The 115,343-nt window shown below is 38.5% G+C and carries 80 protein-coding genes and 3 tRNA genes (1 of these 83 running past the window's edge); 33 read left to right on the plus strand and 50 right to left on the minus strand.

What is annotated here, in order from left to right; genetic code table 11:
• Positions 1-47: 47 nt before the first annotated feature.
• The 4 genes from OQX63_RS10700 to OQX63_RS10715 form a co-directional block, all read right to left on the minus strand.
• Positions 48-455 (minus strand): RidA family protein, encoded by a 408-nt coding sequence (locus OQX63_RS10700; RefSeq protein ID WP_265850864.1) that lies wholly within the window; start codon positions 453-455, stop codon positions 48-50.
• A gap of 269 nt (positions 456-724) precedes the next feature.
• Complete coding sequence (locus tag OQX63_RS10705; RefSeq protein ID WP_265850865.1) at positions 725-2,680, minus strand: M1 family metallopeptidase; 1,956 nt, start codon at positions 2,678-2,680, stop codon at positions 725-727.
• A gap of 146 nt (positions 2,681-2,826) precedes the next feature.
• Complete coding sequence (locus OQX63_RS10710; RefSeq protein ID WP_265850866.1) at positions 2,827-3,567, minus strand: carboxypeptidase-like regulatory domain-containing protein; 741 nt, start codon at positions 3,565-3,567, stop codon at positions 2,827-2,829.
• Between the two features lie 68 nt (positions 3,568-3,635).
• On the minus strand, positions 3,636-3,983 hold the full coding sequence (locus OQX63_RS10715; protein WP_265850867.1) for a Spx/MgsR family RNA polymerase-binding regulatory protein: 348 nt from the start codon (positions 3,981-3,983) through the stop codon (positions 3,636-3,638).
• Between the two features lie 310 nt (positions 3,984-4,293).
• Between OQX63_RS10715 and OQX63_RS10720 the strand changes: the two genes are divergently transcribed.
• The 3 genes from OQX63_RS10720 (at position 4,294) to OQX63_RS10730 (ending at position 7,226) form a co-directional block, all read left to right on the plus strand.
• Positions 4,294-5,832: a sensor histidine kinase gene (locus OQX63_RS10720; RefSeq protein WP_265850868.1), complete on the plus strand. Its 1,539-nt coding sequence runs from the start codon at positions 4,294-4,296 to the stop codon at positions 5,830-5,832.
• A 357-nt stretch (positions 5,833-6,189) separates the two neighbouring features.
• A complete protein-coding gene (locus OQX63_RS10725; protein WP_265850869.1) occupies positions 6,190-6,504 on the plus strand; it encodes a GIY-YIG nuclease family protein in 315 nt (104 codons plus the stop codon).
• Between the two features lie 47 nt (positions 6,505-6,551).
• On the plus strand, positions 6,552-7,226 hold the full coding sequence (locus OQX63_RS10730) for a LytR/AlgR family response regulator transcription factor (RefSeq protein WP_265850870.1): 675 nt from the start codon (positions 6,552-6,554) through the stop codon (positions 7,224-7,226).
• A 591-nt stretch (positions 7,227-7,817) separates the two neighbouring features.
• Here OQX63_RS10730 and OQX63_RS10735 read toward each other — a convergent pair.
• Positions 7,818-14,165, minus strand: coding sequence for an alpha-2-macroglobulin family protein (locus OQX63_RS10735; RefSeq protein ID WP_265850871.1), 6,348 nt, complete (start codon positions 14,163-14,165; stop codon positions 7,818-7,820).
• A gap of 163 nt (positions 14,166-14,328) precedes the next feature.
• Between OQX63_RS10735 and ribH the strand changes: the two genes are divergently transcribed.
• On the plus strand, positions 14,329-14,820 hold the full coding sequence (gene ribH / locus OQX63_RS10740) for a 6,7-dimethyl-8-ribityllumazine synthase (RefSeq protein ID WP_265850872.1): 492 nt from the start codon (positions 14,329-14,331) through the stop codon (positions 14,818-14,820).
• Between the two features lie 317 nt (positions 14,821-15,137).
• On the plus strand, positions 15,138-15,470 hold the full coding sequence (ytxJ, locus tag OQX63_RS10745) for a bacillithiol system redox-active protein YtxJ (RefSeq protein ID WP_265850873.1): 333 nt from the start codon (positions 15,138-15,140) through the stop codon (positions 15,468-15,470).
• 466 nt (positions 15,471-15,936) lie between these two features.
• Here ytxJ and OQX63_RS10750 read toward each other — a convergent pair whose 3' ends face one another.
• Positions 15,937-17,454, minus strand: a complete 1,518-nt coding sequence (locus OQX63_RS10750) for a malate:quinone oxidoreductase (protein WP_265850874.1) — start codon at positions 17,452-17,454, stop codon at positions 15,937-15,939.
• Between the two features lie 384 nt (positions 17,455-17,838).
• Here OQX63_RS10750 and OQX63_RS10755 point away from each other — a divergent pair, with 384 nt between their 5' ends.
• A complete protein-coding gene (locus OQX63_RS10755) occupies positions 17,839-19,140 on the plus strand; it encodes a hypothetical protein (RefSeq protein ID WP_265850875.1) in 1,302 nt (433 codons plus the stop codon).
• A 126-nt stretch (positions 19,141-19,266) separates the two neighbouring features.
• Here OQX63_RS10755 and msrA read toward each other — a convergent pair whose 3' ends face one another.
• Positions 19,267-19,866, minus strand: a complete 600-nt coding sequence (gene msrA, locus OQX63_RS10760) for a peptide-methionine (S)-S-oxide reductase MsrA (RefSeq protein ID WP_265850876.1) — start codon at positions 19,864-19,866, stop codon at positions 19,267-19,269.
• A gap of 267 nt (positions 19,867-20,133) precedes the next feature.
• Between msrA and OQX63_RS10765 the strand changes: the two genes are divergently transcribed.
• Both OQX63_RS10765 and OQX63_RS10770 read left to right on the plus strand, forming a co-directional pair.
• Entirely contained in the window at positions 20,134-21,096 is a 963-nt protein-coding gene (locus tag OQX63_RS10765) for an isopenicillin N synthase family dioxygenase (protein WP_265850877.1), read from the plus strand.
• A gap of 96 nt (positions 21,097-21,192) precedes the next feature.
• Positions 21,193-22,035, plus strand: coding sequence for a DUF6929 family protein (locus tag OQX63_RS10770; RefSeq protein WP_265850878.1), 843 nt, complete (start codon positions 21,193-21,195; stop codon positions 22,033-22,035).
• A 57-nt stretch (positions 22,036-22,092) separates the two neighbouring features.
• Here the strand turns inward: OQX63_RS10770 and OQX63_RS10775 are convergent, their stop codons facing one another.
• The 3 genes from OQX63_RS10775 to OQX63_RS10785 all read right to left on the minus strand — a co-directional run bounded on the left by OQX63_RS10775 (position 22,093) and on the right by OQX63_RS10785 (position 26,126).
• The gene (locus OQX63_RS10775; protein WP_265850879.1) at positions 22,093-22,614 is read right to left on the minus strand and encodes a hypothetical protein; all 522 of its coding nucleotides are present in this window, start codon (positions 22,612-22,614) and stop codon (positions 22,093-22,095) included.
• Between the two features lie 73 nt (positions 22,615-22,687).
• Positions 22,688-24,505 carry a serine hydrolase domain-containing protein gene (locus OQX63_RS10780; RefSeq protein WP_265850881.1) on the minus strand — a complete coding sequence of 606 codons (1,818 nt, stop codon included), beginning with the start codon at positions 24,503-24,505 and terminating at the stop codon, positions 22,688-22,690.
• A complete protein-coding gene (locus OQX63_RS10785) occupies positions 24,492-26,126 on the minus strand; it encodes an amidohydrolase (RefSeq protein WP_265850882.1) in 1,635 nt (544 codons plus the stop codon). The genes OQX63_RS10780 and OQX63_RS10785 overlap by 14 nt, the downstream gene beginning before the upstream one ends.
• 1,038 nt (positions 26,127-27,164) lie before the next feature.
• Between OQX63_RS10785 and mutL the strand changes: the two genes are divergently transcribed.
• The 6 genes from mutL (at position 27,165) to OQX63_RS10815 (ending at position 36,500) form a co-directional block, all read left to right on the plus strand.
• Positions 27,165-29,000 (plus strand): DNA mismatch repair endonuclease MutL, encoded by a 1,836-nt coding sequence (gene mutL / locus OQX63_RS10790; protein ID WP_265850883.1) that lies wholly within the window; start codon positions 27,165-27,167, stop codon positions 28,998-29,000.
• 107 nt (positions 29,001-29,107) lie between these two features.
• Positions 29,108-29,839 (plus strand): rhomboid family intramembrane serine protease, encoded by a 732-nt coding sequence (locus tag OQX63_RS10795; protein ID WP_090501023.1) that lies wholly within the window; start codon positions 29,108-29,110, stop codon positions 29,837-29,839.
• A complete protein-coding gene (locus tag OQX63_RS10800; protein ID WP_265850884.1) occupies positions 29,832-30,686 on the plus strand; it encodes a rhomboid family intramembrane serine protease in 855 nt (284 codons plus the stop codon). Before OQX63_RS10795 ends, OQX63_RS10800 begins: the two co-directional genes overlap by 8 nt.
• A 29-nt stretch (positions 30,687-30,715) precedes the next feature.
• Positions 30,716-31,798 (plus strand): endonuclease/exonuclease/phosphatase family protein, encoded by a 1,083-nt coding sequence (locus OQX63_RS10805; RefSeq protein WP_265850885.1) that lies wholly within the window; start codon positions 30,716-30,718, stop codon positions 31,796-31,798.
• Positions 31,799-32,686: 888 nt separating this feature from the next.
• Complete coding sequence (locus tag OQX63_RS10810) at positions 32,687-33,319, plus strand: NAD(P)H-dependent oxidoreductase (protein WP_265850886.1); 633 nt, start codon at positions 32,687-32,689, stop codon at positions 33,317-33,319.
• A gap of 454 nt (positions 33,320-33,773) precedes the next feature.
• The gene (locus OQX63_RS10815) at positions 33,774-36,500 is read left to right on the plus strand and encodes a carboxypeptidase regulatory-like domain-containing protein (RefSeq protein WP_265850887.1); all 2,727 of its coding nucleotides are present in this window, start codon (positions 33,774-33,776) and stop codon (positions 36,498-36,500) included.
• Between the two features lie 86 nt (positions 36,501-36,586).
• Here the strand turns inward: OQX63_RS10815 and OQX63_RS10820 are convergent, their stop codons facing one another.
• The 11 genes from OQX63_RS10820 to OQX63_RS10870 form a co-directional block, all read right to left on the minus strand.
• A complete protein-coding gene (locus OQX63_RS10820) occupies positions 36,587-37,546 on the minus strand; it encodes a 2-hydroxyacid dehydrogenase (protein WP_265850888.1) in 960 nt (319 codons plus the stop codon).
• Positions 37,547-37,588: 42 nt separating this feature from the next.
• Positions 37,589-38,395: a DUF4249 domain-containing protein gene (locus OQX63_RS10825; protein ID WP_265850889.1), complete on the minus strand. Its 807-nt coding sequence runs from the start codon at positions 38,393-38,395 to the stop codon at positions 37,589-37,591.
• 4 nt (positions 38,396-38,399) lie between these two features.
• Positions 38,400-40,724 carry a TonB-dependent receptor gene (locus OQX63_RS10830; RefSeq protein ID WP_265850890.1) on the minus strand — a complete coding sequence of 775 codons (2,325 nt, stop codon included), beginning with the start codon at positions 40,722-40,724 and terminating at the stop codon, positions 38,400-38,402.
• Positions 40,725-40,820: 96 nt separating this feature from the next.
• Positions 40,821-42,020, minus strand: coding sequence for a multiheme c-type cytochrome (locus OQX63_RS10835; protein WP_265850891.1), 1,200 nt, complete (start codon positions 42,018-42,020; stop codon positions 40,821-40,823).
• Positions 42,021-42,036: 16 nt separating this feature from the next.
• Positions 42,037-43,788: a cellulase family glycosylhydrolase gene (locus tag OQX63_RS10840; RefSeq protein ID WP_265850892.1), complete on the minus strand. Its 1,752-nt coding sequence runs from the start codon at positions 43,786-43,788 to the stop codon at positions 42,037-42,039.
• 18 nt (positions 43,789-43,806) lie between these two features.
• On the minus strand, positions 43,807-45,204 hold the full coding sequence (locus tag OQX63_RS10845; protein WP_265850893.1) for a glycoside hydrolase family 30 protein: 1,398 nt from the start codon (positions 45,202-45,204) through the stop codon (positions 43,807-43,809).
• An 88-nt stretch (positions 45,205-45,292) separates the two neighbouring features.
• Complete coding sequence (locus OQX63_RS10850; RefSeq protein ID WP_265850894.1) at positions 45,293-46,819, minus strand: RagB/SusD family nutrient uptake outer membrane protein; 1,527 nt, start codon at positions 46,817-46,819, stop codon at positions 45,293-45,295.
• Positions 46,820-46,832: 13 nt separating this feature from the next.
• Complete coding sequence (locus OQX63_RS10855; protein ID WP_265850895.1) at positions 46,833-49,976, minus strand: SusC/RagA family TonB-linked outer membrane protein; 3,144 nt, start codon at positions 49,974-49,976, stop codon at positions 46,833-46,835.
• Positions 49,977-50,234: 258 nt separating this feature from the next.
• On the minus strand, positions 50,235-53,153 hold the full coding sequence (locus OQX63_RS10860; protein ID WP_265850896.1) for a ligand-binding sensor domain-containing protein: 2,919 nt from the start codon (positions 53,151-53,153) through the stop codon (positions 50,235-50,237).
• A 509-nt stretch (positions 53,154-53,662) separates the two neighbouring features.
• Positions 53,663-54,322, minus strand: coding sequence for a GDSL-type esterase/lipase family protein (locus OQX63_RS10865; protein WP_265850897.1), 660 nt, complete (start codon positions 54,320-54,322; stop codon positions 53,663-53,665).
• A 1,250-nt stretch (positions 54,323-55,572) separates the two neighbouring features.
• Positions 55,573-57,657: an FUSC family protein gene (locus OQX63_RS10870; protein WP_265850898.1), complete on the minus strand. Its 2,085-nt coding sequence runs from the start codon at positions 57,655-57,657 to the stop codon at positions 55,573-55,575.
• A gap of 336 nt (positions 57,658-57,993) precedes the next feature.
• On the opposite strand from OQX63_RS10870, the gene OQX63_RS10875 reads away from it, so the two are divergent.
• The 3 genes from OQX63_RS10875 to OQX63_RS10885 are packed head-to-tail and all read left to right on the plus strand — an operon-like array spanning position 57,994 to position 60,417.
• Entirely contained in the window at positions 57,994-58,539 is a 546-nt protein-coding gene (locus OQX63_RS10875; RefSeq protein WP_265850899.1) for an ATP-binding protein, read from the plus strand.
• Entirely contained in the window at positions 58,536-60,065 is a 1,530-nt protein-coding gene (locus tag OQX63_RS10880; protein WP_265850900.1) for a PIN domain-containing protein, read from the plus strand. Before OQX63_RS10875 ends, OQX63_RS10880 begins: the two co-directional genes overlap by 4 nt.
• The gene (locus tag OQX63_RS10885; protein ID WP_265850901.1) at positions 60,043-60,417 is read left to right on the plus strand and encodes an ASCH domain-containing protein; all 375 of its coding nucleotides are present in this window, start codon (positions 60,043-60,045) and stop codon (positions 60,415-60,417) included. The genes OQX63_RS10880 and OQX63_RS10885 overlap by 23 nt, the downstream gene beginning before the upstream one ends.
• A gap of 222 nt (positions 60,418-60,639) precedes the next feature.
• On the opposite strand, the gene OQX63_RS10890 is transcribed toward OQX63_RS10885, so the two are convergent.
• Positions 60,640-61,086, minus strand: a complete 447-nt coding sequence (locus OQX63_RS10890) for a hypothetical protein (protein ID WP_265850902.1) — start codon at positions 61,084-61,086, stop codon at positions 60,640-60,642.
• Between the two features lie 514 nt (positions 61,087-61,600).
• On the opposite strand from OQX63_RS10890, the gene OQX63_RS10895 reads away from it, so the two are divergent.
• The gene (locus OQX63_RS10895; protein WP_265850903.1) at positions 61,601-61,792 is read left to right on the plus strand and encodes a hypothetical protein; all 192 of its coding nucleotides are present in this window, start codon (positions 61,601-61,603) and stop codon (positions 61,790-61,792) included.
• Between the two features lie 65 nt (positions 61,793-61,857).
• Here OQX63_RS10895 and OQX63_RS10900 read toward each other — a convergent pair.
• Positions 61,858-61,930 (minus strand) — tRNA-Lys (locus OQX63_RS10900).
• Between the two features lie 239 nt (positions 61,931-62,169).
• Between OQX63_RS10900 and OQX63_RS10905 the strand changes: the two genes are divergently transcribed.
• A complete protein-coding gene (locus OQX63_RS10905; RefSeq protein ID WP_265850904.1) occupies positions 62,170-63,396 on the plus strand; it encodes a hypothetical protein in 1,227 nt (408 codons plus the stop codon).
• A gap of 473 nt (positions 63,397-63,869) precedes the next feature.
• On the opposite strand, the gene OQX63_RS10910 is transcribed toward OQX63_RS10905, so the two are convergent.
• The 5 genes from OQX63_RS10910 to OQX63_RS10930 all read right to left on the minus strand — a co-directional run bounded on the left by OQX63_RS10910 (position 63,870) and on the right by OQX63_RS10930 (position 70,233).
• Positions 63,870-64,445 (minus strand): dihydrofolate reductase family protein, encoded by a 576-nt coding sequence (locus OQX63_RS10910; protein ID WP_265850905.1) that lies wholly within the window; start codon positions 64,443-64,445, stop codon positions 63,870-63,872.
• Between the two features lie 361 nt (positions 64,446-64,806).
• Positions 64,807-65,169, minus strand: a complete 363-nt coding sequence (locus OQX63_RS10915) for a hypothetical protein (protein WP_265850907.1) — start codon at positions 65,167-65,169, stop codon at positions 64,807-64,809.
• Between the two features lie 145 nt (positions 65,170-65,314).
• Positions 65,315-67,768 (minus strand): outer membrane beta-barrel family protein, encoded by a 2,454-nt coding sequence (locus OQX63_RS10920; protein ID WP_265850908.1) that lies wholly within the window; start codon positions 67,766-67,768, stop codon positions 65,315-65,317.
• Positions 67,769-68,139: 371 nt separating this feature from the next.
• Complete coding sequence (locus OQX63_RS10925) at positions 68,140-69,882, minus strand: PspC domain-containing protein (protein WP_265850909.1); 1,743 nt, start codon at positions 69,880-69,882, stop codon at positions 68,140-68,142.
• A 15-nt stretch (positions 69,883-69,897) separates the two neighbouring features.
• Positions 69,898-70,233, minus strand: coding sequence for a PadR family transcriptional regulator (locus OQX63_RS10930; RefSeq protein WP_025145298.1), 336 nt, complete (start codon positions 70,231-70,233; stop codon positions 69,898-69,900).
• 1,036 nt (positions 70,234-71,269) lie between these two features.
• On the opposite strand from OQX63_RS10930, the gene OQX63_RS10935 reads away from it, so the two are divergent.
• Both OQX63_RS10935 and OQX63_RS10940 read left to right on the plus strand, forming a co-directional pair.
• Positions 71,270-72,724 (plus strand): amino acid permease, encoded by a 1,455-nt coding sequence (locus tag OQX63_RS10935; RefSeq protein WP_265850910.1) that lies wholly within the window; start codon positions 71,270-71,272, stop codon positions 72,722-72,724.
• Between the two features lie 206 nt (positions 72,725-72,930).
• Complete coding sequence (locus tag OQX63_RS10940; RefSeq protein WP_265850911.1) at positions 72,931-73,095, plus strand: hypothetical protein; 165 nt, start codon at positions 72,931-72,933, stop codon at positions 73,093-73,095.
• Between the two features lie 14 nt (positions 73,096-73,109).
• On the opposite strand, the gene OQX63_RS10945 is transcribed toward OQX63_RS10940, so the two are convergent.
• The 3 genes from OQX63_RS10945 to OQX63_RS10955 all read right to left on the minus strand — a co-directional run bounded on the left by OQX63_RS10945 (position 73,110) and on the right by OQX63_RS10955 (position 75,709).
• On the minus strand, positions 73,110-74,006 hold the full coding sequence (locus OQX63_RS10945) for an NAD(P)/FAD-dependent oxidoreductase (RefSeq protein WP_265850912.1): 897 nt from the start codon (positions 74,004-74,006) through the stop codon (positions 73,110-73,112).
• A gap of 73 nt (positions 74,007-74,079) precedes the next feature.
• A complete protein-coding gene (locus tag OQX63_RS10950) occupies positions 74,080-74,706 on the minus strand; it encodes a class I SAM-dependent methyltransferase (protein ID WP_265850913.1) in 627 nt (208 codons plus the stop codon).
• Positions 74,707-74,797: 91 nt separating this feature from the next.
• Entirely contained in the window at positions 74,798-75,709 is a 912-nt protein-coding gene (locus OQX63_RS10955) for a hypothetical protein (RefSeq protein WP_265850914.1), read from the minus strand.
• 124 nt (positions 75,710-75,833) lie between these two features.
• Here OQX63_RS10955 and OQX63_RS10960 point away from each other — a divergent pair, with 124 nt between their 5' ends.
• A complete protein-coding gene (locus OQX63_RS10960) occupies positions 75,834-76,250 on the plus strand; it encodes a VOC family protein (protein ID WP_265850915.1) in 417 nt (138 codons plus the stop codon).
• Positions 76,251-76,642: 392 nt separating this feature from the next.
• Here OQX63_RS10960 and OQX63_RS23375 read toward each other — a convergent pair whose 3' ends face one another.
• The 4 genes from OQX63_RS23375 to recO all read right to left on the minus strand — a co-directional run bounded on the left by OQX63_RS23375 (position 76,643) and on the right by recO (position 78,196).
• Positions 76,643-76,894: a GIY-YIG nuclease family protein gene (locus OQX63_RS23375; protein WP_265850916.1), complete on the minus strand. Its 252-nt coding sequence runs from the start codon at positions 76,892-76,894 to the stop codon at positions 76,643-76,645.
• A gap of 181 nt (positions 76,895-77,075) precedes the next feature.
• Positions 77,076-77,150: transfer RNA gene (locus OQX63_RS10970), tRNA-Val, on the minus strand.
• A 151-nt stretch (positions 77,151-77,301) separates the two neighbouring features.
• Positions 77,302-77,376 (minus strand) — tRNA-Val (locus tag OQX63_RS10975).
• A 94-nt stretch (positions 77,377-77,470) separates the two neighbouring features.
• Positions 77,471-78,196, minus strand: a complete 726-nt coding sequence (gene recO, locus OQX63_RS10980; RefSeq protein ID WP_265850917.1) for a DNA repair protein RecO — start codon at positions 78,194-78,196, stop codon at positions 77,471-77,473.
• 119 nt (positions 78,197-78,315) lie between these two features.
• Here recO and OQX63_RS10985 point away from each other — a divergent pair, with 119 nt between their 5' ends.
• Positions 78,316-80,667, plus strand: a complete 2,352-nt coding sequence (locus OQX63_RS10985; RefSeq protein ID WP_265850918.1) for an efflux RND transporter permease subunit — start codon at positions 78,316-78,318, stop codon at positions 80,665-80,667.
• Positions 80,668-81,099: 432 nt separating this feature from the next.
• Here the strand turns inward: OQX63_RS10985 and OQX63_RS10990 are convergent, their stop codons facing one another.
• The gene (locus OQX63_RS10990; RefSeq protein ID WP_265850919.1) at positions 81,100-81,372 is read right to left on the minus strand and encodes an isoleucyl-tRNA synthetase; all 273 of its coding nucleotides are present in this window, start codon (positions 81,370-81,372) and stop codon (positions 81,100-81,102) included.
• A 268-nt stretch (positions 81,373-81,640) separates the two neighbouring features.
• Between OQX63_RS10990 and ileS the strand changes: the two genes are divergently transcribed.
• The 5 genes from ileS to OQX63_RS11015 all read left to right on the plus strand — a co-directional run bounded on the left by ileS (position 81,641) and on the right by OQX63_RS11015 (position 88,075).
• Entirely contained in the window at positions 81,641-85,042 is a 3,402-nt protein-coding gene (gene ileS, locus OQX63_RS10995; RefSeq protein WP_265850920.1) for an isoleucine--tRNA ligase, read from the plus strand.
• A gap of 30 nt (positions 85,043-85,072) precedes the next feature.
• On the plus strand, positions 85,073-85,456 hold the full coding sequence (locus OQX63_RS11000) for a TraR/DksA family transcriptional regulator (RefSeq protein WP_010600357.1): 384 nt from the start codon (positions 85,073-85,075) through the stop codon (positions 85,454-85,456).
• Positions 85,456-86,058: a lipoprotein signal peptidase gene (locus OQX63_RS11005; protein ID WP_265850921.1), complete on the plus strand. Its 603-nt coding sequence runs from the start codon at positions 85,456-85,458 to the stop codon at positions 86,056-86,058. Before OQX63_RS11000 ends, OQX63_RS11005 begins: the two co-directional genes overlap by 1 nt.
• Before the next feature lie 520 nt (positions 86,059-86,578).
• On the plus strand, positions 86,579-87,097 hold the full coding sequence (locus OQX63_RS11010) for a DUF4269 domain-containing protein (protein ID WP_265850922.1): 519 nt from the start codon (positions 86,579-86,581) through the stop codon (positions 87,095-87,097).
• 294 nt (positions 87,098-87,391) lie between these two features.
• Entirely contained in the window at positions 87,392-88,075 is a 684-nt protein-coding gene (locus OQX63_RS11015) for a 3-keto-disaccharide hydrolase (protein ID WP_265850923.1), read from the plus strand.
• 274 nt (positions 88,076-88,349) lie between these two features.
• Here OQX63_RS11015 and odhB read toward each other — a convergent pair whose 3' ends face one another.
• From odhB to OQX63_RS11030, 3 genes are all read right to left on the minus strand, one after another.
• Positions 88,350-89,576: a 2-oxoglutarate dehydrogenase complex dihydrolipoyllysine-residue succinyltransferase gene (gene odhB / locus OQX63_RS11020; protein WP_265850924.1), complete on the minus strand. Its 1,227-nt coding sequence runs from the start codon at positions 89,574-89,576 to the stop codon at positions 88,350-88,352.
• Positions 89,577-89,680: 104 nt separating this feature from the next.
• Complete coding sequence (locus OQX63_RS11025) at positions 89,681-92,479, minus strand: 2-oxoglutarate dehydrogenase E1 component (RefSeq protein ID WP_265850925.1); 2,799 nt, start codon at positions 92,477-92,479, stop codon at positions 89,681-89,683.
• A 210-nt stretch (positions 92,480-92,689) separates the two neighbouring features.
• A complete protein-coding gene (locus OQX63_RS11030) occupies positions 92,690-93,964 on the minus strand; it encodes a DASH family cryptochrome (RefSeq protein ID WP_265850926.1) in 1,275 nt (424 codons plus the stop codon).
• Positions 93,965-94,132: 168 nt separating this feature from the next.
• On the opposite strand from OQX63_RS11030, the gene OQX63_RS11035 reads away from it, so the two are divergent.
• Entirely contained in the window at positions 94,133-95,035 is a 903-nt protein-coding gene (locus OQX63_RS11035; RefSeq protein ID WP_265850927.1) for a TIGR01777 family oxidoreductase, read from the plus strand.
• A gap of 152 nt (positions 95,036-95,187) precedes the next feature.
• Complete coding sequence (locus OQX63_RS11040; protein ID WP_265850928.1) at positions 95,188-96,489, plus strand: cryptochrome/photolyase family protein; 1,302 nt, start codon at positions 95,188-95,190, stop codon at positions 96,487-96,489.
• Here the strand turns inward: OQX63_RS11040 and OQX63_RS11045 are convergent.
• The 7 genes from OQX63_RS11045 to OQX63_RS11075 form a co-directional block, all read right to left on the minus strand.
• Entirely contained in the window at positions 96,479-97,399 is a 921-nt protein-coding gene (locus OQX63_RS11045; RefSeq protein WP_265850929.1) for an FKBP-type peptidyl-prolyl cis-trans isomerase, read from the minus strand. The genes OQX63_RS11040 and OQX63_RS11045 overlap by 11 nt on opposite strands.
• A gap of 3 nt (positions 97,400-97,402) precedes the next feature.
• The gene (locus OQX63_RS11050) at positions 97,403-97,891 is read right to left on the minus strand and encodes an FKBP-type peptidyl-prolyl cis-trans isomerase (protein ID WP_265850930.1); all 489 of its coding nucleotides are present in this window, start codon (positions 97,889-97,891) and stop codon (positions 97,403-97,405) included.
• Between the two features lie 158 nt (positions 97,892-98,049).
• On the minus strand, positions 98,050-98,496 hold the full coding sequence (locus OQX63_RS11055) for an FKBP-type peptidyl-prolyl cis-trans isomerase (RefSeq protein WP_265850931.1): 447 nt from the start codon (positions 98,494-98,496) through the stop codon (positions 98,050-98,052).
• A gap of 399 nt (positions 98,497-98,895) precedes the next feature.
• Positions 98,896-100,689: an acyl-CoA dehydrogenase family protein gene (locus OQX63_RS11060; protein WP_265850932.1), complete on the minus strand. Its 1,794-nt coding sequence runs from the start codon at positions 100,687-100,689 to the stop codon at positions 98,896-98,898.
• 206 nt (positions 100,690-100,895) lie between these two features.
• A complete protein-coding gene (locus tag OQX63_RS11065; RefSeq protein ID WP_265850933.1) occupies positions 100,896-102,071 on the minus strand; it encodes an acetyl-CoA C-acyltransferase in 1,176 nt (391 codons plus the stop codon).
• 135 nt (positions 102,072-102,206) lie between these two features.
• Complete coding sequence (locus OQX63_RS11070; protein ID WP_265850934.1) at positions 102,207-104,612, minus strand: 3-hydroxyacyl-CoA dehydrogenase/enoyl-CoA hydratase family protein; 2,406 nt, start codon at positions 104,610-104,612, stop codon at positions 102,207-102,209.
• Positions 104,613-104,688: 76 nt separating this feature from the next.
• Entirely contained in the window at positions 104,689-105,123 is a 435-nt protein-coding gene (locus OQX63_RS11075; protein ID WP_090498498.1) for a MarR family winged helix-turn-helix transcriptional regulator, read from the minus strand.
• Positions 105,124-105,233: 110 nt separating this feature from the next.
• On the opposite strand from OQX63_RS11075, the gene OQX63_RS11080 reads away from it, so the two are divergent.
• Positions 105,234-106,211: a hypothetical protein gene (locus OQX63_RS11080; protein ID WP_265850935.1), complete on the plus strand. Its 978-nt coding sequence runs from the start codon at positions 105,234-105,236 to the stop codon at positions 106,209-106,211.
• A gap of 449 nt (positions 106,212-106,660) precedes the next feature.
• Here OQX63_RS11080 and OQX63_RS11085 read toward each other — a convergent pair whose 3' ends face one another.
• The 3 genes from OQX63_RS11085 to OQX63_RS11095 all read right to left on the minus strand — a co-directional run bounded on the left by OQX63_RS11085 (position 106,661) and on the right by OQX63_RS11095 (position 111,807).
• The gene (locus OQX63_RS11085) at positions 106,661-107,983 is read right to left on the minus strand and encodes an OmpA family protein (RefSeq protein WP_265850936.1); all 1,323 of its coding nucleotides are present in this window, start codon (positions 107,981-107,983) and stop codon (positions 106,661-106,663) included.
• Positions 107,984-108,338: 355 nt separating this feature from the next.
• Entirely contained in the window at positions 108,339-110,060 is a 1,722-nt protein-coding gene (gene ggt / locus OQX63_RS11090; RefSeq protein WP_265850937.1) for a gamma-glutamyltransferase, read from the minus strand.
• Positions 110,032-111,807, minus strand: a complete 1,776-nt coding sequence (locus OQX63_RS11095) for an AMP-dependent synthetase/ligase (protein ID WP_265850938.1) — start codon at positions 111,805-111,807, stop codon at positions 110,032-110,034. The genes ggt and OQX63_RS11095 overlap by 29 nt, the downstream gene beginning before the upstream one ends.
• A 264-nt stretch (positions 111,808-112,071) precedes the next feature.
• On the opposite strand from OQX63_RS11095, the gene OQX63_RS11100 reads away from it, so the two are divergent.
• Positions 112,072-112,545 carry a hypothetical protein gene (locus OQX63_RS11100; RefSeq protein WP_265850939.1) on the plus strand — a complete coding sequence of 158 codons (474 nt, stop codon included), beginning with the start codon at positions 112,072-112,074 and terminating at the stop codon, positions 112,543-112,545.
• A gap of 140 nt (positions 112,546-112,685) precedes the next feature.
• On the opposite strand, the gene OQX63_RS11105 is transcribed toward OQX63_RS11100, so the two are convergent.
• Positions 112,686-114,515: a M61 family metallopeptidase gene (locus OQX63_RS11105; protein WP_265850940.1), complete on the minus strand. Its 1,830-nt coding sequence runs from the start codon at positions 114,513-114,515 to the stop codon at positions 112,686-112,688.
• A 392-nt stretch (positions 114,516-114,907) separates the two neighbouring features.
• On the opposite strand from OQX63_RS11105, the gene OQX63_RS11110 reads away from it, so the two are divergent.
• Positions 114,908-115,343, plus strand: the 5' end (the start) of a protein-coding gene (locus OQX63_RS11110) for an efflux RND transporter periplasmic adaptor subunit (RefSeq protein ID WP_265850941.1). It continues 662 nt past the right edge of the window; 436 of the gene's 1,098 nt are visible here — the first part of the coding sequence; the start codon lies at positions 114,908-114,910; its stop codon lies beyond the right edge, outside the window.

Raw genomic sequence — 115,343 nt, forward strand, 5'->3', positions numbered from 1 at the left:
ATTTTTTTATTTGAAAACGAATGTTCTGTGGTAACCGGGTTTATAAATTAACCCACAGCCGTAGCATCAATTTCGATCAACATCCCATTTAAGGCCAGTCTTTGTACCGGAATAAGTGTATTAACGGGAAATTTTTGATCAGGCCAAATTTTGTTAGATTCTTCGATCAGGATCTCGTGTTTCGCCTCATCATAATCGACCACAAGAGTGGTTAACTTGGCAATATTTTCCATTTTTAAACCTTTGCTTGCCAAAGCAATGGCAATATTTTCAAATACAATAGCTACTTGCGTCCTGAAATTGGGGCTTAAAACACCATCCGTTTTACTCCCTCCCTGGCCTGCAACAAATACCAGCTGGCTCCAGGCCGGAACTGATGCAACATGTGAATAGCCATGCGGACGGGGATCGTAAATTCCTTCAGGATTGCTTATTTCTATTAGTGAAGTGCTCATGTTATATCATTTTATTGCTAAACTAATTGATATTTCAAATTAATCCGTCGGTACTTTGCAATAAAAAACCTCCTGATCTTTTAAAATCAGAAGGTCTGGAATTATTTAATGTTAGATTATTTACTTAATGCCATTAATTAAAAGATAAATCGCAAAAAAATGTCACCCTGAGCGTAGTCGAAGGGCATTTATTTCCGATTTATCAATCTTAAGAAGTCTTCGGCTACACTCAGACTGATAACCGCAATGCTTAACTTAATGATATTAGCTTAGTTTCCTGAAGCGGTCCATGTATCGTTATCAGGATTCGAATCTGGCAATACTTTATCCGGATCCAAAGTAACCGATTCAATTTCTTCAGTAATTGGTAAACGAACCAACCAGCTCGTATTTTTCATCCAAACATCAACCGGAACTTTTACAGTTTCGGTTTTTCCACTTTTGGTTTTGATCTGAAGAATGATCGGCATAGGCATTTTCTCCAGGTTTACAACTCTGATGTTATATCCTACCAGTTTATCATCATTTTTAACAGCTTCAACGCCAGCAATGCCCTGATCCATTTTCCAGCTATTTAACCACCAGCTTCTCCAGAACCAGGCCAAATCTTCTCCTGCCCCATTTTCCATGGAACGGAAGAAATCAAACGGCGTTGGGTGTTTAAATGCCCAGTTTTTAATGTACTGACGGAAAGCATAATCAAAACGGTCTTCGCCTAAAATCTGGTTTCTCAGGATATCCAGTCCCCATCCTGGTTTACTGTACAGGTTAACTCCAATGTTTCTTTCGGCCATACCATCAGGCATCTGCATAATATTTTCATAAATCGGGTTACCGATTACACTTTTACCAATTCTATGTAAATCAGCCGGAGGACCAGCGTACTCACCTTTATTAAAGTTTTTCTTCGAAATGCCATTGATGAAAGTATTGAAACCTTCGTCCATCCAACCATATTTGCGTTCGTTAGAACCCACAATCATTGGGAACCACGTATGGCCAAATTCATGATCGATTACGCCCCACGCACTGGCTCTTTTAGCCGTCCAACCACAGAAAACAATACCCGGATATTCCATACCGCCAATATTTGTTGCTACGTTAACAGCCATTGGATATGGATACTCGAACCATTTTGATGAATAATGCTCGATGGTAGATTTTACATACTCTACACCACGGCCATAAGAATCAATACCATTGCTTTCTACCGGTTGTGCAGAAACCGCTAAACCTGTTTTACCACTTGGCAATTTATACCTTGCAGCATCCAACACAAATGCTTTTGATGAAGCCCAGGCTGCATCGCGTGCATTGATAATTTTAAACTTCCAGGTTAATTTATCTTTCGCCGGACGTGATTTTGGATCGGTTACTTCTGCTTCGCTACGGATATGCACCGTTGCATCGCTCAGCTTAGCTGCATTCCATCTTTTTAATTGCTCTGGGGTAAAAACTTCAGCAGGATTTAACAACTCACCAGAACCCATTACGATATGGCTGGCCGGCGCAGTAATGGCAAAGTTGATATCGCCATATTCGCAATAAAACTCGCCGCCACCCCAATAAGGCAAAGTATTCCAGCCAATTACATCATCATACACACACATGCGTGGAAACCATTGCGCAATGGCAAAAATTTCGCCGTTTTTGGTGGTTAAATGCCCGGTTCTATCTGATCCTTCTTTAGGTACAATGTAAGAATAATCCATTTTAATGGTAACCAGATCGCCATTAGGGGCCAAAGGCTGATCTAAACGGATCTGCATACGGGTATCTTCAACGATAGAAGTAAACTTTACTGCACCAGCTTTTTGAGCTACGCTAATATTCTGGATTTTGTATCCACCATCAAATTTTTCGCCCTGTGCACCGTAACGGCTTCGCGAAGGGGTAATGGCATAACCACGTGAAGTTTCTTTAAAAGTATTTTGATCTAGTTGCAACCACAAATAGGGTAATTTATCGGGACTGTTGTTTTTATAAGTAATGGTAACTGTTCCGCTAACCATATTTTTGGTTTCATCGAGGTTGGCAGTTATGTTATAATCCACATGGTTTTGCCAATACTTAGGACCTGGTGCACCGTTGGCAGAACGGAACTCATTCCCATTTTGCGTATAAAATAGTGGTCCAAACGCTTCAGCAGGATTATAGTTGGATGCTGGCGTAGATGTTGTAGCTTGCTGGGCTGATGCAGAAAAGACAAAAATGCAATAAGCCAAACAAAATGTTATTAATTTATAAGATTTCATGATAATAATAAGGTGTAATACTGCCGTAAATATAAAAAATAACCACATATAGATCTATATGTGGTTATAATATTACCAATTATGGTTATAATATGAATTAATTCCGCTAAGTAGACTTAATTAGCCTTTAATTTTGGCAAATCCTGCAATTTTCTTTCTTGAGGCGTTAATTTGTTCCATGCCGCAAAGGCACGTGAGATGTAAAAAGCATAGCGGAATGGTCTTTCGCCCTTTACAGCTTCGATTGAAGGCCTGTAAATGATCATAAAGTTTTTAAGTTCATCTCCTTCCAGTTTAGTGAGATCGGTAATGGCCTTTGGTGTGAAATTTTCATCTATCTCATCCTGATACATTTCTTTTTCTTCTAAATCAGCTTCCTTACGCTGTTGTCTTTTATATTTTCCATAACCAAGATTTAGGCTTAAGCCCCCAACTTTATCGGTCATGCGCTTACGTTTTAGGTTTCCACCGGTACTCAATAGCGTATATTTCTCAGCCAATGGATCTTTAGCATCTGTTATCTGACTATTCATCCTTACTGCAGTAATATCTACATCTTTTAAGCTATTTGTTTTAGCCGGTAGATAGATCGTTCTGTTCAAAAGGTTAATCAGGTACAGCGTATCGGTATGGTAGCCTACAGCAGAGAACTCTAAAAGATCACCAACATTAGCGCTTATGGTATACTTTCCGTCTTTATTTGTACTGGTTGATTTTTTACTGTTCAGGTTTCTGATACTCACACCAGGAAGAGAAAGCGTTTTTTTCGAAAAATCGAAAACGGTACCAGTGGTTACTGTTTGTGCAAAAACACCTATTGGCGAGGCAAGTAATAGAAAAATGATCAGTTTGTACATACTCAAAAGTAACTTAGTTCAACAATTAAAAGCTGCATTTAACAATCTTTAACATTAGAACAAATGAATCAGGCTAGTGTTTTTAAATAATTTTCATCGTCAAATCCAATTAATATGGCTTTGTTGTTTTGCTCGATAATCGGACGTTTTATAGCACTGGTATTTTCTTTTAAATAAGCGATTGCCGAATCCTGGTTATCAATTTTGGCTTGTTCTTCTTTAGTTAATTTTTTCCAGGTTAAGCCTTTACGGTTTAAAACAGTTTCCCAACCGAAAGTATTACACCATTCGTTTAATTTTTCGGCCGTAATGCCTTTTTTCTTGAAATCGTGAAATTCGAAATCAACCTGATGGGCTTTTAACCAATCGAGCGCCTTTTTAACCGTATTGCAATTTGGAATTCCGTAAACAATCATATTAAGTTATAATAATGTAAGATGGGAAATGTATAATTGACAAACCAATCCAACCATCCGTTTCAAAGATAGTAAAATTGTTTATTCATGGTGTTTGGATATCACTATCCAACACTAAATTGAAAGATTAATTCTTATTGATTTTGCGAACAGTCGGATGGTAAAATCTGACCGCACAATTATCGGATTGCCTAACTGATATTAAAATACGGCAAATCTATTCATTCATCACATTTTTAGCCCCGTCCATCACATTTTAAATATTGTTGCTAATTCTCTTTGTAAAATTGTGCCATTAATTTAGAACAAAATGGAAATCCTTTCAGGTCATTCAACTGCTATCAAATCTAAAAACATTAACCAACTTGAGTTTTGGATTTCTACAACACTATTCATCCTTGCTTTAATCAGCATTTGCACACAAACTACTTATGGCTCTGGCGGGTCTTACCGTTTTTCTGAAAGTTCGATAGAATATAGCATTATGGCGAACTTCTTTCTTCCTGAAATATTTAAGATCAGTATCATCTATTTCAGTTTTTTGCTTTTCAACTTTGTTTCAATGCCTCAACTGGCAAAGGGCCGTAACGTTACGATGAATCTGATCATGACCATTGCTGTTACTGCGTTTTCTATTATTACCTGGATGGTTGCCAATACCTATACGCAAGCGTACAGGATAGTAGAATTTGACGATATAGATAAAGCTTACGATATGTTTTTTGGTGAAGCCTTTACTTATATCTTTTTTCTTTACTTGCTTTTTAACGCTTACGCCTATTTTAATGAGCGTGGCATGGTGCTTTTTAACAGAATCAATTTTTTAAAGCGCTATAACAAGAATATTATTTCAGAAATATTTGTGAGCACTAAAATCTGGCTTATTTCGCTCTTGGTATTTGCTGCCGTAATCTCCTTAAAAATAGATTATGAATTATTGATTGTCTGGTTACTTGTACCACCTGTAAATATTTTCTTCGCCTTCTGCGCCATTTATTATATCATTCCAAATCTTCGTAAAAACTTTAAGGGTTTTGGCCGTTATTTTTGGGGAAATGTAGGTTTAACCGTAATTATTTCCATTCTATTGCTGATTATCCTGATCCCTTTTATGCGCAATGGCGAAGTTATACCAATTACCTTGGTCTTAAATATCATTTGTTTAATCTGTATCACCACACCGTCTGCCTGGTATATTTATAAGCATAAATTTGAAAAACTCAGCGAAATCCAGATGCTGAAAACGGAGTTAGGCAAATCAGATGCGAACCTTAATTTCTTAAAATCGCAGATCAACCCGCACTTCTTATTCAATGCTTTAAATACACTGTTTGGAACAGCTTTGCAGGAAAATGCAGAAAGAACTGGTGAGGGGATTCAAAAACTGGGTGACATGATGCGTTTTATGCTCCACGAAAACACACAGGATAAAATTTCGCTGACCCGGGAGGTAGAATACCTGAACAATTATATCGATTTACAAAAACTCCGCACTTCACGTTCTGCTGACATTAGAATTGATACGCATATTGAAGAACAGTTGAACAACCTACAGATCACGCCGATGTTATTGATCCCCTTTATCGAAAATGCATTTAAACATGGGATCAGTTTACAACAACCATCGTACATTAAAATTACGCTACAAACCAAAGAAAGTACCTTATATTTTGATGTAAGCAACAGCATTTATATCAAGGCAGATCACGATCCCGAGAAATTGAAAAGTGGTATCGGGCTCGAAAATGTTAAACAACGTTTATCATTACTCTATTATGGAAAACACGAATTAATTATCCGCGAAAGTGCCAATGAGTTTTTTGTTCATTTGACTTTGCAGTTAGATTAGTCCTTCGACTATGCTCAGAATGACATTATTCAATGAAGCATAAAACCGTTTATCACGCTGAGCGGAGTCGAAGCGCAATAATCAGATAATTACTATTCATGCAAATATCCTTCGACTCCGCTCAGGATGACATTACTAAACTGAATGAGAGGAATTGAAATGATACTACTTAAAATCGATTATTAAAAAAGTATAATACAATCGTTTTGTCACGCTGAGCGGAGTCGAAGCGCAATTAACAAAACTTATTAACATTTGACATTTTTAATGATTTCGCTATATTTATTAGGGTTAAATATCATTCGACTCCGCTCAGGATGACATTACTTTTTATTGGAATCGAAGTGCAAAAATTAAATGGAAACGTATACTGTCTATATTTTAAAATGCGCAGATAACTCCTACTACACGGGAGTTACAAACGATATAGACAGAAGACTTTATGAACATGAAAATGCTACAAACCTAACTTGTTATACTGCTAGAAAAAGACCTATAATCTTAGTATTTTGCGAGCACTTTGAAGACATTAATGAAGCCATTAATTTTGAAAAACAAATTAAAGGTTGGTCTAGAAAAAAGAAAGAGGCTATTATAAACGATAACTGGGATAAACTTAAAGAACTATCTATTTGTAAAAACACTACTAGCCATAAGAATTTTACCAAATAATGGGCTTAGACTACGCTTAAACTGACATCCACAAAGACCAACCAAAAATGATTGCCATTGCTATAGATGATGAACCGATTGCATTAGAGATTATAAAATCGCATGCCTCAAAAGTTCCGTTTATTACTTTGCAGGAAACCTTTACAGATGCTTTTGCGGCCATCACCTATCTTCAACACAACAAAGTTGACCTGATTTTTCTCGACATTAAAATGCCTGATATCAGCGGAATCGATTTTTTAAAGAGCTTGAGCAAGCCACCAATGGTTATTTTTACTACGGCCTATACCGAACATGCGGTACAAAGTTTTGAACTTGATGCAATTGATTACCTCCTAAAACCCTTTTCGCTTTCCCGTTTTTTAAAGGCCTGCAATAAAGCACACGAACTGTTTAACCTCCGAAGCGGAAAACAAGACATAAAAGTGGGCCACATTTTTATAAAAGATGGCTACGAACAGGTAAAAGTAGCACTTGATGAGATTCTATATATCGAAGCTTCAGGCAATTATACCCAAATCCAGCTTCAGAGCAAATTGCTAAGCTCCCGTATCACCATAAACGACCTGGCTGATTTGTTACCAAAAACAGACTTTATCCGTTGCCACCGGGCATTCATTATAGCAAAAAATAAAGTGTCCAAATTTGACCGCAGCCAAATTTGGATTGGAGAAAAAATTATCCCGATCGGTGCCACTTATGGTGGAATACAACTTATTTAATGCAATTTAAACCTCCGCAGGTTTTCGAAACTGTTAGGTCTGGAACAGCGATATGAAATGCAGAACCATGGTTAAATAAACCTGATAGTAGCGTAAAACCTGAAGATAAGGCACGAGCCAAGGCTTTGAAGCGGAGCAGGAAGCAGATAGCATGATGTGTAGGGATAATTTTTAACACGGTCGTCATTCTCGCGCATGCGGGAATCTTAATGCACTCGTTATTTTCTTGCCCTTCGCGCAGTCTTGCCTCGGCTCACCGCCGCCGAGGGGCTCTTTCTTTTGGCTTGGCCCAAAAGAAACAAAAACCCAAGGCTTGCATCCTTTCTTGTAAAAACCTACGGAAATCTTAATTGCGGCAGCATCGAGGCTCTTACCCTTGCTTATCCCAACGCTCCCGCTTTAATCCTGCCTTAGGTTGTGGGGTTATGATGGGGAGGTGCAAAGATTTCTGTGCTTTTTCCGGCGAAAATCTGCCAGGCCGGATGAGCAGGACTTTAATAACCCAAGTACGCCAGAACCCTGATTTTCCAAAAAAACTGACCACCTATGTCACTTGAGTGCATCTAAGTAATATTTTAGGTTATAACCCATTTATTTTACATTTACCCTTATCCCTGCAGAATGTGTGGTAAATTCTGGCGCATACATGCTTTGTAAACTGGTAATGCCATTCGAAAAATTGCCCGCATGCGTAACCCTTAACGGATATTCGAACACGTAAGTTCCTTTTGGCATGTAACTGATAAAGAAATTGGTTGATGCATCTTTTGTACTTTCATAATAACCTAAACCATCCTGATATTTATAGCTGGAGATTACATTTACAGGTTCAAAACCCGATGAACGCATATCTTTCAAATGAATATATTCCATATCACGATCACAATAAATTTCTATACGCACCTTTAATAAATCGCCTGGTGCCAAGACATTGCTGGTGGTAAGCGGCGTTAACACATCACCTTTATCGCTGGCCTTCTGAATGAATAATTGCTTTTTGATTTTGACTCCGGTATTGGCCGATGTAATTTTATCCAATTGCTCAAAATATTGCCAGTATAGTGCACCCCAGGCTATGGTTTGATTATTGTTTTTAACCACTACCCTGCCCATTTCAGGTTTAACATTAGCACCTGCAATGCTTAATTTCTGATAACCGGTTCCAGCCTCTTTTGTAGCATTGGGTTGCTGCAGCTCCGCTAATTTCTGACCACCAATGGTGATTTCTGGTTCTTTACTTTCGCTTAATAAATCGGTACCTTTCATTAATAATGCATAACAAGCAGCTGTAGTAGCTTTTGTGGTTTGCCAATCGTTGGTTTGTTTATTTTTGAGCAACCAGATTTTCATTTCCTCTACCGCTTTGGTATCGTTGGCCACTTCATCAAAAGCCTCAATCAATAAAGCTTGTGTTTCAATCGGGCTTTGGTACCACCACCAACCCGCTTTATTGGTAGCCCAGTACATGCCCATTTCATCATTTTGTTGTGCGGTTTGACTTAACAGGGTGATGATCTTTCTTGCTTCCGCATGATTGCCGTTTCTATTTAAAACCAAAGCTGCCTGCGCCAGTTGGTAAGTATCAAATGTTTTCCATTCGGAAACTAATTTTTTAAGGTAAAAATCTTTAGCTTTTTCAAAATCAGCGCTTGTATTTTTATGATTGGTATAACTTCTGGCAAACAGATAGTGTAGTGGCAAGTAAGCAAAGCGTTTTTCTGTCAGTTCTTTTTTATAATCCTTAACAAATTTTGCATCTAAATAAATAATGGCCTTATTAAGCATGGCATTAAAATTTGGATAAGCTTTTTCGTCGATCAGTTTTAGCTTTTTTAACTGGCCCATGCCTAAAACGATGTGTTGGGTAATGTAACGATCTTCTTGCATCCCATTAAACCATGGAAAAGCCCCATTATTAAACTGCATTTTTTCCAGCTTCTCAAAATTGGTTTTTAACTCGTGAGTCATTCTGTTTAAATCGAAAAGTACAGCCAAACGTTTTTTACGCTCGGTTTCATTATTAGCAGAGCGTACCCAGGGCGTTTCTTCTAATAAAATTGATTTCAGTTCCTGGTTTTTCTCCAGGTTGGATAATAATGCTTCGCCATTATTGGTGTTTTTCCATTGCTCAAAAACCGTTTTAATTTTTGGCGATGAATTGATGATTCCCGTTGCAAAACTATTGGCATAAAAGCGGCTAAAAGTTTGCTCTGCACATTCGTAAGGATATTCCATTAAATAAGGCAAAGCCTGCACTGCATACCAAACCGGATTGGAAGTAAACTCGAAAGTTAAACTTTGGTTGCGTAAGGTTTTAGAGGCTCCTGATTTCTCCAGTTTCTCAAAATCGAAAGTTTTGCTGGTGTTACCACGCACATTTATTGGCATACTTTCGGTAACCAACATGGCATTTGCCAGAACCGGAATGGTATTTTCTTCGCCATCGCTAAATCGACCGCTTTGGGCTAAAACTTTATAGGTAATGGCATTAACGCCCGAAGGGATAATTAATGTCCATTTTAAAACCGAGTTTCCCTCATTGTCCACTTCGAAAGTTTTTTCAGATTTTTCATTTGCCTCAAAAATCTGGATGGCTTTTCCTGTCAAGGCATCGGTAAGTGCCAAACTAGCGTTGCCTGTAAGTTTTTTACCTGAAAGGTTATTGAGTTTGGCGCTTAATAAAATGGTATCGCCCGCTCTAAAAAACCGTGGTGCATTAATGCCAATAGCTAATTGTTTTTGCGTAATCAGCTCATTGGTAATCGTTGCCGTTTTTAAATCTTTGGTGTGTGCAAAACCCATCATTTTATAGCGGGTTAAACTTTGTGGTATAGTAAATTCGATCTTGATTTCGCCTTTGGCATCAGTTAACAATTGCGTGTAGAAAAATGCAAGCTCGTTGAAATTAGTACGGGCTGTAATATTTGGTTTTTGATATTTGAGCGCCTCTACTTCTTGACGCGATGTTGGTAATGCGTCTACTGAAGCCGCACTCTTTAATATTTCAACGGTAGGTGGCGCAGCACTTAACCCCGCAACCCTCCCCTGCAAGGTAGCCGAACCTCTAATCTGTATCGCTGCACTTGTCATCTCCTTTTTCTGCGCCCCATAGCCTACAACCATTACTTCATTTAAAGCATTCCCATCCTCTTTCAGCGTTATATCAATTCGTTTTTTACTACCTATTTTCCTAGAAAAGCGTTTATAGCCTATATAAGAAAAATGAAGTGTTTCCCCAGCTTTGCCATCGATGGTATAAATACCAAAAACATTGGTGGTGGTTACCTTTTTACCTATACTAACCTGTACGCCTGGCAGTATTTCGCCCTGATTATCGAACACCACCCCATAAATTAATTTACCGTTTTCTAACTCCACGAGTTTTTTTAAAGCTTCCTTAGATAGGCTTTTTCGTTTAGCATTTTGTAAATTGCTGATATAGTTCCGGTAGCCAGAATTGTAACCGCCATAGTAGTTATAACCAAACAGGTTAAGATTTTCATAAACCCGTGAAATCACGCTATAATCTCTATCACGTCTTAAAAACCATAGGTAACCTGGGTTAGCAACATTATTTATATTAAAATTCCAGTTATAAAAACCATAATTAAAACTGTTCTGCAGATTCGTGTTCCAGTCCATTTGCTTAAGATCGTCCAAACTTGCATCGTAAAGTGTGGCCACCATTTCGGCCATTTGTTTTTCTCCCTTGTTATTACTGATCTGCAATTTCCAGCTTTCCTTTTCACCTGGCTGTAATTTATCTCGAAAAGTTAAAAAACGGATATTCAGTTCTTTCTGCGGATCTACAATTTTAACCTGCTGCATGGAGTTGTAAACAATACCCTGATGCACCATGGTAAACTGTACGGCAAAACCATCTTCAACATTAATTTTTGGTTGTATTTTAACAATGGTCTGTTTCGGCGATAAATTGATCCACACTTTTTCGGCTATGCTATCTCGATAATAAACTTCGTAATAAGCCTTGCTGTTCTCTGCCAAACCTGCCAAACGGAATATGGCACTTTCTTTTGGTTTGATCACCGTAACTTCTGGTGTAATCCATTCGCAGTTTGATTGTATGACTGCTGGCGCTTCATGATAAATTACCAGGTATTTATCTAATTTAACCGTATCATTTTGTCCATTCACAGCCGTTAAGCTGATTTTATAATAACTTGGCTTCAGGTCTTTCTTGCTGAAAGTTAAATTTCCAAGGCCATTTTTAGCAATCAGGTTCTGTTTAAATTCAACAGATTTTACCGGCCATTTGGCTACTTCAAGTTCATTATTATAATCGTCATCAGGAAAGTTTTTGATAAAATCTTCCTTGCTCATGGTATAGTTTTCGGCATAAAACGGGCTTTTGTTCATCAACCTGGATGGCGCCTGCAACAAGCTCCATTCTGCTTTAACATCAGCTTGAATGGCTTCATGATTTAAATTGGTAACCGAAAATGAGATGCTATCTGCTTTATTGCTCAAATACACCACTTGTTCTGTGCTGATGTTAAGCATAATGTCTTTCTTTCCTACCGTTAGGTTGATCGTCTTTGAACGGGTTTCTCCATTCAAATCTGTGACATCAGCCACAATTTCATAGCTATAATTTGCATTGATATCGGTAGCGCTTGCAAAAAAGGTAATCTCGAATTTACCACCTGCTTTAGTATTTGTTTTACCAATAGCTACCTGTTTTCTTTCCGCATTTATCCTTGAGCCATAAATTGCACTTTGTTGCCCGTAGCTGAGCCTGTAATCATACATCAGGTTCCTGAAAACTTTATAATTTACCTTGGCGTTGCTTACTGAATAGCCCGAAAAAGAACTGGCCTTACCAGCTACTTTAATGCTATCGTTTAATTTATAGTGTTTATTGGGTTTATCAAAAACCACTTCGAAAGTAGGCCGCTTATATTCTTCAACCTGTACAGCAATACTGCCATAATCGGTTTCAATTTCCATCTGACCGTTTAATATGCCCATTGGGATGGTAAAAGAGCCTTGGAATGTGCCATAATCATTGCTTATCAACTTCGTTTTGGTAATTTCTTTTCTATTGGCATCATTAAAAGAAACATCAACGGCCTTATTTGCTGCGATTTTATTTTTTCCGTTCAGGACATTCAGACACAATCCCTTATAATAAATGGTCTGCCCCGGACGGTAGATGGGTCTATCGGTAAAAAGAATTACCCGTTCCTCTTCTTCATCTTCGTCATCCCGGTAGCCATTATAATTGTTGATGTTTAATTTCAATTCATCTTTTCCGAACATCACTACTGCCTGCGACGTATTTCCGTCCGTTTCGTATGTACTGGCATAGCCTTTATCATTGGTTGTAATTAAAGCACCATTAATAAGCTTTCTGGTACTGTAATCATATCTCCGTTGCTGAATTTTAACATTTTTTAAAGGAGCACCATTATTCAACTGGCTCACAAAATATTCATGTTTATCAATATTACGCCTGTTAATAACCGCCATTGCCGTAACCTTAAAATTAATGTTGCTATAAACGGTATCGTTCTGTTTGCGGTTAATAGTCTGTGCAATCAAAGTATAACCACCAAAAGGCAATGGTTCAATTTTATCAACCAAACTGTGGGTTTGATAATCGTCGGTTTTGGGAACAGCAATGGTCCACTGTTTAATTGTTTTATTCTTTCTTAAAAAAGCTAAAAAATCGGCCCTGTTATTAAATTGTTCATATTCATTTTTAAAGTCGGGCGAATGGTACAACCTCAACTGTACGGTATCAGTATTTTGGTAAGATAGATATAATTGGCTAGGTTGACCAGGCAGTACAAATTCTTTTACTTTAACCAATAAACTACTACTTTTTATCTCTTCAATTAAATGCCTGGCATTCTCTGCCCCAATGCTTTTCGGAAAAGTTTTTATTGCGCTGTCGGCCAAAGTAACTGCCTCGATCATGTTTTGTTTACTGGTATCAACAGGCAATTGTGCATTTTTATGGATAACGGCCTGTTCGTACAAAATATCAGCAAAAACTTCGCTTTTTGTACTTTCGTCAGCCAACCGGCTTAAAGCGTTATAATATAATTCCTGACTGTCTCCGGTAAAATGCCCTTGTATAAACTTTAACCGTTTTAAATCCACATCTGCCAGTGTCGAAGAATTTCGGCTGTTCTCATGGAATCTGATCAGGTTTTTAAACAGCTGTAAAGCCTGCGTTTTAAACGAAGTACTGTCGATAGGTATTGGAATGTTTAAAAATGTCTTTCTGTCTCCAAACCAATCAACATTGCCCATATCAATTAATTCATCATCATATTGGGTGAGGCCTAGCTGTGTATTACTTAAAACATCGAGGGCACGGTGGGCCATTAGATCGTATAATGTAGGCCTAAAACTTCTGTATGTTTTATCTCCAGCCAAAACCGCATCTAATGTGTCTATTTTTATCTGTTGTAAAATCTGATGCTCTTTTAACGATAACAGGTAATATTTTAATGTTTCATCATTTAGTTTTTTAATGCTCCAGGTCTTAATATCATCTCCAATATCGCCCTGTACCTGTGTACGTTGGTTAATCTGCCATTGGTTCTGTTGCAGATAATTCCAGTAAGTTTCGGCTAAAAGCGACTGTAAAATGCTTTTCTCAGGTTGTTTGGCGGTATTAATATCTTTGCGTAAATCGACCAAAATCTGATCAAAGGCATTTTCTTCCAGGTAACTTTGAAACATCATGCGGTAAATAACCGATTTAACGAGCAAAGGTAGATTATGGGTTTGACGGGCCTGCTCATTTATTTTTTTAATCAAAGTAAGCGCGTCTTTTGGTTTGGCCTGGTTGGCAATTGAATCCACCTTATAAAAATCCGCCAGCGTATATTTATGCTGCGCAGCAACATCGAAGGAAAACAAAAAGGTAAAAAGAAGTAAAGCGGAGATACGTAATGATATGTTCATAAGATGAATTGCGTTTTAATATAGATGGACAAAACTCAAAAATTCCATAATCTGTTAAAATTTTATCTGATTATGATGCTAATGTAACGATAACCAGATTAAATGTTGCAAGCCGCAAACATTAACGTTTTTAACATTCAAAGCATAACATTATCTTTGCTCCATGTCAACACAATTAAAAAATCTATCTGATTTCTCTCACACTACAGTTCCTAGCGGTGCAAACTATAAATTCGGGATTATTGTAGCCGAGTGGAATGCCGAAATTACCGGTTCATTATACAATGGTGCATTAAAAACCCTGCTAGCCAATGGCGTAGACGAAGAAAATATAATTTCTTTATCCGTGCCGGGAAGTTTCGAATTAACAGGTGGTGCAGAAATTTTATTGAGCAAAAGAAGTGATATAGATGCCGTAATCTGCTTAGGTTGTGTAATCCAGGGCGACACGAAACATTTCGATTTTATTTGTGATGCTGTAGCGCAAGGGATAACCAATGTTGGCATCAAATACAGCAAACCGGTTATCTTCGGGGTTTTAACTACCAATAACCTTGAGCAAGCCCAAGACCGTGCCGGTGGTAAACATGGCAATAAAGGTGATGAAGCGGCAATTACGGCAATTAAAATGGCCGATTTTTCTGCTCAAATTTAAACTTGCAGTTTAATAATTATTTGTAACTTAGCGGTTTAAAATTATCAGACCAAATGAAATATTATGACTAGTTCATCATAGCTTCATTACCATTGAAACAAACTTAAACAGATGAAAAAAGTAGCCATTTTATTATTGGCGGTGTTTTGCACCATTACCATTTTAGAATCTTGTTCTTCTAAGCTTTGCCCAGCTTACGGATCTTATCCTGAAGGAAGACGCAGAAGAAACTAATCTATCTCATTTTTCATTTTCAGGTCATTTGCAGAACTTTATTTAACTGCAATTGTTATTCTGTAAATAATATCATAAATATCATGACTTGGGTTAACTTAACTTCAACAGAACAGCTTGACGAGATCAAGAATGCAAGCGGTTTTAGTCTAATTTTTAAACATAGCACGCGTTGTTCAATTAGTTTAATGGCTAAAAGGAACTTCGAATTCGATTGGGATGTTATTCCGTCAGAAACAAAACTGTACTTTTTAGATTTAATTAGCTATCGTGATATTTCTAATCGGATTGCAGAAGTATTTCAGGTAGCACACCAATCACCTCAGATTTTGTTGATTAAAAATGGAGATTGTGTACTAGAAGCATCGCATAGTGATATTTCGGCGGATGAAGTTGCAGAAGTGATCGCGGCATAACCATAAAAAATTCACTAAAAGGGTATTCAAGTTATTGGATACCCTTTTTTTAGTATAATTCGTTTTTTAAGAAAAGCTGCAACTCTGTATCTGTCAGTAGTGTTCCGAAGGGCACTACGGATTGCAGCATAGAAAAGAGTCTCCGACTCGCGCTTTAACATTGAGTTAAAAACTCAATATCATTCACCAATTCGTAGAGACGCTACGCTTAACTCTACGAACAGACATGTTTTTTAAGAAAAGCTGCACTTCTGTATCTGTCGTATCTGTCCGTAGTGTTCCGAAGGGCACTACGGATTGCAACATAGAAAAGAGTCTCCGACTCGCGCTTTAACATTGAGTTAAAAACTCAATATCATTCACCAATTCGTAGAGACGCTACGCTTAACTCTACGAACAGACATGGCTAGCAACAAAAAAGGTCTCGGTTTATACCAAGACCTTATAAAATCCATATTTGCTATAGCTAAGCTACTACCGTATTTTCTATTTTCAATACTTTCGATGTTCTTGTTCTGGTTTCTTTGCACAGTTCAGGATCCTGCGCAAGCGATTTTCCATAAGTAGGAATCATTGCCTTAATTTTTGCCTGCCATTCATCAGTCGCTAAATCATCAGCAAAACAACGGTTTAACAAGTCAAGCATGATAGAAACTGCTGTTGAAGCACCAGGTGATGCACCCAACAAGGCTGCAATAGAACCATCAGCGGCACTTACCACTTCTGTACCAAATTCTAAAATACCACCTTGTTTCTCATCCTTTTTAATCACTTGAACGCGTTGACCAGCATATTCCAGTTCCCAATCTTTTAATTCGGCTGTTGGCAAATATTCTTTCAACGCCTCCAACCTATCTTCCGGCGATTGCCTAACCTGCTCAATTAAATATTTTGTTAAATCGAGGTTATGTAAGCCTGCCGAAATCATTGGACGGATATTGTTAAATTTTATCGATTTTGGCAAATCCAGGAATGATCCATTTTTAAGAAATTTAGTAGAAAAACCTGCATAAGGTCCAAACAATAATGCCTGCTTACCATTAATCATACGGGTATCCAGGTGTGGTACCGACATGGGTGGCGCACCAACAGCGGCTTTACCGTAAACTTTAGCATGGTGTTTTCTGATAATTTCTTCGTTGGTACATTTTAACCATTGTCCACTAACCGGGAAACCGCCAAAACCTTTTCCTTCAGGAATATCAGATTTTTCTAACAATGGTAATGACCCACCACCAGCACCAATAAATACAAATTTGGCTACACGTTTGCGCTTGTCTCCGCTTTCCAGATCTTTAACCTTTACAATCCAATTGCCATCTTTATTCTTTTTAAGATCTCGGATTTCGTGGTTGAAATACAGGTTAACATTGCTTTCTTCCTTTAAATGGTTAAACATATCACGGGTTAAACTACCAAAGTTAACATCGGTACCCAAATCCATTTTTGTAGCCGCAATTTTTTCACCTTTTTTACGGCCGTCCATAATTAAGGGTGCCCAGCTTTTTACAAGTTCAGCATCCTCTGTATATTGCATGTCGCTAAACAGATCGCATTGCGTTAATGCATCGTAACGTTTTTTAAGGTATTCTACATTCTTTTTACCCCAAACAAAACTCATGTGAGGAATGTTGCGGATAAAATTACCAGGATCAGAAACCAGTCCCTTGTTCACCAGGTATGACCAAAATTGTTTAGAAACTTCAAAATGTTCTGCAATTTGAACAGCCTTTTTTATCTCGATAGTGCCATCTTTATTTTCGGGCGTGTAGTTTAACTCGCAAAAAGCAGAATGTCCCGTTCCAGCATTATTCCATGCATCAGAACTTTCTGCTGCCGCAATATCTAAACGTTCGTAAATTTCTATGCTTAAATTAGGCTCTAATTGTTTTAATAAAACACCAAGGGTCGCACTCATGATGCCAGCCCCTATTAAAATTACATCAACGTCAGTTTTGCCAACTGTCTTTTTCTTTTTTGTCATCTTAGTTTAAAGGAGTTACAAATTTAGAATGATTTTAAACATAGCACGAATTTTAAGTCATTAAATCTTAAAAAATTGCCTAAAAATTAGAAATATTTTCTTTTTTCAAATAACTTATAATCAAATTTTAATCCAAAAAACAGTTTGAATACGAACAAGCAAAAAAAGACATTAGCCGCTTATTAAAAGCCAATTATTAACTTGCTAATCGCACCACCCATTCCTTTAAAATATTTGCCATTTTATTCATAAATGACTAAAAAAAATTAAATTTCGACAACAAATCCAGTCGTTTTACAGACGAAATGATGAAGAATCTATAATTCTGATTTTTTTCCAATCCTAAAATGTTAGTTTTATAAATCTATTTGCTTAAAACATAACATGAAGAATTTAGTTTTATTTTGCACCATACTATTTTTAGCTGCCTGTTCTGGCGAAAAAACCGATCAGCTTTTGCTCGAACTCGACAAAAAGAAACTGGCCGAAAATATTAACTACGATAAGATCACTTTTTATAAGTTTGCTAAAATAGCTGTCCGCTCAACTGCTGTTCAGGACACTACCCAGCCCGAGTATCAAAAATTCAGCAAACAGGCGCAAAGTGTTGTTCGAACCTTAAATAAAGTGAACGGGCATGGAAATGAAAACATTTCTGTAATAGATGCCCTAAGAATGTATAAAGAATATCGATCGGTTAAACAGTTTGTGAAAGAAACCGACGAAGATGTTTTCCCTCTCTTAACTGCTGGACTTATTGCCATGAATAACCGAGCAAGAACCCCTGCTCCCTTTTTTAAAGATTTTAACAAAGCCTACTATCAAAACATAGAACATGCCATTTTAAGCATGGCTGTGTTAACTACAAGAGATTTAGGGCAGCCTTTTGCATTATACGAATGTTCTAAAACCCAGCCCGAGCTACTTGATGACTGCGAAATTAAGACCTTGCTCGAATTTGTCCGCGGCTTTTTATTTTTTGGCAATAACCTATTTTATCTTTCAGAAGATGGCCTTTCCAGAAACATTAAATGGCTGGATAAAAATGAGAAGATTCCGCTACCTTATACAAAGTCATTCTTTGGCTGGAGCCATTTAAATGATGCGCAAACCCACGTTGCTTTTCATAGTATGAATTACCTTTTCAGAGGCTTTGACCGCATGAGGATGGAGCGAAAAATTGACGAAGAAAGATCGCTCGAAGATTTTGAAGCTTTTTTAAACGATATGAATAAACTAGGCGTCCAAAACGAACTGGTTTGGGGAATAACAGCTTATTTGAATTTAAAGAGAGAGAGGCCCGAGAAATCACTTCCGGCATTGGAAAAATTGAGCAAAAGCCCTTTATTTTCTAACAGCGAGCGCGAAGCCATACAACAAACGATAGTTTACGTAAAAGACCGCAAGTCAGACAAGGCTTTAACCAATGTGTATGATAAAGCATTTATCGGCAAAATTGCGACTAAATACATGATCGAGGTACTTTCGAAAATAGATTGGGAAAAACTGATGAAACAGCAGGGTGTTCCTTATACCGAAGAGGTATTTGCCGGCATAGATAAGTTTAAAACACTTTCCAATGCTGTAAGTCAATATACTCAGCCTTCAACGTTAGAAAATAGCAAGAAAGAAATTGGCAAAAAAGGCAGCGAACTCCTTGAAAAAGCTAAAGGATTGTGGAATTAATTGCAATCGCCATGATAAGTTATGAGATTCGTCATTCCCAACTTGATTGGGAATCTTACTACATTATACATGCTTATAAGATTCCCGCATATGCGAGAATGACGAATACACTGGAAACCTCCCCTATCAGTTTTTAAGCTTCGCTTTAAATATTTTTTCCAGTTTCTCTATTTTTGGCTGGATGACTAACCTGCAATACGGCTCACTCCCATTTTTATTGAAATAATTCTGGTGATAATTTTCGGCTACATAAAAAGGTTTAGCAGCCTCAATAGCGGTTACCACTTTTTTACCATAGGCATTAGTTTTATTCAATTCTGCCTTGTACTTTTCTGCCAATGCTTTTTGCTCTGGTGTATGGTAAAAAATTACAGAGCGATATTGTGTACCACTATCAGCCCCCTGGCGGTTTAATGTTGTTGGATCATGGCTTTTCCAAAAAACCTCTAATAAGTCATCGTACGAAATAACCATTGGGTTATAAGTAATTTCCAAAACCTCGGCATGACCGGTAGCCCCCGTACATACCTCTTCATAAGTTGGATTGCTTAATGTGCCGCCTTCGTAACCCGATTTAACTGAAATTACACCTTTTAATCTTTGAAATATGGCTTCTGTACACCAGAAACAGCCCATACCGAAAGTGGCCTTTTCTGTCTTTTTTCCTTGTGCATTGGCTTGGTTTAATGCCAATACGGCAAGTAGGATCAAAATTATTCTTTTCATGTGTGTGTTTAATTATTAGTTGTAAATAATGGCTAACCTTGTGGCTGCATAGAATTATTTATGTTTAATTATACGGAAAATAAAAGGCTGTAGTTTGCATTCTAACAATAATGGATTTTGTATGACAATCGCAACAATTTGTTAGTTTTACTGTTAATGTTAATAACTTAAATTACTGATCAACAAATTTTTAAATAGACAATCCATCAGCAAAACGCACTTATTAACAATTCTTTCTAAATTCGTATAACATTAAAATTTAAAATTATGTCAACACCGTATATTCCTTGTTTAGATTTAGGTTCCTATATCAATGGTTCTGAAGAAGAACGTAAAAAATTTTCTGATGAACTGGGCAGGGCTTTTAACGATTCGGGTTTTGTTACCATTACCAACCATGGTTTAAGCCAGGAATTAATTGATAAACTTTACGAAAACATAAAAGCTGCCTTTTCGTTACCTATTGAAATCAAAAGGAAATACGAAAAACCAGAATTAGCAGGTCAGCGTGGTTATACTAGTGCAGGTAAAGAAACGGCTAAAGGTGCTAAAACACCCGATTTAAAAGAATTTTGGCAAATTGGGCAGGAAGTTACTGATGGTGATCCTGTTAAAAATGAATATCCTGACAACGAAATTTTAGAGGAGTTACCTGAATTTAATAAAGTAACGGGAGATATCTATAAAAAATTGGAAGAAAACGGAACGCATTTATTACGTGCCATAGCTACCTATTTAGCATTGCCGATCAATTATTTCGATAAGCATGTCCATAATGGAAATTCGATTTTGAGAGGTATCCACTACTTCCCGATCGAAAATCCGGAAACCATTCCTGATGACGCGGTACGTGCTGGTGCACATGAGGATATTAACCTGATCACCTTACTCATTGGCGCCAGTGCCGATGGTCTTGAAGTATTAACACGAAGCAATGAGTGGTTGCCAATTAAAGCACATCATACAGATATTGTGGTAAATGTTGGCGATATGTTACAGCGTTTAACGAATAACAAATTAAAATCGACCACGCACAGAGTGGTAAACCCTCCACGTGAGCTGATGAAAACTTCACGATTCTCTGTACCATTCTTTCTACACCCACGCAGCGATATGGATTTAACCAGTTTACCATCAACCATTGATGCGGAACATCCTAAAGCTTATAGCGATATGACAGCTGGAGAGTATTTAGATGAACGATTAAGAGAAATTGGATTGAAGAAGTAGTTCGGAGTCGTGAGTCCTCAGTCATGAGTCCCTCGCGAATCGTAAACAAAAATAAAAGCATCGGCTAAAACCGGTGCTTTTTTGTTATTTTGAAATATGCATTCTACAAAATTAGAAGTTTTCGCCGAGATTGACGGGATTGGTTCTGCCTCAGGCTTGTTCCTTCAGGAAGATTTGCTGTATATCATTGGCGATAATAGTGGCTATTTGAACGAATATAACATCAAAACCAGGAAGCTACGTAAAATTCAGATCTTATTTGATAAAACACTCGGTCAGTTAGAAAATATCCCTAAACCCTTAAAACCTGATTTCGAAATCCTTTGTCAACATGGAGATAAACTCTATATTTTAGGTTCGGGTTCTACACCTAAAAGAAACCTGATGATCGAATTCGATATAAAAACACAAATAATTGTTCAAAAAGAACTGACCGATACCTACAATAAGCTTAAAACTATTGCCGGAATAGATGATGAGAATTTTAACCTCGAAGGTGCAATTTTTACGGGAACCGAATGGATGCTTTTTAACCGTGGCAACGGGATCGATGCGAAGAATGGTATATTTAAAATTGAAGGGACCGATCTGACCAAAGCCGAATGGATTAAATTTAACAGCTTTAAACTCGCAAATATTGATCACGTAGAATCATCTTTTACTGATGCTACCCTGGTTAAAAATGAAATATTTTTCATTGCCACAGCAGAGGATACCAAATCTACTTATGCTGATGGAGAAATTTTAGGCAGTTTTATTGGCAGCATTAACCTACAAAACCTAAAACTAACTTTTAGCAATAAAATCTCAGGCAGGCATAAGTTCGAAGGCCTTACACTGCTTCATCAAAATGAGCGGACGACCACATTTCTTTTATGTGAAGACCGCGATACGGAAGAACTTAAAACGGTAATTTATAAGTTGGTAATTAATTTTTAGATAGAAGAGCTGTCAACTTTAATAGCCTGTTTTCCAAAAAGTTGACAACTATAAATTTTAATTTTTCAACAAACTCCTTACACTAACCTTTGGCGTTTCTCCAGCCGGCACAATAAAAATCGCATCGTTTTCGATTACCTGCCCTTCATCAAAATAGTATCCGGCAGTAACCGGAATAATGGCTGTGATTGATTTTCCGTCTTTATCTTTTGTAGGATAGGTGACATTAATTAAATGGCTTTTCATGCTCACCTGAACCTTTTTTGAGGTTAACCTCGCACCTGTGGCATTCACACAATCCAATTCTATTATTTTAGAACTATTTATACCCGACAGATCCAATGAATTTGCCAAACGGATGTTAAAAGATTTGCCCGTATTGTTTTTTATAGAAGCTAAAACTTTGTAGCGGTCGAAGTCCTGGTCTTTTATGGTCAACTTTTCTTTATTAGTAACAGAATAGGTTACAGCAATTCCGTTTACATTTACGGTTTCTCCATCTTTAATCTGCTGTGCATTTGCGATTGAAATCACTGCCAAAAAAGGCAATAAAAAAGTTAATGTTTTAATTAATTTCATAGTATTAAGCTGTTTCTAGGTTTGTGTTCTGAAATTAAGAATAAAAATAAACTTGATCAATGATTAGCTGATTCTATTTCTTCGATTCGTCAATTGCTTTGTTTACCACATCTTGTATCCTACCCCTGATTTTCAGGTTAGAAAGTTTATCGGTAACGGTAGGGTTAACACGATTTGACAGAAACACATAAACCAAACCACGTGATGGATCTACCCAAACGCAGGTTCCGGTATAACCCGTATGTCCATAAGTTTGTGGTGAAGCCAAGTTAGAAGGGTAATGCTTGGTACTATCCGGATCCCAGCGATCGAAACCCAAACCCCTGCGACTCACATTTGATTGTTTCGACGTAAACATATCTACTGTTGAGTTTTTGAAATACTCCACCCCACCATAAGTACCATGGTTCAACAGCATCTGGTAAATAATGGCCAGATCGTTGGCGCTGGCAAATAAACCCGCATGGCCAGATACACCACCAGCCAAAGCTGCGCCCTGATCGTGAACGTAGCCAACTAAAAGCGTTTTTCTGAAATAAGTATCCATTTCTGTTGGAATAATCTGCTCCGGTTTAAAACGGTTCCGTGGCAAGAAACCTGCGGTTTGCATGCCCAATGGTTTATAAAAGTTTTCGTAAGTATATTGATTTAGCGGTTCTTCGCTGATGTGCTCTACAATATCTTTCATTACATACATACTGATATCGCTGTACACATATTTACCACGGGTTTTTATTGGCGAATTGAGCATTTTTGGCCACATAAAATCTTTAAAAAAGCCTTTTTTGATATAATAGTTATCGGCTACTTTTGTTGGATATGCTGCAGATGAATCTCTGCTGTAATCGCCGGTTTTCACATAATCATGAAAAGGAATGTAAGGGATAAAACCAGCCTGGTGTAACATTACCTCGCGCACCTGGATATTGTTCATTGGGGTGGTACGCGCTTTAGGGATATAAGCGCCAATATTAGTGTCTAGCTTTAGTTTTCCTTCTTCGAACAAACGCATTACCGCAGGTGTTGTCGCTGTTATTTTGGTTACGGAAGCAAGATCAAAAATATCAGTTACCTTATCTGGCACATTGGTATCATAGGTGTGAGTGCCATAAGCCTTATTAAAAATCACCTTCCCATCCTTAGCGACCAAAACCACCAGTCCTGGAGTAGCTTTCTGTGCTATTGCTTCAGCAGCAATCGCATCGATTTCTTTTAAATTGTTCGAATTTAAACCTGCATCTTCGGGCACAGTGTATTTTAAGCGCGTGGCTGTTGTAGTAAAACCAGAGCCCGTAGTATAACGAGAAGAATAAGCAGTAGTTAACTTATTTGAAGCAGCAATGCCTCCAAAAATATATTGCGGTACAATGGCTGCCGCATCTGCATTGTTCTGACCGGCCCATACAATTGGCGATTTTAACAGATCAAATGATTTTAAGCCAGGTCCGTTACCAAAAAAAGAGATAATTACCTGTTTATTTTTACTGATATTATTAATGAAGTTAATGTATCTGTCTTTATTTACATTTTGATCATCAATAGCAATTAAAATGGTATTGAAATATTTAAGGTCATCTTCTAAATCGTTCAAATTCAGGCTATCTTTATAAGAATCGGCAGAAAATGATGTAATTTTATCGTATTTATTGGCCAAACTATCGAAAACGATGCTATAGGCAAAACCCAGGCTAACCGAAGCAATATTCTTCTTCTCTAATGATTTCAAAGGAATAATTCCATCCTGGTTGTTTAACAATACTGTTGTGTTAGCAATCGCATTGGCAACAGCCAGTTTTTTCTCATTCGCTGTATGATCCTGTGCGCAAGCTATTAAACATAAAACATTGCAGCAAAATGCTACAGCCAGGATACACAATCTATTTCGCTTCATATACTTTTTCTCCGTTCAAATAGGTTTTTAAGACTTTGGTTTTTAATATGTTCTGTGGTGTTGATTTTAAAATATCGTGATCGAGCATAACAAAATCAGCTAATTTCCCTTTCTCCAAACTTCCTTTTTCTTCTTCCTCAAAATTGGCTTTGGCGGCCCAAATGGTCATTCCGCGTAAGGCTTCTTTTGGCGTTAAAGCATTTTCAATCTGAAAGCCGCCTTTCGGAAAGCCTTTTACATCTGCTCTTACTGTTGCTGCATAAAACGTTAATAATGGATTAATGTTTTCTACCGGGAAATCGGTCCCCAGGGGAATCCAACCATTTTGTTTTAACAATTGTTTGTAGGCATAAGCACTTTTTAACCTTTCGGCACCTAAACGCTGTTTAGCCCAGTACATATCGGAAGTAGCATGCGTAGGTTGAACCGAAGGAATAATACTGGCTTTGCCGAACAGGTCAAAATCTTTAGTGTTAACTACCTGTGCATGTTCGATACGCCAGCGCTGATCGTTTTTACCCTTTAATATTTTATTGTAGATATTCAGGATTACCCGATTCGCAGAATCGCCAATAGCATGGGTACACATCTGGAAATGATTGGCCGCAATTTTTGTAGCTACTTCTTCAAAATGTTTCTGATTGCTCAACAGAAAACCTGTTTTATTCTGCATGTCGCTGTAAGGATGAAGCAAGCAGGCACCACGTGAACCTAAAGCACCGTCGGCATATACCTTAAAAGCCCGAACATTTAACCGATCGGTTTTAATTGGGCCACGGTTAAAAAGATATTTATAATTATCAGGCTCATCTGAAAGCATTACATAAAGCCTCATTTTCAATTTATTAGATTGCTGCAGTTTTTCAATGAATTCTACCGCCAGGTAACTCAAGCCGCAATCATCAATAGTGGTTAAGCCAGCAGCAAAACAGTTTTTTTGTGCATCTAAAAATATTTTTTCGGCCAACTTAGCATCTGGTGATGGGATTTTACGTTCTACTAAAGTTACAGCATTATCAATTAACACACCGGTGAGTTTTCCATTTTGGGTAAGCATATCGCCGCCTACCAATTTTTGCTCACTCTTAATACCAGCATCATCCAATGCTTTTTGGTTAGCAATAGCTGCGTGCCCATCAATACGGTTTAAAAACACCGGTCGACCGGGAAAAAGTGCTGTCAACTTTTCATTGGTTGGGAAAGCTTTATCCTGCCAATCGTTTTGGTCCCATCCATTACCAATTAACCAGCCATCAGGATGCGTTTTGGCAAATTCTGTTAAACGTGCAAGTACTTCATTCCACGACTTTGTTTCCCGCAGATCGGCTGACTGCAAACTTTGCCCATAACCATAAAAATGTGCATGTGCATCTATAAAACCTGGATATATAGCTTTTCCATTGGCATTAACTTCTTCTTTGGCACTATATTTACCTTTTATCTCATCACTTTTACCCAGCGCGAGGATTTTTCCACCTTTTACTGCGAAAGCTTCAACCGTATCAAACTTACTGTTAACGGTATAAACTTTGGCGTTGTAAACAATTAAATCAACTGTTTCTTTTTTAGAGCAGGAAGTAAAAAGTAAAGTAAGCAAAAGGCTGTATAGGATGGGTTTCATATCGATAAAGATAGAAAATTGAAAGCATTTGGATTTGTAAATTCGGTTTTACAGAAATGTCTATTGTCATGCTGAGGCACGAAGCATCTGTAACCGATCAGCACATCTGTTTAATTCTTCTGGCTAATTCAGTGACTATATTTATTCGGTAAAAGATTCTTCACTGCGTTCAGAATGACAGCCAAATCCGTGGCCTGTCTCCACAGACCACTTTCCTTTCTCTTAGCATTTCGTTAAGACTGCTGTATTATTGATAATATTTTTTTGCCACGGAGGCACAGAAAGCACGGAGAATATATCTTGAGTGAATTAAATACCAGTAAGCCTGGGAAAAACTTTCAGTAGTTCAGAATGCCAGGCCTACGTAAAATAAACCTGATGGGAACGGCACCTTTTTGGCTGTCACCCTGAGCGGAGTCGAAGGGGAGCCAAAAGTATAGTGTACAGCAGGACTACCGGAACCAATTGATACAGGAACCTGCTTTTCAAAAAAAACCTCGGCAGGAATAACAAATTGTTCCTGACAAAGATTCTTCACTACGTTCAGAAGGACAGCCAAATCCGTGGCCTGTCTCCACAGACCACTTTCCTTTCTCCTAGCATTTCGTTAAGACTGCTGTATTATTGATAATATTTTTTTGCCACGGAGGCACGGAAAGCACGGAGAATATATCTTGAGTGAATTAAATACCAGTAAACGTGGGGAAAAATTTTCAGTAGTTCAGAACGCCAGGCCTATAAAATAAACCTGATGGGAACGGCATCTTTTTGGCTGTCACCCTGAGCGGAGTCGAAGGGGAGCCAAAAGTATAGTGTACAGCAGGACTACCGGAACCAATTGATACAGGAACCTGCTTTTCAAAAAAAACCTCGGCATGAATAACAAATTGTTCCCGACAAAGATTCTTCACTACGTTCAGAAGGACAGGTAGCAATTCAATCCTATTTACCAACAGTCATTTACATGTTGAGTTTTAAACAAATCAGGTTCCTTAAGCTTATTTTGCATAATTTAGCGAATTCACTTTGCCTTACTACATGACTGATATTATTCACTTATTGCCTGATGCTGTTGCCAATCAAATTGCTGCCGGAGAAGTTGTTCAACGACCTGCTTCTGCAGTAAAAGAATTGCTCGAAAACTCGATAGATGCCGGCGCAGATAAAATTCAACTGGTAGTAAAAGATGCTGGCAAGGCATTGATTCAGATTATTGATAATGGCTGTGGAATGAGCGTTACCGATGCAAGGATGTGTTTCGAACGCCATGCTACATCTAAAGTAAAAAAAGCTGAAGATTTATTCGCTATCCGCACCATGGGTTTCCGTGGTGAAGCCATGGCTTCTATTGCGGCCATTGCACAGGTAGAAATGAAAACCCGCAGGCATGAAGATGAAATAGGTACGTGCATCTCTATTGAAGGCGCACAGGTAACCAATCAGGAACCCGTAGCTACCGCTCCCGGAACGCAGATTTCGATTAAAAACCTGTTTTTTAACACGCCCGCCAGAAGAAACTTCCTTAAAAGTAATCCGGTAGAAATGCGCCATATCCTGGATGAATTTCAGCGCGTAGCATTGGCACATCCGGGTGTTTTTTTTAGCCTCCACCACGATGGGGTTGAAATTTTCAACCTGCCAAAAGGCAATTTAAAACAGCGTATCGTTCATCTTTTCGGGAACAACTATAACGAACGTCTGGTTCCCGTTGAAGAAGAAACCACGATCATCAACCTGAAAGGATATATCGGAAAACCTGCTTTTGCAAAAAAAACCAGGGGCGAACAGTTCTTTTTTGTGAATAACCGTTTTATTAAAGACCCTTACTTAAACCACGCGGTAAGCTCTGCTTTTGAAGAGTTATTGCCTGATGATAGTTACCCGCTATATGTATTGTTTATTGAGATCGATCCATCTAAAATCGATGTAAACGTACATCCTACTAAAACAGAGATTAAATACCTTGATGAAAAGTCGATTTATGCAATCATGAGATCGGCAGTAAAACGGTCTATCGGACGATACAATATCTCCCCAACTTTAGATTTTGATCAGGAAACGGGTTTTAGTAATATGATTACGCATAAAGCGGTTGAAGATATTGTGCCACCGAGCATTAATTTCAATCCTGATTTTAATCCATTTGCCAGCGATAGCAGCTCTACCTCTGGTTACGCTACGTCGCCAAGAAATTACGATGCAAAACCGAGTGCCAAAAATTGGGGTTCTCTTTACGATATAACCGAACAACCTGTTGTAGCGCAAACTTCTATTTATGCTGATGAGACTGTTATAGAAACCAAACAGAAACAATATATGCAATTGCATAACCGTTACATTGTTTCGCAGATCAAGTCGGGTTTGATGGTTATTGATCAGCAAATGGCACATGAGCGAATCCTTTATGAACGTTTTCTCGTACATCTTGACGACCGCAAAGGCGCATCGCAGCAGAGTTTATTTCCGCAAACCATTACACTTAATGCCAATGATTTTGAATTGGCTAAAAGTTTATTGGAGGATATAAAAAGTTTGGGCTTCGATGTACGGGAATTTGGGAAAAATACGTTGGTAGTAGAAGGCGTACCGGTTGATCTGGGCAGCAGCAATATTAATGAAACGCAATTATTTGAACAGTTGATTGAGGGCTTTAAAAACTCACAACAAGAATTAAAACTGAGTAAACGCGATAGCCTCGCTAGAAGCCTGGCTAAAAACAGTGCGATAAAAGCAGGGACAAGCCTTGGCCAAGAGGAAATGAACACCTTGATTGATGAGCTTTTTGCCTGTAAAACGCCTAACTTTAGCGTGAGTGGCAAGCCGATTATCCAAACCATTACTTTGGCCGAGCTGGATAAGAAGTTTGAGAAATAGGTTTAGGGTTTAGGGTTTAGGGTTTAGGGTTTAGGGTTTAGGGTTTAGGGTTTAGGGAAAACAATTGAAGATTAAACTTTGCCGCTTAAAAACAAGAAAAAAATTAAATGAATAACATATATATTCCACCGGTAGTAAAAAACCTACTGATTATTAACGTTTTATTTTTCGTAGCCAGTTACCTGCTCACCACGCTCCACCTGGATGATCGGTTAGCGGTATATTATTTTGATTCTCCGAAGTTTCAGATATGGCAGCCCATTAGCTATATGTTTATGCATGGTGGCATAGCACACATCTTTTTTAACATGTTTGCTTTGTATTCTTTTGGAAGCATTCTCGAATCGAGATGGGGTGGCAAAAAGTTTATTATTTTTTATTTCATTACCGGATTGGGCGCATTGGCATTGCAGTGGGCCGTGCAGGCTTACGAGGTACACCAGATTATAGGCAGCGCCACCAATAATGGAAAAATAAACCTTAACGCATTATTTCAAGGCGAGTTTAATACTTCACAACTCTCTATGGCGCAGGCAGTTACCCTCAGGAGTATTTATTTTGGCGGCATGGTTGGCGCTTCTGGTGCTATTTTTGGTTTACTGGTTGCCTTTGGTATGCTTTATCCAAATGCCGAATTATTAATCATGTTTATTCCGGTTCCGGTAAAAGCTAAATATATTATACCCATTTATATTTTAGTAGAGTTATCTTTGGGTGTTGCCCAGTTTGAAGGCGATTCTATTGCCCATTATGCGCACCTGGGTGGGGCCTTAATCGGCTTTATACTGGTTAAAATATGGAAAGATAAAAACGATACATTTTATACCCTCTATGAATAATACTTTCAAAGATTTAAAATACAAGGTTTTTCAATCGGGCAACCCATTATTCTTTTACATTGGGATTAATGTAATCCTGTTTTTAGTTACCGCTATTATTGGCCTGATTGTATTTTTTGGCCGCATTCCCATCGATGCTAATTTATGGATCAGAGAATATGTAGGCCTACCTGCCAGTATTTCAAAACTACCCGAACGTTTTTATACCCTATTCACGTATATGTTTTTTCATGACGGGATTCTCCACGTTTTGTTTAACATGCTCGGCTTATTTTGGTTCGGCAACATATTTATGAATTTCTTAAAAAGCAGGCAATTTCATTTTGTGTACCTCGCAGGTGGCTTGTTTGGTGGTTTATTTGCCCTTGCTGCATTAAATATATTCCCTGTTTATGCTGATGGATTAACTGGCGTAACCATTATTGGTGCATCAGCCGCCGTAATGGCCATTATTTTTGCTACGGCAACACTGGTACCAAATTACAGCATCATGCTGCTTTTCTTCGGTGAGGTTAAAATTAAGTGGATTGCCATTGTCTATTTTATTCTTGATTTTATTGCTATCGGCTCCATAAATGCTGGTGGAAGTTTAGCGCATATTGGCGGTGCACTTTTAGGCTTCACTTTCATTAAAAGTTTGCAAAACGGAAGAGACTGGAGCAAAGTGTTTGAGCGCAAGCCGAAACTAAAGGTAGTTCGGAATGAAAAACCTGTTAAAAAACCTGAATTCAAAGGTGGTGTATCACAACAGGAAATAGATACCATTTTAGATAAAATATCTACTTCAGGATACGATAAATTAACAGCCGTAGAAAAAGAAAAACTATTTAAGGCAAGTAAAGATTAATGGCCACGAAAAAGAAGAAATACAATTTCATGGATAAACTCCTCTTGCCTATTGCCGTTCTTTTGGCAATAGCTTTGCTTTTAGGAGTGCTGGCCGGAAATATGGATCCAAGAAAACACGCCATTATTGCTTTTTTCGGACTTGCCTATCCCTTTGTCCTATTCGCTAATATTATCTTCCTGGTTTGGTGGTTTTTAAGCAAAAAATGGGTTTTTGCAATCGCTACCATTTTGGTTATCGCATTTGGTGCCAAAACTTTAAAAGCCACCTTTGCCATTGGCGGCGATGAAGGTGGTGCCGAAAAGGCTGATCATAGCATCAGAATGATGACCTATAATGTACATAGTTTTAAACTATATGGCGAAGACAATACCGAATCGGTAAAAGAAAAAATGCTCCAGGTAGTGAAAGACCAAAATCCTGATATTATCTGCTTTCAGGAGTTTTTTACCCGCTACAAAGGTGCATTTGATACGGTTGATAGCTTAAAGGTACTGCTAAACACCAAATATTATTACTTTGTACCCACCAATAAAAACGATTACGAAGCCACAGGTTTAGCTATATTTTCTAAATTCCCCATCAAAAATTCTGGCAAAATCCCTTTTGTTGAGGGCTATCCCGGCAACATGAGTATTTATGCTGATTTAAATATTAAAGGCAAAACCTTAAGGGTTTACAATGTACATTTTCAATCTATTTCTTTCGAAAAACAGGATTATGAATACCTAGATAAGGTTAAGGAAATGAATACCGAACTACAGCCATCTAAACGAATTTTAAGAATGCTGAAAAGTGCTTTTTTTAAACGTAGCGGTCAGGTAGATATTATGAAAAAGGAAATGGCCACCTGCAAAACACCCTACCTTATTGCAGGCGATTTTAATGATACGCCAGCATCTTACGTAGTTACGCAGATTACAGCCGGCTTAAACAATAGTTTTATTAAAAAAGGCAATGGTTTTGGCAAAACCTATAATGGTAAATTCCCTAATTTTCAGATCGATTATATTGCCACTTCCAAAGAACTTGAGGTATTAAATTACAAAATTACCCAGGCTAAATTATCTGATCATTTTCCGGTAAGGAGTGATTTGAGGTTTATCCCCTAAGGCCGATCTTATGGTGCGTGAAGACACGAACCATGGCGATGGAAAAAGCTACACTTTCGATTGTGGTTTAAGGATCTTTCATATGGAGCGCATTGCCTCTACAAGACACCAAGTTTCTTCCCGTTTTCCGCTTTTACGCTTCGCTTCCTCGTGCCTCGTTGCTGCAGGGTAACACTGCAACCGGGGCTAGGTGGCCGCAGTTGCATTTCATTTTTGGGGTTGCAGGGTGCAGAACCCTTGTTCATAAACCCGATTGCCATGTAAAGCCCACAGCGCAGCGAGGACTTGAAATAAAAGCGGGACTGAAAACCGCCAGAAACCACAATCCATTCATTTCCTAATTCTAAAAATTACATTTCATATTTGGAGCGCATTGCCTCTACAAGACACCAAGTTTCTTCCCGTTTTCCGCTTTTACGCTTCGCTTCCTCGTACCTCGTTGCTGCAGGGTAACACTGCAACCGGGGCTAGGTGGCCGCAGTTGCATTTCATATTTGGGGCTGCAGGGTGCAGAACCCTTGTTCCTAAACCTGATTGGAGCGAACACGAAGTGCAACGGAGTAAAGCGTAAAGCAGGGCTGAAAACCTCCAAGAACCACAATCCATTCATTTCCTAATTTTAATAAAACTCTTTCATAATTCGTCATCTGAATTTATTCCATTTCGGTCGGTCAGACACCAACCGATAATAAATTACCCGACCGAAAGATCCTGAAACAAGTTCAGGATGAGGGTGTAAAGAGAAATATATCATCAATTACAATGATGAATTCCTATATAAATAGCGACTGAATAACGCTTTGTTATATTTTCTTACCATACATCAACAATAGGTTTATTCGTTATTTCCATATTTGCCTTATAAATTTTAAAAAAAATCTTCAAAATATGAGCTTAATAGATGCCCTAAACTGGCGTTATGCCGTTAAGAAAATGAATGGTCAACCTGTTGATCAAGAAAAAGTTGATAAAATTATTGCTGCAGCACATCTGGCCCCAACATCATCTGGTTTGCAGCCTTTTAAAGTGATTGTGGTAACCAACCAGGAATTAAAGGAAAAAATTGCACCGATTGCTTTTAACCAATCGCAAGTGATCGATTCTTCTCACCTCCTGATTTTCGCAGCAAACGAAAATTACACAGAAGAAGGTATAGATGAAGTTTTTGACAGAATGAATGCAGAGCGTGGTTTACCTTTAGACACGACAGATGCTTATAAGGCACAACTTAAAGGCATGCTTTTATCCAGAACTGCAGAAGAAAACTTCAACCATGCAGCCCGTCAGGCGTATATTGCTTTCGGTATCGCCATTGCAGAAGCTGCAGTATTAAAAGTAGATGCTACACCAATGGAAGGTTTTAACGGACCTGCCTTAGATGAACTTTTAGGTTTAGATAAAAAAGGGTTGAAAAGTGTTACCTTATTGCCTTTAGGCCACAGGGACGAAGCTGGCGATTGGTTAGTGAACCTTAAAAAAGTACGTACACCAAAAGATGAATTCTTAATTGAATTTAAATAACAGGCAAACAACATTATATTTAAAACAGGCCGCTTTTAGCGGCCTGTTTTGTTTATAGTTTTTTATATTGGGTATCTCAAAACAAAATCCGTCATTGCGAACCGAAGCGCCGCCAGTGGATCGGCGTGAAGCAATCTTTACCTAATAAATTTAACTCCATTGAAAAGATTGCTTCGTCGGCTGAAAAGCCTTCTAGCAATGACGCAGGCGGTTAGTCTGAAGCCTGCTGTCGATTAACCGATTTAAACAGTTCTTAGTTTTCAATTTTTCAGCTTACAATTAACCGGTTTAAACAATTAACCAGTTAACTTAAAAAGCACTTCATTCTTAGATCATGAAACAAGTTCAGGATGACGATAAACGTGGGATTTTGTGTAAAAAAATGTTAAACCTCCCTACAATTTAGGCGCTCTCTTTATAATTGGATATATTTACGGGCTTTAATATCCAATCCATGAAGATTTTTAGATTATCGTTTATCATACTGTTACTCTTATCAGCACTAAGTTTTTCTTCTTCGGCCCAAACCGATACTGTAAGTATAAATACCATCATTACCAAAACCAATAAGGTATTGAGCGATTACCCTGCTGAAAAGATTTACCTTCATTTTGACAAACCTTATTATGCAGTAGCCGACACGGTTTGGTTTAAAGCTTATGTTACCGAAAACCAGAATTTTTTATCTGGCATCAGTAAAATCATTTATGTAGATGTGATCAACCAGAAAGATTCGCTGATCCAAACCTTAAAATTACCCATTACCGGTGGTTTTGCTTATGGCAGCTTTCCTTTAGATCAGATTAACTATAAACAGGGTAACTATCACATCAGGGCTTACACTTTATGGATGCTTAACAGTGATGATCCTGCTTATTTTAACAAAACTTTTTACGTAGGCGAAGCCATTGATAAAGAGGTAAAAACCCACATTACTTATAAAAATACCTCTACAGATAAATTAGAAAAAATTGATGCGCGTGTACAATTTAAAGATGCCAACAATAAACCCTTTGCCAATAAAAATGTGAGCTGGCAGGTAGTGACCAGTTATACTGTAATTGCCAAAGGCAGAGGCACAACAGATGCCAATGGTTATTTAACCATCGCCATGAGCAATGCACAGAAGGCAGAGTATCAATTACAAAAAGGTGAATTGATTACCAGCATTAATACCACGGATAAAGATGTGGCAAGCAGCAGCTTCCAGCTTAAAAATGCAATCGTAAGCAAAGATTTTCAATTTTTTCCTGAAGGTGGGAGTTTAATTGCTGGCTTAAACAATAAAGTCGCTTTTAAGGCCATTAAAAGTGATGGTTTGGGTATTAACTCAAAAGGTACAATAACCGATAACGATGGCAAAACTGTTGCTGCCTTTACCGCTCAGCATCTAGGAATGGGCAGTTTTAACTTGTTGGCAGAAGCTGGAAAAACCTACAAAGCGACAGTTACTTATGCTGATGGTACTACTCAAAACTATAATTTGCCTGCAGTTGCAGCAAATGGGATTGCAATCAATATCGATAACAGCAATGCAGATAATGTGGCCATAAAAATTGCAGCCAATGATGCTTTCTTTGAGCAAAACCAAGGCAAAAAGTTTTATTTAATTGCGCAGAGCAAAGGCGTGATCTGCTATGGTGCACAAACGGCATTATCAAACAAAGAATACAATACAACCGTACTTAAATCTAAATTCCCGAATGGAATTGCGCAATTTACCTTATTTAATGAATTTGGTAAACCATTGAGCGAACGCTTGGTTTTTGTTCAGCATAAAAATACCATGGCGGTAACGCTAACCAGTGCTGCAACTACTTATGGAATCAAGAAAAAGGTTAAGATAAATGTGGCTGCCAAAAAAGATGGCGCCCCTGTAGAAGGTAGCTTCTCGGTAGCTGTTGTAGATGAAACCAAAGTTCCATCCAGCGAAGATGCAACCAGTACAATATTAACAGGCCTGTTATTAAGCAGCGATGTTAAAGGTTACATTGAAAAAGCAAATTATTACTTTAATGCGCCTGATGCCAAGAAAAATGCAGATTTAGATGTACTGCTCCTCACCCAGGGTTACCGCAGTTTTAAATATACCGACATCATTGCCAATAAATTGCCAAAAATTGATTTCTTACCAGAACAGGGCATAGAAATTTCTGGTATTTTACGTCAAAACAACGGCATTCCGGTGAGGAAGGGCGCGTTGCTTTTGAGCATTCCAGATAAACGCTTTAACCAGGAAGGTACAACAGATCCGGTAGGAAACTTTAAATTCTCAAACCTGGTATTTAACGATTCATCGAAAGTAACCATTACTGCTAAGTACAATGTAAACTATAAAAACATGACTTTAAGCTTAAATGGTGCACCGATACCAACACTAACCAGAAATTTTAGTGCAGCCGAAGAGGTTTTAAATATCGATAGTGCTTTAACCAGTTATTTAGATAACAGTAAAAGACAATATGCCTACCTACATACATTAAAAGATGTAACCATTAAAGCCGCAGTGGTTCCGAAAGTAAGTCATAAGGATTACCCTGCATTGAGCGGACTAAGCCAAATGGCCGACCATGAAGTGAGCGGCGATCGGTTTAAGGGTTGTGGTTTATTGATTAACTGCTTACAAGGCATGCTGGCAGGCGTTACCTTTGCCGATAATAACTTTTATGTAACCCGCGATTACAACCAGGGCAAAAAAATCCCGATGGGTATTTTCATTAACGGTATGAATGTGGATGTAAACCAGATTAATACTATAGATGTTAACCAACTCGAATCGGTTGAGGTATTTTTAAGAGATGATTTAGGTTTGGTAAACCGTGCCAACAATGTAAATGGTGTAATTGTATTTAACCAGAAAAAAGCACCTAAAGGTACCAGGATTACAAAAGCTCAGTTAATGGATATGCTTCCTAAATACTATGAGCTTACCTTCTCGCCACAAGGTTATAACAAAGAAAAACAGTTCTATTCACCTAAATATGACGTACCTGCCAGCATGAACCGGAACGATTTAAGAACCACCATTTACTGGAACCCTAAAGTAGTTACGGATGCAACGGGTAATGCTTCTTTTGAATATTACAACGCTGATGGTAAAGGACAGTACAAAGTAATTATTGAAGGTATAGATGCCAATGGAAATTTAGGAAGATCGGTTTTTAAGTACACCGTAAAATAGATAGTTGATGGAAAATGTAAGATGGATGATGGTACTGGATTCCTTTCCCTCATCCATCTTACATCTTACATCTCACATCTTACATGTTACTTCACCTCAAACGGCAACTTTTCTCCTTTTAAACCAGCCAAAACATTTTTAACAATAATCTGCGCCATGGCTGCCCTGGTTTCTTCGGTAGCCGAGCCAATATGTGGTAAAATGGCAACGTTTTCCATAGCCAACAAAGGATTATTTTTATCCATCGGTTCCGGGTTGGTTACATCCAAACCTGCTCCCCATATTATTTTCTCTTCTAAAGCTTTTATTAAATCCTTTTCGTTATGAATACCACCCCTGGCCGTATTAATAAAAATGGAATTGGATTTCATTTGCTTAAAAACATCTAGTGTAAATTTATCTTTCGTTTCTGACGTTAGTGCTGTATGGACAGAGATTACATCGCTTTGTGCCAAAAGTTCTTCAAAGGAAACATATTTTGCACCGATTTCTTTTTCGGCTTCTTCATTCCGCGAGCGGTTGTGGTATATTACGTCCATTTGGTAGGCCGCAGCACATTTTTTGGCCATTTCCAAACCAATTTTGCCCAAGCCAAAGATGCCGAGGGTTTTGCCATTTACTTCAATTCCGAGTTCTGGCGAGGGCTCGTAGTTTTTCCACTCTCCCTGAATGATTTTTTTATGTGAGAAAAAAGCCTTTCGCGATACAGCCAACATCAATAAAAAAGCGGTATCAGCAGTTGCTGCGCTCAAAACGCCTGGTGTATTGCCAATTGGGATATTTAATTTTTTAGCGGTGTCTAAATCAACCTGGTCGAAACCTACTGAATGTAGCGCAATAACCTTTAAGTGGCTACAGGCATTTAAAAATGCGGCATTCAACTTATTGGGGCCAACGCTAACCAAAGCATCCTGATCTTTACAGGCCTCAATCAGCTCTTCTGCCGTAATCTGCCTGTTTTCTTCCCATTGGGTAATGGTAATATTATTTTCTTCCAGTTGCTTTAAACCAACCGGAGCAATGGTTCCGCTGATAAATACTTTCATATTCATTTAACAGTTAAATCTGATCAGGAGTTTTGATTAAGCTTATTTTACCGTAGTTGTAAGTACCTGATAAGTGTTTGCACTGAAATAGCCCAAGGCATTATTGGTAATGTTTGATGTAGGATTGGCCGGTGTGGTACCCTGGTTAGGCCCGCGGTCTGACTGCTGACTTAATGCATACCAATAATTAAAAATGTTGCTATCAACACATTCCATTTCAATCCTAACTTTATCGTTTGTATTCAGCTCATCACTATCATGATCGTTATTGGGTTTGAAGAAGAGCTGAACCCTTAAATCGTTTCCATTGGTTAACCTGTCGTTGTTAGCATAATAGCGTCGCGACAGCACATCATTTACATACAAGTTAAAATGGTAGAAATTAACTTCATTAACCGGGTCTTTTAAAAAAGCTGCTGCTGTTTTGCGCTCGCGGCCAAAAAAATTATTTTTAATGATCCCGATAGAATCCATTTTAACCACATTGGGCATTTTAGAACTCGCGGTATAGTTTTGTCCTTCAACAGTAGCATTTAAGTTATAGGTAACCCCTGGCTCTCCTTTCATGCGGTTAATATAAGTCCCAGGCTTAGTTCCCTCTTTAAATACAAACGTATTGCCTTTGCTATCGGTTACGGTAACCGTAGCACCTGATACTTTCGGGAAAACATTTTCCTCGGTATAACCTATCGTTTTGCTGATTTTAATTTCCTGATCTATCAACTGGTTATTAATAATCCCTTCAATAACTACCTGTGGATCGGCATTTTCCGTATCGATGGAAATAATTTTCTTGCATGAAGAAAAGCACAGTGTAAATAAGGCAAAATATATCGTTAGTTTTTTCATGGTATTAAAATTTAAAATCCCAGGTAACAGACGGAATAAGTCCAAAAAGCGAGGTTTGCTGTGCGGCAGTTTTATTCGGGTTTTGTGGATCGGTAATAAACTCTATAGAGTAAGGATTTTTTCTGGCCAGCACATTATAAATACCAAAATTCCAGCTCGATTGGTATTTGCCTTTTTTCTTACCTGCTAACGTTGCACTTACATCTAAACGCATGTTGTAAGGCATACGGCCTGCATTACGCTCGGTATAATAATAGGCCGGCTGCCCGCCAACCGTATATTTTCCTGCCGGATAGGTAACTGCATTACCCGTGCTGTAAATAAAGCTTGATGAAAATGTCCATCTTGAGGTCATGTTATAAATACCAACTAATGAAATGTCGTGTGTACGGTCTTGCCTGGCCGGAAAATATTTACCATTGTTCAACTCTGTAAATTTACGTTCGGTACGCGATAAGGTATATCCTATCCAGCCGTTCAGTTTGCCAAATTTCTTTTTAAAAAACAGTTCCATCCCATAAGCGCGGCCTATGCCGTAAATCAGTTCAGATTCTACATTCGAATTGGCCAGCAATTGGGCAGCATTCTTATAATCGATCTGGTTTTGCAGCCACTTATAATAAATTTCAGCAGAGAGCTCGTAAGTATTCTCTTTCATGTTTTTAAAATAACCCAGTGCCACCTGATCGGCAATTTCTGGTTTGATGTTATTGCTGCTCAACACATACTGATCGGTTGGCGAGCTAGATGTGGCATTGGTTAAAATATGAACATTCTGCGTATTGCGGTTGTACGATGCTTTAATTGAGTTTTGTTCATTAAGTAGGTAACTCACTGAAAAGCGGGGTTCCAGGTTCAAATAGTTTTTATAAAATTTGCCTTTGGCCACATTTTCTGTTGAGGTAATTTCGCCTGCGGCATTGTAGGTATTAAAATTACCAGGCCCCATTAAAGAAAAAGCAGCCAGCCTCATGCCATATAAAAAGTTGAGGTGCTCATTTACATTCCATTCGTCAGAAATATAAGCAGCAGATTCTATTCCATACCTACGCTCTTGCGAAAGCGAATTCACCTGCGAAGAAGCATCGCTATCAATATCAATCGGCGAAATGCGGTGCTGGGTAGCATTTAGCCCAAATCTCAGAATATGTTTGTTACTGAAATACTGAAAATCTTCTTTAAAATTAAAATCGCGAACCAGCGAGGTGGCCTTAAAATTAGTCGCATCGTTGAGCAAACGAACCGTATAATTGTAGTTATTGTAAATTAACGAAGTATTGGAAAATAAGCGGTCGTTAAAAATATGATTTAAACGGATAGTCGTGGTTACGTTGCCCCAGTTGTTTTCAAACAAATCTTTCACTCCAATATTATCCTTTCCAAAATAGCCTGAAATATAGATGGTATTTTTATCGTTAATTTTATAATTCGCCTTTGCGTTGATATCATAAAAATTCAGTGTGCTTCCATTCACCGACGAATCTGGCGAAGCCCTTAAGAACAGATCAATATAGGTTCTGCGGAAACTTACCATAAAGGAGCCTCTATCTTTTACAATAGGACCTTCTGCTTTTAAACGCGAGGCAATTAAACCAATGCCACCCTGAAATTTAAATTCTTTATTGTTTCCATCATCCATTTTAACATCTAAAACAGATGATAAGCGACCGCCATATTGCGATGGCATGCCCCCTTTATACAAACTTACATCCTTAATTGCATCGGCATTAAATGTGGAGAAAAAGCCCAGGAGATGCGAAGAGTTATAAACCACAGCCTCATCTAAAATGATTAAATTCTGATCGGCAGCACCACCGCGTACATAGAAACCCGTATTTCCCTCGCCACCCGATTTTACGCCTGGCAACAATTGGATTGTTTTTAAAATATCCCTTTCGCCAAGCAATACGGGAATAGAATTGAGCGTTTTCATATCAATCCTTTCCAAACCCATTTGCGCGCTTTTAACATTGTCATTTTTACGGTTATTGGCGCTCACCTTTACTTCGTCCAAATCGTTTGCACTTCTTAATTCTTCATTTAACTTGGTATCTTTTGTTAAATTGATGGTTTTAACAATGGGTGTATAACCAGTATAACTTACCGCCACGGTATAAGTACCTTCAGCCTGTGTTAAAGCAAAGTATCCATAATTATTGGTTAAGGTTGCTGCAGTAGATGCTCCGGTAATCCTTACCGTGGCGCCAATCAAGGTTTCGCCGGTACCTGCATCGCGGATAGTGCCACTCAGGGTAAATTTCTTTTGAGCAAAAATAGAGTTGGAGAGAAAAAGGAGGGAAAATAAAGCTAAGTAGTGTTTTATGAGCATATCGGCTACTATCTAATTTTTACGGTAGAAACCAAATGTACGAAATCCAACTTCTATTATTGGATAATGGAGGATTTCTTAACGCAATTTTGGCTTTTACTTATTAATAACGGGATAAATTGCAATATGGTGTGAACGTAAAAGGTACGGGCTCAAATGATCTTTACCTGCCTGCTGAAAAGTAATCAATTTTGAAGGCTCTTTAGGCATATGACAATCGATACAGTTTGTGCTGAGCGATCCCTTTGCTAAAGTAATTTCACTGTGCTTTGTACTTTGGTGACAGCTGATACAGCGTTGTGAGTAAATTTTTAAATTACCTTTAATATTTTCGTGTGTATTGTGGCACGATTGGCAAGTCATATTTTGGCTTTTCCGATAACAATTGCTTCCCATTAACATGTTGGTTTGGTTACCATGTACATCTGGGTTACCACCACCAAAACCCACAAAATCCTGTGCGTAATAATCATCTAAATTATCGCCGGGTGTGAAACCAAAAACCGACTTCTGGGCAACCAAGGTATTTCCGGAGTGGCATACTCCGCAGGCATCCATCTTTTGTTTACGGCTTAATGTTTTATAAATGGTGATGAACCTGGCAGTTTTCTCTGCTGGATTTTCGAGGTGAAAAACCGCATGTTGACGGCCTGGCCCATGGCAGCGCTCACAATCAATGCCATAAAGCAAGGCACCACGCTCCATTTCCTCATCAGTGGTAATGCCCGAAGTTTGAGTTACTTTTATATCTACGTATGAAGCATGGCATTCTAAACAACGGCTTCCAATGGGCCGGTCGTAATAAAAGGTTTGTTTGGTAAAACCCGGACTAATGGCCCAATTACGGATCTCGGAGAAATAGGAAAGTGGCAACTCGTACAGCTTTTTTCCTTTCCAATAGGCATAGGTGTAAGCCTTTTCTCCAGAACCAAATACCATATCAAACTTTTCGGCGCGTACCTCTTTCCCATCTACGTAAGCGACCTGAAAAACACCGCCACTCCTTTTCTCAATAACCACTTTTTGGTGGATGTCGAAGTTAAAGGCATTGGAATCGGAAGCAAAAACCTTTAACAGTTCCTGGTCGTATACAGGTTTAGAGGTTAAACCATGCGCGTTATGTGCAAAAGATTGCTTAATCTCCTGATGGCACTTTATGCAGGTGGCAGGTCCGGTATAAGATTCGCCCCTAATGTCTTTTGGTAACGCATCGGCCGCATTCATGCATCTGGAGAGGATAATGATAACGATTGTTATCGCTCCTAAAATAACCAGAATCCGCTTTATACCTTTCAAAATAATTTTTTACCTTTTATTTTACAAACTGAATATAACTAAAATTATAACCACCATTAGCGGCCAGTACCCTGATTTTTTGCCACCCAACCTTTAACGGTACATTTTTGATTTCGAAAGTGGTAAACTTTTTCATGTTACCGGAATTTGGAACCACTACTTCGCTGGCAATGGTTTTACCGTCAATTAAAATAGTAATCCGCCCGCTAGCCTGATCAGCTGCCGAATTAATTTTTAAAGTATAGTTGCCTTTTTGTGCCACCTTAACGGTGTATTGCAACCACTCTCCTTTTTCGATATGGTTTACATAATATTTTTCGTACTGAAGCGAATCTTTGGCAATATCTACACCATCATTGCGGTAAATCATGCCGCGGTTTCCGGCCGTCCGCTTATTGGTTACGGTATGGTAATCGGCAGTATCATTATCGAAATAGGCAAATCCGTTTCTCCCCAAATCATAATCAACTGCGTAAATAATGCTTTTATTCTGAATTAGATTAGCTTTAAAAGGTTTGGTTTCATTGCTAAAAGGCTGACGGATCATCGCATCAATTACATCGCGGTGAATGATGATATTTTCTAACCTCGAATAAATGGCCAGCTCCATCAGGCCGCTATATACATTGCTATCTTTAGGTTTATTGCCGCCATGGTTCAGGTATTTAACCAGTTCATCGTAATTGGGGTTCGATTTAATTTCCATAGGGTTATTGACACCCATTTTCTTTAAAGGCCACCATGACCAGCCAATATTATTCTTTTCTAAAAGCTGGATAGCATCGGTAAACCAAACATTGGAGTTTTCGCCAGTTTCGCCCAGCCAAACCGGTACATTTTGTTCATTACGGGCTTTGATGATATGCTCTATCGAAGCCTGATCATTATAATTCCAGTATTTATGAAAACTTAAGGCCATGTTTTTATCCCACAGCGGGAAAATACCATTGTAGTTATTACCCCAGCCGTTACCTTCAATAATGATGAGGTGGTGCTGATCTACCTCACGGATGGCTTTAGTAATGTCAACCATCAGTTTTCTTAAGGGAGCGTTTACCTTTTCTTTGGTGCCGTTTTTATCATCTTCGGGATTACTGAAACCATAATTAGGTTCATTTATAATATCATAAGCGCAAATATAGGGCTCATTTTTATAACGTTCGGCCAGTTTTCGCCATAGGGCGATGGTTTTCTCCTGATTGGCTTCGCTATCCCATAGGTAAGGTTTCGATGGATCGCGATCGGCAATGTTTAAATCGTTACCCTGGCCTCCGGGTGCGGCATGTAAATCTAAAATGAGATACATTTTATTGGCCTTACACCAGTTGAGCAGACTATCAGTTAAGGCAAAGCCTTTTTCGAGCCAGGTATTTTTACCCGCTACAGGTTCCTGATCAACCGGCAGCGTATACAAGTTATAATGCATGGGTAGGCGGATGGAGTTAAAACCCCAGCGTTTCATGGAGTCAACATCAATTTTACGCATATGGTTGGCCAGCCATGCATCGTAAAATTCCTGTGTTTGCTTCGGCCCCATCAGGTCTGCAATCCTTTCGCGGATGCGGTATTGCTGTGCCTCTTTATTAATTTTAAGCATATAGCCTTCCTGTAACATCCAGCCACCTAAACCAATGCCGCGCAACAATACGTTCTGGCCTTGCCCATCAACAATTTTTGTGCCCGATGCTTTTAAAAAACCCTGACCAAAACCGGCAAACGAAATGCTACTGAACAGAAAAACAGATAAGAGTGATTTTTTTAAAAACATAGTTAAAATGATTGAAAATTACCAGATATAAGTAGCTACTGCACCCTTATCGAGTACAGCAGCAAAGGTTTTGCCCTTTAGGCTAATGTTAAACGCAGCAGCTGTTTTGCACGTATTGGCCACAATAAGTACATACTTTCCATCGGGGGTTTTAAACGCAACATTGGCCAAACCAGCTGGCTCATTAGAAGCAACGCGTACCGAGCCCGGCCTTACAAATTTCGAAGCATGGGCTATAGAGAAATAGGCCAGGTTACGGCTGTAATGATCGCCATCAATTGTAACTGCCCCCTGGCACATGGAGCAACCTCCCCTATCGGTATAAGGTTTATTTTCCGGATCTGCAGCAAGGTTCCACTCCAATACATTTTTGGCCCAGTTACGTGTGGCGCCGATAATTAAACGTGTTACGGGATTTATAATATCAATGGTTGTGGCATCAGGCTGTTCTACCACCATTTGCTCGGAGAAATAAATATTTTTATCAGGATGGGCATTGTGTACATCAGTTAAAGCTTCAATCTTACCGCCATAGAGATGAAAGGCAGATCCATCAATATATTTTTTGGCTTCCGGATCATCTAAAATACTGATCGGATAATCGGGCCGATCGGCATTATGGTCGTAAATAATAATTTTGGTTTTAATATTGGCTTTTGCAAAAGCAGGGCCTAAAAACCGCTTTACAAAAAGTGCCTGATCTGGTGCCACCATTAATAAACTGGGATTATTGCCCGGATGTAAAGGTTCGTTTTGCACCGTGATGGCATCAACAGAGATCCCCTCCTTTTTCATTTCCTGTACATAACGCACAAAATATTTGGCATAAGCTGCATAGTATGCTGGTTTAAGCATCCCTCCCCGGGCATCATATGTTGTTTTCATCCATAAGGGAGGAGACCATGGAGAACCCATTATTTTAATTTTGGGATTAATGGCCAGGATCTCCTTCATTACCGGAATAACATCTGCCTTATCCGGGCCTAAATCAAATTTAGCTTGTTCCAAATCGGTTTGTCCTTCGGGAAGGTCGTTATAAGAAAATACTTTTTCATTTAAATCAGAAGCGCCAATGCTTAGTCTGATGTAACTTACTCCAATGTTATTACCATTGGTTGCAAAAAGTTCGTTAAGCAATGCTGCCCTTGCCTGCGCCGACATTTTAATAATATGCTGCGCACTACCACCCGTTAAGGCATAGCCAAAACCATCTATACTTTGAAACGTTTTTTTATCGTTTATGATGATTACAGGGTGTTTGGTTTTTGGTGCAGACTCCTTTAAACCTGTTGCCTGTCGGGTAAATAAGGCTGTACGATCGGCTTTGGTTAACCACACCTGTGGTTGGCTTTGCGCCATAGCCGAGAAAGTAAAAGCACAACCCATTAAGAGTCCAATGGACTTGTTAACTAGCATATAAGGGAAATAATCAGATAAAAAACAGGAAGAAAGACTTAGCTCTCTCCCTGTAACAATTAAACTTTAAGGATATATATACTCGACTTTATTTAGTGCCACCCCATTCTTTACTTTGTACAATTTTGGTGTTGTTTAACTCCGCTTGGGGGATAGGCAAAGTTTCATTTTTATTTGCCTGAAAACCTTTAAAGGCCAGTTTAGTAGGCGCTAGTCCCCATCTCACCAAATCAAACCATCTTTGGCCTTCAGCTACCAGCTCCAGACGTCTTTCTTTCATGATATTATCCATCGTTACCTCCACAGGATTTAAGCCCACCCGGGCTCTTACAGCATTAAAGAAAATATATGCTCTGGAACCTGCACCAACAGCTGCACCGCTTCTCAACAAGGCTTCGGCTTCCATTAAGTAGGTATCAGCTAAACGGATTTCATACATATTCTGACCAAAGTTTAATTCCAACTGGCCAACAGCAGCTTTGGTAGAAACCCTGCCAGCATATTTTTCAACAAAATATCCGGTATTATCATTAGCATGTTTATAGGTTACAATACCTGCTTTTTCCAAACTATCTAAATTGGCAACCGTAGGTTTGTTACGCGGATCGTAATGGATTAAATCAAATAATTCTTTGGTTATTGGCATCACACTCCAACCCGACACATAATCTGGTGCTTGCGCGGCAATTACAGGCACATAGTTACGTGGCCCTACCAAAATGCCCATCACATTACCTTCACGGCTGCCAACGTTACTCCAGCCCATGTTAGAGGTAGTATTGTAACTAAGTTCTAAAATAGACTCTGAATTGAATTTATTTTTCCAGTTCCATAAATCGGCAAATTTTGGCAATAATTTATAGCCATAGGTACTTGCACCAGGAGCTGTACCATTAACCTCGGCAAACTCTGCTGCTGCCAGGGCCCATTTTTCCTGCCATAAATAAACCTTACCTAAAACTGCATGTGCTGCACCTTGATTTAAGCGCCCTGCATCTGCAGTAGGGATTGTTACCGGAAGAGCCGATAACGACTCCTTTAAATCTTGTTCTATCTGTTTGTATACATCAGCCGGAGCAACCTGCGTAACATCGAACATACCAGAAGGCTCTATGGGTGCTAAGATTAGGGGTATATTTTTGAAAATACGTACCAAGTCAAAATAAAATATAGCCCTCAATGCTTTAGCTTCGGCAATATACCTTGCCTTGGTTGAAGCATCCATGCTAATGCCATCTATTTTTTTCAGTAGCACATTTGCGCGGTAAACACCGGTAAAGCCTTTACTCCACAAATAACTTGGGGCACCCGATAAAGAGTTCACTGTATAATTATTCATTGCTTGCATATCTCCCAAATCTGATGGAGAATCGGCACCAGCGTAATGATCATCTGATGCGGAGCAGAATAAATTAAGTTTTGTAAGGTAACCGCTAGATTGGTTACCCAATTGATCATAAACCGCTACCAAACCCGTAAATGCCTGTTGCTGATTTTGGTAATAATTTGTCTCCAATATGCGTTCGCGCGGATTTACCTCCAGCTGTTTTTGACAAGAAACGATAAGCTGTGAAGCGGTTAAAAGGGCTGCAATAGCTAAAATATTCTTTTTCATTTTTAATTTTTTTTTAGAATCCAACATTTAAACCTACCATAAACGAACGTGCCTGCGGATAAACTCCCCGGTCTACACCCAATACAGTTCCACCGATTTCAGGATCGTAACCTGTATATTTTGTAATGGTCCACAGGTTTTCGCTCATTAGATAAACCCTAACTTTTTGTGCGCCGATTTTTTTGATCACATCATTTGGAAGATTATAACCTACCTGAAGGGTTTTTAAACGGAAGTAATCACCTTTTTCTAGATAATTTTTAGAGAATTTGGTATAGTTTCCATTAAGATCCTTATCTGCAACACGAGGAATATCGGTTGAGGTGTTGGTTGGTGTCCACCTGTCAAGAATTGATTGTTGCCAGTTTCCGTAAGTTACATCTAAACGTCTCAATCCCTGGAAAATCATATTTCCGCCTACACCATTTCCAAACGCAACAAAATCAAAGTTTTTATAAGCCAGGTTAATGGTAATACCATAGGTATATTTTGGAAGCGGACTGCCTAAATAGGTACGGTCGCTACCATTTATTGTTTCATTTCCGTCTAAGTTGGCAAATTTAACATCTCCAGGTTTTGCAGAAGGTTGCAATATAGTGCCTCCCGGACCTCTGTAAGCATTAATTTCTGCTTGCGACTGGAAAATGCCCAGCGCTTCATAACCATAAAATTCATTAAATGCACGTCCAAGTCCGGTACGGGTAAAGTTGCCCATTCCCTGAAAGCTTTGTGCGTTATCTTCAATAAATTCTCTTCCTGGCAATAGTTTGGTTACTTTATTTTTCAAGGTCGAGATATTGGCATTAATACCTAAATTAAGTTCTCCAATTTTTTTTCTGTAACCCAATTCGAATTCTATACCGGTATTCTGCATATCGCCAACATTTTCTGCGGCACCACCTGCTGCACCTAAATAAAGTGGAATAGATGGGGTTTGCAATACGCCAATGGTTTTCTTTTTGAAGTAAGAAGCACTCAGGCTAAAATCATTAAATAAGGTTGCATCTAAACCGATATCTGTTTGGTGGGTTTCTTCCCATTTCAAATCAGGATTTGATAAGGCAGCCGGACTCCATCCAATGGTACTTACATCGGTAGTACCAAAAGTATAGTTACGTCCGCTATTAACTAATGATATGTAACTGAAATCGCCAATGGCGTCATTTCCTGTAATACCATAACTACCACGTAATTTTAAGAAGTTAACAACCTTGTTTTCTTTCCAGAAAGCTTCTTTTGTAGGTACCCAGCCAATTGATGCTGAAGGGAAATAACCAAAGCGGTTGTTGGTACCAAAGCGTGAAGAACCATCACGACGGATAATACCCGTAAATAGATATTTTTCATCGTAATCATAAGTTACACGTGTAAATAAAGAGTTAACAACGTGCAAGGTAGCATCACTACCATCACCCTGGATATCGGCAGTTGCCGGCTTATAGTTTAAATTGGCCTGATAAAAATCCTGGGCAATAATATTGTTAAACCTTACATTTAAACCGCGGTTATTGTTGTCCATATAATATCCCTGACCCAAAATAGCATAGGCATGGTGCTTACCAAAACTTTTAGAATAGCTGATGGTATTCTCCCAGTTGTAATTTAGGGTCATGTTCATCTCGCGATAGAAGTTAGTCTTCGAATTCGTATTTGCGGGACTTAACCAGTATAACGGGGTATAAGATTCAGAACCATAAAAGGCAAGTTTAGTCCCTAATGACGACCTGAATTTTAAATTTTCAATAGGCTCAATTTCTAAGAAAGCATTACCAACAATGTTATGATCCCAACCATAGTTACCTAATCTGGTTTGATTATACGCTAAAGGATTACTCATTTCCTGACCAACAGGGCCAGATATACCGTAAGGAAATCCTGTTGCAGGATCTCTTATGATATTGGCTATGGTATAAGGAGATTTGTTAATAAGGTTTGGATCTGTTTGAATAACCGGGGTTATCGGATCTAAATGAATAGCCGAACTTAAAGGGCCACCAAACTCGCTATTGGTATTACCTAAAGACTTGTTAACCGAATGGCTGTAACCTAAATTCTCGCCAAAGCTTATCCACTTAGCCGGCTTAAATGTAGAATTAAGACGGATGTTTGCGCGGTTAAAACTGGAAATAGGTGTTGATACAATACCATCCTGATCGATATAACCAAAGGAAGTATAAAAGGTAGATTTGTTGGTTCCGCCTGAAACGCTGAACTCATGGGTCTGTCTGCGGGCGTCGTTATTAAAAACAACGGATTGCCAATCAGTACCTTCTCCATAAGCAGATGGATTTGCATAAGGCAATGTAAAAGTGCCGTCGGTTGCTGCATTATAACTGTTAGCATACGCTTCATTCCTGATCGTAGCATATTGAGTGGCATTTAACAGTTTTAACTTTTTAGCAGGTGCCTGTGTACCATAAAATCCATTGTAATTAATAGATAATCTTCCTTCTCTACCTTTCTTGGTAGACACAATAATTACACCGTTTGCCGCTCTGGCACCATAAATGGCCTGCGAAGCTGCATCTTTTAAAACCTCAATAGATTCAATATCTGATTGGTTTAAATAACCAATACCACCATTATCTACAATTACACCGTCAACAACCCAAAGCGGATCGTTATTGCCTGAAGATGCAAAAGAGGTAAAACCCCTTACCCGAACTGTCGAAGCAGATCCAGGTTGTCCATTACCACTGGCAATTGTTAAACCAGATGTTCTTCCCTGTAAGGCTTGCTCTACCCTGTTAATTGGCATCGATTCCAGATCTTTCGCTTTTACGCTGGAAATAGATCCCGTTACGAGCGCTTTTTTCTGCGTACCGTAACCCACCACAACCACCTCGGATAAATCTTTTGAGTTGGCAGACAGCGATACATTAATACGGCCATCAGCCGGAACAGTTATCGTTTGTGTGGTCATACCGATTAAGCTGATGTTTAATTTTCCGCCTACCGGTGCCTGAATGCTGAAAACACCATTGGCATCAGTAGATGCAGCTTTAGTTGTACCCTCCAGCCGAACGGTTACACCTGGCAACGGACTACCATTTTGTTCTGTTACTTTTCCTGTAACAGAAATGTCTTGTGCCAATAACACCAATGGGAATGCCAGGATACTGTAAATGAAGAATACGAATGTAAATCTTCTTCTCATAGAAATTACTTTTAAGTTAATGAATTTGGTTAGTTCATGACAGTCTTACTGGTTGCTGTTCATGAATCAAATCTAGGTACGTGCATCACAATAGCAGAATTTAACCCTACTACACGAACCATACAACAGCCTCTGAAATGAATAAATAACAGAAATTTTAGGCCTACATAAGCCCTACACGTTTATAACAAACAACTGTATTACAGGTATTTATACATTTTAATCAAAAATAACCGCTTTTGTAACAAAAAAATGGTTTTACAGCATTTTCTGCCGTGCTATTTCAATCAGAAACTCGTACAGATTGGTCTCGGGTTTCAGTTGAAGTTTTTTTCTAAGACGATAACGCCCTACCTCAATCGCTTTAATTGTCACGTTCATCAGCTGGGCCATTTCTTTTGAAGAAAGGTTCATAGATAGATAGGCGCAAAATTTCAGATCATTCTGGCTTAGGTCTGGATAAAGATCCTTTAGCCGGGTAAAGAATTCGGTGTTTACATGATTAAAGTGCACGCTCATGTGGTCTAGCTCCTGGTCTTTCTTTTCTACATCCTTAATCAGTCTGATCAGGTGCCTGAAACTTGGCGAACTCTCGTTAAGGTCGTGGTTTTTAATTACTGCCGATATCACTTCCTTAATTTTGGCCAAAACCTTACCCCGCTGCACCAGGTGCATGGTCATGGTAGAAAGTTCTTTATTCTTATAATTCACATCGGCTTCAAGCTTTTCATTCTGCAGCCGCACAATTTCTTTTTCATTTCGATCGAGCTCCAGCTGGTGCAGGTAACTCATGCGCTCTTGCTCTTTAATGTGTTTATTTTTTTGCCACCTGATAATTAACCTAAGGGCCATTACAATTAAAATGAGGTAAAAAATTCGCATCCAAATGGTATTGTACCAGGCTGGCAGCACCACAAAAGTATAACTTACCACTTCTGATTCGTTACTGATACCGATACTTGCCTTCACATTAAACGTATATTTTCCGGCGGGTAAATTGGTATAATCTTTTTCGCTTTTTGTGCCCCATGCAGACCATTCGCTATCAAAGCCAGCAAGCTGATAACTGAATTTGATGTTTTTATCATGCTCAAAAAGTGTAGAGGCGTATTCGAAATGGATCGAATTTAGGCTATTTACATATTCAGGTATTTCACTCAAATCCTGTTTAGGCACAATTTTCCCCTTATTCACAAAATAGCCCCCAAACACTAGGCTATCTTTATTGCCCATTAATTTAACGGTACCCAATACCACATTTGGCCGGGTTATATTCTGAATGTATTTTTTGTAATTGATATGGTAAGCTCCTTTATTGGCCCCAATAAATATATTTTGGCTATCAGGCGTATATATCGATTCGAAACCACCAACCACTTTTCCATTCAGCTCGGGCAGGTATAAAATACTGAACGGATTTTTTCCGCTGGGCCTATGGAAATCGATAACGCCCACCTTTTTATTGGTTATAAACCAGATATTACCATCATTATCTTCTTTGAGGTATTGAATGGGAATACCAGTAAGGGCTGAACCAAATAACTTAAAACGGGTAAACTTTTTGCTCGCGGCATTATATTCAAAAACCCCGCTTGTAGTGGCAATGACTACCCTGTTTTTAATATGAAACACATAGTTATAAAGCTTGGTTGGTAAACCATCCCGATCAGAGAATAAAGTAGTACGCAGAATACTTTTATGATCGGGGTTGAGTTCTATTTTATATACGCCGTGGTAAGGATGTGAAGCCCAGATTAGATCAGGGTTATTGTTATCCACGACAATAAAGCGCAGGGTTTCGTTAATGCCGGCAATTTTACCACCATTTATAAAGCGGCTTCCATCGTAAGTGAGTTCCTGCAGTCCGGCATAAGTACCGGCTATTACCTCTTTGCTCGGATAAACATTATCTATGGGTTGGTACATCCAGGTACCAATTGAGCTATACAGTGGGGTAGCAACATTTTCTTTCACCAGCAGGGTTCCATCTTCATGTGCCATCAGTAGCTGACCGTTAATTTCATCCAGTCCCCATACCTGCCCTTTACTATTTTTCACCTCCTCGAAATTGGCGGGAGAATAGCTTAAATCGGGCATTGAAGTATTAATTTTGGCATGGTACAAACCATTAGAGGTACCAATATAAATCGATTTGCCGTATTTGCGGAAAGCGTAACTGGTAATCTGCTTATTGCGATCGGGGGAAATACTTTTAACTGCACTGTTAATGGCCACGTAAGCAATTCCATCATCAAGGGCCAGCCACATATTCTTATCCTTATCCAGTAATATGCCCCTAACGTTATTGTTCTGTAACCCCTCTTTATAGTTGTATTTCTGCACCAAATCGCCCTTTTTATTCATGATATACACCCCACCTGAAGTGGTGGCCACACCGTATAAATCCGGACTGATCTGGGTTGCAAAATAAATCCGCTCATTTAAAAAAACCTGATTTAAACTGCTAATTAAAGGTTTTAGTTGATGGTTAATAATTAAAAACAATCCTTTTTTTAACATCGAAACCAATAACGTATCGCCACTGTAGGGCAGCACAGCGGTAATGCCTGAGCGGTTTAAAATACTATCCTTGCAAAATGGTTTCCACATGCCATGATCGTAAATCATGAGTCCCGAATCAGACGACTGCGAAAAAATCTTATCCTTTACAGCCCCCATAAATAGCCAGCTCGTACTCGTTTTATAACTTTTAATTACCCCGTCTTTATAATGCAGAATAGCATGTATCGACCTAAAAAATACCTCATCCCGAACAACTGAAACACCCCAGATATCTGCGAGTTTCCGCATATTTTCGGGCAATAGATTTAGCAGCGAGGTATATTTTAAAACACCCTGTGCATTTGGATAGAAATAGCCAAACTCATCTTGCCCACCTACATAAATACGGTTTTTAGAATCGATCCCCACCGAACGCACGGAGGTAAAGTTGGGTAACTTGAACAGGTTCCAGTAGCGGCCGTTAAAAGTAAGCAGCCCCTCATTATTACCAAAATATAGGATGCCATTTTTATCCTGCTCCACATCCCAATTCTGGATACCGCCATTATATTGTTCGTTATTGTAGTTTACCACCTGTGGGATTCCCAAAAGCACCTGGGCCTGGGCACAATAAGCAGTCAAAAAGAATAATATAGCGGGTAGAAGTCTCTTCATTTGGTTAGGAAAGGGTTAAAACGCAATAATAAATATATAATTTTAATTCCGGTTAGCCGCGCTTACAATTTCGATAGCCTGCGCGCGTTTCTAACGCGTGCATAAATAGCTTAACGATTGTATCGTTTAATGCGCACCATTTATAAAGACATTTTTGAACATCTAACTTTTTGCTTTGGCCTTTCCTATTTAGTTTTCCTATTATTTTGAAGCGCACTACCTGTGGTTAGTAGGTTGGGTTCGGTCCCGCTTTCACTACAAGTCCTCGCTGCGCTGTGGGCTTTCCGTTTAATCGGGGCTAGTTTATTGGAGACTGTGCAAGAAAAGATACGATCAGGTGTCTCAAGTGATTAAGGTGGTAAGAAAATGGACCGGAGTTTATTTATACCGAACAACATCTCAAAACATTTAATCGTATAAGAAATTTAATGGCATATCAGCTTATATGTTCTTATATATCTTACATGGTAAAATTAATCTATGGGTAAACTAAGGCGGTGAACAAAGAACTATTTCAATAAATGTGGCTCTACTGCTTTTCGCCAGATGGCGTAGCCCTTAGCATTCATGTGCAGCATATCTTCCACAAAAAGTTCCGGTCTTAGTTTTCCATCTTTGGTTAACATTAAAGGATAAACATTAACGAAGGTGGTATTGGTCTCCCCGGCAAGGAACTTTTTAATGAGTGCGTTAGATGCTACTGCTTTCTCCTTAAATTTATCCCTGCTTGGGCTAGGTTTAATAGAGATGTACACAATAGGCACCGTTGGCAGTTTTGCCCTGATGGCCTGGTATAACTTGATGGTGCGGTTTAAAACTGTATCGGGTGTTACCGTTTCATTTGGCAGATCATTTTCGCCAACGTACAATACAATCTGTTTTGGATGATATGGAAAAACCACATCATTTAAATAATAGGTAATATCGTTAATAACTGCACCGCCTATACCACGGTTCAAGGCATTGTATTTGGCGAAAATCTGCATACAATCATCCCATTTGCGGATGGATGAACTACCTACAAACAGCACCGGATGAACAGGTGGTTTGTACATTTGATCGTATTTTTTAATCGTCTGCACGTCATCCCAAAAGTTGGGTTTCTTTTGTGCAAAAGTGGTTATGGTTAAAAACGAAATCAAAAGGAAGCTTAAAAATGATCTTTTCATGCGAATGAGGATTTAAGGCTCACAATATACCAATATCCTGTTTTTTACAATCAATTCAATCAAATTTATTACGCGGTTATTCAAAACCTAACAGATTCCAAAGAAAAAATCGTCATTGCGAGGAGGAACGACGAAGCAATCTTTCATGCTGGTGTGGAATTGCAATAGTGACCATTACCATAAAGATTGCTTCCCCGAAAATCGGGACAGGCTGTCGGCTGAAAAAGCTTTCTCGCAATGACGATGATAAGAAGAGACTTCATTTCTGGCTTCCCTCCCGCTGTCATCCTTGAGGAATAATTTATGGTATAAAAATCAATAGGAGTGACGTTTTTTCCTTCGCACAAGTCTTGCCTCGGCTCACCGCCGCCGAAGGGCTCTTACTTTTTGGCATCAAAAAGTAACAAAAAATGCCGGCTGAAAATTTTTCTTTCAAAGCCAGTAGTAGGGCTTGGTCAGTGAAGCCCGAAAAATTTATTAGGCCGGATTTAAATAGAACGGTGATACAGTGCTAAGGCCTTGCTAGATGGAAATACATGTTGCCACAGTACATTCATTAATAAGTAATTATGAATTAACGTCTATGGTAGCATAGTCGAAGGATCTTTTACGATAGGTTACAATCAAAAATTGACGATTGCCAGGGTCGTCGACTCCGCTCAGACAGACAAATCAGGTTGCTTCCACCCGCGCTGTCATCCTGAGCGTAGTCGAAGGATCTTTTTATGATAGGTTACAATCCAAAATTGACGATTGGCAGGGTCTTCGACTCCGCTCAGACTGACACATCAGGTTGTTTCCACTCCCGCTGTCATCCTGAGCGTAGTCGAAGGATCTTTTTATGATAGGTTACAATCCAAAATTGACGATTGCCAGAGTCTTCGACTTCACTCAGACTGACAACAAATTAAATTTATCGTCGAAAACCAGCTCTGAACGTTGTGAATAAACCTGATTGGAATGGAAAGCCCGCAGCGCAGCGAGGACTTGTAATGGAAAGCAGGACTACAATCCGCCAAGAATTGCTGCCCTTTCATTTCCAAAAAAAATTAGCATTATCGGATGACGACCGTGCTAATGGATTCTGTCTATGGTATTGACAGGGTCTTCGACTCCGCTCAGACTGACACATCAGGTTGTTTCGCCCCCGCTGTCATCCTGAGCGTAGTCGAAGGATCTTTTTATGATAGATACACTCTAAAAAGTTAACAACCGATAGGGCCTCCGCTCAGGTGGACAAACAAATAAATTTACCCCTTAAAACTAGCACTAAACCTGCTAAAACCGAACGATAAAGCTGCAATATGTGTTAGTTTCTGGTTAATGGAATGGTCACCATCATCAACCAGATAAACCTCATCAGCATGCCATTCGGTATTGCTTTGTACCAACTCACCATTACTTAAATTGCTTATAATCTGATCGACCAGCAAAGGATCGGCCTGCCTGGGTTTATGGTTAACAGAAAGATAAATGGAAGTTATAATCGCATTGATCTGGTAAATGGTCGACTGAACCCCATACAAACCATTAAAATCGATATGTTTCCTCATGGGCTCCTGGCTGGCCGATTCAATCGCTTCGCTTAAGGCCGACAAACTTAAATTGGCATTTTTTCGCGCCATGCGCGATTGATTTTCATCCCGTGCAACCCGGTTTTGAATGGCAACCTCCAGGTAATCCAGACTGGCTTTAGATGCATTGACAATTTTTGCCTTTAACTGTCGGCTATCCCAAATCGGGAACAAATAGGTGGCAAAAATGGCGATTACACAACCCCACACCGTGAAGATAACCCGGTCGTGCACAAGATGATCGAAATGGCCCTGGTAACTGCCCAATGTTAAAATAACCGCGGGGGTAATACATAACACACTTATCGTATAGTTTAAACGGTTAAAGGCATAAAAGCCCAATAAAAAAACCACTGAAAAAGACAACAGCACCGCAGGACTTTTAACAAAATAAACGATGATCAGCCCGATTACTACGCCCCCCATACTCCCCTTTAAACGTTGTAAATTCCGTTTCCAAGTGATTGAAAATTTAGGCCGGGCTACAATAACCAGCGTAAGAAAAAGCCAGTAACTGTATTTGCTGGGTTCGAGCTGCCAAATGAGCAAAAAACCGAACATGAAACAGATGGCCAGTCGCAACGAAAACCTGAAGATGGGTGATTTTAAAGTCAAATGCTCCTTAATGGAAAAGCGATCGCCAGTAATAAATAATGGATAGGAAATCGATCCGCTCAATTCTTGCAAGTGTTTTGCTGGCGTGCGCTCGTTGCCCCTGATCATTTCGATAATGCGCACAATATCGTTCATGTTCGAAACCACTTTCAATACAATTGATCGCTGGGTTTCGTTTAAACGTTCCATTTCCTGCAATAACAGCACGCGTTTCTGGTGATAATCCATATTGGTAGCCACCTCACCTTTATAAGCTTTTGACGAGCGAACGTGCCTACCCAACTGCTCCAGCTCTTTGGCCAGCAATTCAATTAAGATGGCAATCAGTTTCAGACTCGGACCGGTAGCTAAAGTTCTTCGAACTAAAGCATAATCGTAATGCACCGCATTCAACTGCTCATACAAATCGATCAGTAACCTCGCCCGCTCCAACAACAACTGACCTTTGGGGTTATCAGGATTCATGGCGTATTTATCGGTAAGCAACAGGTTCCGGATCAGTTCGTGTTTCTGGTTTACCTTAATGTGCAGTTTTATCGCTTCTTTCTGTTGCAGATCGAGTGGAACATCCACATCATAATTCTTCGCTTTTGCATTTAAAAATACCGCGCTGCTCATCAGGCATTCGAAAATGGCATGGTGCAGCGAGCGGTAAGGCCGCAGCAAGGTCTGGATCAAACTAATCACATAATACCAAACGCCACCAACCAGCATATAACTGCTAAAATATAGCGGCCGCGCCGGGTGAAGGCCCATTACAAAGGTACATACAATCAAGGCCATGGTGCCAATGAGTGAGAGTTTCTGCCCGTATACAGCAAGCATCGAAAAGCTAAAAGCAGCGACAGTCACCACAACCGCGGTAAGGTAAACATGATCTAAAACCGATGAAACCACCAACGTGGTAGCAAAAAAGACAATAATGCTCCACAGCGCTGTTTTCAATTTGTTCAGCCGGTTATCGGGCAAATCGGTCAGGCTGATCAATAAAGCGCCAACCCCTATTCCTTTTGCTGCCTCGGGATTGCCCAGGTAAAAGAATAAAATAATGGGCAATACTACGGTAATGGTGGTGCGCAGGGCATCAGAAAAATACTCACCCAAAAAGAAATACGAAATGGTAGAGCCGATGCTGTTTTTACCCATGAATATGTTAATGAATGCTGATAATTGATAAACGCCGCAAAGATAACAGATTTATAATGCATGCATAGCAAATAGCTACACAAAACCAGATACCGATCTGTTCTTTGGACTTTAGAAAAAATGTTCCTCACTAAAAATGAGTATTTATGGTTTACCGTAATGACATTAATTTTTTCTTTTATACATTAGAGAACCAAATTATCTAATATGCGCTACCTCAATGTCTTCACACATAAAATATCGGTTTATTTTAATACAAGTCAATTGATCTTTTCATCTATCTCTATAAATCTTTTGGAGCTGGATTCTTGTTTGACCAATTAAATACACAGAAATATGAAAGATCTAAATAATATAAGCAGATCAAACAAAATTATATTTATTGGAGGAGTTCATGGAAGCGGGAAAGGCAAAGTTTGTGAAACAATAGAAGGCGAAACTAACCTTATTCACCTAACTGCAAGTGAAGTATTGAAATGGCATGAATTAAGTACTCAAGAAGAAAAGCAGGTTCAAAATATTAATGAAACTCAAAATAGATTAATCATCAATTTGAACGAAATTGTCCAAGAGGATAAGAGCTATCTCTTAGATGGTCATTACTGTTTATTAAATAAACATGGAAGCCCTGAAAAGGTTCCAATCCAAACTTTTATTGATATTAACCCTGCAAAATTAGTGCTTGTCATTGCAGATCCGGAGATAATCAAAGAACGATTAGAAGCCAGGGATTCAAAGAAATACAAAATTAGAGATATTAAGGACTTTCAAGAATTAGAAACAAATTTTGCTGAAGAGGTTAAGCAAAAACTAGATGTTCCTCTTTTAATAATTGATAGCCAAATTTATAAAGCAAATGATCTTTTAAATTTTTTAAAATGAGAATATTACTAGATACAAATATTATTGTACATAGAGAAGCTAGCAAAGTTTATAACCAAGATATTGGTTTGTTATTTAATTGGCTAGACAAAATGCATTTTGAAAAATGTGTTCATCCCATCTCCATTGATGAAATTTCAACATACAAAGATGCAGATGTAGTTAATACGATGAAAGTTAAAATTGGAAACTACAATGTACTAAAAACTATATCTCAAGATTCAGATGTCATTAAGCAATTAAGAACAAAAGATAAAACAACAAATGATTCAAATGATACCTCAATTTTGAATGAAGTAAAAAACAACAGGGTTGATTACTTAATTACAGAAGATAAAGGGTTACATAGGAAGGCTAATAGTATTGGGATTGGAGACAAAGTATATAAAATTGATTCGTTCATTGAAAAACTAGTTTTTGAAAATCCAGGACTCTCAGATTACAAGGTACTATCAGTTAAAAAAGAATACTTTGGTAACATAAACATCAATGATGCATTTTTTGATTCTTTTAAAGAAGACTATGCTGAATTTGAAAAATGGTTCAATTCAAAAGCTGATAAAGAGTCATACATCTGTTCAGTTGAAGCCGAAGTGAAAGCCTTTTTATTTTTAAAAATAGAGAATGCAAATGAAAACTATAAGGATATACAACCTGCTTTCGAAGCAAAAAAGAGATTAAAAATTGGCACATTTAAGGTAACTTCTACTGGTTACAAATTAGGGGAGAGATTCTTAAAAGTAATTTTTGATAATGCTTTAGCTAATAATGTCGACGAGATTTATGTTACAATTTTTGACAAAAGAGAGGAACAGCAGAGGTTAATAAGTCTATTAGAAGATTGGGGATTTAAATATTGGGGTACTAAGATAACTGGAAATGGCATTGAAAAAGTTTTTGTAAGAGACTTTTCAAAAACTACTTTACCAAATCCAAGAGATTGTTTTCCATACATAGATCGAAAATCACGAATATTTATTACCCCAATACGGCCAGACTATCATACTGAACTATTTCCTGATTCAATATTAAATAATGAATCACCACAAGATTATGTGGAAAATGAGCCTCATAGAAATGCATTGAAAAAAGTTTATATTTCAAGATCTTATTTCCGAAACTTAAAACCTGGGGATATTATTTTATTTTATAGAACCGGAGGAAGATATGCTGGAGTAATTTCCACAATTGGAGTAGTTGAAAACGTGATTTTGAATATCCCTAGTGAAGGCGATTTTTTAAGGCTTTGTCGAAAGAGAAGTGTATTTGATGATGACGAATTAAAAAAATGGTGGAATTATAATCCTTATAATGTTCCTGAATACAGAATTAATCGCCCATTTATTGTTAATTTTCTTTATATTGATTCATTTCCAAAACCTAAAATTAATTTAGAAAAATTAATAGAATTAGGCCTCATAAACTCAATAAATGATGTTCCAAGAGGATTTGTTCAAATTAAAAATGATAGATTTGACGAGTTTTTAAAAGTAGCTAGAGCAAATGAAAGTTATATTGTCGATTAAACCCTACTATGCAGAGAAAATCCTTAAAGGAGAAAAGACTTATGAACTTAGAAAAACAATATTTAAAGTTCCAAATATTAAGACAGTAATTATTTATGCATCCTCGCCAATTAGCAAAATAATAGGAGAATTTGAGATTGATACGATTCTTCATGAGGATATTACGATACTTTGGAAAAAAACGAAAGAGTTTGCAGCTGTAGAGAAAAGTTTTTTTGATGAATACTTTGCTCATAAAGAGAAAGGATATGCTATCAAAATCAAGAATTTTAGAAGATATAGTAAAACTTTTAACATTATGGAAAAATACGGGGTGACAGCACCACAATCTTTTTCATATACAGACAAATAACTACAGAAATCTGCGACACATTCTAGCGCAAGTCTTCGCTTTAGCCGAAACAATAGCCTGACTTGTGCTTGATCTAAAATTAGGTATGCAAATATTTTCTAAAAAGATTGCTTCACGCCACCACAACCGTCCTAACGCTCAGTTCGCAATGATGATTGGCCGACGAAGAACTATAAACAAACTTACATGAACTGGGCTGTCTTTCAACAGCCCAGTGGTATTTTAATCCCTATACCCATCCCTAAAACTATAATGTGTTTGTGCATTACAGATTACATAATCGATAATTTCGATGTTTAGCTTTGCGCAGGTATTAAAACAGGTGCTTACAAAAAGTTCATCGAGTGGGTTAACCTTAATGCTTTTAACATCGCAATAGTTTAACACCAGTACACCATAAGCATTGCAGGCAACAGCTAAACCAGCCAGTTGCTGTATGCAGTTAATCGGTTTTGCCTGTTGCTTTAGTTTGTGCCAGCAAAAAACCTCGTGGTTTTGATTTACAAACAGCACATACCAATCGCAGGCTTTACCGGATGATGGTTTGCCACGGAGCTGTTTTAAAAATTGAATTGAATTTTGAGCCAGGTTTACATTTACCGGCTTTTTCAGTGTGCTATAACTAAACTCCAGTTTAGCTAAGGCAATTTGATTTTTCTGTGTTCGCATTTTTTTGAAAAATTAAATTAAAGCCCAGGTCACCGCGAACACAGTCGGCAAGCCGAAGAGTTCCCGGACTTTCACCGGTATGCCTGGGATATTATTAAGAAAATTATTCGTTGAATTGCTCCAACTGTGTTCGCGGTATAAATATAGTAAAATTTTATAATTAAGCTGCTAAGAAAATGAATTTTGGATGCAAAATATTCTGCTAAAAAGATTGCTTCACGCCACCGCAACAGCCCTACCTTTCAGTTCGCAATGACGAAATTTTTCAGACTGATTTCTTCGTGTTCTTGGCGGTAAAACACAACACCATTAAGATTCCCGCATGCGCGAGAATGACGAAAGAATGGAAATTAATAGAAGATCAACCCAACTCTGTGTCCTCTGCGCCTTTCTCTTGGTGTATTTGCGGTTAAAAAGAAATTGCATTCTACTTTAGACTCCCGACTAATTTACCTTTTCCCAAAACAATTGCCTTTTAAAAAGAATTATATAAGTACACCTATAACAATTTGATATGAAAACGAAAATAATAATCTTAGTGGCGGCCTTTGGCATGGCATTGTCAGCCTGTAGCGGTAAAAAGGCTGATCAGGAAAATGCTGATAGTATGTATAAATACACGGATACAAACAAGGTGATTGATAGTGCCAGTACTGATTCTATAGCAGACTCGACCACCAATGCCCCTGCTGATGTAAGAAATTAAAGAAAATGGACAAACAAAGGCGCTCATACTGAAAAGTATGGGCGTTTTTTGTTTATTAAGGCTAGTGACCCCTCAGGGGTTCGAACCCTGGACCCACAGATTAAGAGTCTGTTGCTCTACCAACTGAGCTAAGGAGTCTGGTTGATTAAATATAGGTTCAAGGCACACTAGCTGACCCAAAGATCATATTCTCGGTTGCTTTAAAGTTAAATGGCAGCAAAATAATACTAGCAAATATAACCATCCGAGTTCTAACACAAACATAAATGAGGTACGTTTCTCCGCTAGTAGAGGCTAGCAACATAGCGTTATAATACCCGCTACTGGGTATTTCATGAAGAAAAATGATTCTATAACTTGCTTAAAATCAAAATCAAATGATACGCAAACTATTAATTCTCTTGTTATTGCATGGTTCAATAACATCAACAATCTATGCTCAGGAATGTGACAAACTATTATCTGACGGCCTCTATTCTTTTACTAAAATGACTAACACTAGTTCATTTAGTCAGGACTTAAGAACTTATTATCTTTCTGAAACTTTTAAATCAGATATGAAATCAGGAAAGTGGGGCGCCTCTTTGAGTATCCCAATTAAAGGGGTTCCATTTTCAATTGGTGCAAATGACTCAGAAGACAAGTACACTGAATTAAGAACGAAGCTCCTCTCGACTACTGAGATCAAATTAGGTGCAGACAATGTACAAATGCTTTTACAATCAGTTCCCAATACTAATTTATATGAAGCGTATGTAAATTGCGTAAATAAGACTAGTCAAAGCAATTTATACGGTTTCATCCAAGGCACAAATGTAGAAACTGAAGATGCCGTTGTGTTTACCATCCACTATCGGCCCTCATCACCGAGTGATTCGATGCCAAAAGTAACATCGTTTAATGTATATCCAAGTGGTGCAATTTTGAGTGGACAGCCTGCTATAGGAGAGACATTGAAAGGTTTTACGACACTTGTTACCTGTAAAAGACCTCCAAATGAAGATGTTATTTTGACACTTCAAACTGATCGAGGATCTTTTTCAAGTAAAGCCGCAGCACAAGACAACATTGTAAACTCAAAAGAGTTTCCAATTGGAACGATTGTAACATCTTATTTGAATTATGAGCAGTTTAATACTGCGACTAAAAATCATGATAAAAGCCCAGGTGGCATATTTACTTCAAACAAAAGTAAATGGGCTCCTTGTGATGGGCGTCCTGTACCAAATTCCAAGTTCCAATTACTAACATCACAAATAAACATTCCAGATTTAAGGGGCATGTTTCTAAGAGGCTTAAACATTTTTGATCCTTATCAACCAGTTCCATCAATTAATAACGATAAGGGAGATCCAGATACGCGAGTTGTTGGTACATATCAAAGTGATGCTTTCCAGGGCCATAAACATCTCGACAAGGATAACATTGGCGTACAAATCAGAGATAAACAAGCTTCTAACGATCCAAGACAGCGGTATACAGTTGAGGGAACAGCTGCCGTGAATACTGAAGGAAAAATTCAAGCAGGTTTTGGTGTTCCAAGAATAAGTACCGAAACAAGACCCAAAAATATATCTGTTTATTATTATATCAAAATCAACTAAGGCATTAGCTATTACAGTTAAGTATTGATATAAGCTAATAAAGAGTCATATAAACTAAATGGCTCTTTATTGCACATTCTAATATTTTTTTCAATATATCATCTCTTAGCTCTCCATTTGCAATGACGCTTTTCTAGCGCAAGTCTTAGCGGCTTTAGGCTTAGCCATGGCTGACTTGTGCTTTCGTTAAATTATAAATCATTTCTTTACTTAAAAGTTGATGAGTTAAAAACGGAGCAGGACCGAATCCACCCAAAGACAACAGCCATTGCGCTCCAAAAAACCTTTTAACTCCATACTGATCCGCTTCTAATTCTCATTTTAGAACTCCAGGCTTCGGACTAATCCACAAAATAGATTGCTTCACGCCACCTCACAATCCCTGGTCTTTTGTTCGCAATGACGCCTTGAGTTAAATAAACCCGGACTTCGGATCTCTGCCCACCGACTCCAAACTCCAAACTCGAAACCAATTAACTTTCCAGCTTTCCAACGTATCGATAAGTATTTAAAAGTACACCTGTTGGCGTAGTTTTCGTACTTACAAAAGCCAGTTGGCAGGCATTGGCCGGTTCAGCAAAGAAGCGTTTGCCTGTACCTAACAATACTGGATATACCATCAGCACCACTTCATCTACCAATCCCTCCTCCAATAACACAGCAATCAATGTCGAACTTCCATATACGATAAGATCAGGGCCTTCGGTTGATTTGAGGTCGCGCATGCGCGTTACGATGTCTGTACCTAAATCTTCAACCGGTCCCCATTCAAGGCTTTCTGGTCTATGGGTGGCCACATATTTTTTGCCATTATTTAAACTGTTTGCCATCGGATTATCGCCTGCTTTTGGCCAGTACTGAGCCCAGTCATCGTAGGTTTTGCGCCCCAGCAACAGATCGATGTTAGTACCCTGCGCCTCCAACACGGCAGCTAAGCCTTCTAAGCTACGGTAAGGTGTTGTCCACCCGCCATGTGCGAAATCTTCGCTGTTTTCGTGCTGCATTACGCCATCAAGCGAGATATGTTCCATGATCCTGATCTTTCTCATATAATTTTGGTTAAATGTTTATGTAAAGATAGAACAGGTCTGTTAAGCAAATGAGGGTAATCGTGACAATATAAAGGCGCTTTTATGACTACTTATCAACCTGTCATTCTGAGTGCAGCGAAGAATCTTTAAGGTTTATCAACAAAATGCATTAAGATTCCAGCCTGTGCGGTAATGACGACCGCTTTAGTTCTACGCCCATCACCTTAAATCTGCGGGAAACAATTACGAAAGGGTTTGCCTGCAGATCACACAGATTTCGCAGATTTTTCTTTATAAATTATCAGCCTGAGCGTAGCCGAATACCACCTAACTTAGTGCCCTCTGTGCCTTTCTCTGTGATCTCTGTGGTTAAAAAAGACTACTCCGTTAATTTCTTTTTAATCCCCTCCGTCAGTTTTTTCACTTTCATATAACCTGGTAAAGAACTATTTCTTTTATCGAAGTTGATTTCGAGCCAGCCTTTTTTGGCTTTAAGGTTAAACTTATCGCTGCCATTTAAGTTCACGAACAGGTCAATATTCTGATCCAACGGAAGTTCATTGTTCAAAGCACTATCAAGATATTTCTCTAGTTTAGCGGTTTTACCATCTGCATACTTCGCCTCAAATTTAAACGAGCTGTTTGTATCCTGTGTACTGATGGATAAATAACCGCCGCCGCCATGGCATCCAAAACTTAAAGCGGCAAATAAAATTGCGATACTATAAAAGATATTTTTCATTGTTATTGGTTAACTGGTTAATTGTTTAAATTGGTTAATCGAAAAGTGAGCCCGGCTTCATCCCGCTGTTCCCAACTTCGGAACTCGGACTTTCCGACTCCAGGCTAAAAGACTCACAACTCCAAACGCCCAACTCAAAACTCTTCTACCCTCCTGCTCTATTCTTAACATCATCTGCCGCAGTTTTGCGGTTTTGGTTCGATTTTAGATTTTGGTTACCAAAACTGTAACTGATATTGAAAGATACCCTTCTGCTAATGTAATTGTTCTGCACCCTTAAATTCACATTTTGATAATCGAGCGTTCCTTTCCAGTAGTTGGTTTGAAAAATATCATCAACATTTAACTTAAGTTTTAAAGCTTTGCTTAAGAAACTTTTCTGCACACCTATATTTAAGGCATACTGATAAATAGTGGTCCTTTCCAGGCCTCTAACTTTTGGTGAGTTTAACCAGAAATTGGTTTCTAATGCCCAGCTATCGCCTAAAATAATAGAATTTACAGTATTAAAATTGTAGAACACTTTACTTAAAACAAAAGGGGCGCCTTCTAAATTATCATCATTAAATTTATTATAAGAAACCCTAAAATTGTTTTGCAAATTCCACCATTTGGCAATATTTACCGGAACAGATAAACCCGCCGAGTAGTATTCTCCACTACCAATATTCCCTTGCCCTACAGTAACTATCCTCGTGCTATCGTTTTGTGCAGTTTTACTATCTAAAATTAAATCTTTTGTTTTGGCATAACTCAAAGAAAAAAATAATCCACTTTTATAATTATAACTCACTTCGAAATTATTGGTAAACTGAGGCTTCAAATATGGATTGCCCTGTTGTATGGTGTAAGGGTCCATATAAAAATTAAATGGATTTAACTGTTGGTAATTTGGCCGATCTATCCGTCGGCCATAGGTGTAATGTAGATTACTACTTTCAGAAATTTTCTGATTAACAAAAATCGTTGGGAATAATGATAAATAATCTTGCTTTACTGAGGTATTATTGGTTACCGATGTACCGGTAGATTGCGTATACTCTGCCCGTAAACCCGCCTGAATTTGCCACTTACCTAAATCCTTAGATAAATTTGCATAAGCAGCATTTACGTTTTCTTTATAAATAAAGTTGTTGCTTTGCCCTACAACATTTTGCCATTCATTATTTAGAAATGCCGACGACAGAAAATCGTTATTGGTTTTAACATAGGCACTTTTTAAACCGGTTTCTATTTTTGTAGTTTTTGACAGCGGCCAGGTAAAATCTGTTTTTGCAGCATAAATATCAATGGCTGTTCTGCTATCGTTTTTAATGATCGTATTGTTGTAAACTGTACCTTTTTCGTCGTAAAAATTGGTATTAAAATTTTCAAGACCAGAATAATCAAAGCCGGAATAATCGGCATCAAAATTTAAGCTCGCACCTTCCTTTTTAAAATCATGTCTGATATTAAAATTTACACTATAATTTTTGTTTGGGGTATTGGCATCAGAATTTTGGATTAAAGAATTATTGCCCGCAACCCCATTCCTGATTTCGTTTATAAAGGTTTGAGCGAAATTATCCAGTTTACGTGTATTCGTACTGCCATCAAGCATTATACCGATGGTTGTTTTTTCGCCTGCGTAATAATCAGCCCCCAGTTTTCCCGCCAACCGCGATCCGGTATATATTTTCTGAAAATCCTGGTTAAACATACTCTGTAAACCATTGGCATTGGTGCTCCGCTCTAAAAATAAATTAGAAAAATTATTGTTTTTAGAGGCATTCGCATTGGTGAAAAAATTCCACTTTTCTACGCGGTGATTTAAGTTAAAGTTAAGTTCCGATCCGTAAACATTAGTGGGTAAGTTAGCCCTTATCGCATTGCGATAGGTCGACGAAACACTCCCGTTGGTGCCAAATGCTTTATTCTTTTTTAGTTTAATGTTGATAATACCCGCATTACCGGCAGCATCGTATTTAGCCGATGGGTTTGTAATAATTTCGATGGTAGCAATCTGGCTGCTGCTTAAGCCATTTAGATAGACCGTTAAATCAGCACTCGATAAAAAGTTGTTCTTTCCATCAATCATCACCATCACACCCGATTTATTGTTTAATAAAATCTGATCATTTTGCCTGTCTAACTGTACGCCAGGTGCCTTTTCTAAAATTTCCAGTGCCGTACCCCCTGTCGCAACAATGCTGTTCTCTACATTCAGCACCATTTTATCAATCTGATGTTCAATAAATGGCTTCCGGCCCTGAACGCTCACTTCTTTCAATTGTTTGGTTAAGCTTTCGATGCTGATAACAGGTAGTTTTAAATCTCCGCTAAGCGAAAAACGGTCTGTCTTTTTGTTTTTAAAACCAACTATAGAAACCGAAAGTACATAATCGCCACTTTTTAACTGGTCGATGTTAAACTCACCATCTATATTCGTTGATACACTTTTGGCAATATTGGTATCCGGATAATTCAACACCCTTACAATCGCAAACGACACCGGGACATTCTTTTCATCAACGATTTTCCCCGTCAGTGTATTTAATTTTTGGGCAAAAGAAGCCCCACACACCATCAGGCATGCAATTAGCGTAAATAATGTTTTCATGGTTTCTTCTTTTTAGGTATGCTTTTATTTCATCCGCACTTTATCATTGCGACGAGGTTTCTAAATTTCTGCTATCAATGACTTTATTTTATGATGACTTGGTAATAAGCGATTTGTTGTGTTTATGCATTTCCACCCAACTAGGCCAAAATACTGTATCTCCGTTTTACTTAATTCCGGCCTAACAAATTTTTCGGGCTCCACTATCCTTGCCATATTACTGACTTTGATAGAAAAATTTTCAGCCGGTGGTTTTTGTTTCTTTTTGGCAGCAAAAAGAAAGAGCCCTTCGGCGGCGGCGAGCCGAGGCAAGGATGAGCTATGGGCAAAACCTCGTTCCTATTAAAATTTAAAACTCGCTAGCAATGCTATCATTCTTCATTCCCAATACCCAACTCTTCTTTAACTTCCTTAATCCGGTTCGAAACAGAATCCTGGTAAATGGTATCCGTAGGTTTGCTCTTTTTCAACAGTTCCAAATCGAATAGTTCTCCTTTTAGCTTTTGTTTTTTTAAGGCCTCTTCTTTTAATTTGGCAACGCATTTCAAACCATCATCGGTCATGATCCATGTACTGGAGTCGTTATGGTCATTTTCGCTGTCGTTACATTCCCAGGTCCAGTAATTATTAACGTAACGGTAAGCATCCTGCTTTAAAATCAATCTGGTTCCCACCGGAATTTCAAGATTTAACCTCACTTCCTGGTTTCTCCAGATGGTTCCCTTTCTCAATTGAAACCGCGGACTAAAAATCAGTTCAGAATCTTTCACTATATAATTGTAGCTAATGTTCTGCGCATTTTGCAAGGCACTTTGAAAAGTTTTACCCTGCGATTCGTACTTCTGTGTTAAACGCGTAACACCAGTTTCACTTTTGTTAATATCAATGCGGATATGGTTTGGTGAAACAAATGGTCCATCTTCAAAATCATCAACCACAATCTGGTGGCGGTTGTTCGCATCAATGTGGTAAGCCACGCTATCCTCTTTGCTGAAATATTTACTTTTATCAATATTGATGGTATATACCGGATAAGCTTTCAGGTCGGTTGTTTGTGTTAACTCTGCATGTTGCTTAAATTCTGATGAAATTTTGGCTGCCTGATAACCTGTTATAGCCACACCAGCCAACCAGATAATTAACAGGGCAAAAGAAAGTGTTTTATTAATGGCCTGTTTGTTAAAAGCGACCCTGATGGAGAATAATACCAGAGCCAGAACAGGTATAAAGCAAACAATAAATGCACCAAATAAAATTGCTCCCCTATTGCCTCCACTAATAACAGAAAAGGGAAAATATTCATAAATACTAGCATCCCAAAACCCCTGAAAAGCAGCTGTACCAATAATTAAAGTAAGCAAGAAGAGTACGCCAGAAACAATAATGAAACCTGCAATTACTTTAAAAATAACCTTACCGGTGCCCGATATAAAGCGGCCAAGCCATTCGAAAAACTCACCGATAAAAATGCCTATCCGCCCGAATATAGGCTGTGCATGTTTATTTACTTCATTTAAGCGTTCCTTAACAGCCTGTAACTCTTCGTCCAGGTTCTTTTGGAAACCCTGAAGATTTGCGGGTTCGCCTTTCATCTCCATTTTTTCTACCCTTGATTTGGCTTTAGGCATAATGATCCAAAGCAGTGCATATACCAATACGCCAAATCCACCAACAAAACTGATCAGCAATGTAGCCAGCCTAATCCATTTAGGATCAGCGTTTACAAAATGTGCAATACCAGCGCAAACACCCGCTACCACGCGGTCATCCATATCGCGGTATAGTTTTTTCTCTGTGTACTGATATTGATTATTGTTATGAATTACAGGTTCTTCCTCACCTTCTTCAGCCGTATCAAAATCCTGTACCCTACCCATTTGTGCAATCACCGAATTTACATTGTCCGAATCTACTACCTGTTTTTTCTGTTCTTCCAATTGCTCGGTCAACAGTTCGGCAATCCGGTTCTCAATATCCGTTACAATTTCGAGGTCATCAGCATGGTTGGCAAAATATTGTTTTACTTCGTTCAAGTAGGCTTTTAAGAGCTCGTAAGCACTTTCTTCAATGTGAATAATCGTGTTTCCTATATTGATGATGATGGTCTTTTCCATTTCCTTTTTTACTAATTATGAATTGGCTCCTTTTTGTGAAATACCTACAGCATAAGCCAACTCCTGCCAGGTTTGATCTAATTGTGATAAAATGCCCCGACCATCTTCGGTTAAGGTATAATATTTACGCGGTGGGCCTGAGGTAGACTCTACCCAGTTGTAGCTTAACAAACCATTGTTCTTAAGCCTGGTTAATAATGGATATAATGTACCCTCAACCACTAACAGTTTTGCCGACCTCAATTCGGCAATAATATCCGAAGCGTAAATTTCGCCCCGAGAGATGATTGATAAAACACAGTATTCCAGAATTCCCTTCCGCATTTGCGTTTGCGTATTTTCTGCTATCATATAACAAAGATATATGTTTTATATACTACCATGCAATACATAGTACTAAAATAAATCAAAGTAAATTCACTAATAATTGATTATCAATGATATAATTTTGAATAAAATTTTGTGCTTCGGAAATAATTCTGTAAAAGCTGAAAATTTTTGATGTTTTTTTGAAAAGCAAGGTTCTGTAATGCTTCGGTTTTTGCCGTCCTGCTATCACCTATAGTCCCGATTTAGATACTCTTTTAAATATAAAATATTCGATAAAATCGGGAGCTATTTGGTTCTATCAGGTTTAGGTAATGAGGGTCAGTACTACTATTTATGGTTTTTGAACAGCCCCTTGTAAATAAACCCGACAGAGCGGATAGCCCGCAACCCTATTTTTCATCCTACCTTGTGGACACATCTTTTTTTGAGAATAGTTTAGGCATTTTGCTAACTGACTTTAATAAGGCACAAGTTTTAGCGAAGGACGCTGTCAATCCCAAGTGGCAGAAGGATCAAAAAAACAGGTGCAATACAGAACAAACGGCACCACCAAACCTGAAACGCAGTGGTTTTGTGTTCTTAAACGATAATTCAAAGCCATAAAGGAATTGAACACAAACCCCGCAGGGCTCAATCAGACCAAAGAAAACACACACCATACCTGATTAAACAAAGTGCCACTGTTTTTTTTGATGTGCGTGGGGTAGTGAGAAGCCACCTTGCCGGATTGACAAAGCGCTTTGGGTACTTTGGCGCTTCAAAGTACCATGCCCCGCGGCATAGAGCGGCAAAAAATGTTAAATTACCTGTGTCCATACATTAAGATTTTTCATAGGTAGAGGACTATAAGCGATGGCGGGAATGCAGTACCCTATGAAAACAGCATGTAGATTTTCGAAAATAATAAACAGATTTCTCGAAAGCCCTTTAAAAACTTCCGAAGTCTTCTATCACAAAAGCCCATTGCAGACTGCGGAAGTTGGCTATAGGAATTAAATACATAAATACGATAGATTTAATATATTTTAATAATTTTGCAGCATCTTAACTTATTTTCATGAAGAAATCTATTGCCAGCATCGTTGCCGAGGCAAACGAGAGCGGTGAAGGAACGCTTAAAAGAACCTTAGGTCCAATAAACCTGATTTTAATCGGTGTAGGCTTAACGCTTGGTGCAGGTTTATTTTCCATTACGGGTTTGGCAGCAGCCAATCATTCCGGCCCTGCAGTAACCCTATCATTTGTAATTGCAGCTTTAGGTTGCGGTTTTGCGGCACTATGTTATGCAGAATTTGCCTCTATGATCCCCGTTGCAGGTAGTGCCTATACCTATTCTTATGCCACCATGGGTGAACTTTTCGCGTGGATTATCGGTTGGGATCTGGTATTGGAATACTCTGTGGGTTGTGCAACTGTAGCCATCAGCTGGTCGCAGTATTTAACCCGGTTTTTAGCCAGTTTACACATTTATCTCCCTCCGCAACTAACCTTATCTCCTTTCGAAACCGCTAAACTTGCCGATGGCTCTACTGTTAATGGTATTATTAATATCCCTGCAGCATTGGTTGTGGTATTAATGACGGCCATACTGATCCGTGGCACCAAAGGCTCGGCTATTGTAAACGGAATTATTGTTTTTCTTAAAGTGGGCGTAGTTTTGGTTTTTATCGCTTTAGGCTGGCAATATATCGATCCTGCAAATTATCATCCTTATATTCCCGAAAACACAGGAACATTTGGTCAGTTTGGGTGGAGCGGCGTATTACGTGGTGCAGGTTTGGTCTTTTTTGTGTTTATCGGTTTTGATGCTGTTGCCGCTTCGGCACAGGAAACCAAAAACCCAGCAAGGGATTTACCGATCGGTATTATTGGCTCATTGGTGGTTTGTACTGTTTTATTTGGATTGTTCGGTCACGTAATGACTGGTTTGGCCAATTATAAAGAATTTGCCAATAGCGGTGCACCTGTAGCCATAGCTATTGAAAAAACCCCTTATGCCTGGTTAAGCCAGGCCATCATTCTGGCCATTCTGATCGGTTATACATCCGTGATCCTGATCGATTTAATGGCGCAATCACGGATGTTTTATTCTATCAGTAAAGATGGGCTACTACCAAAGATGTTTTCTGATGTGCATACAAAATTTAAAACGCCCTATAAATCAAATTTTATTCTTTGTTTATTTATCGGTCTCTTTGCGGCATTTGTCCCGATGAATGTAGTAGGCGAAATGACCAGCATTGGCACCTTACTGGCCTTTTTAATGGTTTGCGTGGGTATCCTGATCTTAAGGAAAACAGATCCTAAAGCCAAACGCCCGTTTAGGGTTCCTTTGGTGCCTCTAATCCCAATTCTGGGCATTTTAACCTGCATTGCCATGATGGTATTTTTACCCTGGGAAACCTGGGTTAGACTAGCGGTATGGTTGATTATTGGATTAGCCATTTACTTCGGTTATGGTAAAAAGAACAGTAAATTAAACACTATACAAAAACAGGACGAAAACCTGTAATAAAACATTGCTATACAGATTGGGCAATCAGGTTGTATGAAATATCCAACAACCTGATTGCCCTTTTTTAATTACATGCCGTATTTACAACCGCATAAATATCAATTAATTAAGAAAAAATATTAGTTATCCACAATTTAACATTTTTCTAAATTTTTGGCTTGGGATTTGCCTTAGTAAAATCAACCCTATTAAAACATTATCCCATGATTATTAAATTAGACACATCAGTTTTCAGACTTTCGAGACACAAAGCTGAAACCGTAAAAAAAGTTGTAACACCACTTACAAAAGACCAATGGATCACTGCTGACAGAATTGTAATGGCAGCGATGTTTATTGTCACTATTATTGGTGCCATCTTATTTTAATTTCAGCTGATTGATCAAAAATCTTCAGAAATTAATGCTTTATTTATCATCACTGCGGCCACGGTTCCAGCGGCTGTAACAATCGATAACGACCTGAACAAGGTTGTACAATCTCCTGCGGCATAAACGCCCTTTGCAGTAGTTTCCTGCTGCTCATCTACTTTTATCGTTTTTAGATCTGTTAATTCAAAACCGAGTTGCACGCTAAAATTTATATGCTGTTCTATTTCAGGTTTAACGTAAATCGCTTTAAAGGTTACCTTTTCTCCATTCTTAAAAACAATATTTCCTAACTGACCATTTTGATGTTCCAGTTCAATAATCTCCTCTTCTAAAACGGTAATCGATTTAGACTTTAGTTTTTCAGTCTGTTCGGCAGTAAATTCTGATTTTCCATTGGTTAGAATAGTTAAATCATTATTCCAAAGGTGAAGGTTTTTAGCCATCTCAAAGGCATGATCACCGTTCATTAACAGGCCTACTTTTTCATTTTTTACTTCGTAGCCATGGCAATACGGGCAATGGATAGCAGAAATGGCCCAACACGCGGTCAATCCTTTAATATCAGGCAGCGTATCTTTTAAACCTGTGGCCAATAATAATTTGCGGGAAGTAAAATATTGCCCATCTTCCAGGCCAACACTAAAACCACCTTCCACTTGCATTGCCGAATCGGCTTTTGCATTTAAAAATTTAACCGTTGGATATTTTGATACTTCAGCTTTTGCTACCTTGTAAATTTCGGCTGGCCGATCGCCATCATGCGTTAAAAAATTATGCGAATGAGGGGTTTGCCTGTTACAGGGTTCGCCAGCATCGATTACCAGAACATTCCGGGTTGAACGGCCTAAAGTTAATGCAGCAGATAAACCAGCATAGCTACCTCCAATTATAATTACATCAAAATCCATATCCTTATCTTTTGATACAAAGATCTGAATTCAAATTTCAAATGCAACATTGATGCATTAAATCAATGTCATTTTATTTTTTAAAAATAACCGCCTTAATGAAGTTACCATAATACAAGCGCAGCTCGAAGATTTTATAACCTGCATTCAGAAAGTAAGGATTCATGTCGATCAGGTGATTTGCCTCTACAATTCCGAGTAATTTAAAAAAGCTGTACATAGATTTGAGCAAAAGCCATTTCCACCAGTTCCCATTATTTTTGTTGAGGGAAAAATCGACCAAAAACCACAAACCATCTTTTTTCAAATATTCATTTAACTGATCAAATACTTTTTCGGCCCGTTGCTCTGCGAAATTATCGAAAAGAAACGGGGTTAAAATCACATCAAATACGGTATCCGTTCCAAAATCTTCGATGCCAAGATTCACAAATTCGACCTGGTTGCTTTTACAGTTCCGTTTTTGAGAAAGTGCAATCATTTTAGCTGATATTTCTACATAAACTAGCTTTAAACCACTGGGATATATTTTGGCAATTTCTTCCAAAATCCATCCTGTTCCACCACCCACAATTAGAACTGAACTATTTTTTGGAATATGATGAAGTTGATCAATCTGAGCATTAACCTGCGATTTAAAAAACACCAAACGGCTTAAGGTATCGTAATGATTGGCTATTTTATCGTAGTTGTTGTTCATAGTATTCAGTATCAGGTATTGAGTATCAAGTATCAAGACAGGACTTTCAAATGTACTATACACTTTGGTCTTTACGCTTTGGTCTTTCAGCTTAATGCACAAATTGCATCCCTATCATTCCACATATCGCCTTAAACAAAATCAATCCATCAATTACCATCAGATAATAGAGAATATTTTTTCTTTTGTGCATAGAGTAGGCGACGTAAATGGTTAATATAAATGGCAGTACATTAAATAAAACCTGCGGTATTCCGAAGCCTTTATAACTGGCAAATATGCCCAACGAGATTAAACCGATAATTAACAGCGGAATCAAAATGTTAAAGATTGTTCTCCGCAAGCCATAACGTACCACAAAAGTGCGCAGGTGCTTATTTGCATCTGTAGGGTAATCTTTAATATCAAAAATAATAGCGTTGACTGTGCAGAACATCCAGTTTTTAACAAATAACCAGGTCCACAATACCGAATCGTGATAACCCACCCCTGTTTCAATTTTAAGCATAATTAAGGGCAGCACATTGGCACAACAGGCCCAAACAAAACCGATAACAAAAGCTTTAAACCATCCGGTATTGCGGAGGTTGAATTTAATGAAGGATTTAGGGAGTAAGCCATAGTATAAACCACCTGCGATAATAATAATGACTATGGCTAGCCAATAACCAATAGGGAGTGCCAGAATATGCTGAAAGTTTTGGTAAAGCAGGTTAGCGGCCAACAGCATACAAATGATAAAAAGCATAGCCTGACTCCAATTAATAAACGTTTTATGTTTAAAATACCATTGATTACGCGGATTAGTGGTGGATGGTGCAGTAGAAACTTTATTGTAAGCGTAGGTATAATAAATGGTGGGGGCCAAAAACAACAACAGGTAATAATTGAGGGAGTTAAAAGGCAGCCTTAATTGCAGGGTAGCTTCGAGGGTAAGCGCCACTGCCAAAATCCCTACGAAGTAGTTTCCAAAGAATATAAACCTGATTATTTTACCGAGCATTTACCGCTGTTTTTCGTCAGGCAATTTCGGATATATAATTGAATAAGGTAAATAATAAAGTTGATTTTCTACTATCTTAGGGTTAGAAAGAAAATTAACTAAAAAAATCTCAATCTACAATAATATGGAGGACACAAAAAACTCGACTTTAACAACTGATACCACACCAAAGGTGACAGGAATTGGTGGCATTTTCTTTTTCTCTGATAACCCGAAGGAAACAAAAGATTGGTATGCTAAAAATTTAGGGATCGAAATCAATGCATGGGGAGCTGTGAGTTTTGATTCCCGGAATATCAATAATCCCGACGAGGTGGAGTCACTTCAATGGAGTCCATTTAAAAAAGGCGATGAATACTTTTCACCTTCAAAGAAGGAGTTTATGATTAATTACCGTGTTCAAAACCTTGAAGCGCTATTGGAAAAACTCAGAGAAAATGGTGTAACCATACTTGATGAAATTGCCACTTATGATTATGGAAAATTTATCCATATTATGGATGCAGAAGGCAATAAGATTGAGTTATGGGAGCCTAAATAGTTTTTTGTCATTCTGAGCGCAGCGAAGAATCTTTACGAAGGGAAACTATTCGAGGATCGTCATTGTGTGAAGGCTTTTTCAGCCGACGAAGCAATCTTTATAGCAAGGATCATTAGCGTGAAAGATTGCTTCGTCGTTCCTCCTCGCAATGACGCCTTTTTATGGAGTCCGTCAATGGTAGCGAATCACAGAATCTTTAATCCAATTCTTAATTAAAGAATAATTCATTAGAGATGGTAGCTTATAGTTTGAAGATCCTTCACTTCGTTCAGAATGACAATATAAAGGATGACAGCACAAAAAAAGCCTCTCAATAAATTGAAAGGCTTTTAATAGTGGGAAATGATCCCGATTTCAATCGGGACGACCTTACTAAGTAAAAGACTGAGGTGCTATGACTCAGCCGATGAAATTAATTTTTCTATCATTACCCTACTTTTCCAGTTTTTGATCTGTTTTTCTTTAAGCCTAGCATCTCTTAGGTTATCAAAAGTCTCAAACCAGACAATGTACCAATCTCCTGTGTGGCCAGTAAAACCTGAGTGATTTGTATTGTGTTTCTTTAACCTATTCTGTAGATCACTTGTAGAACCAACATAGTATTTATTTCGATCTTTTGAGTATAAGATGTAGGTGTAAAACATATAGTAAATATAAGAATTCACTAATTAAATCTTCTCACAAGTATTGGACTAGGAAATGATCCCGATATCCAAATCGGGACGACCTCTTGGTGTAAAAGTATTCCCACTATGAGTATTTGCATTCAAACACTAAAAAATTTGAACATAAAAAAAAGCCTTTCAGTAAAACTGAAAGGCTTAGTGGGAAATGAGGGGTTCGAACCCCCGACCCCCTCGGTGTAAACGAGGTGCTCTGAACCAGCTGAGCTAATTTCCCTTTTGGTAATGTTTAAAATTATCTCGGCCTTTCGGTTCGACCCTGCCGACTGATAATGTCGGGATGCTCTGAACCAGCTGAGCTAATTTCCCTTTTCAGGTGTATTTCAAAGTTTGATAAAAAAGCCTTTCAGTAACACTGAAAGGCTTAGTGGGAAATGAGGGGTTCGAACCCCCGACCCCCTCGGTGTAAACGAGGTGCTCTGAACCAGCTGAGCTAATTTCCCTTTTATACTTTATCAAACTTAGTGCCCCATCCTCCGTTTGGGAATGCAAATATAGCGCTATAAAACTGTTCTGCAAATCTTTTTTTCTTTTTTTTCAACTTAACAAAGTTTCGAGGATTTTATGCGATTGCACCACCCCAAAAGAGGCGGTATGTAAGGTATAGAAAACCAATATCTTATCTAACAAAAAGCGTCGTTGCACATTACTCATTTTTATTTCAGAAAGTTTTTCGAGCGGTGAATCAAACAACGAAATAAAACCTATCGCATCATCTAATTGAAGGTAATTGGAGTGAATAGGTAACCGCGAAGTAAATTCTCCTTCTTGCAGATCAAAGTAAATCTGATCGTTCCTTCTTTTTCCGTTAGGAGAAAAACCTAAAAACCTCGTAAGCTTTAATAAAAAGGATAAATGAAAATTGGGGTTTATCTCTTCCACTTCATCAAACCAGGCGATTGAATTGAAAATGTAATCGAATAAACTTTCATCTGCTGATTGTTGCCTAATGCTTTTATACAACACCTCATTTAAAAAAATAACGATACTGGTTTTAGTCATATCATAAGGGATGCTCTTAAAAACCGGCGTTTGCCGAACCTCCGATATCCGTTGAATATTGGTATTTGTTTTATGATAAACCACCATATCCAATAAGTGGAGCGATTGCAGCATATTCATCTTAATCTTTGCTTTAGGTTTTTTAACCCCATTGATCAGGTAAGATTGCATACCAAATTTATCGGTAAGCACCTGCACCACCACACTGCTTTCGCTATAGTTTGTAGTCTTTAAAACAATGCCTCTAACTTTGTGCAACATCCGATTAAAACAATTTTTTCAAAAGTATGTTATTTGTGCAAATTTAATTGTGCGAAAAGTAATCAGGTTTTACAAATAAGATTAGTTTTGCCTTTAATATTATTAAAACTAAGCTGCACATGTGGGTTAAGCTATCGAGATTTATTCTTCAGAATCGTATCGCAATCATCGTATTTTTCGTGTTAGGAACAATTTTCATGGCTTATCAGGCCAAAAATGTAAAACTCTCCTATACCGGAAGTAAAATCCTGCCCGTTACCGATAGCGCATTTGTAAAATACAATGCTTTTAAAAAGACTTTTGGTGAAGATGGAAGTGTAATGGTGGTGGGGATACAATCGCCTGATATTTTTAAAAAAGAAGTATACAACCAATGGGTACAGCTTTCAAACGACATTCAGAAATTAAAGGGCATTAAACAGGTTTTATCTTCAGGGCGCATCTTTCAACTCGAAAAAGACACTGTAAACCAAAAATTTGTTTTAAAGCCATTACCTGGTGGTCTGGTTAAAACCGATGCTGAAATGGATTCGATCCGGAATACCATTTATAGCAACCCGTTTTTCGAAGGACTGGTGTACAACCGGCAGAATGCGACTTTAATGGCCATCACATTCGACACTAAAATCTTAAATACTGCCGAACGAAATCCCATTTTAAAGGAAATTGAAGCAAAGGCAAAAGCTTTTCAAACGGCTACAAAAATTAAGGTACATATTTCGGGTCTACCCTATATCCGCACTGCGGTAAGTAAACTGGTCAGCAATGAATTTGTATTGTTTCTAGGCTTATCAATCCTGGTTTCGGCCTTAATCTTATTGATTTTCTTCAAAAAATTCTACGCGGTGTTCTTCCCTATTTTAGTGGTAGTAATGGGCGTAATCTGGAGTATCGGCACATTGGTTTTATTCGGTTTCGAACTAACCATTTTAACAGGACTGATTCCGCCACTGATTGTAATTATCGGCATTCCAAACAGTATTTTGCTGTTGAATAAATATCAGAACGAACTCAGAAAGCATGGCGATAAACAAAAAGCTTTAAGCATCACCATTGAGCGGATTGCCATTACCACACTAATTGCAAACATTACTGCAGCCATTGGTTTTGGGGTACTTTATTTTACCGGAAGCGAACTTTTAATGCAATTTGGCAGCGTGGCTTCTATTAACGTAATGGTTACCTGGTTAATGTGTTTATGTTTAATCCCGATTATTTTCAGCTACTTGCCAGTACCTAAACTTAAAGCGCAAAACCACGTTGAAGAAGGCTTTTTGCACAAGTTATTAATGAAAACAGATACACTTGTTCAACACAAAAGCGGATTGATCTACATCGGTACAATTATCATCTCCATCATTGCCTTTATGGGTGTAATGAAAATAAATGTGAATGGCTATGTGGTGGATGACCTGCCTAAAAATTCTGAAATTTTAACCGATTTAAAGTTCTTCGAGAAAAATTTCGAGGGTATTTTACCATTGGAAGTAAGCGTAGATACGAAGAAAAAGAACGGCGTTTTCAATTTAATCAACCTGAAAAGAATGGAAAAATTGGAAAAAATGATTTCGGCTTACCCAGAGTTTTCGCGATCCATATCTGTAAATATGGGTTTAAAATATGCTACTCAGGCTTTTTACAATAACGACTCTACCTTTTTCCGTTTGCCAGACAATTTAGAAAAGAATTTTATTCTGGCCTACATCGCCAATGGCGGAAAAGGAAATGCAAGTCTGTTGACGAACTTTATCAGTAAGGGAAATCAAAGTACAAGGATCAGTTTTCAAATGGCTGATGTAGGTTCGAAACGTTTAGACGCCATTATGGCCGAATTAAAACCACGGATCGACAGCATCTTGCCTCCATCTAAATTTGATGTTGAGCTTACTGGTTCGAGCATTATCTTTTCTAAAGGAACGGATTATATGTTGAGGCACCTGGTAGAAAGTATTGCGCTAGCCATTATATTAATCTCTCTTTTAAGACTGGCGCAGTTTAAAAGTTTGGGCATCATGTTCATTTCGCTGCTGCCCAATATTGTTCCGCTTATTATTACCGCTGGAATTATGGGTTATTTTGGAATTTCCTTAAAGCCTTCGACCATTTTAATTTTTACCATTGCTTTTGGTTTGGCGTCCGATCAGACCATCTATTTTTTAACGCGTTATCAGCAGGAATTAAACCTGACGAACTTTAGCATACCAAAAGTAATTAGCGATACCATTACCGAAACGGGTGTAAGTATGACACATATCGCGTTAATCTTATTCTTCGGCTTTGGAATATTTACTGCTTCTACTTTCGGCGGAACAGTAGTATTGGGCTTACTCCTGTCTATAACCTTATTGGTGGCCTTAATTTTTAACTTAACGTTATTGCCTGCACTGGTTTTGTGGTTAGATAAAAAGAAAGTAAGAAAAGTGATCTCAGATGAAGAATCTGCGAAAAACGCTGGTGAGTTTGATCATTAATCAGTTGGGAGTTTTCAGTTAGCAGTTTGGAGTTCAGGGGGCTTAACCCGAAACAGAATAGATTTTATAAATAGCCTTGGGTTTAAACCCAAGGCTATTTTTTTAAGCGTTTTAAGGCAAATCAAATCTGTTACCGAATTACTAAACCTTTACAAGGATGACAATTCTATAAATATGAACAAATGCTTACCAAGAAAAATTAGATCATTATAACTAGCAGGCGAGGCCAAAAACCGCTGTTTCTTACACTGAGCCAAACCACCTAAACCTGATGGCAGCGACAGCCCGGAAGTATGAGGGCTACAGCGAACAGCAGGGCGGACATTAAAATAAAATGCAGGCCTTGCTTTCCAAAAACCGCTTTAACTATATAAGAAATAACGAAAAATAAGCCCAAAGAGATTGTGCTTACCGAAATAGATTTTGGCAAATTTATTCTGTAGCAGGTTTTTTCTCCTCTTCATCAACCGGCACCTCAACAGTGGGATCGGTAATGATTTCAGCATTGCCATCTCTATCTTTTTTTGCAAACAAAATTGGATAGAGCAGCCAAATTGCACCAACAATAATAAGTACACCCGCCAGCGTTTGAAAATAGATGCCCCATTTTACCTCATTGGCATCTAAAATTTTATAGGCGATAAAAGAAAGTACGCCAAAAATTATTACAAAAACGGCTTTCTGCAATTTTAACAGCTTGATCATGGGGTCTTTCTTTTTAGTGTTACAATATGGATTAAAACAAAGATTAGCCCAATTAGTTCGAGCAAACCGCAGAAATAAAAAGCATAAAGCACAAAATCTCTGTCGGAAGGGCTTACTACCACGACGATTGGCAAAGCAACTACGGCAACAATCATCAGTATAAGCCCGATATTAAATAATTTCACGTTAAAAGTATTTACACCAAAACTACCAAAATTCAGCCAATTCTGTTAACTTTGCATCCTTAATTTTTTGAGGTACTTGATTGATGTATAGCGAATTTAAACAACTGGAACTGGCCAAAATAGGGCAAGAAATATTAGATTTTTGGAAAAAGGAAAACATCTTTGAAAAAAGCATTTCTTCACGCCCTAAATCTAATCCGTTTACTTTTTACGAAGGCCCACCGTCTGCCAATGGCATGCCGGGAATCCACCACGTAATGGCGCGTGCAATTAAGGATATTTTTTGCCGCTATAAAACAATTAAGGGTTATCAGGTTAAAAGAAAAGCAGGTTGGGATACACATGGCCTACCTGTTGAGCTTGGAACGGAAAAGGAATTAGGAATTACTAAAGAAGATATCGGTAAAACTATTTCTATAGAAGATTATAACGAAGCTTGTAAAAAAACCGTAATGCGTTACACCGATGTGTGGAACGATTTAACTGAAAAAATGGGCTATTGGGTAGACATGGATGATCCATACATTACCTATAAGTCTAAATACATGGAGTCGGTATGGTGGCTTTTAAAGCAGATTTACGATAAAGGATTAATCTACAAAGGTTATACCATCCAGCCTTATTCTCCAAAAGCCGGTACAGGATTGAGTTCGCATGAGGTCAATCAGCCTGGCGCTTACCGGGATGTTACTGACACCACAATTGTTGCGCAGTTTAAAGCATTAGCCGATACGTTACCAAGCTTCTTGCAGGGATTTGATGATATTTATTTATTGGCGTGGACAACCACTCCATGGACATTACCATCAAACACCGCTTTAACGGTTGGACCAAAAATCGACTATGTTTTAGTCAAAACGTTTAACCAATATACCTACTTGCCAACGAATGTAATTCTGGCAAAAAACCTGGTTGGCAAGCAGTTTAGTAAAATTTTCTTTGAAAGTAGTGAAGCGGAAGATTTTGCAAATTTTAAAGCTGGCGATAAGAAAATACCTTACCAGATTCTGGCTGAATGTAAAGGATCGGAACTGGTTGGCATTAAATATGAACAACTTTTAACCTACACATTACCATACAACAATCCTGAAAATGCTTTCAGGGTAATTTCTGGCGATTTTGTAACCACCGAAGATGGTACCGGTATTGTACACACTGCACCAACTTTCGGTGCTGATGATGCGAAGGTTGCCAAAGAAGCTATTCCTGAAGTACCACCAATGTTGGTATTAGATGATAATGATGTACTGGTTCCGCTTGTAGATTTACAAGGTAAATTCACCAAACATGTTGGCCCTTTTGCAGGTAAATACGTAAAGAACGAATATTACAATGCCGGTGAAGCACCTGAAAAATCGGTTGATGTAGAAATTGCTATTTTATTAAAAGAAGAAAATAAAGCTTTTAAAGTTGAAAAATATGTTCACAGTTACCCGCACAGCTGGAGAACTGATGAACCACTTTTGTATTATCCTTTAGATTCGTGGTTTATTAAAGTTACGGATGTTAAAGACAGAATGTTCGACCTTAATGAAACCATTAACTGGAAACCAAAATCTACAGGTGAAGGTCGTTTTGGAAACTGGTTAAAAAACGCCAACGACTGGAATTTATCACGCTCAAGATATTGGGGAATTCCATTACCCATCTGGAGAACAGAAGATAAAAAAGAAGAAGTGTTAATCGGCTCTGTTGAGGAACTTTATAATGCCGTTGAAAAATCTATAACAGCTGGCTTCCAGAAAGAAAATCCTTTTAAGGGATTCGAAATCGGAAACATGTCTGAAGAGAACTATGATTTGATCGACTTACATAAAAATGTAGTAGATGAAATTATCTTAGTTTCACCGTCGGGCAAGCCGATGAAACGCGAAAGCGATTTAATTGATGTGTGGTTTGACTCTGGCGCTATGCCTTATGCACAATGGCATTATCCTTTCGAAAACAAAGAAACAATCGACAGAAATGAAGATTTTCCTGCAGATTTTATTGCCGAAGGTGTTGACCAAACCCGTGGCTGGTTTTATACTTTACATGCCATCTCTACATTGGTTTTTGATAAAATCGCTTACAAAAACGTAGTATCAAACGGGTTGGTATTGGACAAAAACGGACAAAAAATGTCAAAACGTTTGGGCAATGCTGCTGATCCGTTCCAAACCATTAACGAATATGGTGCTGATGCTACGCGTTGGTACATGATTTCTAATGCAAATCCCTGGGATAACCTAAAATTTGATATTGATGGAATTGCTGAAGTACGGCGTAAATTCTTCGGAACGCTTTACAATACCTACGCTTTCTTTGCCCTATATGCCAATATCGATAAATTCGAGATCGATAAAAATAACCTGAGCAAAGTTGAAGACAGAACAGAGTTAGACCGCTGGATTTTATCGTTGCTGCAAACCTTAATCAACGAAGTTGATGAAAGTTACAATACTTACGAACCAACAAAAGCTACCCGCGCTATTCAGGCTTTTGTTGATGAACATTTGAGTAACTGGTACATCAGGTTAAGTCGCCGCCGTTTCTGGAAAGGCGAAATGACGGATGATAAACGTGCTGCTTACGAAACACTTTATACTTGTTTAGAAACCCTAGCACAGTTGATGAGTCCGGTTGCACCTTTCTTTGCCGACTGGTTATACAGAAACTTAACTATTACTGACGCCTTTGCAGAACAATCGGTTCACTTAACGTTATGGAAAGAGGCTGATCAAGGCTTGATTGATACTGATTTAAATGAACGTATGGTTTACGCTCAGGATATTTCATCAATGGTTTTATCGCTGCGTAAAAAATCGGGCATCAATGTGCGTCAGCCTTTAGAAAAAATCCTAATCCCATCTTTAAGTGGCGATTTCGAACAAAAAATCTCAAAGGTTGCCGATTATATCCTTTCCGAAACCAATGTAAAGCAGATCGAATTTATTACCGATACGCAGGGCATCGTAAAGAAAAAGCTGAAACCGAACTTTAAATCGTTGGGTAAAAAAGTTGGAAAAGATATGAGCCTGGTTAAAGAAGCTTTAGAAAATTCGAACCAGGATGATATCCAACGTTTAGAAAGTGATGGCTTCATCATCATCGTTGGCAATAATGGTGAAGAATTTACCATTAATATAAATGATGACGTTGAGGTTTTTGCCGAAGATATTCCGGGATGGCAGGTAACCAACCTTGGCAGCCTAACCGTTGCTTTAGATGTTACCATCTCAGAAGAGCTGAAGCAAGAAGGAATTTCGCGCGAACTGGTTAACCGTATCCAAAACCTGCGAAAAGAACTAAACTTTGAAGTAACCGACAGGATTAAAGTTTCGTTACAAAATGATAACTTGGTATCTAATGCAGTTGCTAAAAACAAGAGCTACATTTGCGCAGAAATATTGGCCGATGAATTAGAATTAACAGATACTGTAACTAATGCAAACAAAATCACCATTGATGATGTTGAATTAAGCATTTCAGTAACTAAAATATAAATCCATATATTAGAAAACTAAATTAAAAACATGGAAAACAGCAACAAAACACGCTACTCAGACAGTGAATTACAGGAATTTAAAGAATTAATCCAAGATAAATTACGCATGGCAAAGGAAGAGCTTAATGCGCTTACCTCATCATTAAGTAATCCTAACGCTAATGGTACTGAAGATACTTCTGGTGCTTACAAAACATTGGAAGATGGTTCGGCAACGATGGAGAAAGAGCAGATCAATCAATTGGCTGCGCGTCAGAAAAAATTTATCGATAACCTGGAGAATGCGTTGGTGCGCATCGAGAACAAAACTTATGGTATTTGCCGCGAAACGGGTAAATTAATCCAAAAAGAACGGTTACGTGCTGTTCCTCACGCTACTTTAAGCATGGAAGCTAAATTAAAACAGAGTTAATGAAAGGCTATACAAAACCTTTAATTGTTATCTTCTTGGTTTTACTGGCCGACCAGCTGGTTAAAACCTGGGTTAAAACTAACATGTACCTTGGGCAGGAGTTCCACATTATTGGTAAATGGTTTATTATCCATTTTACTGAAAATAATGGAATGGCCTTTGGAATGGAGTTTGGTGGTGAATTTGGCAAATTAGCCTTATCACTTTTCCGTATTGCTGCCGTTGCAGGAATTGGTTATGGATTACATTATCTCATTAAGCATAAATATCACCGCGGTTTAATTCTAAATGTCGCACTGATTTTTTCTGGAGCATTAGGAAACATTATCGATTCTGTATTTTATGGGAAGATTTATGGTTACGAAAGCTGGTTTCATGGCCGCGTAGTTGATATGTTCTACTTCCCAATTGCGGAAGGTCACTTCCCTACCTGGTTTCCGATTTGGGGAGGAGAGGAATTTGTTTTCTTCAGGCCCGTTTTTAACCTTGCAGACGCTGCAATTTCGGTTGGGGTAATACTTATCCTGATCTTTCAGAAAAACTACTTTAAAGAAGATGTAAAGGACAATGTAAGCCTAAACAGCGAAATTGTAGAAGATTAAATCCGCGAATCGTCGTGCTGAACTTGTTTCAGCACCTTAACTTAAATAACTGCCCGTTTCTTAACTGAGATGGGCTTTTTTTATCTTCATCACGAGAAGGCTTAATTCTATTGGTTGGTGTCACACCGACCAAAAAGAGAACATACCTTAAATTCATTTGGAAAGCAGGTACAGCAGCAAATATTTAAGTCTGTTCCCGCTATCCTTACTGCCAATTAGGTTCCGTGCTTAAATACGGTTTCATCAGAAAAGTCAGGACAGTACCAAAACGCATTGGCATTCATCCTATCGGGTTTAGTAACTTCAGGTAGTGCAGGAAAGAAAAATCAAGGCACCAGATCGTCATCCTGAATTTATTTCAGGATCTTTAGTGCAATTAGAATAAAATCCATTGGTTAGTTGCACTTCTCTATTCGTTGGTGTCACACCAATCAATAGGAGTTTGGTAAGTAATAATCATAACAAAATCCGCTTCCCAAGGTTGATGGCCCCACCGATCTAAAGCTAATATAAAAGAATAATGATCAATTTCCTCGATATATCTTATCTAAAGTCTGGCAATGAACGGCAAAAGAAGGCTTATCACGTATTAACAGATAACAACATTTTAGAAAAACTAGCTTTCTATCATCCAATACTGGTGGGCACCATACCAATCAATATCAACATTGAAAGCAGTGATCTGGATATCATCTGTGAAGTATATGATAACGATGAATTTATCGATCAATTAATGGCCAATTTTGGTCCCGAAAAAGATTTCTCGGTTACGGAAAGTATGAAATTCGATGCAATCAAAGCGACATTTAAAATTGAGGATTTTGAGATTGAAATATTTGGGCAAAACATCTCCACCACACAGCAAAATGCTTACCGCCACATGTTAATCGAATATAAATTACTGTTAGAAAAAGGAGAAGCATTCAAACAGGAAATTATCTCCTTAAAAAAGCAAGGCTATAAAACCGAGCCAGCATTTGCAAAACTGTTAGGGATTGAGGGAGATGCCTACGAAGAATTACTGAAATTAGAGTCTTAGCGAAACGCTAAGACCAGCTTAGGACACAATATTATAAAGGATATCGTCATTCCCAACTTGATTGGGAACCACGGAGTGCTCATGAATGCCACTGAAAAAAAGGAAAACTTATGAATAATCGTAATGCCTTGGTAGGGTTGTAGGTTGCATTAAGATTCCCGCATGCGCGAGAATGATGACCAGTTGTTGTGATAGATTTCTCCATTACGTTGCACTCCTGTCGAAATGACGAATCTCCTTACAACGCTCCTGCCATTTATATTTAATATATTTGGAATACAAAAACCAGATATTATGAAACGCTACTATGCCCTTTTATTGCTCATTACATTGAGCATCTCATCATTTGCTCAAAAAAGCCTTTTTAATGGCAAAAATCTAAATGGGTGGCATGTAGATGTACCCGCAATGGATAAAAAGCCCGATACGATTAATCCGTTTATAGTTCGCAATGGCATGCTGGTAAGCTTAGGTACTCCAGGCGGGCATTTAATAACCGATAAAATCTACAAAAATTACCAGTTAACCGTACAATACCGCTTTGCTGGTAAGCCAGGTAACTGTGGCGTTTTGGTACATTCCTCAACTCCACGGGTGCTGTATGGTATGTTTCCAAAATCGCTGGAAGTGCAGATGCAACATCAAGATGCTGGCGATTTTTGGTGTATTGAAGAAGACATTACCGTACCAAATATGCTCGCCAGACGCGGCCCGAAAGAAAACTGGGGCATAAATGGCGATAAACTGCGCCGCATAAAAAACTTAACAGACGATAGTGAAAAACCTGTTGGTGAGTGGAACACCATGATTATTCAGTGTCTAAATAACGAAGTGAAGGTTTGGGTAAACGGCACATTGGTAAATTATGGCACAAACTGCACGGCAAGTAGCGGACAGATTGCTTTACAGGCAGAAGGTAGTGAAGTAGAGTTTAAACAGCTGGATCTGAAACCGATTAAAGCACTTTCTAAATCTTAAGTAGAGTAGTCATTTCGACCGTAGCGGAGAACCCGAAGGCTCAGCGAAGCTAAATCTTTGGATTAAAACTTAGGAAAAGATCTCTTCCAAGTTGTTCCAGTCGAGATGGCAACAAGGATGACACCACAATATCTGCGCCCCAACTTAATTAAAATTTCGATAAAGCATATCACATAAAAAAGAAGTCAAGTTTTTATAGCACATTGGCCATTAAAACTTGACTTCTTTATCTTAAATTTCTATAAAGATTTAAGTCCCCTTTAGAGGATTTAGGTTAGACACCTAATAGCAATCTAGCCGGATCTTCTAATAATTGTTTCACACGAACCAGGAAACCAACTGACTCACGTCCGTCGATAATTCTGTGATCATAAGATAAAGCAACATACATCATTGGGCGGATTACCACCTCACCTTTTTCAGCTACCGGACGCTCAACAATGTTGTGCATACCTAAAATAGCCGATTGTGGCGCATTAATAATTGGCGTCGACATCATTGAACCAAATACACCACCATTTGTAATGGTAAATGTTCCACCAGTCATCTCTTCGATGGTTAATTTGCTATCGCGTGCTTTTAAAGCCAATTCTAACACCGATTTTTCAATCTGAGCTAAAGTCATGCTTTCTGCATTACGGATAACGGGTACCACTAAACCTTTTGGTGCAGAAACAGCGATAGAAATATCAGCAAAATCGTTGTATACCAATTCTTCACCTTCAATACGACCGTTTACTGCAGGGAAATCTTTTAAAGCTTCGGTAACGGCTTTAGTGAAAAAGCTCATAAAACCTAAACCAACGCCAAATTTCTCTTTAAACTGATCTTTATATTTTCCGCGTAAATCCATAATTGGTTTCATGTTAACCTCGTTGAAAGTAGTTAACATTGCAGTTTCATTTTTAACGGCAACCAAACGTTTTGCAACGGTTCTACGCAGTGGAGACATTTTCTCGCGGCGCTCGCCACGGCTACCTGCTGGAGCAGCAGCTGCAACCGGCGCAGTCGCTTTTGGTGCTTCAGCTTTTTTACCCGCTTCTGCTTTTACAGCATCATCTTTGGTAATACGGCCATCAACACCAGTACCTTTAACCGCGCCAGCATCAATGCCTTTTTCTGCAAGAATTTTACCAGCAGCAGGAGAAGGAGTTCCTGTAGCATAACTTTCACCTGCTTTTTCGGCAACCGGAGCCGCAGTTTTATCTTCAGCAACAACAGCCTTTTCTTCAGCCTTTGGCGCATCAGCTTTCGCTGGAGCTGCACCACCATCTTCAATTTTACATACTACTGCACCGATGGCTAAAGTATCACCTTCGGCTGCTATGGTTTTTAAAGTTCCAGCTTGTTCTGCGGTTAATTCGAATGTTGCTTTATCCGATTCTAATTCGGCAATAACTTCATCCATTTCAACAACATCGCCATCGTTTTTTATCCAACGTGATAAAACAACTTCGGTTATCGATTCACCAACAGGTGGAACTTTTATCTCTAAACTCATATTTTTAAAATTGTAATTTTTGTTGTTATTATGTTTTAAGATTGAGAGTTTAAAATTGTGGATTACTTAAATCCTCTACATTAAACCCTGAAACCTTCTACTTCTTAATCCGCTTCTGCCATTTTTTTAATGGCCTTTTTGGTCGCTTCCTTTACTTCTTCCTGTTTAACAGGAAGTTCTAAGGCTTTTGCCAAAATATAAGCTTGCTGGTTAGCATGTTGTTTTGCAAAACCCGTAGCTGTACTGCTGCTCTCTCTTCTTGAAATAACATCAATACCTTTTAAAGCGGTTTTATACAACTTACGGAACAAATATGGCCATGCGCCCATGTTCTCTGGCTCTTCTTGTACCCAGAAAATTTCTTTAGCATTTTTATATTTTTTCTGAATGCCCTCCATCTGATCAACTGGCGTTGGATACAATTGCTCTACACGAACCAAGGCTACGTGTTTGATTTTATCAGCCTGTTGTTTCTCCAGCAATTCATAGTAAATTTTACCACTACAGAAAACGATACGCGTTACCTCTGCCACTTTAACATTTACATCATCAATTACTTCTTTAAAACCACCTTCGGTAAATTCTTCTAATTTAGAAACGCAGGCCGGATGACGCAGTAAACTTTTTGGTGTAAATACAACCAAAGGTTTACGGAAATCGCGTTTAAACTGGCGGCGTAATACGTGGAAGAAGTTTGCAGGAGTAGTACAGTTGGTTACCTGCATGTTGTAATCGGCACATAGCTCCATAAAGCGCTCAATCCGTGCTGATGAGTGCTCAGGACCCTGACCTTCATAACCATGAGGCAATAACATCACCAAACCGTTTTCGCGCTGCCACTTGGTTTCAGCACTTGCAATATATTGATCGACAACAATTTGTGCGCCGTTAAAGAAATCGCCAAACTGTGCTTCCCAGATAGTTAATGCATTTGGATTGGCCATGGCATATCCATACTCAAAGCCTAAAACACCATACTCTGATAAGTGTGAATTGTAAATATCAAATGATGCCTGTTGATCTGAAATATTTGCCAGTGGTACATATTCTTCCTCACTGTCTTCAAGCGTTAATACGGCATGACGGTGAGAGAAAGTACCACGCTCCACATCCTGACCACTTAAACGAACGCGTTTACCTTCTGATAACAAAGTACCATAAGCCAGTTGCTCGCCCATTGCCCAATCAAAAACAAGCGTTTCGTTAACCATTTTGGTACGCTCAGCAAATAATTTTTCGATTTTTTTGAAAAACTTTTTATTTGATGGTAAAGTGGTAATGCGTTTACCAATTTCCAATAAAGTGCTTTTTTTAACTGCTGTAACCGGCGAGGCTTCGAAATCTTTAGGTGTCGCCATCCGTAGATCTGCCCATGCACCACCGAATTTAACTTCGCTATTGCTAGCCACAAATTCTTTAGCTTCATTTAAGCGCTCCTGCAAAATACCACGGAAATCTTTTTCCATTTCTTTTGCTAAACCAGCTTCCAACTTACCTTCTTTGGTTAACTGATCGATATATATTTCCCTTGGGTTAGGGTGTTTTTCAATCGTTTTGTATAACAATGGCTGTGTGAATTTAGGTTCATCAGACTCATTATGACCGAAGCGACGGTAGCAAAGAATGTCAATAAAAACATCATTTTTATATTTCTGACGGTATTCCATAGCCAGGTTAATCGCATAAACCAAAGCTTCAGGATCATCACCATTTACGTGGAAAACCGGAGATAACGTAACTTTAGCAATATCGGTACAGTAAGTACTGGTACGGGCATCTTTATAATTGGTGGTAAAACCAATCTGGTTATTAATTACCAGGTGAATAGTACCACCTGTTTTGTAACCTTCAAGGCCTGCCATCTGAATGACTTCATAAACAATGCCTTGTCCGGCAACTGATGCGTCACCATGAATCAAAATCGGTGCTAAACGACTATTGTCGCCACCATATTTGAAATCGATTTTAGAGCGGCTCATGCCTTCTACCACACCATCAACTGTTTCTAAGTGTGATGGGTTAGGACATAAACTTAAGTGAACACTTTTGCCCGAAACGGTAGCAACATCTGTTGAATAACCTAAGTGGTATTTAACATCACCACCATATGGGGTATCAGGGCTATAGCTTTTACCTTCAAATTCAGCAAAAATATCTTTGTATGTTTTTTGCATGATGTTGGCCAACACGTTCAAACGACCGCGGTGTGCCATACCAATTACAAATTCTTCAATTCCCAGTTCAGCACCTTTTTCAATTACCGAATCCAATGCAGGGATCAAAGCTTCTGCACCTTCTAATGAAAAACGTTTTTGACCCAAGAATTTTGTACCCAGGAAATTTTCAAAACTTACTGCTTCGTTTAATTTCCGCAGAATTCGTTTTTTCTCATCAATAGAGAAGTTAGGCGTATTACGTGCACTTTCCATTTTTTGCTGAATCCAGTTCAACACTTCTGGTGTACGTAAAAATTTAAACTCAGCTCCGATAGAGCCAGCATATGTTTGTTTTAAAAAGGCTACAATATCTTTCAATTTTGCTGCACCGATACCAATTTCCATACCAGAGTTGAAAACAGTTTCCAGATCAGCATCCGATAATCCAAAATTTGCCAGATCTAATGTTGGCAAATGTTTACGTCTTTCGCGAACAGGATTGGTGTGCGTAAATAAGTGTCCACGGCTACGGTAGCCATCAATCAGATTTAAAACATTAACCTCTTTTAAAAAGTGTTCAGGCGTTTCTGCTGTTACTGCAGGAGCCTCCGATCCTCTTCCAAAATCAAAACCTTCAAAAAATTTCTGCCAACCGAACTCAACAGATGCCGGATCTTGTTGGTAGGATTGATATAAAGATTCTATATATTCGGCGTTTGCGCCATTAAGATAAGATAATTTATCCATTATTAACTGTTTACTGTAAGCATTACAAAATTAGAATTTTACCTTATATAAATGGCAAAAATCTCGATTAAAATAAATGAGCAGGTTTTAAATTTGCGAGTGCGTAAATGAGTTGGCCTTGTATACAAAAAATGGGCAAAATCTGTTAAAATTCAATTACCCAGATGCGCTCTTTCTACACACAGTAATTTTATAATTCAATTCTCACAACTATGATGCCCAAGTTATGGAGTAATTGCCTTTTGGGTCGAGATTTTTGATATTTTTATCCAGATCAAAAACACTTTTTGATTTTTGATCATTCCCTACACCGGCAACATTGGCCCAATTGCCCCAATTACTTGCCGGATTATAATCAATCAGTTTTTCTTCAAAATAGGCAGCTCCCAAGACCCAGCTCACCTCTAAATTATTGATCAGGTAAAGCGCTGCTGTTTGGCGGGCAATATTAGAAATAAAACCGGTTTGGTTTAATTCAGTCATCACCGCATCTACTACCGCAAAACCAGTTTGCGCATTGCGCCATTTATTAAAATTCTCCTGCTCGTTTGCTACATCAACCAAACCCTGGCTGCCAAATCCATCCGGACTAAAAAACGTATTACCGTATTTTTTGAACATGAAACGGAAGTAATCTCTCCACAACAGGCCTAATAAGATATGGTTGAACATGGCCTTGGTATTGGGCACACTTTCCATTTTTTTAATTTCCCAGTACACTTTACGTGGAGATAAACTGCCCATGGCCAACCAGGCAGAAAGTTTCGAAACAAGAATTAAATTCTTGGTTGTTGCAGCTTGCTGCATGGCCAGAATCACCTTTTGCAGGTGAACCAAACCTTCGGCTTCTCCACCGGTAAATTCAAAATCAGCACGCTGATCTTTTTGCTGAGGTAGAAGATTAAGGTCTTCCAAAGATGACAATGTACCCCAATCAATCACCTCTGCTACATTGATCCGATCTGGCGCCGCAAAACAGGGCTTGATAATCGAATCGCGCTCAATTTTCTTTTTAAACTGGTTAAAAGCATCAGGAATATCCTTAATAGGAAAAGGCAAATCTTCCTTGTTGTATAAGGTATGACCAATAAAATGTTTCAGGTTGATCCGTAATTTCCAAAGTGCATTCTCTACCAGTGTTGAAATATGCGTTTCTTCGCGTGCTACTTCCCGGTGATGATAAACTTCGGTAATCTCATATTCCTGCACAAGTTGAGGAATGATATCTTCAGGATTGCCTTCAGCAATCAGCAAATTACCGCCAATCTGTTTTAAAGCATTGCGTAAACCTAAAACACTTTCTAAAATAAACTGCGCTCTGATATTACCTGTTTTTAAGGTGCCGTATTTTGTTTCGCCAAAAGAACGGCGATCTAGAATATAAACAGGTAAAATCGAATCAGATTTAGCAATTGCTTCCACCAGCATTTCATTATCATGCAAGCGAAGATCATTTCTAAACCAGACTAAAATTTTTTTGGACATTTTTTATCGAAAAGGGTGTAAGAACGCGCTACAAATTTACCTTATTTTTCTTCTTCATCAAACCGCTAAGTAATTCTTTACAAATAGGAAACAAAAGAATTAGAGCCAGATTAATGCATTTTAAAATCTTACCTACAAACCCTTTTGCATCTTTGGTGTTTAAAAAAGATGGCAAAAAAGATTCTGATTACCGGCGCTACAGGACTTGTGGGTACTGAACTAAAAAAACACTTACTGAACAAGGGTTATGAGGTGAATACACTTTCGCGGAAGAAAGATGACGATGCGAATAATTATGTATGGGATGTTTATAAGGGAACGATTGATGCAGACTGTTTGAATGGTGTAGATACCATTATCCATTTAGCGGGAGAGCCGGTTGCTGATAAGAAATGGACCGACGAACGCAAAAAACAGATTATCGATAGCCGTGTAAAGTCAACAGAATTACTCTTCAAAACCATTAAATCTAAACCTGATCATCAGCTAAAATCATTTATTTCTGCTTCGGCCGTTGGTTTTTATGGCGATTGCGGTGACGAGATTTTAACAGAAGAAAGTCCAAATGGTTATGGATTTTTGGCAGACTGCTGTAAACTTTGGGAAGATGCCGTAGACCAGGGCAGAAAATTAAGTCTCAGGGTTGTAAAACTCCGGACCGGAATTGTATTAAGTAATCACGGCGGTGCTTTACCACAACTTGACAAACCTGTTAAGTTATTTGCAGGAGCAGCTTTAGGCACAGGAAAACAATGGACACCCTGGTTGCACATCGACGACATGGTTGAAATGTATATCGAAGCTATCGAAAACCTTAAAATGGAAGGCTGCTACAATGCCTGCGCTCCTTTTCCGGTCACCAATAAAGCGTTAACCAAAGCCATTGCCAAACAGCTCCACCGCCCGTTCTGGCCCATTAAAGTCCCTAAAAAAGCATTAGAATTATTATTGGGCGAACGCGTAGATGCCGTTTTGATGAGCAATAATACCTCGGCACAAAAGATTTTAGATGCAGGATTCAAATTTAAATTTACACATTTGGACGATGCTTTGAAGGAGCTGTATAGTTAAATTAGCCGACTATAATTGTTCGAATGGATTAATTGCCTATAGTTAACTACAAATTGCAAATTGAAAACTATATTAATGTATAATCCGTTAATACGCCAAACGCCCATCTCTAAACGCTCAGACATCTAGATTCTATTAATAGCTTATAATAAATGACTTCAATATCCATTTTCTGGTTCCGCCGCGATTTACGTTTAGCAGATAATGCTGCTTTGTATCATGCCCTTAGAGGCGATTATCCGATTTTGCCACTTTTTATTTTTGATAAAAATATACTGGATAAACTGCCGAAAGACGATGCTCGTGTAACCTTCATTTATCAAACCATTGAAGCGTTAAAAAAAGAACTTCAGCAGCAAGGATCGGATTTACTGGTAAAATATGGCGAGCCTGAAAAAATATGGCCCGAAGTTTTAAAGGAGTACGAAGTTAAAGAAGTATACACTAATCACGATTATGAACCCTATGCCCGCGAACGTGATGATAACATGGCCGAGTTTTTAACCAGTGAAGAAATTGTATTTAAAACATATAAAGACCAGGTTATTTTTGAAAAAAACGAAATCTTAAAAGCAGACAAAACGCCTTATACCGTCTTTACACCCTTTTATAAACAATGGCATGCTAAATTGAATGATTTTTATGTAAAAGCATATCCTACAAAAAAATACTTTAAAAATTTATTACAAACCAAACATCTGTTGCTCCCAACTCTAAAAGAAATGGGCTTTGAGAAAAGTAAACTGGATTTTCCTAAACTCAGTTATAAAAGCAAGCTCGATGATTATGCCAAGGAACGCGATTTCCCTGCGCTTGATGGCACTACACATGTCGGCCTGCATTTGCGTTTTGGAACGTTAAGCATCAGGAAAGCAGTTAAAGATGCCTTGGAAGCAAAATCTAATGTCTGGCTTTCGGAACTGGCCTGGCGAGAATTTTATATGACCATCCTTTGGCATTTCCCCTACTCGGCTTTCGATTCGTTTAAAAAGCAATATGATAAAATTAAATGGCGCAACAACGAAGATGAGTTTAAGGCATGGCGTGAGGGCAATACCGGCTATCCTATTGTTGATGCAGGGATGCGCCAGTTGAACCAAACCGGATGGATGCACAACCGCGTAAGGATGATTGTTGGGAGTTTTTTAACCAAACATTTACTCATCGATTGGCGCTGGGGAGAAACCTACTTTGCCGAAAAATTATTGGATTATGAAATGGCCAGTAATGTTGGTGGCTGGCAATGGGCCGCAGGATCAGGAAACGATGCGGCACCATACTTTAGGGTTTTTAACCCCGAACTGCAGACCAAAAAATTTGACCCTAAACTGGAATATATTAAAAAGTGGGTACCAGAATTTGGCACAAAAAAATATGCCCAACCAATTGTTGAGCATACTTTTGCAAGAGAAAGGGTTTTAAAAGTTTTTAAAGAAGCTTTATCTAATTCGTAACCTTTATAATTTCAATGTCGAAATCCAATACGGCGTTAGGTGGAATAGCGTTAGATCCACCGCGTCCATAAGCCAGATCAGAAGGGATGAACATTCTAAATTTTGTTCCAACAGGAAACTTAGGAATTAATGTTTTCCACCCTTGAATTATAGCAGTAGTACTAGATAAAGTAGTTGAGAAGGTTCCAGTCGTATTTGAATCAAATGAGGAACCATCCAAAAATCGGCCGGTATAGTTTATAACTACTGTACTTACTTCCGGATCTATAGCTGCACCTGTACCTAGTGTATTTACAATATAATAAATTCTACTATTGTCCTTCGTAGCTGTTAAATTCTTACTAGATAAAAAATTTAATATTCTAGCATCATCTAATAACGACTGTTTATGGTATGGATAAGTTTTAACAATAAAATCAAGATTTTCATTTGAAGGAATTGGCCCTACACCATTTCTACCAAAGCCCAGATATGATGGTAACAAAATCCTGGCTGTACCTCCTGGTTTTAATTTAAGTACAGCTGTTCTTAACGCAGGTATGTTATAGGTAGTACTTGTTGATAAAGCCCCTTGGAAAAAACTATTTAAATACCCAACCAAAGTATTTAAGTTACCATTTGAGGGTGACTGGAGATAAGTTGTTCCACTCGCCAGAGATTTAACGGTTACATCATACAATACCGAATCTGAATTCAAGAAAAGCGCACCATCAGCAGGGTTTGTAACCTGATAATAAAATCCTGTTTTAGCAGAATCAGGCACCATTTGTGTTAAATTATTCTTTGATATATATGCCTTTATAGCTGCATCATCTACAGTTTGTGCAGTATCATATTCCTTCGTGCACGAGCTGAAAACTACAGTTGCCAGTAAAATTGCGAATAGGCCAAGTTTAGTAAATTTGTTCATTTATTATTGTACGTCTGTAAGTGTTATCGTAAAATCGAGTACTGAATTAGCAGGAACCAAAGATGAGGGTGATTGTGTTCCATAAGCGTAATAAGAAGGTATTATCAATCTGATTTTACCCCCTTTTTGTATTTTTTGAATCCCAAACTGCCATCCTAAAATAACATTTCCAAGTTTAAAGGTTGCTGGGTTTCCTTTGGTACTATCGAAAATAGTACCATTTAATAGTTTTCCTTCATAATCTGCAGAAATCACTGTAGAAGCTAAATAACTTACGTTTCCTGATCCAGGAGCTATAATCTGATAAAAAATACCACTGGCATCTTTTATTGCAGGGATATTATTAGTCTTAACAAACGCAGCAATAGCTGTGGTATCTGCTTTAAATTGTGGAGTGGGATCGTAAACATCATCAACTGGCACATTTTTCTTACAGGCTGCTAAGCACCCTGCGAGGCAAATCATGAGTATAAAATATTTGAACTTAACCATTATCCGCAAAAATAAGCTTTTAATGTGGTTGCAACAATTTTTAACCTATTTTAACAATTTTTAGAGCGTTTAAGGGTAAAAGTAAAAAGGCGAAAGAACATTATTGAAAATTGGCAATACAGATTTTAGCTTTGGTCTTTCTCCTTTAGTCTTTACTCCTATTGCGTATTAGACAACTGAATTGTAAAATCCAATACCGAATTACCTGGAATAGAACCCACGGCTCCGCTTCCATAACCTAAACTTGGTGGAACAATTAACCTGATTTCGCCACCTTTTTGGATTTTAGGAATGCCTATTCTCCAGCCCTGTATTAATTCTGCCAGATTAAAGGTCTGTTCTTTGCCGCCGCCATTATCAAATACACTTCCATCTAACAACCTGCCTTCGTATTTAATGGTGATTTTGGTATTACCCGGATAAGTAAACGAACCCGAACCAGGTTTAATGATCTGATAATATAAGCCAGAGTTATCTCTAACGGCATTTATATTATTTTTTTTGATGAAATCGGTAATCTGTTTTTCCGGATCTTCATCCTTTTTACAAGATGAAACTGCAGCTACACATAAAAAGAGTATGGTGAGGAATCTAAATTTAATCATATGCGAAAATAAGATTTAATATCATAAAGCTAAGGACTTATTATTTTTTCAACTTCTGTCATGCTGAGTTTTAATTTACTACATAAAAATCAATATAAACGACTGTAATCAATCTACTTGCAAAAAAATCTCTCAAGTTACCGTCATTTCGAGCGGACCCGATAGCTATCGGGTGCAACGCAGTCGAGAACCCGAAGGCTCTGCGAAGCAAAATCTGCCTTGATAGATCTCTCCATTTCGCTGTGCTACAGTCGAGATGACGACCATTCTACTGATGTCCTGTCACTTCGTACCTCAGCATGACAGCATATTATAGCCTTATGTAGAATAAAAAAAGGTTTAGCGCTTGAGTTAATGCACCCAAACCCTAAACCTTAAGCCCTACACCCTAAACCTACCTTAAAAAATATATTTATTTGCTTCAATAAGCTGTTGCGCAACTCTTTGACGGGCATCTTTAACATTAAACGGCTCCACTTTTGTAAAGCGACGTAAGCCTACCTGCATCATTCGTAGTTCATCGCCTTCTGCAAAAGCCCAAAGCGCTTCTTTACCTGCTTTGGCTATGCCATCTACGGCTTCCACCAAGTATATCCGCAATAAATCGAGCTGACCTGCACATGCTTCTTCACCGCGTGTATGTACCAGTTTTTCCGTCCTTAGCAAAGCCGATTCAAGTACATAAACGTAACTGGCCATGTCGGCAATGTTCATTAAAATTTCCTGTTCTTTGCTTAGGGTCATCATCAATTTTTGAACCGCAGCACCAGCCACCATTAACGTTGCTTTTTTCAGATTGGAAAGTACCTTTTTCTCTGCTGCAAATAAGGTGTCATCTTCTTCACCAAAATCAGGGATGCTCATCAATTCGGCAGCAACTGCAGTAGCAGGCGTCATCAAATCAAGCTCACCTTTCATGGCGCGTTTCAGCATCATATCAACCGTTAACAGGCGGTTAATTTCGTTGGTACCTTCAAATATCCGGTTAATACGGGCATCGCGATAAGCCCTGTCCATTGGCGCGTCAGCACTAAAGCCCATGCCACCATAAATCTGCACACCTTCATCTACCGTATAATCTAAAGCTTCAGAACCCCAAACCTTTAAAATGGCACACTCTACCGCAAACTGCTCTACAGACTTTAATCTTGCTTTGCCGGATTCCATTCCACCTGCAACCAGTTGATCATAAGTATCATCAATATTCTGTCCAGCACGATAGTTTGCCGAATCAACAGCATAAAGTTTAGCAGCAATTTCTGCAATTTTGAAACGGATGGCACCGTATTTAGAAATCGGACGGCCAAACTGGATCCGTTCGTTCGAATAATTAATCGCTGTATTTAATGTTGCTTTTGAAGCCCCGATAGCAGCTGCAGATAATTTGATCCGGCCAATGTTTAAAATATTTACAGCGATTTTGAAACCATTTTCACGTTCGCTCAACATATTCTCAACAGGCACCGGGCAATCGTTAAAGAAAACCTGACGGGTTGAAGAACCTTTAATCCCCATTTTATGCTCTTCGGGATTCATGGTAATACCACCAAAACCTTTCTCTACAATAAATGCGGTTAAGTTCTTGTCATCATCAATTTTAGCAAAAACGATAAAAACATCTGCAAAACCACCGTTGGTAATCCACATTTTCTGACCAGTAATGATATAGTGTTTACCGTCATCACTTAACTTAGCCTTGGTTTTACCAGAGTTCGCATCGGAACCCGAATTTGGCTCAGTTAAACAATAGGCAGCTTTCCATTCGCCCGAACCCAGCTTAGGGATATATTTTGCTTTTTGTGCCTCGTTACCATAATATAGAATCGGCAAAGTGCCTATGCCTGTATGTGCGGAAAGTGCAACAGCGAAAGAGTGTCCGGCACCAACCACATCAGCAACCAACATGGAGGTATTAAAATTTTTGCCAAAACCGCCATATTCTTCCGGCACCGAAACACCAAGAATACCCAGTTCGCCAGCTTTGGTTAACAGTGTTGGCATCAACTCAGGATCTTCCTGCTTATCAATTTTATCTAAATTGGGATAAACCTCAGCTGCTAAAAAATCGCGACAGGTTTGTGCAATCATCTGCTGCTCTTCATCAAATTCTTCAGGGATAAATACTTCCTGATAAGTGGTATCCTTAATTAAGAATTCGCCACCTTTAATTGTCTTTTTTTCAGTTGTTTCCATTGTTATGAGATTTGAGAGATGAGATCTGAGATTTGAGACCTGCCCAAATTCAAACTCAAATCATTAATGTTATCTTTTTTAAGATTCGTTATGCTGAACTTGTTTCAGCATCAATTTATGATAAAGACCCTGAAACAAATTCAGGGTGACGATCGCATTAACAAGCACTTTAAATATCCCTGTTTAGTTAATTTAGCTTGTCAAGTCTATAAAAGTTCAAAAATTCCTGCGGCACCTTGCCCTGTTCCAACACACATGGTTACCATTCCGTATTTTTTGTTCTGTCTTTTTAGCTCGTTCATGATCTGCACAGTCAGTTTTGCTCCAGTACAACCCAGTGGATGCCCCAATGCAATTGCTCCTCCGTTTACGTTAATTACATCAGGGTTTAAATCCAATGTTCTAATTACCGCCAACGATTGCGAAGCAAAGGCTTCATTCAGTTCGATTAAATCGATATCTTCTTTTTTCAAACCAGCTTGTTTCAATGCTTTGGGAATCGCCTCAATAGGGCCTATTCCCATAATGCGCGGCGGAACACCGGCAATACCGTAACTTACCAATCTGGCAATCGGCTCGGCATTTAATTCTTTCATTTTCTTTTCAGACACCACCAAAACAAAAGCAGCTCCATCTGATGTTTGCGATGAATTACCGGCAGTTACACTTCCTACCGCATCGAATACAGGTTTCAGTTTAGCCAACTTTTCAAGCGTTGTATCTGCACGTGGCCCCTCATCGGTATCAACCACGTAAGAACGGGTTTTCTTTTTCAGGTTGGCATCCAGGTAATTTTCGTTTACTGTGATTGGCAAAATACCATCTTTTAAATGACCATTTTTAATGGCATGAATGGCTTTTTCATGAGATTTTAATGAAAAAGCATCCTGATCTTCACGGCTCACATTATATTCTTTGGCAACTGCTTCGGCAGTTAAGCCCATACCCCAATACCAATCTGGATTATTTTTTGCCACTTCTGCATTCGGAACCAGTTTCCATCCGCCAAAAGGCATTCCACTCATTACCTCTACCCCGCCAGCAATGATACAATCGGCCATGCCTGCTTTAATTTTGGCAACTGCAGTAGCAATGGTATCTAGACCAGATGCACAATACCGATTTACGGTAACACCTGGTACTTTATCGGTATCAAGACCCATTAGCGAAATCATACGGCCAATGTTTAGGCCTTGCTCTGCCTCTGGCGTAGCATTACCAACTATTACATCATCAATCTGTTCGTTATCCAAATTCGGAACTGACGCCACTAAAGCCCTGATTACTTCTGCGGCTAAATCATCAGCTCTTGTAAAACGGAATACGCCACGGGGTGCTTTACCCACTGCTGTACGATATCCGGCTATAATATATGCTTCCATTGTTTAAGTATTTTTATGGCAATAGCCAATATTATCTTTTTTTAATTTTTTACGTCCGTCATGCTGAACTTGTTTCAGCATCTATCCTGTAAAGACCCTGAAATAAATTCAGGGTGACGACCTGCACAAATCCTACTAATTCCTCAACGGTTTTCCTTTAGTAATGATACTCTGAATCCGTTCTAACGATTTCCGCTCACCCGCAAGTGATAAAAAGGCTTCTCTTTCCAGATCCAGCAAATATTGCTCACTTACTTCTGTTGGCACAGATAAATCACCACCACACATGACATACCCTAACTTCTCAGAGATTTTTTTATCGTGCTCTGAAATGAAATGCCCGGCATACATGCTATTTGCACCGGCATACACAATCCCCAAACCTTGCTTTCCTAATACTTTAATATCATTCCGTTGTACGGGTTTCGTATAACCAGCATCGGCAAGTTCAATCGCTTTAGCTTTTGCATCGGCCAATAAACGGTTGCGGTTCATCGAGATCGAGAATTTATCTTTTTGGAGATAACCCAATTCATAAGCTTCGTAACCTGAAGTGGAAACCTTGGCCATACCAATGGTTAGGAAACGATCTTTTAATGCATTCTGCACAATCTGATCGTCTTTAAATTCATCAGAAGCACGCAAAGCAAACTCTTTGGTACCACCACCACCAGGAATTACCCCTACACCAAATTCTACTAGGCCCATATAGGTTTCGGCAGAAAGCTGGACATGATCGGCATGTAAACTGAACTCGCAACCTCCACCTAAGGTTAAGTTATGTGGGGCTACCACAACCGGAATAGAGGAATAACGGATGCGCATTGATGTATTCTGGAACATTCTGATTGCCATGTTCAACTCATCCCATTCCTGCTCTACCGCCATCATAAAAATCATCCCTACATTAGCACCAGCAGAAAAATTTGCACCGTCATTACCAATTACCAAACCACGGTAATCTTTCTCGGCCATATCAATGGCTTTATTGATTCCTGAAATTACATCACCGCCAATGGTATTCATTTTGGTATGGAATTCTACATTCAGAATGCCATCACCCAGATCGATAATGGAGACCCCGGAATTTTTCCAAAGCGTTTTATTTTCGCGAAGGTTATCCAGAATGATAAACTCATCTGTTCCAGGTAAAGCTTTATAACTTTTAGAAGGGATATCGTAATATTTTTTAATACCGTTCTCTACTTTATAGAATGAAGTATTTCCGGCATCCAGCATTTCTTGAACCCAAGCTGCGGCTTTATTACCATATTGCTCCATTCCTTCGATACTTTCCTTTACGCCAACGGCATCCCACAATTCGAAGGGGCCGAGTTCCCAGCCAAAACCTGCCCTCATGGCGTCGTCAATACGATACAATTCATCAGAAATTTCAGGGATCCGATCTGATACATATTCAAATAAACCAAAAGAGGAATGGCGGAACAGTTCGCCTGCCTTATCTTTTCCCTTGGCAAAAATCTTCATACGCTCACGAAGGTTCTCTACTGGCTTGGTCATTTCTAAAGTCGCCGATTTTACTTTTTGCTGAGGTTTATATTCAAGGGTTTTTAAATCTAAAGCCAGGATTTCGGTTTTACCGTCAGCAGATTTGGTTTTTTTATAGAAACCTTGTTTCGTTTTATCACCAAGCCATTTGTTCTCTTCCATTTTTTGCACGTATGCAGGAAGTTTAAACAAATCGTGTGCTTTATCATCAGGGCAGTTATCATAAAGCCCTTTAGCCACCTTGATCATGGTATCCAACCCTACAACATCCGAAGTGCGGAAAGTAGCCGATTTTGGCCTACCCAATGCTGGTCCTGTAAATTTATCAACTTCCTCTACTGTTAAATCCAATTTTTCGACCAAATGCAAAAGTGCCATAATCGAATAAACACCTACCCTGTTGGCGATAAAAGCTGGAGTATCTTTACATAAAACGGTTGTTTTCCCTAAAAACTTATCACCATAATGCATCAGAAAATCAACGATTTCAGGCTTTGTATATGGTGTAGGAATAACTTCCAATAATTTTAAATAACGCGGTGGATTGAAAAAATGTGTTCCACAGAAATGCGATTTGAAATCTTCGCTTCTTCCCTCAGCCATTAAATGAATAGGAATACCAGAAGTATTTGATGTAATTAAAGTACCTGGTTTACGGAATTGCTCTACCTGTTCGAAAACTTTTTTCTTGATATCAAGATTTTCAACAACCACTTCAATTACCCAATCGTAACCGGCAATTTTCGCCATATCATCATCGAAGTTTCCGGTTTTGATCTTATTTAATGCTTTTTTCGTATAAACGGGAGATGGATTTGTTTTCACAGCCGTTTGCAAAGCAGTATTCACAATCCGGTTTTTTACATGGGGGTTATCCAATGCTAACCCTTTTGCTTGCTCCTCGGGGCTGAGTTCTTTTGGCGCGATATCCAACAACAATACCTCAACACCAATATTGGCAAAGTGGCATGCAATACGCGACCCCATAATACCCGACCCTAAAACTGCAACTTTATTAATGCTTCGTTTCATTATCTATTTGCTTTTCATTTGTCTGATAGAAATGTTTTATGATTTACCTACCAAACAGGTTTGATTATTATATTTATTAATCTACAGTATAGGCTACTGTAATATCATTTAGTTTGATTAGCAGGTTAATAAAAGTCTCTTTTTCCTTTTTCGAGAAATGCTCATCGAGATATTCATTGAATTTCCGAACAACTCCCTTGGCCAACTGTTTTTTCTCTTTACCAAAGTCAGTTAGAAAAACCTTTACCGAACGCTTATCGCCTACTGATGTTTCGCGGAAAATAAGGTTAGCCTCTTCCATGTTATTTAACATTCGCGATAAACTGGTTGCTTTAACTCCAAGCAAGCCCGCTAAATTTGAAACCGCAGTCCCCTCAACATCATCTATATTAATAAGCATGTAACCAATAGCCTGGGTAATCCCGAAACTGGATGCCATCTGATTATACTTATTAAACATATTTTGCCAGGCAAACTTTACATGGTAATCTATGGTTTGTTGTTGTTTCATTTTCACTAATTTATTATGCTTGCATAACAAAGCTAATGAATGTATTTTGTTAATGCAATAGAAAAATTTAAAATATTTGTTAAATTTTTCTTATCATAGTCATACACAAAATGAAAACACGTAATATGTATAAAGTGAAACAAATACTCTTGTTTAGTTTCTTTATTTTATGGGCTACCATTTGCCAAAGTCAGGTTTCTTATTTCGGAGAATCTCTCTTAAACAGTCAAAAACTAGAGATTTTCAAAAAAACAACTACCTTATTTACTTTTCAGTATTCAGATTATGCTGAGCTGAAAAAATTTGATCTGGCCATTAAAAAAAACTGGACAATTACACCCTATAAGATCATTAAGCCCGAAGAGCTTGCCCGTTATGATACGCTTGCCAACTATTCTGTTTTTTATTTCGACACTTATACCGAGAAAACCGATAGCACAACCAACGTAAATATTATTTATGCATTAAAATTATTAACCCCATCAAAAAAGCCCAAGGTAAAAGAAGAAAGCATATTGGCAACAGTTGCGATTTTTGCTGATGCAACCACCAATCTGCTGATTGAAAGACAGGATCAACAATACGGCACCAAAAGAAGTATAAAAAATAATATTTTATCCTATTTATATAACAAATCTAGTTTCTTTAACTGGTCGCCAGGCTTTTTAACGGGTTATCTGAAACAGATTAATGATGGATTACTCACCAATCAAAACTGTAACATAGATTATCAATTTTACAATAAGATACGCTTACCAGAACTGGCAAAGGAAACGCTTTACATACCCGAATACATTAAGCAAGTTTTTTCTTCAAGATTAGCACTTTTACCTCCATCAGGAATTATTGCCGAACCTTACAATTACAAACTTAAATTCGTATCGTACGAAGCGCTGGATAGTTTAATACTGAATAAAACTGCCCCTGTTAAATACGTAGTTTACACGCAACGGTCTAACGACAAAATAATAAGCGTGTATGACAGCAAGGATGATAAAATTATTTATCAACGCTTCTACCCCCAATCGCCGAATTTTGAAATGAACGATTTAAGTGAGATTAAAAAAGTGATTGTTTCGCTTAAATAAGTTGAGTTCAAATAATATCTATTGTGCTGTCATTCTCAACGCAGTGAAGAATCACTGACGGAAGAGCTACTAGTTTTACAATCACATAAGGTCATTTCACAAAGTCTGACAACAAAGATCCTTCACTATGCTACCATAGACAGAATCTATTAATACATCGCCCGTCATTCTCGCGAATGCGGGAACCACGAAGTGCTCAGCGTAGCAATCTTAAAGCGCTTGCATTAAGATTCCCAATCAAGTTGGGAATGACGATCTCGCGCAGCCTACCATTTGCCAAAAAGATCTGTCTGTAATATTGGTTTTAAACAATTAATTAACCTTCAAGGATGACAAATTCGTTTTTATGAATACTAAGCAAAATCAGCCTGTCGTTATAAATTAAAACCTCCTAAACAAAAAAAGTCCCGATTTTCATCGGGACTTTTTACTAATATAATTAAAACAGACTAGTAAAGTGTAAACTCTACACGACGGTTTTGTTGACGACCTGCTGCTGTTTTATTAGAGGCAATTGGCTGACCCATACCGTAACCTGTAGCTTCGATACGTGATGCGTTGGCACCTTGAGAAACCAAATACGCTTTAACAGATTCTGCTCTTTCTTTTGATAAACGTAAGTTTAATTCTTTTGAACCTGTATTATCTGTGTGACCAGCTAATTTTAAGCTAAAGTTTTTCTGAATCAATAATGCTGCAACTCTATTTAATGAAGCATAAGATTTAGAACGGATGGTAGCTTTACCTAAATCGAACTCTAAGTTTTTAATCGCTTCATTAACTACTTTACGATCTTCTTCTGTTACGATTACTTTTTCTACAACTTTTTCAGGCGTTTTTAACGGACATCCTGCACCATCAACAACAGTACCTGCTGGTGTATCAGGACATTTATCCAATTTATCAGCAACACCATCACCATCTGTATCTTTCAACACATCGTTAAGTTCTGAACGTAATTTTGCATTATCAGCTTTTTGAGCATTTAATTCAGATCTCAAACCTTCGGCAGTTTGTTTTGCTTTTAGGGCTTCATCATAAGTTAATGCTACCGGATTGTGGAAAGCCAATTGTTTTCCGCTACCTAAAGCAAACTCTAAACCAGCATAAGCATAGTTGTATTTATCATTTCCATTTTTGTAATAACCATCTAAGTTATCACCGTCAACAAAGTTGATGGTCCAACCCAAATCGAAGTTAACCGCATCGGAAATTTTAAATTTAGCACCTAAACCTACAGGGATAATTAGTTCGTGGATGTTATCGCCATTGCCAAATGTTGAAGTTCCTGCTGCTGTAGTGATAGTTGGTTTATAAGCTGCAATACCCGCTCCTGCAGAAGCATAAAGCTGCAAAGCATTTTCTTTTTTAAACATATCGATATTGAACATGTTTACCACAGCATTTAAAGTTCCTGAATAAGATAAATCTGTATCAAAAGATTTTACAGGAGAGTTGTTTACCAAACCGCTTTCATACGGCTCGCTATTATCGCCTTTTAATTTACCACGAACTCCATCTAAACGAAGAGAGAAGTAAGGTGTAAATTGTTTTTTAATGTAAAGGCCATAACCTAAACTTGATTTGTTATTACTGAAATCATTTTTTCCGCCCAGTGGTGAAAGTGGAGTTATTACACCAGCGTTTACACCAATAGACCATGTTCTTAATGTTGTAGTTGAGGCTGCCGGACTTTCCTGAGCTGAAGCAACTGACCCGATTAATAAACCAGCTAGTGCAACTGGTAGGGCTTTAGATAATTGTAGTTTCATAATTTTCTGTTTAACGTTGAATAGCGTTTCACAACCTTTACAATAGCCATACCAAAAATAAAGTCAGGCAAAAATACTTATCCACTTTTCAACACTAGTTACTGGTGATGCAAGCTTTTAAACTAAACAAACCGTTTTAGCGTATTAACCGCAATGCATCAATCTGCCGGTATTTATTAATTTGCTATAATAAATCACTACTTCAAACCTCAATATCCCTCCGGATGCAATTATGGAAACTTATATTAGCTGTTTTATCAATTTATTAAGGTTCTTTGTACAATGCATTAAACTTTGATCCACCTAACCTGTAGCCAATTTGATACAATGAACAATCAGATAGATGAATAAATGATTACCAGCCGATGGCTTTATCATCTCCTCTCGGATCGGCACCTCCCTGATAATTACCCCATTTTGTTCTTAAAATGGCATCAACCCTACCTATTGGGCCTCTTTGTAGGATTTTATAACCTTTTGCCTTTAATTTTGCGGCTGATAAGCTATCAATGGCATCTTTTTCTAAATAAACCTCATCCGGCAACCATTGGTGATGAAACTTTTTAGCCGCAACGGCCGACTGCATAGACATATCAAAATCGATCACATTGATGATGGTTTGGAATACAGAAGTAATGATGGTTGAGCCGCCTGGTGTGCCTACCACCATAAATAATTTCCCATCTTTCTCTACAATGCTTGGTGTCATAGAGCTTAACATTCTTTTATTCGGTGCGATGGCATTAGCTTCTCCACCAACCAAACCATACATATTTGGTGCACCGGGCTTAACCGAAAAATCGTCCATTTCGTTGTTAAGTAAAAAACCTGCTCCTTTTACAGCCACTAACGATCCGTAAGAACCATTTAACGTAGTGGTAATGGAAACAGCATTTCCATCTCGGTCTACAATAGAGAAATGTGTAGTCTCTTCATGTTCGGCCCCTTTTATATCGCCAGCCAAAATAGCACTACTTGGGGTTGCAGCATCCCAGCTAAAGTTTGCCATCCGGTTTTTACTATAGGCTGCATCCAATAATTGTTGTTGTGGAACGGCATAAAAATCAGGATCGCCTAAGTGCGTTGCACGATCAGCATATACTCTTCTTTCAGCTTCTACCATCACCTGCACGGTTGAATCAGCATTATGCCCCCATTTTTTTAATGGATAAGGTTCTACTGACTGAAGCAATTGAATCAGGGCAATACCTCCGCTGGAAGTTGGCGGCATGGTAATAACTTTATAGCCCCTGTAATTACCCGTTATGGGTTTACGCCAAATGGCATGATAATTTTTTAAATCTTCTTTTGTAATCAGTCCTTTTCCACGTTGCATTTCGGCTACAAGCGAATCAGCCACAGCGCCTTCGTAAAAACCTGTCCTACCTTTCTCCTGGATCAGTTTTAAGGTATTGGCCAATTCTTTTTGAACCAGCACATCATTTTCCTGCCAGGTACTTTCTAAATTTACGAAAGCCGTCCCGTTCGGATTAAACTCCATAAATTTTCTATGTAAACCATTCAATTCACCAGCTTGCCTTTTGGTAATTTTAAAACCAAATTGGGCCAGGTCTATTGCGGGCTGCAATACCTGCGCCCAGGAAAGCTTTCCATATTTTTTATGCGCCTCTACCATACCATCTACTGAGCCGGGCACGCCCGCAGCTAAATGACCATAAAGGCTTTTATCTACAATTGGATTTCCGGCCGAATCGAGATACATATCTCTGCTTGCCGCTGCAGCTGCTTTTTCTCTAAAATCTAATGCATTTATTTCGCCGTTTGCACCGCGGTAAACCATAAAACCGCCACCACCAATATTGCCTGCATTAGGGTAAACCACAGCCAGTGCAAACTGAACAGCAACAGCCGCATCAACTGCATTTCCTCCCTTTTTTAAAATAGCTATACCTACCTGCGATGCTTCCGGATGGGCCGAAACCACCATGCCGTTTTTATACTCGCCACTGCTGTTTTTACCCAATTGCCCGGTTACACAACCTGCCAATGATAAGACAACACTTAGGTATACTAACGATTTTTTAAAGTTATTGAGGGGCTTTATAGTTTTCTGCATCCCGATAGATTTTTTCGATTATTTCATTGTTTTTTTCGGTGATCACTTTTCTTTTCAAACTCAGTTTCGGGGTAAGTTCGCCGCCATCTATGCTCCATTCTTTAGGCAAAAGTGCAAATCTTTTCACCTGCTCCCATTTTCCAAAACCCACATTTGCAGCTTCGATAACCTCGTTATATTTAGTGAGCACCTGCTCATTCTTAATCATTTCTTCGTTTGAGTTAAAAGTAATGCCTTTTCTGCCTGCCCAGGTTTTTAAGGTTTCGAAATTTGGAACAATCAGTGCAGAAGGGAATTTTCTATTTTCGCCCAAAACCATAATCTGTTCAATAAAAATCGATTCTTTATATTTATTCTCCAGCATTTGCGGGGCAACATATTTACCGCCTGCTGTTTTAAACATCTCTTTTTTACGGTCAGTGATTTTTAAAAAGCGGCCGTCAACCAATTCACCAATATCGCCTGTATGGAACCATCCTTCCTGATCTACCGCTTCCTGGGTTAAGTCAGGCCGGTTGTAATAACCTTTCATTACCTGGTGCCCTCGGGTTAATACTTCACCATCTGGCGCTATTTTAACTTCAACACCTTTAATTACCTCACCAACGGTACCGAACATGGTTCCACCGAAATGATTAACCGTAATTACTGGCGAGGTTTCCGTTAGTCCATACCCCTCGAAAACAGGCATACCAGCTGCCCAGAAAATTCTGGCCAATCGCGGATTTAACGCTGCTCCGCCAGATACGATCACCACAATTTCACCGCCTAAAGCTTCCTGCCATTTCTTGAAAACCAGCTTACGGGCAATCCCCAGTTTGAAGTTATACCACGCACCTGCATCAATGGTATATTTTTCGGCCAGAGCTACCGACCAGAAGAAAATTCCTTTTTTAACCCCTGTTAGTGCTTTCCCTTTCTCCATGATCTTATCGTAAACTTTTTCAAGAAGCCTTGGAACAGTAGAAAATACATTGGGTTTTACATGCTGAATATCGGCAACAATAGTTTCCATACTTTCTGCATAATAAATTCCGGTGTGATTAAACAGATATAAATAAATGATCATCCGCTCGAAAATGTGCGATAAAGGCAGAAAACTTAAACCTTTTTTAACACCTTCGGGTATAACTACAGCTGAATTTACAAAATTTGCAACTAAGTTATTATGCGTTAACATTACCCCTTTAGGCGTTCCTGTTGTGCCAGAGGTATAAATCAAAGTCAAAATATCTTCAGGTCCTACTTTTGCTCGATATTCTTCCAGATTAATATCGGTGCTTGCTTTACCCAGTTCAATTAAAGTATTCCAGTTTTCGGCTGCTGTAATTTCATTAAAGCTATAAATCTTAATATCCGCGTTTACAGCATCTGCACAAGGTTTAATTTTTTTATACAATTCTTCATCGGCTACAAAAATCATGGTGATTTCTGCATCTTTTAAGATAAATTGAATGTCGTGCTCTGCTAAAGTTGGATATAAGGGAATCTGATAAGCCCCGATCTGGTTGGCAGCAAAATCGGCAATATTCCATTCAGGTCGGTTATGTGACATTACAGCAACCCTGCCACCTTTGCCAACACCTTGTTTAATCAATCCACGGCTTAGGTTATCTACAGCATTACAAAAATCTACTGTACTATAATTTATCCATTTTCCGTTAATTTTCCCGCTGATGAATTCCTGCTTAGGATTTTCGAGGCTGTATTTCAAAAGATCAAAAACCCGTTTAATTTCTGCCGCCATATGAATTGTATATTATTTGGTTAAGTTAAAAAATCAAACATAAAGATTGCCACCTATTATGCTTTTTTAATGAAAATAGCACCTCAAAGTATGTAAAACGCGGTATTTAATTTTCGTTAAAAATATTTTAATAAACTTAGCGATTACAAAATTACTATGCAAGCATTGTTTTTTATCTTGTGAGAATTTTTACCAAAAAAACATAAACGGCATTAAAGTTGTTAGGCAGATAACAATTAGAAAAACATTATAAATATTTAAATTATGAAAAAATTATTTACCATTCTATGTTGTACAGCAATATTCGCTCTTGCAACAACATCTTTAAAAGCACAAAGTTATAAAAATGCACTTGGTGGCCGTTTTGGTAGCTACAATGGTGTTTCGTTTAAAACAGGCCTTAACAAAAATGCCATGTTAGAGTTAATTGGAAACTTTAGAAGTAACAGAGGTGTTAGCTATGTACAATTAACTGGCCTTTATGAGGTTTACAACCCAATTGGTGGCGCCCCTGGATTAAACTGGTATTATGGAGGTGGTGCTAGTATAGGTTCTGTAAAAGTTAAAGGATTTGATGGTGATGTTTATTTGGGTGCAAATGGTGTTCTTGGTTTAGATTACAAATTTAAAGGTGCTCCAATCAATTTATCTTTAGATTGGATTCCAACTTTAAGAATTACTCCAGATACAGATTTCTATGGTGGAGATATTGGTTTAGGTGTTAGATTTACTTTCTAGTAGAGCGTTTAGTGCCAAACGCATAGCGTAAGGCGTTGATACAGCAAAGCAATTAACATAAAAATCCCGTGAGAAATTAATCTTACGGGATTTTTTGTGCCTTGACTATAGACTCAAAACTGAGGACTTAAGACTACGGGCTAAATACCGGTCCATTTTTTTAATACTGCTTTTTGCGCCGGTGTTGCATTTTCGTTAACAGTTGCATTTAAGCGTACATTTGGATTCTCTTTCAGGGTTAAAGAGATTTCTTTTTCTAATCCATCACGTCTTACTTTAAGTTTCAACACATCGCCAATGTTCTTTTTACCCACCAATGGGATAACATCTAATGAGATCATTGGGCTTTTTAACCTTACCGTTGATAATGCTTCGCTTAATGAGGTATCATCTAAACTAAGTACGAGGTCATTCACGTTTAACCCACTCACCCAGGCTGCAGAATTTCGTGTAGTAGAGGTAATCATCAAACCTTCATTGGTTAATTGTCCCGAAGCACCTGTAACCGGTTTACCAGGAGTTGCATTTTCGGAAGAAACATTTACGCCGGCATAACCGAAGTATTTTGCATATTCTACATCATCTACCCCGTTAACATATTTTGTCCAGAAATTGGTAAAACTGATTCCGGATATTTTCTCCACCATGGCTTTAAACTCGGCATCGGTATAACCGCGCTTTAAAGTTTTGCATTGCAGGTACATGGCTTTCATTACATCATCGAGGCTTTTGGCACCTTTGGTCGCATTAATAATCTCGAGATCCATTAAAATGCCAATTACTTCGCCCTTATTGTAATAAGAGATTGAATTGTTCTTTGAGTTCTCATTAGGGCGGTAGCCAATAATCCATGCGTCGTAACTAGAAGAAGCTGCCGACTGGTATTTGGCACCCGGGGTATTTAAAACTGTGCCTACACCACCTATTAAATCTTTCAAAAATTCGTTCACGTCAGTAAACCCGGCACGGTGCAAATATTTGTTCTCGTAATAAGACGTAAAACCTTCGGCAACCCAAAGGTTGGTGGTGTAATTTTCGTTATCGTAATCAAATGGGCCTAAAGCAATAGGGCGCAAACGTTTCACATTCCACAGGTGATGATACTCATGTGCAACCAAACTTAAAAAACCTTTATAACCTTCCTCTGTATTGTAAGCATTTCTTGTAGCGCCTAAAGTAGTAGAATTCAAGTGTTCCAAACCGCCGCCGCCTTTTAAGAAATTATGAACAATAAAGAGGTAATATTTGTTAGGGTTTTCGCCATAAACTGCAGTTTCCTTTTCTACAATTTTGGCCATATCTACTTTTAGCTTTTCTTTATCGTAATTGCCGCCGCCATACATGGCTACTTCGTGACGAACGCCTGCTGCAGTAAATTCGAAAATATCCTGGTTGCCCACCTCAATAGGGCTATCGTAAAGAATATCAAAATCGGTAGCTTTATACGTAAACTGCTTACCGGCAATAGGAGTTAAACCTGTAGAAACCTTACTCCAAGTATTAAATGGAATAATTTTTACCGTACTTGACGATTTAATCATGCCATCAGGGTGCATAAAAATTCCTGTAGGAGATAAGAAAGCATGAGATTCGTCGATAAATGGTGTACGTACTGAAATTTCAAATGCATAAACACGGTAATTGATCTGGATATCAGCCGCTTTGGCTGAAAAAATTCTCCAGGTATTTTTCCTTACTTTTTCAACTTTTACGGCCTTACCCGCTGCTGTAGCCTTAAATTCTTCTACACTTTTTTCAAACTCGCGGACCAAATAAGAACCTGGTGTCCAAACAGGCATTTTTACATCTACATAATCTTTTACCAAGCCAGAAATATTCATCTGAACTTCAGCATAATGTGCCTGCGGCTCTTTAAAAGAAACCTCAAAGCCTATTTTTACCTGCGCCTTCGCTGCCATAATACACGTTAGTAGTAAAACTAAACTTAAAATTGATTTTTTATTAAACATATTTACAGTGTTTTGCTGCAAATTTAGATTTATTGATTAAGTTTTAATATAAAATAGCTAAATGTGGTGTAAAATAGTTGTTTCTGTTTATTTCGCGTTAAGCGATTAGCGTTTTGCAACTGGCGAAAAGTGGGTGATGCAAATAGTTGTTCTGCCGTATCGGCTCATAGTTGATGGTTCATAGTCTTTTGGTCAACGCCAACCTTAAAGCCAACCATTGTTTCAATTTTTATGATGACCAACTCCAAACTGAAACTGCCAACTCCGAACTGAAAGCTGTAACATCCTTAATACAACAAATTTAGGACTAAACTATTTGAATATTTTTATGCTCTAATTCAAGCGTTAATTTTATTTTAATGTTAGAATACGCATAAACACAAATCACAAACATGAAGAAAAGATATATTATCTATGCTGTTTTAGCTATAGGCCTGGCCTACCTGGTGTATTACAGAATTAACGCAAATAAAAAAATCGAAGGAAAAGGTGGCGCGTCTGCAGGGGCTGGAAAAGGTAAAGACGGTGGTAAGGGTAGTTCTTCTGCTCCATTGGTAGTTGATGGAATTATAGTAAAGCCAGTATCTTTTGATAACGACCTGGAGATAACCGGCGCCATTGATGCAAACGAATCTGTTGTATTAAAAAGTGAAGTATCAGGATTGGTTACCGGAATTTATTTCCAGGAAGGCACCACGGTGTCAAAAGGAAGTGTGCTGGTCAAAGTAAATGATAGAGATATACAGGCGCAATTACAGGATGCACTTACTAAACAAAAACTTTCTGGCACAAATGAGAACCGGGCAAAACAATTGTTGGCAAAAGGGG

The sequence above is a fragment of the Pedobacter sp. PF22-3 genome, from assembly GCF_026239555.1.
In the GTDB taxonomy this organism is placed as follows: Bacteria; Bacteroidota; Bacteroidia; order Sphingobacteriales; family Sphingobacteriaceae; genus Pedobacter.

What these genes read in the sequence shown, in the direction of transcription:
- OQX63_RS10715 (WP_265850867.1), bottom strand. Translation starts at nt 3,983, where the DNA reads ATGATTGTTTACGGAATTCCAAATTGCAATACGGTTAAAAAGGCGCTC.
- OQX63_RS11030 (WP_265850926.1), bottom strand. Translation starts at nt 93,964, where the DNA reads ATGTCCAAAAAAATTTTAGTCTGGTTTAGAAATGATCTTCGCTTGCAT.
- OQX63_RS11070 (WP_265850934.1), bottom strand. Translation starts at nt 104,612, where the DNA reads ATGAAACGAAGCATTAATAAAGTTGCAGTTTTAGGGTCGGGTATTATG.
- OQX63_RS10735 (WP_265850871.1), bottom strand. Translation starts at nt 14,165, where the DNA reads ATGAACATATCATTACGTATCTCCGCTTTACTTCTTTTTACCTTTTTG.
- OQX63_RS10820 (WP_265850888.1), bottom strand. Translation starts at nt 37,546, where the DNA reads ATGAAAGTATTTATCAGCGGAACCATTGCTCCGGTTGGTTTAAAGCAA.
- OQX63_RS11085 (WP_265850936.1), bottom strand. Translation starts at nt 107,983, where the DNA reads ATGAAACTACAATTATCTAAAGCCCTACCAGTTGCACTAGCTGGTTTA.
- OQX63_RS10880 (WP_265850900.1), top strand. Translation starts at nt 58,536, where the DNA reads ATGAGAATATTACTAGATACAAATATTATTGTACATAGAGAAGCTAGC.
- OQX63_RS10910 (WP_265850905.1), bottom strand. Translation starts at nt 64,445, where the DNA reads ATGAGAAAGATCAGGATCATGGAACATATCTCGCTTGATGGCGTAATG.
- OQX63_RS10895 (WP_265850903.1), top strand. Translation starts at nt 61,601, where the DNA reads ATGAAAACGAAAATAATAATCTTAGTGGCGGCCTTTGGCATGGCATTG.
- OQX63_RS10940 (WP_265850911.1), top strand. Translation starts at nt 72,931, where the DNA reads ATGATTATTAAATTAGACACATCAGTTTTCAGACTTTCGAGACACAAA.
- OQX63_RS10770 (WP_265850878.1), top strand. Translation starts at nt 21,193, where the DNA reads ATGCATTCTACAAAATTAGAAGTTTTCGCCGAGATTGACGGGATTGGT.
- OQX63_RS10785 (WP_265850882.1), bottom strand. Translation starts at nt 26,126, where the DNA reads ATGAAACCCATCCTATACAGCCTTTTGCTTACTTTACTTTTTACTTCC.
- OQX63_RS10795 (WP_090501023.1), top strand. Translation starts at nt 29,108, where the DNA reads ATGAATAACATATATATTCCACCGGTAGTAAAAAACCTACTGATTATT.
- OQX63_RS10755 (WP_265850875.1), top strand. Translation starts at nt 17,839, where the DNA reads ATGAAGAATTTAGTTTTATTTTGCACCATACTATTTTTAGCTGCCTGT.
- OQX63_RS11000 (WP_010600357.1), top strand. Translation starts at nt 85,073, where the DNA reads ATGGAAAACAGCAACAAAACACGCTACTCAGACAGTGAATTACAGGAA.
- OQX63_RS10700 (WP_265850864.1), bottom strand. Translation starts at nt 455, where the DNA reads ATGAGCACTTCACTAATAGAAATAAGCAATCCTGAAGGAATTTACGAT.
- OQX63_RS11100 (WP_265850939.1), top strand. Translation starts at nt 112,072, where the DNA reads ATGAAAAAATTATTTACCATTCTATGTTGTACAGCAATATTCGCTCTT.
- OQX63_RS11060 (WP_265850932.1), bottom strand. Translation starts at nt 100,689, where the DNA reads ATGGAAACAACTGAAAAAAAGACAATTAAAGGTGGCGAATTCTTAATT.
- OQX63_RS10945 (WP_265850912.1), bottom strand. Translation starts at nt 74,006, where the DNA reads ATGGATTTTGATGTAATTATAATTGGAGGTAGCTATGCTGGTTTATCT.
- OQX63_RS10960 (WP_265850915.1), top strand. Translation starts at nt 75,834, where the DNA reads ATGGAGGACACAAAAAACTCGACTTTAACAACTGATACCACACCAAAG.
- OQX63_RS11010 (WP_265850922.1), top strand. Translation starts at nt 86,579, where the DNA reads ATGATCAATTTCCTCGATATATCTTATCTAAAGTCTGGCAATGAACGG.
- OQX63_RS10915 (WP_265850907.1), bottom strand. Translation starts at nt 65,169, where the DNA reads ATGAAAAATATCTTTTATAGTATCGCAATTTTATTTGCCGCTTTAAGT.
- OQX63_RS10800 (WP_265850884.1), top strand. Translation starts at nt 29,832, where the DNA reads ATGAATAATACTTTCAAAGATTTAAAATACAAGGTTTTTCAATCGGGC.
- OQX63_RS10710 (WP_265850866.1), bottom strand. Translation starts at nt 3,567, where the DNA reads ATGTACAAACTGATCATTTTTCTATTACTTGCCTCGCCAATAGGTGTT.
- OQX63_RS11080 (WP_265850935.1), top strand. Translation starts at nt 105,234, where the DNA reads ATGAAAACACGTAATATGTATAAAGTGAAACAAATACTCTTGTTTAGT.
- OQX63_RS10865 (WP_265850897.1), bottom strand. Translation starts at nt 54,322, where the DNA reads ATGAAAAGATCATTTTTAAGCTTCCTTTTGATTTCGTTTTTAACCATA.
- OQX63_RS11035 (WP_265850927.1), top strand. Translation starts at nt 94,133, where the DNA reads ATGGCAAAAAAGATTCTGATTACCGGCGCTACAGGACTTGTGGGTACT.
- OQX63_RS10840 (WP_265850892.1), bottom strand. Translation starts at nt 43,788, where the DNA reads ATGTTTTTAAAAAAATCACTCTTATCTGTTTTTCTGTTCAGTAGCATT.
- OQX63_RS10810 (WP_265850886.1), top strand. Translation starts at nt 32,687, where the DNA reads ATGAGCTTAATAGATGCCCTAAACTGGCGTTATGCCGTTAAGAAAATG.
- OQX63_RS10775 (WP_265850879.1), bottom strand. Translation starts at nt 22,614, where the DNA reads ATGAAATTAATTAAAACATTAACTTTTTTATTGCCTTTTTTGGCAGTG.
- OQX63_RS10990 (WP_265850919.1), bottom strand. Translation starts at nt 81,372, where the DNA reads ATGATCAAGCTGTTAAAATTGCAGAAAGCCGTTTTTGTAATAATTTTT.
- OQX63_RS10930 (WP_025145298.1), bottom strand. Translation starts at nt 70,233, where the DNA reads ATGATAGCAGAAAATACGCAAACGCAAATGCGGAAGGGAATTCTGGAA.
- ggt (WP_265850937.1), bottom strand. Translation starts at nt 110,060, where the DNA reads ATGCAGAAAACTATAAAGCCCCTCAATAACTTTAAAAAATCGTTAGTA.
- ribH (WP_265850872.1), top strand. Translation starts at nt 14,329, where the DNA reads ATGTCAACACAATTAAAAAATCTATCTGATTTCTCTCACACTACAGTT.
- OQX63_RS10870 (WP_265850898.1), bottom strand. Translation starts at nt 57,657, where the DNA reads ATGGGTAAAAACAGCATCGGCTCTACCATTTCGTATTTCTTTTTGGGT.
- OQX63_RS10780 (WP_265850881.1), bottom strand. Translation starts at nt 24,505, where the DNA reads ATGAAGCGAAATAGATTGTGTATCCTGGCTGTAGCATTTTGCTGCAAT.
- recO (WP_265850917.1), bottom strand. Translation starts at nt 78,196, where the DNA reads ATGTTGCACAAAGTTAGAGGCATTGTTTTAAAGACTACAAACTATAGC.
- OQX63_RS10765 (WP_265850877.1), top strand. Translation starts at nt 20,134, where the DNA reads ATGTCAACACCGTATATTCCTTGTTTAGATTTAGGTTCCTATATCAAT.
- OQX63_RS11095 (WP_265850938.1), bottom strand. Translation starts at nt 111,807, where the DNA reads ATGGCGGCAGAAATTAAACGGGTTTTTGATCTTTTGAAATACAGCCTC.
- OQX63_RS11050 (WP_265850930.1), bottom strand. Translation starts at nt 97,891, where the DNA reads ATGGTTAAGTTCAAATATTTTATACTCATGATTTGCCTCGCAGGGTGC.
- OQX63_RS11025 (WP_265850925.1), bottom strand. Translation starts at nt 92,479, where the DNA reads ATGGATAAATTATCTTATCTTAATGGCGCAAACGCCGAATATATAGAA.
- OQX63_RS10860 (WP_265850896.1), bottom strand. Translation starts at nt 53,153, where the DNA reads ATGAAGAGACTTCTACCCGCTATATTATTCTTTTTGACTGCTTATTGT.
- OQX63_RS10725 (WP_265850869.1), top strand. Translation starts at nt 6,190, where the DNA reads ATGGAAACGTATACTGTCTATATTTTAAAATGCGCAGATAACTCCTAC.
- ileS (WP_265850920.1), top strand. Translation starts at nt 81,641, where the DNA reads ATGTATAGCGAATTTAAACAACTGGAACTGGCCAAAATAGGGCAAGAA.
- msrA (WP_265850876.1), bottom strand. Translation starts at nt 19,866, where the DNA reads ATGAAAAGAATAATTTTGATCCTACTTGCCGTATTGGCATTAAACCAA.
- OQX63_RS10750 (WP_265850874.1), bottom strand. Translation starts at nt 17,454, where the DNA reads ATGACAAAAAAGAAAAAGACAGTTGGCAAAACTGACGTTGATGTAATT.
- OQX63_RS11045 (WP_265850929.1), bottom strand. Translation starts at nt 97,399, where the DNA reads ATGAACAAATTTACTAAACTTGGCCTATTCGCAATTTTACTGGCAACT.
- OQX63_RS11065 (WP_265850933.1), bottom strand. Translation starts at nt 102,071, where the DNA reads ATGGAAGCATATATTATAGCCGGATATCGTACAGCAGTGGGTAAAGCA.
- OQX63_RS11005 (WP_265850921.1), top strand. Translation starts at nt 85,456, where the DNA reads ATGAAAGGCTATACAAAACCTTTAATTGTTATCTTCTTGGTTTTACTG.
- OQX63_RS10985 (WP_265850918.1), top strand. Translation starts at nt 78,316, where the DNA reads ATGTGGGTTAAGCTATCGAGATTTATTCTTCAGAATCGTATCGCAATC.
- odhB (WP_265850924.1), bottom strand. Translation starts at nt 89,576, where the DNA reads ATGAGTTTAGAGATAAAAGTTCCACCTGTTGGTGAATCGATAACCGAA.
- mutL (WP_265850883.1), top strand. Translation starts at nt 27,165, where the DNA reads ATGACTGATATTATTCACTTATTGCCTGATGCTGTTGCCAATCAAATT.
- OQX63_RS10955 (WP_265850914.1), bottom strand. Translation starts at nt 75,709, where the DNA reads ATGCTCGGTAAAATAATCAGGTTTATATTCTTTGGAAACTACTTCGTA.
- OQX63_RS11055 (WP_265850931.1), bottom strand. Translation starts at nt 98,496, where the DNA reads ATGATTAAATTTAGATTCCTCACCATACTCTTTTTATGTGTAGCTGCA.
- OQX63_RS10805 (WP_265850885.1), top strand. Translation starts at nt 30,716, where the DNA reads ATGGATAAACTCCTCTTGCCTATTGCCGTTCTTTTGGCAATAGCTTTG.
- OQX63_RS10890 (WP_265850902.1), bottom strand. Translation starts at nt 61,086, where the DNA reads ATGCGAACACAGAAAAATCAAATTGCCTTAGCTAAACTGGAGTTTAGT.
- OQX63_RS11040 (WP_265850928.1), top strand. Translation starts at nt 95,188, where the DNA reads ATGACTTCAATATCCATTTTCTGGTTCCGCCGCGATTTACGTTTAGCA.
- OQX63_RS23375 (WP_265850916.1), bottom strand. Translation starts at nt 76,894, where the DNA reads ATGTTTTACACCTACATCTTATACTCAAAAGATCGAAATAAATACTAT.
- ytxJ (WP_265850873.1), top strand. Translation starts at nt 15,138, where the DNA reads ATGACTTGGGTTAACTTAACTTCAACAGAACAGCTTGACGAGATCAAG.
- OQX63_RS10830 (WP_265850890.1), bottom strand. Translation starts at nt 40,724, where the DNA reads ATGCTCATAAAACACTACTTAGCTTTATTTTCCCTCCTTTTTCTCTCC.
- OQX63_RS10720 (WP_265850868.1), top strand. Translation starts at nt 4,294, where the DNA reads ATGGAAATCCTTTCAGGTCATTCAACTGCTATCAAATCTAAAAACATT.
- OQX63_RS10920 (WP_265850908.1), bottom strand. Translation starts at nt 67,768, where the DNA reads ATGAAAACATTATTTACGCTAATTGCATGCCTGATGGTGTGTGGGGCT.
- OQX63_RS10850 (WP_265850894.1), bottom strand. Translation starts at nt 46,819, where the DNA reads ATGAAAAAGAATATTTTAGCTATTGCAGCCCTTTTAACCGCTTCACAG.
- OQX63_RS11015 (WP_265850923.1), top strand. Translation starts at nt 87,392, where the DNA reads ATGAAACGCTACTATGCCCTTTTATTGCTCATTACATTGAGCATCTCA.
- OQX63_RS10905 (WP_265850904.1), top strand. Translation starts at nt 62,170, where the DNA reads ATGATACGCAAACTATTAATTCTCTTGTTATTGCATGGTTCAATAACA.
- OQX63_RS10875 (WP_265850899.1), top strand. Translation starts at nt 57,994, where the DNA reads ATGAAAGATCTAAATAATATAAGCAGATCAAACAAAATTATATTTATT.
- OQX63_RS10925 (WP_265850909.1), bottom strand. Translation starts at nt 69,882, where the DNA reads ATGGAAAAGACCATCATCATCAATATAGGAAACACGATTATTCACATT.
- OQX63_RS10855 (WP_265850895.1), bottom strand. Translation starts at nt 49,976, where the DNA reads ATGAGAAGAAGATTTACATTCGTATTCTTCATTTACAGTATCCTGGCA.
- OQX63_RS10950 (WP_265850913.1), bottom strand. Translation starts at nt 74,706, where the DNA reads ATGAACAACAACTACGATAAAATAGCCAATCATTACGATACCTTAAGC.
- OQX63_RS10815 (WP_265850887.1), top strand. Translation starts at nt 33,774, where the DNA reads ATGAAGATTTTTAGATTATCGTTTATCATACTGTTACTCTTATCAGCA.
- OQX63_RS11075 (WP_090498498.1), bottom strand. Translation starts at nt 105,123, where the DNA reads ATGAAACAACAACAAACCATAGATTACCATGTAAAGTTTGCCTGGCAA.
- OQX63_RS11105 (WP_265850940.1), bottom strand. Translation starts at nt 114,515, where the DNA reads ATGTTTAATAAAAAATCAATTTTAAGTTTAGTTTTACTACTAACGTGT.
- OQX63_RS10885 (WP_265850901.1), top strand. Translation starts at nt 60,043, where the DNA reads ATGAAAGTTATATTGTCGATTAAACCCTACTATGCAGAGAAAATCCTT.
- OQX63_RS10825 (WP_265850889.1), bottom strand. Translation starts at nt 38,395, where the DNA reads ATGAAAAAACTAACGATATATTTTGCCTTATTTACACTGTGCTTTTCT.
- OQX63_RS10845 (WP_265850893.1), bottom strand. Translation starts at nt 45,204, where the DNA reads ATGCTAGTTAACAAGTCCATTGGACTCTTAATGGGTTGTGCTTTTACT.
- OQX63_RS10730 (WP_265850870.1), top strand. Translation starts at nt 6,552, where the DNA reads ATGATTGCCATTGCTATAGATGATGAACCGATTGCATTAGAGATTATA.
- OQX63_RS10935 (WP_265850910.1), top strand. Translation starts at nt 71,270, where the DNA reads ATGAAGAAATCTATTGCCAGCATCGTTGCCGAGGCAAACGAGAGCGGT.